Source organism: Sphingomonas sp. J315, from assembly GCF_024666595.1.
Lineage (GTDB): Bacteria > Pseudomonadota > Alphaproteobacteria > Sphingomonadales > Sphingomonadaceae > Sphingomonas.
In genome coordinates this window covers 2,393,638-2,506,005 of sequence record NZ_CP088296.1, presented here as the reverse complement: position 1 = coordinate 2,506,005, position 112,368 = coordinate 2,393,638, and the positions used below count along the sequence as shown (strand labels likewise).

101 protein-coding genes, 1 tRNA gene and 15 pseudogenes (2 of these 117 cut by a window edge) are annotated in these 112,368 nt (G+C 66.9%); 74 read left to right on the top strand and 43 right to left on the bottom strand.

Annotated elements, in window-relative coordinates; translation table 11 throughout:
* Window positions 1-182: the 3' end of a glutaminyl-peptide cyclotransferase gene (locus LRS08_RS12810; RefSeq protein ID WP_257843327.1), read on the top strand. 652 nt of this gene lie to the left of the window's left edge; 182 of the gene's 834 nt are visible here — the last part of the coding sequence; its start codon lies off the left edge, out of view; its stop codon occupies window positions 180-182.
* Here LRS08_RS12810 and LRS08_RS12805 read toward each other — a convergent pair whose 3' ends face one another.
* On the bottom strand, window positions 183-1,190 hold the full coding sequence (locus tag LRS08_RS12805; protein ID WP_260480802.1) for a DUF1176 domain-containing protein: 1,008 nt from the start codon (window positions 1,188-1,190) through the stop codon (window positions 183-185).
* A 60-nt stretch (window positions 1,191-1,250) separates the two neighbouring features.
* On the opposite strand from LRS08_RS12805, the pseudogene LRS08_RS12800 reads away from it, so the two are divergent.
* Window positions 1,251-2,121, top strand: a pseudogene (locus LRS08_RS12800) (3-hydroxyacyl-CoA dehydrogenase NAD-binding domain-containing protein).
* Here LRS08_RS12800 and LRS08_RS12795 read toward each other — a convergent pair.
* Together LRS08_RS12795 and LRS08_RS12790 are read right to left on the bottom strand one after the other, a co-directional pair.
* On the bottom strand, window positions 2,088-2,609 hold the full coding sequence (locus LRS08_RS12795) for an STM3941 family protein (protein ID WP_257843330.1): 522 nt from the start codon (window positions 2,607-2,609) through the stop codon (window positions 2,088-2,090). The pseudogene LRS08_RS12800 and the gene LRS08_RS12795 overlap by 34 nt on opposite strands.
* Window positions 2,594-3,913, bottom strand: a complete 1,320-nt coding sequence (locus tag LRS08_RS12790; RefSeq protein WP_409456255.1) for a NupC/NupG family nucleoside CNT transporter — start codon at window positions 3,911-3,913, stop codon at window positions 2,594-2,596. Before LRS08_RS12790 ends, LRS08_RS12795 begins: the two co-directional genes overlap by 16 nt.
* Window positions 3,914-4,027: 114 nt before the next feature.
* On the opposite strand from LRS08_RS12790, the gene LRS08_RS12785 reads away from it, so the two are divergent.
* On the top strand, window positions 4,028-4,666 hold the full coding sequence (locus LRS08_RS12785) for a queuosine precursor transporter (protein WP_257843332.1): 639 nt from the start codon (window positions 4,028-4,030) through the stop codon (window positions 4,664-4,666).
* Window positions 4,667-4,682: 16 nt separating this feature from the next.
* Here the strand turns inward: LRS08_RS12785 and LRS08_RS12780 are convergent, their stop codons facing one another.
* Window positions 4,683-5,057, bottom strand: a complete 375-nt coding sequence (locus LRS08_RS12780; protein WP_260480801.1) for an ammonium transporter — start codon at window positions 5,055-5,057, stop codon at window positions 4,683-4,685.
* The gene (locus LRS08_RS12775) at window positions 5,054-5,344 is read right to left on the bottom strand and encodes an autorepressor SdpR family transcription factor (protein WP_257843334.1); all 291 of its coding nucleotides are present in this window, start codon (window positions 5,342-5,344) and stop codon (window positions 5,054-5,056) included. The genes LRS08_RS12780 and LRS08_RS12775 overlap by 4 nt, the downstream gene beginning before the upstream one ends.
* 82 nt (window positions 5,345-5,426) lie before the next feature.
* Between LRS08_RS12775 and argB the strand changes: the two genes are divergently transcribed.
* From argB to LRS08_RS12745, 6 genes are all read left to right on the top strand, one after another.
* Window positions 5,427-6,326, top strand: coding sequence for an acetylglutamate kinase (gene argB, locus LRS08_RS12770; protein WP_257843335.1), 900 nt, complete (start codon window positions 5,427-5,429; stop codon window positions 6,324-6,326).
* Between the two features lie 93 nt (window positions 6,327-6,419).
* Complete coding sequence (locus LRS08_RS12765) at window positions 6,420-6,716, top strand: YggT family protein (protein ID WP_257843336.1); 297 nt, start codon at window positions 6,420-6,422, stop codon at window positions 6,714-6,716.
* Window positions 6,713-7,024 carry a DUF167 domain-containing protein gene (locus LRS08_RS12760; protein WP_257843337.1) on the top strand — a complete coding sequence of 104 codons (312 nt, stop codon included), beginning with the start codon at window positions 6,713-6,715 and terminating at the stop codon, window positions 7,022-7,024. Before LRS08_RS12765 ends, LRS08_RS12760 begins: the two co-directional genes overlap by 4 nt.
* Entirely contained in the window at window positions 7,014-7,889 is an 876-nt protein-coding gene (gene folD, locus LRS08_RS12755; protein WP_257843338.1) for a bifunctional methylenetetrahydrofolate dehydrogenase/methenyltetrahydrofolate cyclohydrolase FolD, read from the top strand. Before LRS08_RS12760 ends, folD begins: the two co-directional genes overlap by 11 nt.
* On the top strand, window positions 7,886-8,485 hold the full coding sequence (locus tag LRS08_RS12750; RefSeq protein ID WP_257843339.1) for a hypothetical protein: 600 nt from the start codon (window positions 7,886-7,888) through the stop codon (window positions 8,483-8,485). Before folD ends, LRS08_RS12750 begins: the two co-directional genes overlap by 4 nt.
* A gap of 107 nt (window positions 8,486-8,592) precedes the next feature.
* Window positions 8,593-10,776, top strand: coding sequence for a TonB-dependent receptor (locus LRS08_RS12745; protein WP_260480800.1), 2,184 nt, complete (start codon window positions 8,593-8,595; stop codon window positions 10,774-10,776).
* Between the two features lie 38 nt (window positions 10,777-10,814).
* Here the strand turns inward: LRS08_RS12745 and ung are convergent, their stop codons facing one another.
* Window positions 10,815-11,492, bottom strand: coding sequence for a uracil-DNA glycosylase (gene ung / locus LRS08_RS12740; RefSeq protein WP_257843340.1), 678 nt, complete (start codon window positions 11,490-11,492; stop codon window positions 10,815-10,817).
* Window positions 11,493-11,551: 59 nt separating this feature from the next.
* On the opposite strand from ung, the gene LRS08_RS12735 reads away from it, so the two are divergent.
* Window positions 11,552-11,923 carry a tRNA-binding protein gene (locus LRS08_RS12735; protein WP_257843341.1) on the top strand — a complete coding sequence of 124 codons (372 nt, stop codon included), beginning with the start codon at window positions 11,552-11,554 and terminating at the stop codon, window positions 11,921-11,923.
* On the opposite strand, the gene ubiG is transcribed toward LRS08_RS12735, so the two are convergent.
* Window positions 11,920-12,654, bottom strand: a complete 735-nt coding sequence (ubiG, locus tag LRS08_RS12730) for a bifunctional 2-polyprenyl-6-hydroxyphenol methylase/3-demethylubiquinol 3-O-methyltransferase UbiG (RefSeq protein ID WP_260480799.1) — start codon at window positions 12,652-12,654, stop codon at window positions 11,920-11,922. The two genes, LRS08_RS12735 and ubiG, sit on opposite strands and share 4 nt — an antisense overlap.
* A 50-nt stretch (window positions 12,655-12,704) precedes the next feature.
* On the opposite strand from ubiG, the gene LRS08_RS12725 reads away from it, so the two are divergent.
* Window positions 12,705-13,964, top strand: a complete 1,260-nt coding sequence (locus LRS08_RS12725) for an aspartate kinase (protein WP_257843343.1) — start codon at window positions 12,705-12,707, stop codon at window positions 13,962-13,964.
* Between the two features lie 6 nt (window positions 13,965-13,970).
* On the opposite strand, the gene LRS08_RS12720 is transcribed toward LRS08_RS12725, so the two are convergent.
* Together LRS08_RS12720 and LRS08_RS12715 are read right to left on the bottom strand one after the other, a co-directional pair.
* Window positions 13,971-14,774: an endonuclease/exonuclease/phosphatase family protein gene (locus LRS08_RS12720; RefSeq protein ID WP_257843344.1), complete on the bottom strand. Its 804-nt coding sequence runs from the start codon at window positions 14,772-14,774 to the stop codon at window positions 13,971-13,973.
* Window positions 14,775-14,849: 75 nt separating this feature from the next.
* Window positions 14,850-15,267: pseudogene (locus LRS08_RS12715) on the bottom strand (secondary thiamine-phosphate synthase enzyme YjbQ).
* Between the two features lie 51 nt (window positions 15,268-15,318).
* On the opposite strand from LRS08_RS12715, the gene LRS08_RS12710 reads away from it, so the two are divergent.
* Entirely contained in the window at window positions 15,319-15,825 is a 507-nt protein-coding gene (locus tag LRS08_RS12710) for a hypothetical protein (protein ID WP_257843346.1), read from the top strand.
* Between the two features lie 4 nt (window positions 15,826-15,829).
* Here the strand turns inward: LRS08_RS12710 and LRS08_RS12705 are convergent, their stop codons facing one another.
* Both LRS08_RS12705 and LRS08_RS12700 read right to left on the bottom strand, forming a co-directional pair.
* Window positions 15,830-16,276 (bottom strand): amidohydrolase family protein, encoded by a 447-nt coding sequence (locus LRS08_RS12705; RefSeq protein WP_257843347.1) that lies wholly within the window; start codon window positions 16,274-16,276, stop codon window positions 15,830-15,832.
* On the bottom strand, window positions 16,270-16,674 hold the full coding sequence (locus LRS08_RS12700) for a hypothetical protein (RefSeq protein WP_257843348.1): 405 nt from the start codon (window positions 16,672-16,674) through the stop codon (window positions 16,270-16,272). Before LRS08_RS12700 ends, LRS08_RS12705 begins: the two co-directional genes overlap by 7 nt.
* Window positions 16,675-16,782: 108 nt before the next feature.
* On the opposite strand from LRS08_RS12700, the pseudogene LRS08_RS12695 reads away from it, so the two are divergent.
* The 8 genes and pseudogenes from LRS08_RS12695 to ftsH all read left to right on the top strand — a co-directional run bounded on the left by LRS08_RS12695 (window position 16,783) and on the right by ftsH (window position 25,973).
* Window positions 16,783-17,768, top strand: a pseudogene (locus LRS08_RS12695) (NAD(P)H-dependent flavin oxidoreductase).
* 68 nt (window positions 17,769-17,836) lie between these two features.
* A complete protein-coding gene (locus LRS08_RS12690) occupies window positions 17,837-18,544 on the top strand; it encodes a hypothetical protein (RefSeq protein ID WP_260480798.1) in 708 nt (235 codons plus the stop codon).
* A gap of 40 nt (window positions 18,545-18,584) precedes the next feature.
* Window positions 18,585-20,871, top strand: a pseudogene (gene ptsP, locus LRS08_RS12685) (phosphoenolpyruvate--protein phosphotransferase).
* 93 nt (window positions 20,872-20,964) lie between these two features.
* Window positions 20,965-21,222, top strand: coding sequence for a helix-turn-helix domain-containing protein (locus LRS08_RS20320; protein ID WP_409456254.1), 258 nt, complete (start codon window positions 20,965-20,967; stop codon window positions 21,220-21,222).
* Window positions 21,197-21,916 (top strand): DUF4115 domain-containing protein, encoded by a 720-nt coding sequence (locus tag LRS08_RS12680; protein WP_260480797.1) that lies wholly within the window; start codon window positions 21,197-21,199, stop codon window positions 21,914-21,916. Before LRS08_RS20320 ends, LRS08_RS12680 begins: the two co-directional genes overlap by 26 nt.
* Window positions 21,917-22,123: 207 nt before the next feature.
* Window positions 22,124-22,948, top strand: coding sequence for a tetratricopeptide repeat protein (locus LRS08_RS12675; protein ID WP_308222967.1), 825 nt, complete (start codon window positions 22,124-22,126; stop codon window positions 22,946-22,948).
* Complete coding sequence (gene tilS, locus LRS08_RS12670) at window positions 22,911-23,945, top strand: tRNA lysidine(34) synthetase TilS (RefSeq protein WP_257843352.1); 1,035 nt, start codon at window positions 22,911-22,913, stop codon at window positions 23,943-23,945. The genes LRS08_RS12675 and tilS overlap by 38 nt, the downstream gene beginning before the upstream one ends.
* A 69-nt stretch (window positions 23,946-24,014) precedes the next feature.
* The gene (ftsH, locus tag LRS08_RS12665; protein ID WP_257843353.1) at window positions 24,015-25,973 is read left to right on the top strand and encodes an ATP-dependent zinc metalloprotease FtsH; all 1,959 of its coding nucleotides are present in this window, start codon (window positions 24,015-24,017) and stop codon (window positions 25,971-25,973) included.
* Between the two features lie 43 nt (window positions 25,974-26,016).
* Here the strand turns inward: ftsH and LRS08_RS12660 are convergent, their stop codons facing one another.
* From LRS08_RS12660 to LRS08_RS12650, 3 genes and pseudogenes are all read right to left on the bottom strand, one after another.
* Entirely contained in the window at window positions 26,017-28,308 is a 2,292-nt protein-coding gene (locus LRS08_RS12660; protein ID WP_257843354.1) for a J domain-containing protein, read from the bottom strand.
* A complete protein-coding gene (locus tag LRS08_RS12655; protein WP_260480796.1) occupies window positions 28,305-29,078 on the bottom strand; it encodes an Hsp70 family protein in 774 nt (257 codons plus the stop codon). Before LRS08_RS12655 ends, LRS08_RS12660 begins: the two co-directional genes overlap by 4 nt.
* 112 nt (window positions 29,079-29,190) lie before the next feature.
* Window positions 29,191-30,006 (bottom strand): annotated as a pseudogene (locus LRS08_RS12650) (Hsp70 family protein); the annotation flags it as partial.
* 124 nt (window positions 30,007-30,130) lie between these two features.
* Here LRS08_RS12650 and LRS08_RS12645 point away from each other — a divergent pair.
* Window positions 30,131-30,562, top strand: a complete 432-nt coding sequence (locus LRS08_RS12645; protein WP_257843356.1) for a hypothetical protein — start codon at window positions 30,131-30,133, stop codon at window positions 30,560-30,562.
* Here LRS08_RS12645 and LRS08_RS12640 read toward each other — a convergent pair.
* Window positions 30,510-31,574 (bottom strand): DUF3667 domain-containing protein, encoded by a 1,065-nt coding sequence (locus LRS08_RS12640; protein ID WP_260480795.1) that lies wholly within the window; start codon window positions 31,572-31,574, stop codon window positions 30,510-30,512. The genes LRS08_RS12645 and LRS08_RS12640 overlap by 53 nt on opposite strands.
* A gap of 63 nt (window positions 31,575-31,637) precedes the next feature.
* Here LRS08_RS12640 and LRS08_RS12635 point away from each other — a divergent pair, with 63 nt between their 5' ends.
* From LRS08_RS12635 to LRS08_RS12570, 14 genes are all read left to right on the top strand, one after another.
* Complete coding sequence (locus LRS08_RS12635) at window positions 31,638-32,894, top strand: glutamate-5-semialdehyde dehydrogenase (RefSeq protein ID WP_257843359.1); 1,257 nt, start codon at window positions 31,638-31,640, stop codon at window positions 32,892-32,894.
* Window positions 32,891-33,511: a nicotinate-nucleotide adenylyltransferase gene (locus tag LRS08_RS12630; protein WP_257843360.1), complete on the top strand. Its 621-nt coding sequence runs from the start codon at window positions 32,891-32,893 to the stop codon at window positions 33,509-33,511. Before LRS08_RS12635 ends, LRS08_RS12630 begins: the two co-directional genes overlap by 4 nt.
* Before the next feature lie 28 nt (window positions 33,512-33,539).
* Window positions 33,540-33,938 carry a ribosome silencing factor gene (gene rsfS / locus LRS08_RS12625; RefSeq protein ID WP_257843361.1) on the top strand — a complete coding sequence of 133 codons (399 nt, stop codon included), beginning with the start codon at window positions 33,540-33,542 and terminating at the stop codon, window positions 33,936-33,938.
* Window positions 33,939-33,973: 35 nt separating this feature from the next.
* The gene (locus LRS08_RS12620; protein WP_257843362.1) at window positions 33,974-34,396 is read left to right on the top strand and encodes a 23S rRNA (pseudouridine(1915)-N(3))-methyltransferase RlmH; all 423 of its coding nucleotides are present in this window, start codon (window positions 33,974-33,976) and stop codon (window positions 34,394-34,396) included.
* A gap of 2 nt (window positions 34,397-34,398) precedes the next feature.
* Complete coding sequence (locus tag LRS08_RS12615; RefSeq protein WP_260480794.1) at window positions 34,399-35,682, top strand: murein hydrolase activator EnvC; 1,284 nt, start codon at window positions 34,399-34,401, stop codon at window positions 35,680-35,682.
* Between the two features lie 88 nt (window positions 35,683-35,770).
* Window positions 35,771-37,120, top strand: coding sequence for a S41 family peptidase (locus LRS08_RS12610; RefSeq protein WP_257843365.1), 1,350 nt, complete (start codon window positions 35,771-35,773; stop codon window positions 37,118-37,120).
* Window positions 37,121-37,128: 8 nt separating this feature from the next.
* Window positions 37,129-37,596: a disulfide bond formation protein B gene (locus LRS08_RS12605; RefSeq protein WP_260480793.1), complete on the top strand. Its 468-nt coding sequence runs from the start codon at window positions 37,129-37,131 to the stop codon at window positions 37,594-37,596.
* A gap of 38 nt (window positions 37,597-37,634) precedes the next feature.
* Entirely contained in the window at window positions 37,635-38,126 is a 492-nt protein-coding gene (locus LRS08_RS12600; protein ID WP_257845418.1) for a demethoxyubiquinone hydroxylase family protein, read from the top strand.
* Window positions 38,127-38,142: 16 nt separating this feature from the next.
* Window positions 38,143-38,550, top strand: coding sequence for a hypothetical protein (locus LRS08_RS12595; protein ID WP_260480792.1), 408 nt, complete (start codon window positions 38,143-38,145; stop codon window positions 38,548-38,550).
* A gap of 60 nt (window positions 38,551-38,610) precedes the next feature.
* Entirely contained in the window at window positions 38,611-39,858 is a 1,248-nt protein-coding gene (locus LRS08_RS12590; protein ID WP_260480791.1) for a putative DNA modification/repair radical SAM protein, read from the top strand.
* A gap of 62 nt (window positions 39,859-39,920) precedes the next feature.
* Window positions 39,921-40,403 (top strand): hemerythrin domain-containing protein, encoded by a 483-nt coding sequence (locus LRS08_RS12585; protein WP_257843367.1) that lies wholly within the window; start codon window positions 39,921-39,923, stop codon window positions 40,401-40,403.
* Window positions 40,404-40,503: 100 nt separating this feature from the next.
* Window positions 40,504-41,703: a parallel beta-helix domain-containing protein gene (locus LRS08_RS12580; RefSeq protein ID WP_257843368.1), complete on the top strand. Its 1,200-nt coding sequence runs from the start codon at window positions 40,504-40,506 to the stop codon at window positions 41,701-41,703.
* On the top strand, window positions 41,700-42,722 hold the full coding sequence (locus tag LRS08_RS12575; protein ID WP_260480790.1) for an SO2930 family diheme c-type cytochrome: 1,023 nt from the start codon (window positions 41,700-41,702) through the stop codon (window positions 42,720-42,722). Before LRS08_RS12580 ends, LRS08_RS12575 begins: the two co-directional genes overlap by 4 nt.
* 147 nt (window positions 42,723-42,869) lie before the next feature.
* Window positions 42,870-44,249 carry a UdgX family uracil-DNA binding protein gene (locus tag LRS08_RS12570; protein WP_257843370.1) on the top strand — a complete coding sequence of 460 codons (1,380 nt, stop codon included), beginning with the start codon at window positions 42,870-42,872 and terminating at the stop codon, window positions 44,247-44,249.
* A gap of 18 nt (window positions 44,250-44,267) precedes the next feature.
* On the opposite strand, the gene LRS08_RS12565 is transcribed toward LRS08_RS12570, so the two are convergent.
* The 3 genes from LRS08_RS12565 to LRS08_RS12555 are packed head-to-tail and all read right to left on the bottom strand — an operon-like array spanning window position 44,268 to window position 45,671.
* A complete protein-coding gene (locus LRS08_RS12565) occupies window positions 44,268-44,579 on the bottom strand; it encodes a hypothetical protein (protein ID WP_260480789.1) in 312 nt (103 codons plus the stop codon).
* 58 nt (window positions 44,580-44,637) lie between these two features.
* Window positions 44,638-45,153, bottom strand: coding sequence for a DUF177 domain-containing protein (locus LRS08_RS12560; RefSeq protein ID WP_257843372.1), 516 nt, complete (start codon window positions 45,151-45,153; stop codon window positions 44,638-44,640).
* Entirely contained in the window at window positions 45,150-45,671 is a 522-nt protein-coding gene (locus LRS08_RS12555) for a ubiquinol-cytochrome C chaperone family protein (RefSeq protein ID WP_257843373.1), read from the bottom strand. Before LRS08_RS12555 ends, LRS08_RS12560 begins: the two co-directional genes overlap by 4 nt.
* 113 nt (window positions 45,672-45,784) lie before the next feature.
* Here LRS08_RS12555 and LRS08_RS12550 point away from each other — a divergent pair, with 113 nt between their 5' ends.
* Window positions 45,785-46,258 (top strand): outer membrane protein assembly factor BamE, encoded by a 474-nt coding sequence (locus tag LRS08_RS12550; protein WP_257843374.1) that lies wholly within the window; start codon window positions 45,785-45,787, stop codon window positions 46,256-46,258.
* Between the two features lie 133 nt (window positions 46,259-46,391).
* Window positions 46,392-46,908: pseudogene (locus LRS08_RS12545) on the top strand (RcnB family protein).
* 111 nt (window positions 46,909-47,019) lie between these two features.
* Here LRS08_RS12545 and LRS08_RS12540 read toward each other — a convergent pair.
* From LRS08_RS12540 to LRS08_RS12505, 9 genes and pseudogenes are all read right to left on the bottom strand, one after another.
* Window positions 47,020-48,747: a penicillin-binding transpeptidase domain-containing protein gene (locus LRS08_RS12540; protein ID WP_312026686.1), complete on the bottom strand. Its 1,728-nt coding sequence runs from the start codon at window positions 48,745-48,747 to the stop codon at window positions 47,020-47,022.
* The gene (locus LRS08_RS20090; RefSeq protein ID WP_312026615.1) at window positions 48,638-49,201 is read right to left on the bottom strand and encodes a transglycosylase domain-containing protein; all 564 of its coding nucleotides are present in this window, start codon (window positions 49,199-49,201) and stop codon (window positions 48,638-48,640) included. The genes LRS08_RS12540 and LRS08_RS20090 overlap by 110 nt, the downstream gene beginning before the upstream one ends.
* A 150-nt stretch (window positions 49,202-49,351) precedes the next feature.
* Window positions 49,352-50,482 carry a hypothetical protein gene (locus LRS08_RS12535; protein ID WP_260481679.1) on the bottom strand — a complete coding sequence of 377 codons (1,131 nt, stop codon included), beginning with the start codon at window positions 50,480-50,482 and terminating at the stop codon, window positions 49,352-49,354.
* A gap of 645 nt (window positions 50,483-51,127) precedes the next feature.
* Window positions 51,128-51,481, bottom strand: a pseudogene (locus tag LRS08_RS12530) (alpha-2-macroglobulin family protein); the annotation flags it as partial.
* Between the two features lie 97 nt (window positions 51,482-51,578).
* Window positions 51,579-53,528, bottom strand: a pseudogene (locus tag LRS08_RS12525) (MG2 domain-containing protein); the annotation flags it as partial.
* 1,271 nt (window positions 53,529-54,799) lie between these two features.
* The gene (locus tag LRS08_RS12520; protein WP_260480788.1) at window positions 54,800-55,108 is read right to left on the bottom strand and encodes a hypothetical protein; all 309 of its coding nucleotides are present in this window, start codon (window positions 55,106-55,108) and stop codon (window positions 54,800-54,802) included.
* 214 nt (window positions 55,109-55,322) lie between these two features.
* Window positions 55,323-56,045 (bottom strand): acetoacetyl-CoA reductase, encoded by a 723-nt coding sequence (gene phbB, locus LRS08_RS12515; protein WP_260480787.1) that lies wholly within the window; start codon window positions 56,043-56,045, stop codon window positions 55,323-55,325.
* 30 nt (window positions 56,046-56,075) lie between these two features.
* Window positions 56,076-57,089, bottom strand: coding sequence for a ferrochelatase (gene hemH, locus LRS08_RS12510; RefSeq protein ID WP_257843377.1), 1,014 nt, complete (start codon window positions 57,087-57,089; stop codon window positions 56,076-56,078).
* Window positions 57,086-59,311, bottom strand: a complete 2,226-nt coding sequence (locus tag LRS08_RS12505) for a xanthine dehydrogenase family protein molybdopterin-binding subunit (RefSeq protein WP_260480786.1) — start codon at window positions 59,309-59,311, stop codon at window positions 57,086-57,088. The genes hemH and LRS08_RS12505 overlap by 4 nt, the downstream gene beginning before the upstream one ends.
* A 146-nt stretch (window positions 59,312-59,457) precedes the next feature.
* On the opposite strand from LRS08_RS12505, the pseudogene lgt reads away from it, so the two are divergent.
* The 5 genes and pseudogenes from lgt (at window position 59,458) to LRS08_RS12480 (ending at window position 64,124) form a co-directional block, all read left to right on the top strand.
* A pseudogene (gene lgt, locus LRS08_RS12500) lies at window positions 59,458-60,344 on the top strand (prolipoprotein diacylglyceryl transferase).
* 51 nt (window positions 60,345-60,395) lie between these two features.
* Window positions 60,396-61,460: a class I SAM-dependent methyltransferase gene (locus LRS08_RS12495; protein ID WP_260480785.1), complete on the top strand. Its 1,065-nt coding sequence runs from the start codon at window positions 60,396-60,398 to the stop codon at window positions 61,458-61,460.
* Window positions 61,457-61,975: a GNAT family N-acetyltransferase gene (locus LRS08_RS12490; RefSeq protein ID WP_260480784.1), complete on the top strand. Its 519-nt coding sequence runs from the start codon at window positions 61,457-61,459 to the stop codon at window positions 61,973-61,975. Before LRS08_RS12495 ends, LRS08_RS12490 begins: the two co-directional genes overlap by 4 nt.
* Window positions 61,972-62,743 (top strand): annotated as a pseudogene (gene pgeF / locus LRS08_RS12485) (peptidoglycan editing factor PgeF). The gene LRS08_RS12490 and the pseudogene pgeF overlap by 4 nt, the downstream one beginning before the upstream one ends.
* 58 nt (window positions 62,744-62,801) lie before the next feature.
* Window positions 62,802-64,124 carry a cystathionine gamma-synthase family protein gene (locus tag LRS08_RS12480; RefSeq protein WP_257843380.1) on the top strand — a complete coding sequence of 441 codons (1,323 nt, stop codon included), beginning with the start codon at window positions 62,802-62,804 and terminating at the stop codon, window positions 64,122-64,124.
* Window positions 64,125-64,154: 30 nt separating this feature from the next.
* Here the strand turns inward: LRS08_RS12480 and LRS08_RS12475 are convergent, their stop codons facing one another.
* Window positions 64,155-64,676, bottom strand: a complete 522-nt coding sequence (locus tag LRS08_RS12475) for an alpha/beta hydrolase (RefSeq protein ID WP_257845419.1) — start codon at window positions 64,674-64,676, stop codon at window positions 64,155-64,157.
* Window positions 64,677-65,213: 537 nt separating this feature from the next.
* Here LRS08_RS12475 and thiL point away from each other — a divergent pair.
* Window positions 65,214-66,087 (top strand): annotated as a pseudogene (thiL, locus tag LRS08_RS12470) (thiamine-phosphate kinase).
* Window positions 66,088-66,565: 478 nt separating this feature from the next.
* Complete coding sequence (locus LRS08_RS12465; RefSeq protein ID WP_257843382.1) at window positions 66,566-68,662, top strand: sodium-translocating pyrophosphatase; 2,097 nt, start codon at window positions 66,566-66,568, stop codon at window positions 68,660-68,662.
* A 52-nt stretch (window positions 68,663-68,714) separates the two neighbouring features.
* Here the strand turns inward: LRS08_RS12465 and LRS08_RS12460 are convergent, their stop codons facing one another.
* Complete coding sequence (locus tag LRS08_RS12460; protein WP_260480783.1) at window positions 68,715-69,569, bottom strand: endonuclease/exonuclease/phosphatase family protein; 855 nt, start codon at window positions 69,567-69,569, stop codon at window positions 68,715-68,717.
* Between the two features lie 52 nt (window positions 69,570-69,621).
* On the opposite strand from LRS08_RS12460, the gene LRS08_RS12455 reads away from it, so the two are divergent.
* The 3 genes from LRS08_RS12455 (at window position 69,622) to LRS08_RS12445 (ending at window position 73,405) form a co-directional block, all read left to right on the top strand.
* Complete coding sequence (locus LRS08_RS12455) at window positions 69,622-70,335, top strand: LacI family DNA-binding transcriptional regulator (protein ID WP_260480782.1); 714 nt, start codon at window positions 69,622-69,624, stop codon at window positions 70,333-70,335.
* Window positions 70,328-70,633: a substrate-binding domain-containing protein gene (locus tag LRS08_RS12450; RefSeq protein WP_260480781.1), complete on the top strand. Its 306-nt coding sequence runs from the start codon at window positions 70,328-70,330 to the stop codon at window positions 70,631-70,633. The genes LRS08_RS12455 and LRS08_RS12450 overlap by 8 nt, the downstream gene beginning before the upstream one ends.
* 168 nt (window positions 70,634-70,801) lie before the next feature.
* Window positions 70,802-73,405, top strand: coding sequence for a TonB-dependent receptor (locus LRS08_RS12445; RefSeq protein WP_260480780.1), 2,604 nt, complete (start codon window positions 70,802-70,804; stop codon window positions 73,403-73,405).
* 42 nt (window positions 73,406-73,447) lie between these two features.
* On the opposite strand, the gene LRS08_RS12440 is transcribed toward LRS08_RS12445, so the two are convergent.
* Window positions 73,448-74,107 carry an aspartyl/asparaginyl beta-hydroxylase domain-containing protein gene (locus LRS08_RS12440; RefSeq protein ID WP_257843391.1) on the bottom strand — a complete coding sequence of 220 codons (660 nt, stop codon included), beginning with the start codon at window positions 74,105-74,107 and terminating at the stop codon, window positions 73,448-73,450.
* A 171-nt stretch (window positions 74,108-74,278) separates the two neighbouring features.
* Here LRS08_RS12440 and LRS08_RS12435 point away from each other — a divergent pair, with 171 nt between their 5' ends.
* Window positions 74,279-77,185, top strand: a complete 2,907-nt coding sequence (locus tag LRS08_RS12435) for a pitrilysin family protein (RefSeq protein WP_260480779.1) — start codon at window positions 74,279-74,281, stop codon at window positions 77,183-77,185.
* Between the two features lie 45 nt (window positions 77,186-77,230).
* Here LRS08_RS12435 and LRS08_RS12430 read toward each other — a convergent pair whose 3' ends face one another.
* Entirely contained in the window at window positions 77,231-79,030 is a 1,800-nt protein-coding gene (locus LRS08_RS12430) for an AMP-dependent synthetase/ligase (RefSeq protein WP_260480778.1), read from the bottom strand.
* A 91-nt stretch (window positions 79,031-79,121) separates the two neighbouring features.
* Window positions 79,122-80,093 carry a quinone-dependent dihydroorotate dehydrogenase gene (locus tag LRS08_RS12425; protein ID WP_260480777.1) on the bottom strand — a complete coding sequence of 324 codons (972 nt, stop codon included), beginning with the start codon at window positions 80,091-80,093 and terminating at the stop codon, window positions 79,122-79,124.
* Between the two features lie 216 nt (window positions 80,094-80,309).
* Between LRS08_RS12425 and LRS08_RS12420 the strand changes: the two genes are divergently transcribed.
* The 10 genes and pseudogenes from LRS08_RS12420 (at window position 80,310) to LRS08_RS12375 (ending at window position 87,278) form a co-directional block, all read left to right on the top strand.
* A complete protein-coding gene (locus LRS08_RS12420) occupies window positions 80,310-80,729 on the top strand; it encodes an SUF system Fe-S cluster assembly regulator (protein ID WP_257843396.1) in 420 nt (139 codons plus the stop codon).
* Entirely contained in the window at window positions 80,729-82,192 is a 1,464-nt protein-coding gene (gene sufB / locus LRS08_RS12415; protein WP_260480776.1) for a Fe-S cluster assembly protein SufB, read from the top strand. The genes LRS08_RS12420 and sufB overlap by 1 nt, the downstream gene beginning before the upstream one ends.
* Entirely contained in the window at window positions 82,189-82,677 is a 489-nt protein-coding gene (locus tag LRS08_RS12410; RefSeq protein WP_257843397.1) for an energy transducer TonB, read from the top strand. The genes sufB and LRS08_RS12410 overlap by 4 nt, the downstream gene beginning before the upstream one ends.
* 51 nt (window positions 82,678-82,728) lie before the next feature.
* On the top strand, window positions 82,729-83,472 hold the full coding sequence (gene sufC, locus LRS08_RS12405; protein ID WP_260480775.1) for a Fe-S cluster assembly ATPase SufC: 744 nt from the start codon (window positions 82,729-82,731) through the stop codon (window positions 83,470-83,472).
* Window positions 83,472-83,846, top strand: coding sequence for a hypothetical protein (locus LRS08_RS12400; RefSeq protein ID WP_257843398.1), 375 nt, complete (start codon window positions 83,472-83,474; stop codon window positions 83,844-83,846). Before sufC ends, LRS08_RS12400 begins: the two co-directional genes overlap by 1 nt.
* Entirely contained in the window at window positions 83,843-84,160 is a 318-nt protein-coding gene (locus tag LRS08_RS12395; RefSeq protein ID WP_257843399.1) for a hypothetical protein, read from the top strand. The genes LRS08_RS12400 and LRS08_RS12395 overlap by 4 nt, the downstream gene beginning before the upstream one ends.
* Window positions 84,157-85,254 (top strand): SufD family Fe-S cluster assembly protein, encoded by a 1,098-nt coding sequence (locus LRS08_RS12390; protein WP_257843401.1) that lies wholly within the window; start codon window positions 84,157-84,159, stop codon window positions 85,252-85,254. The genes LRS08_RS12395 and LRS08_RS12390 overlap by 4 nt, the downstream gene beginning before the upstream one ends.
* 5 nt (window positions 85,255-85,259) lie before the next feature.
* Window positions 85,260-86,461: pseudogene (locus LRS08_RS12385) on the top strand (cysteine desulfurase).
* Window positions 86,458-86,922 carry an SUF system Fe-S cluster assembly protein gene (locus LRS08_RS12380; protein WP_257843402.1) on the top strand — a complete coding sequence of 155 codons (465 nt, stop codon included), beginning with the start codon at window positions 86,458-86,460 and terminating at the stop codon, window positions 86,920-86,922. The pseudogene LRS08_RS12385 and the gene LRS08_RS12380 overlap by 4 nt, the downstream one beginning before the upstream one ends.
* The gene (locus LRS08_RS12375) at window positions 86,922-87,278 is read left to right on the top strand and encodes a HesB/IscA family protein (RefSeq protein WP_257843403.1); all 357 of its coding nucleotides are present in this window, start codon (window positions 86,922-86,924) and stop codon (window positions 87,276-87,278) included. Before LRS08_RS12380 ends, LRS08_RS12375 begins: the two co-directional genes overlap by 1 nt.
* A 144-nt stretch (window positions 87,279-87,422) precedes the next feature.
* On the opposite strand, the gene LRS08_RS12370 is transcribed toward LRS08_RS12375, so the two are convergent.
* Both LRS08_RS12370 and LRS08_RS12365 read right to left on the bottom strand, forming a co-directional pair.
* Window positions 87,423-87,842 (bottom strand): VOC family protein, encoded by a 420-nt coding sequence (locus tag LRS08_RS12370; protein WP_257843404.1) that lies wholly within the window; start codon window positions 87,840-87,842, stop codon window positions 87,423-87,425.
* A complete protein-coding gene (locus tag LRS08_RS12365) occupies window positions 87,842-88,837 on the bottom strand; it encodes a D-glycerate dehydrogenase (protein ID WP_257843405.1) in 996 nt (331 codons plus the stop codon). The genes LRS08_RS12370 and LRS08_RS12365 overlap by 1 nt, the downstream gene beginning before the upstream one ends.
* Before the next feature lie 97 nt (window positions 88,838-88,934).
* Between LRS08_RS12365 and LRS08_RS12360 the strand changes: the two genes are divergently transcribed.
* Window positions 88,935-89,423 carry an SH3 domain-containing protein gene (locus LRS08_RS12360; protein WP_257843406.1) on the top strand — a complete coding sequence of 163 codons (489 nt, stop codon included), beginning with the start codon at window positions 88,935-88,937 and terminating at the stop codon, window positions 89,421-89,423.
* A gap of 168 nt (window positions 89,424-89,591) precedes the next feature.
* On the opposite strand, the gene LRS08_RS12355 is transcribed toward LRS08_RS12360, so the two are convergent.
* Entirely contained in the window at window positions 89,592-90,248 is a 657-nt protein-coding gene (locus LRS08_RS12355; protein ID WP_257843407.1) for an RlmE family RNA methyltransferase, read from the bottom strand.
* Window positions 90,249-90,276: 28 nt separating this feature from the next.
* The gene (locus tag LRS08_RS12350) at window positions 90,277-91,347 is read right to left on the bottom strand and encodes a Ppx/GppA phosphatase family protein (protein WP_409456253.1); all 1,071 of its coding nucleotides are present in this window, start codon (window positions 91,345-91,347) and stop codon (window positions 90,277-90,279) included.
* A 168-nt stretch (window positions 91,348-91,515) separates the two neighbouring features.
* On the opposite strand from LRS08_RS12350, the gene LRS08_RS12345 reads away from it, so the two are divergent.
* Window positions 91,516-91,589, top strand: a tRNA-Gln gene (locus tag LRS08_RS12345).
* Window positions 91,590-91,646: 57 nt separating this feature from the next.
* On the opposite strand, the gene LRS08_RS12340 is transcribed toward LRS08_RS12345, so the two are convergent.
* Complete coding sequence (locus LRS08_RS12340) at window positions 91,647-92,834, bottom strand: acetyl-CoA C-acyltransferase (RefSeq protein ID WP_257843408.1); 1,188 nt, start codon at window positions 92,832-92,834, stop codon at window positions 91,647-91,649.
* Window positions 92,835-92,905: 71 nt separating this feature from the next.
* Here LRS08_RS12340 and LRS08_RS12335 point away from each other — a divergent pair, with 71 nt between their 5' ends.
* From LRS08_RS12335 to LRS08_RS12325, 3 genes are read left to right on the top strand one after another with little or no spacing between them, the layout of a single operon-like run.
* Window positions 92,906-93,157: a hypothetical protein gene (locus LRS08_RS12335; RefSeq protein ID WP_257843409.1), complete on the top strand. Its 252-nt coding sequence runs from the start codon at window positions 92,906-92,908 to the stop codon at window positions 93,155-93,157.
* Window positions 93,150-93,893 carry a prepilin peptidase gene (locus LRS08_RS12330; RefSeq protein WP_257843410.1) on the top strand — a complete coding sequence of 248 codons (744 nt, stop codon included), beginning with the start codon at window positions 93,150-93,152 and terminating at the stop codon, window positions 93,891-93,893. Before LRS08_RS12335 ends, LRS08_RS12330 begins: the two co-directional genes overlap by 8 nt.
* 2 nt (window positions 93,894-93,895) lie before the next feature.
* Window positions 93,896-95,302, top strand: a complete 1,407-nt coding sequence (locus LRS08_RS12325) for a coniferyl aldehyde dehydrogenase (RefSeq protein WP_257843411.1) — start codon at window positions 93,896-93,898, stop codon at window positions 95,300-95,302.
* Here the strand turns inward: LRS08_RS12325 and LRS08_RS12320 are convergent.
* The 4 genes and pseudogenes from LRS08_RS12320 to LRS08_RS12305 form a co-directional block, all read right to left on the bottom strand.
* A complete protein-coding gene (locus LRS08_RS12320) occupies window positions 95,299-95,994 on the bottom strand; it encodes a glutamine amidotransferase (protein ID WP_257843412.1) in 696 nt (231 codons plus the stop codon). The two genes, LRS08_RS12325 and LRS08_RS12320, sit on opposite strands and share 4 nt — an antisense overlap.
* Before the next feature lie 91 nt (window positions 95,995-96,085).
* Window positions 96,086-97,490: pseudogene (locus tag LRS08_RS12315) on the bottom strand (NAD(P)H-dependent flavin oxidoreductase).
* A 62-nt stretch (window positions 97,491-97,552) separates the two neighbouring features.
* Window positions 97,553-98,680, bottom strand: coding sequence for a glycosyltransferase (locus LRS08_RS12310; RefSeq protein WP_257843413.1), 1,128 nt, complete (start codon window positions 98,678-98,680; stop codon window positions 97,553-97,555).
* A gap of 337 nt (window positions 98,681-99,017) precedes the next feature.
* Window positions 99,018-99,875: an alpha/beta fold hydrolase gene (locus LRS08_RS12305; protein WP_260481678.1), complete on the bottom strand. Its 858-nt coding sequence runs from the start codon at window positions 99,873-99,875 to the stop codon at window positions 99,018-99,020.
* A gap of 36 nt (window positions 99,876-99,911) precedes the next feature.
* Between LRS08_RS12305 and LRS08_RS12300 the strand changes: the two are divergent.
* The 4 genes and pseudogenes from LRS08_RS12300 to LRS08_RS12285 all read left to right on the top strand — a co-directional run bounded on the left by LRS08_RS12300 (window position 99,912) and on the right by LRS08_RS12285 (window position 104,433).
* Window positions 99,912-101,382: pseudogene (locus LRS08_RS12300) on the top strand (protein adenylyltransferase SelO family protein).
* A 16-nt stretch (window positions 101,383-101,398) separates the two neighbouring features.
* Window positions 101,399-102,814, top strand: coding sequence for a succinylglutamate-semialdehyde dehydrogenase (gene astD, locus LRS08_RS12295; protein WP_257843414.1), 1,416 nt, complete (start codon window positions 101,399-101,401; stop codon window positions 102,812-102,814).
* Between the two features lie 16 nt (window positions 102,815-102,830).
* Window positions 102,831-104,153, top strand: a complete 1,323-nt coding sequence (locus LRS08_RS12290) for a glycoside hydrolase 5 family protein (protein WP_260480773.1) — start codon at window positions 102,831-102,833, stop codon at window positions 104,151-104,153.
* Window positions 104,154-104,250: 97 nt separating this feature from the next.
* Window positions 104,251-104,433, top strand: a complete 183-nt coding sequence (locus LRS08_RS12285; RefSeq protein ID WP_257843418.1) for a hypothetical protein — start codon at window positions 104,251-104,253, stop codon at window positions 104,431-104,433.
* A 60-nt stretch (window positions 104,434-104,493) separates the two neighbouring features.
* On the opposite strand, the gene LRS08_RS12280 is transcribed toward LRS08_RS12285, so the two are convergent.
* Window positions 104,494-105,456: a helix-turn-helix domain-containing protein gene (locus LRS08_RS12280; protein WP_257843419.1), complete on the bottom strand. Its 963-nt coding sequence runs from the start codon at window positions 105,454-105,456 to the stop codon at window positions 104,494-104,496.
* A 142-nt stretch (window positions 105,457-105,598) separates the two neighbouring features.
* Between LRS08_RS12280 and cobA the strand changes: the two genes are divergently transcribed.
* The 5 genes and pseudogenes from cobA (at window position 105,599) to LRS08_RS12255 (ending at window position 109,632) form a co-directional block, all read left to right on the top strand.
* Complete coding sequence (gene cobA / locus LRS08_RS12275) at window positions 105,599-106,396, top strand: uroporphyrinogen-III C-methyltransferase (protein WP_257843421.1); 798 nt, start codon at window positions 105,599-105,601, stop codon at window positions 106,394-106,396.
* Window positions 106,393-106,689: a DUF2849 domain-containing protein gene (locus LRS08_RS12270; protein ID WP_257843422.1), complete on the top strand. Its 297-nt coding sequence runs from the start codon at window positions 106,393-106,395 to the stop codon at window positions 106,687-106,689. The genes cobA and LRS08_RS12270 overlap by 4 nt, the downstream gene beginning before the upstream one ends.
* A gap of 1 nt (window position 106,690) precedes the next feature.
* Window positions 106,691-108,322 (top strand): nitrite/sulfite reductase, encoded by a 1,632-nt coding sequence (locus LRS08_RS12265; RefSeq protein WP_257843423.1) that lies wholly within the window; start codon window positions 106,691-106,693, stop codon window positions 108,320-108,322.
* Window positions 108,323-108,453: 131 nt separating this feature from the next.
* A pseudogene (locus tag LRS08_RS12260) lies at window positions 108,454-108,869 on the top strand (DUF934 domain-containing protein).
* The gene (locus tag LRS08_RS12255) at window positions 108,862-109,632 is read left to right on the top strand and encodes a phosphoadenylyl-sulfate reductase (protein ID WP_257843425.1); all 771 of its coding nucleotides are present in this window, start codon (window positions 108,862-108,864) and stop codon (window positions 109,630-109,632) included. The pseudogene LRS08_RS12260 and the gene LRS08_RS12255 overlap by 8 nt, the downstream one beginning before the upstream one ends.
* Before the next feature lie 130 nt (window positions 109,633-109,762).
* Here LRS08_RS12255 and LRS08_RS12250 read toward each other — a convergent pair whose 3' ends face one another.
* The gene (locus tag LRS08_RS12250) at window positions 109,763-111,277 is read right to left on the bottom strand and encodes a replicative DNA helicase (RefSeq protein WP_257843426.1); all 1,515 of its coding nucleotides are present in this window, start codon (window positions 111,275-111,277) and stop codon (window positions 109,763-109,765) included.
* Between the two features lie 93 nt (window positions 111,278-111,370).
* Here LRS08_RS12250 and LRS08_RS12245 point away from each other — a divergent pair, with 93 nt between their 5' ends.
* Window positions 111,371-111,853 carry a UPF0262 family protein gene (locus tag LRS08_RS12245; RefSeq protein WP_257843427.1) on the top strand — a complete coding sequence of 161 codons (483 nt, stop codon included), beginning with the start codon at window positions 111,371-111,373 and terminating at the stop codon, window positions 111,851-111,853.
* Window positions 111,850-112,368: the 5' portion of a GH25 family lysozyme gene (locus LRS08_RS12240; protein ID WP_257843428.1), read on the top strand. It continues 156 nt past the right edge of the window; the window shows 519 of its 675 coding nt (coding positions 1-519); it begins with the start codon at window positions 111,850-111,852; its stop codon lies off the right edge, out of view. Before LRS08_RS12245 ends, LRS08_RS12240 begins: the two co-directional genes overlap by 4 nt.

Below are 112,368 nucleotides of genomic sequence, written 5' to 3'. Positions count from 1 at the left end.
ATCCGACGAGCGGGGTGATCACGGGCGTCATCGACCTGCGCGATCTGGTCGCATCGGTCCCGGTGCGCGATTCGGAATCGGTGCTCAACGGCATCGCCTATGACGACAAGACCGGAAAGCTCTACGTCACCGGCAAGAACTGGCCTTCGCTGTTCGAAATCGCGTTGCCGAGCGGGATGTAATCAGCGCGGCACCGCCCTGGCCCGCCACACGGTCAGCCAGTTGGTCGAGCCCCGGCATTCGCCCATCGCGCGCGCGCCGACCAGGCGGAACCGCTTGCCGTCCCAGACATAGGTTTCGGAGCTGCCGCAATCGCCGATGCCGCGCCCCTTGGCATAGCTGCCCAGTTCGCCGGTCGTGGGGTCGAAGCCGGCATTGACCAGCATTGGCGGGCCGTCATCGCCACCCCAACCCGGCGGCGAATCGAACTCGGCGAGCACCGCCTTGCCGCCGCGCACGACATAGGGGACACTGGAATAGTTGTACGCCCCTGCGCCGCAGGGGACGAGCGCGAGCGTCGCGCCGTCGCCGAGCGCATGGCGCTCGACCGAGGGAAGCCCGTCCCCGTCGTAATTTTCGCCGCAGTCGGATTCGGCCCAAAGCTGCTTGAGCGTGGCAGGCGACAGCACCGCCGCGCCGCGCGGGCGGACCGATGCGATCACCGGGATTGCGGGCGCCGCCGGGACCGCACTGGCGGGACGCGCACCGGTGGCGACTGCGGCGGTGACGGTCTCCGCCCTGCCCTGCTGCGCATCGATGAAGCGCAGCGATGCCGACGATCCGGTCAGCGAGACGCGACCGATCAGCGTGCCCCGGGCGTCGTGTAGCTGCGCGATCCGGCCATTGACCATTGCGCGGACGATGGCGAGCGCCTGTCCGCCGGAGAATTCGGTGCCGCGCCAGACCGCTGACGCGCTCGCCGCGTCGCTGCCCGCGATGCTCAGACGGATGCCAGGTTTGACCTCGCCCATCAGCTCGACCGACCAGAGGCCGGTTGGCCCCGCCTCCCGCACCACCGAAATCTGCCAGTCGCCTTCGGCGCCGATGTCCGCTTCGGGCAGCAGCGAGGTCATCTCGCAGCGCTTCCCATTGTCGCAGGCGACGACCCAATCGCCAAAGGTCTGCATCGGCCCTGGTTGCGGAGCGGATTGGGCGAGCGCGAGTGCGGCAAGGATCAGCATGGCACGCATCCTAGGCGCTTCGCGAGCCGAGTCGGTAGGAGGCCGGCAACGATTTCCAAGGAGATGGCGATGAAGACGGTTGGCGTGATCGGCGCGGGGCAGATGGGGGCGGGTATCGCGCAGGTATCGGCACAGGCCGGATACCGCGTGCTGCTGTCCGACATGGACGTCGCGCGCGCCGAAAAGGGCAAGGCAGGGATCGGCAGGCAACTCGCCCGCGCGGTCGAGAAGGAAAAGATCACCGCCGACGCCGCCGAAGCCGCGCTCGCCCAGATCGAGTGCGTCGGCGGGACCGATGCCTTTGCACCCTGCGATCTGGTGATCGAAGCGGCGACCGAGCGCGAGGAGATCAAGCGGAGCATCTTCGCCAATGTCGGCAAGGTGCTGAGCGACACCGCGATCCTCGCCAGCAACACGTCGTCGATTCCGATCACGCGGCTGGCGCAGGCGTCGCCCGATCCTGCGCGGTTCATGGGGGTGCATTTCTTCAATCCCGTGCCGGTGATGGGCCTGATCGAACTGATCCGCGGGCTTGCCACCAGTGACGCCACGGTCGGGGCGGTCGAGGCCTATGGCAAGACGCTGAACAAGCGGATCGTCCATGCCAACGACGCGCCCGGCTTCATCGTCAACCGCGTGCTGATGCCGTTCCTTAACGAGGCATGCTTCGCGCTGGGCGAGGGCGTGGCGACGATCCCCGATATCGACGCGGCGATCCAGCTGGGGCTCAACCACCCGATGGGGCCGTTCACGCTGGCGGATTTCATCGGGCTCGACACCTGCCTCGAAATCACCCGCGTGCTGTTCGAGGGCACGGGCGACCCCAAGTTCCGCCCCCGCGCCGCTGCTGGTCAAATATGTCGAGGCGGGCTGGTATGGCCGCAAGACTGGGCGTGGCTTCTACGACTATTCGGGCGCGGAGCCGGTGCCGACGCGGTGATCGTCCAGCGCGTGCAGATGGTTGCCGACCACTTCCAGCAATCGCTGAAAGCTCTGGTCGGTTCCCTGCACGGCGAGCGCGATATCGCCAAAGCCCATCCCCTTGTTCAGACTCGCCAGCCAGCCCAGGGTGGATCGCGCGGGATAGCGTTCCGGCGCGTCCAGCCATAAGCACAGGAATTGCTGGCCGCGGATAGCGCGCGGCTCAGCGCGGGTGATCGCGCTCCATGGGATGACCTGATCCGACCAGCGCCGCCACAGGATGCCGCGCGCGTCGATCTCCATCACTAGACCGTCGCGGAACAGCTGGCGAATGCCGATGACGGCGAATCCCGAAAACAGAAGAATCGCGCCCCAGCCAAAGGCGATAATCGCCGCGATCTCCTCGATCCGCACGATCCATACGCCGATCGCCACGAAGCCGAGTGACAGCGCCACCAGCAGCGATGTCTTCAACTTCGAGACATGGGCGATCAGCCGGTCCCGCATGGCGTTACGGCAGCATCAACCCGGCCAGCGCTGCACTCATCAGGTTGGCGAGGCTGCCCGCGAGAAGCGCCTTCACCCCCCAGCTTTGCGATTATCGGACGCTGATTTGGGGCGAGGCTGCCAGTCACAGCCATCTGGATTGCGATCGAGCTGAAATTGGCGAAGCCACACAGCGCGAAGGTAACGATGGCGCGGCTGCGATCGGACAGGGTGGTGAGGTTGCCCAGGTCGATAAAGGCGACGAATTCGTTCAGCACCACCTTGGTTCCGAACAGACCGCCCGCGACCTGAGCTTCCTCCCACGGAATGTTGAGCAGGAACATGACCGGCGCGAATACCGCGCCGACGATGCCCTGGAAGCTGAGCTGCGAATAGCCGAACCACCCGCCAACCATGCCGAGCAATCCGTTGGCGAGCGCAACCAGCGCCACGAATGCCAGCACCATCGCGCCGACCGCGACGGCGAGTTTCACGCCGGTCTGGGCGCCCATCGCAGCGGCCATGATAATGTTGGCGGATTTCTCTTCCTCGACCACGGCTTCGACCGGGGTGACCGGGGGTTCTTCCAGCATCGCGGCCGGCCCCTTGGCGCTGACCCGATGTTCGGACAGTGTGACCTCGTCCAGCACCTTTGCCGGCGCGTCATCGGGCATCATGATCTTGGCCATCAGCAATCCGCCCGGCGCCGCCATGAACGACGCCGCGAGCAGATAGGGCAGGAACTCGTTGCCGAGGAAGGTGGCATAGGCGGCCAGGATCGTCCCCGCCACGCCCGCCATGCCCACCGTCATGATCGCGAACAGTTGAGACGGTGTCAGGCTGGCCAGATACGGACGGATTACCAGCGGCGATTCACTTTGCCCGACGAAGATGTTTGCGGCCGAACAAAGCGACTCGACCTTGGAGATCCCGGTCACCTTCTCGATCGCACCGCCGACCCAGCGCACCACCTGTTGCATGATACCGAGGTGATAGAGGATCGAGATCAGGCTGGCGAAGAAGACGATGACGGGAAGCGCTGCGATTGCGAAGCTGTTGCCGCCGATCTCGGGCGAGGCGAGTGGGCCGAACAGGAAGTCGGTGCCGTTCTTGGCATAGCCGAGCAGCGCCGACACGCCGTCAGAAGCAGCGCAGATCGCTGCGCGGCCAGCAGGCACATAAAGCACGAGAAACGCGATGCCCGCCTGAAGCGCGAAGGCCGGGCCGACGACCCGGAGCCGAATCGCGCGCTTGTTCGAGGAGAGGAGGAAGGCGATCGCGAGAATCGCGACGATGCCGAGAATGCCGATCGGAAGATTGTTCAACTGGAGACCCCTTTGGGCCGCGTCTTGCGCGCGGCATTCGGGATGGCACCATAGCGCGCGTTTCCAACACTGCTAGGTGCTTCCGTATCGCGTGAAACCGCGTTACGCAGCGCAATGACCACACCGGCCCCGCTGACGCGCTCGCTCTTCGTCCTCTCGATCTTCTATGGCGGCATGGTCTGCATCGCGGGCGTGCTGGGCAACAAGCAGGTGGCGCTCGGGCCGCTCGCGGTCGAGGCGGGGATCTTCGCCTTCCTGCTGCTGGTCGCGGTCTCCAGCGCTGTCGCGGAGCTTCACGGGCGGGTGACCGCCAACCAGCTGGTGCGGTTCGGCTTCATTCCGCTGATCGCGTCGATGCTGTTGTCCTGGCTGGTCTGGGCGCTGCCCGCATCACCCAAGATGATGCCGGAATATCGCGACGCAATTCAGCTGATCCTGGGGACGACCTGGCGCATCTGGGGTGCGGGCATCGTCGCCTATGGCGTGTCGCAGACGCTCAACGTCACCATTTTCAGCGCGATGCGCGGGGGCGAGGGCAGCAAGATGCTGTGGCTGCGCGCCGGGGTCGCGGGCATCCTCAGCCAGATCGTCGATACGCTGATCTTCATCACCCTCGCCTTTTACGGCGAGTTCCCGATCGGCCCGCTGCTGGTGGGGCAGCTGATTTCGAAGATCGTGCTGTCGGCGCTGCTGGTGCCCGTGCTGATCTATGGCTTTGTCGCGCTCGGGCGCCGGCTGGACCGGGCGGGCTGAAACCCGCCCGCGCACATCACGCCCGCGCCTTGGTCCGCAGCGACTGGCAATAGCCGATGGTGATCGCCAGACCGGCGACGACCGCCCCGCCTCCGACGAATACCGCCGTCTGGATCGGCAACACCGCGAACGCCCCGGAATAGATCAGCCCGCTGATCACGAGCGACCAGCCGCCGACGCGATGGACCTTGCGCGCCAGTTCGCTCGGGACGAAGCGCTTGGGCATCATGTTGCCGAACCAGGCCACCATCAGGCCTGTCGCGCCAAGCACGATGCGCGTCACCGTGTCATGATCGATGTGGCCGGCGCTGCGTGCCGAACTGAGGCCCAGCGCCAGCACGATAATGCCCACGCCCCAGGCGAGGCTGACCTTGGTTTCGCTGTTCATCATGCACGCTCCTTGCCGGGCGCGGGCGACCCGCTGCCCCCGAATGAATCGACAAAGCCCAGCAGCGCCTCTTCGAGCACCGAGAGCTTGAGGTGATAGATCACCGACTTCCCCGCCTTTTCGGCGTGGACGAGGTCGGCATCCTTAAGCACCGCGAAGTGCGCCGACATGGTCGGCTTAGACACGTCGAACTGATCGCTGAGGTCGCCCGCGCTCATCGGCCCCTTGCGCAGCAAATGCAGCACGCGGCGGCGGGTGGGGTCGGACAATGCCTTGAAGACCTGGCTCATGATTCGTCGTTTAGCTAATTATCGAATTGAGTCAAGCGACGCATCGCTTTTCCAGCGGCGCAACTCCCGCTAAGGGCGCGGCATGACCGATCATGCACCCGACCCCGCGATGCTGGCCAAGGCCGAGACGCTGACCGACGCGCTGCCCTATATGCAGCGGTACAAGGGCAAGACGTTCGTTGTGAAATATGGCGGCCACGCCATGGGCGATCCCGAGCTGGCGCGCGACTTTGCCGAGGATGTCGTGCTGCTGAAAGCGGTCGGCATCAATCCGGTGGTCGTGCATGGCGGCGGGCCGCAGATCGGGTCGATGCTCAAGCGGCTCGGCGTCGAATCGCGGTTTGTCGGGGGCTTGCGCGTCACCGATGCCGAAACCGCGCGCATCGCCGAAATGGTGCTGGCGGGATCGATCAACAAGGAAATCGTCAGCTGGATCAGCGCCGCCGGCGGCAAGGCGCTGGGCATTTCGGGCAAGGATTCCGGCCTCGTCACGGCGCGCAAGGTGCAGCGCGACGCCGCCGATCCGCTGCAGGGGATCGAGCGCCATGTCGATCTGGGATTCGTCGGCGAGCCGGTGGCGGTCGACGCCTCGGTGCTGACCACGCTGAGCGATCAGGGCTTCATCCCGGTGATCGCGCCGATCGCGCTGGGCGCCGATGGCCACACCTATAACATCAACGCCGACACGATGGCGGGGGCGATCGCCGGGGCGCTGGGCGCGGCGCGCTTCTTTCTGCTGACCGATGTTCCGGGCGTGCTCGACAAGGACAAGCAGCTGCTGACCGACCTCGACCCCGGCCGGATCATGGCGCTGAAGGCCGATGGGACGATCAGCGGGGGGATGATCCCCAAGGTCGAGACCTGCGTCGCCGCGGTCGATGCCGGGGTGGACGCCGCGGTCATCCTCGACGGGCGCATCCCGCATGCGATGCTGCTTGAGATTTTCACGACGCAGGGCGCGGGCACCTTGGTTCACCGCTAAGGCGTATTATATTCGCAACACAGTTGCCGATGCGCGCCGCTTTCCTGTAGAAGCGCCAAAACTCCGGAGGCCCGATTGGACCCGTTTCTGAACATGCTTTTCGGGATCGTACAGATCCTGCTCAACGTGCTGTGGTGGATCATCGTCATCCAGGCGGTGTTGTCGATCCTGATCTCGTTCAACGTGATCAACACCTATAACGATTTCGTCAGCTCGCTGTGGCGCGGGCTGAACACGCTGACCGAGCCGATCTATCGCCCGATCCGCCGCATCCTGCCCGACACCGGGCCGATGGATTTCGCGCCGTTCGTGGTGCTGATCCTGATCGCAATCGTAAACTATGCGGTGATCCCCAACCTCGCCATGGCGCTGGCCAGCCCGGCGGCGTGAGCCAGCCCTGGCGGGAAGCCCCGCCGGGCCTGGTCATCGCGGTGCGCGCCACGCCGCGCGCGTCGAAGAGCGTGCTGCTCCCCGGCACGCCGGAGCATTTGGCCGCGCGGATCGCCGCGCCGCCGGTCGAGGGCGCGGCCAATGCGGCGCTGATCGAGCTGGTCGCCAAGGCGTTCGGCGTGGCGAAGCGCGACGTGACCCTCATCGCGGGCGAAACCGCGCGGGTGAAGCGCCTGTCGATTGCGGGCGATCCCAAGACGCTGGCGGGAATCGCCGCTTCGCTTTATGGGGCGAGACATGAGCGCTGAGATCATCGACGGAAAGGCATTTGCCGCAAACCTGCGCGCCCGGGTGGGCGAGGCTGCTGTCGAGTTCGCGGGCCGCGCGGGTCGCAAGGCGGGACTCGCCGTGGTGCTTGTCGGCGACGATCCCGCGTCCGCCGTCTATGTCCGCAGCAAGGGTAAGGCGACGGTCGCCGCCAATATGGCAAGCTTCGAGCACCGCCTGCCCGCGGACACCGATCAGGATACGCTGGTCGCGCTGGTGCGCCAGTTGAATGCCGATGCGGCGGTGGACGGCATCCTCGTCCAGCTGCCTTTGCCCCGCCATCTCGACGAACAGGCGGTGGTCGCCGCGATCGACCCGAACAAGGATGTCGATGGGCTGACCCCGATCAGCGCCGGGCGGTTGGCGCTGGGCATCGACGGGCTGGTGCCGTGCACCCCGTTCGGTTGCCTGATGCTGTTGCAGGATCAGATCGGCGACCTGACGGGGCTCGATGCGATCGTCATTGGCCGCTCCATTCTGGTCGGCAAGCCGATGGCAGCACTGCTGACCGCAGCCAATTGTACCGTCACCCTCGCCCATTCGCGCACCCGCGACCTCGCCCATCATGTCAGCCGCGCCGATATTGTCGTCGCGGCGGTGGGCCGGGCGGGCTTCGTCAAGGGCGAGTGGCTCAAGCCGGGCGCGACGGTGATCGATGTCGGGATCAACCGGGTCGAGGGCGCGCTGGTCGGCGATGTCGAGTTCGACAGCGCAGCATCGGTCGCGGGCGCAATCACCCCGGTTCCGGGCGGCGTTGGGCCGATGACCATCGCCTGCCTGCTACGCAACACCCTCGTCGCGGCGTATCGCAACGAGGATATCGACTTCGACTCGAGCGCGCTGTGATCGCGCTGGCCCTGATCCTCGCGATGCAGGGCCAGAGCGCGGTCGATGCCGAGCGCGCGTTCAACCACATGGCGCAGACTGAAGGGCAATGGGCCGCATTTCGCGCCTATGCCACCGACGACGCCGTGATGTTCCTGCCGCAGCCGTCAAACGCGCAGGCATTCCTGAAGGATCGCAAGGAACCCGCGATCGCGGTGCAATGGTGGCCCGCCGAGAGCTATGTCGCGTGCGACGGCACCACTGCGGTCAATACGGGGCCGTGGGTGCGACCCAGTGGATCGGGTTATTTCACCACCGTCTGGCACCGTCAGGGCGATGGCAGATGGAAGTGGAGCTATGACGCGGGCGATGCGCTGGCCAAGCCGCGCGCATTGCCCGAACAGCCCAAGATCCGGCGCGCAGCATGTGGCGGTACGCCCAGGCCCCCGTCCTCCGCGCCGGATGAGCGCAGCGGCGGCGGTGCCTCGCGCGATGGGACGCTGATCTGGCGCTGGGAGGTCGATCCCGACGGAGCGCGGCGCTTCACCGCTTCCCTCTGGACCGGTCGCCGTTATGAAACCGTTGTCGAGGATCGCGTGGCTGCCCCACAAGGCTGACCGCGCGGAAACGGCACCTCATCGCAGCGCAGCAATTTCCTACTTGTGACGTTGTATCATTGCACCTAAGGATGCGCGCAAATTCAGTTCAGGGAATTTGCGTAGCCATGAAGTTCACTGCCCTCCTGCTCGCGACGAGCGTGCTTGCCGCCCCCGCCTTTGCCCAGACCAGCGACCACGCCGAACGCGACCGGTCGAGCCGCAACCCGGTGCATGGCGAGACGGTCGATGAGGTGGTGATCAGCGCGCCAGGCCTTGAGCGACTCGATCTGCTGGCGGGCACGTCGGTCATCACCGGCGATGAACTGGTACGCGACATTCGCGGACAGATCGGCGAATCGCTGACGCAAGTGCCGGGCGTGTCGGCAACCTCGTTCAGCCCCGGTGCTTCGCGCCCGGTGCTGCGCGGGTTCCAGGGTGAGCGCGTCCGCGTGCTGACCGACGGGCTCGGCACGCTCGATGTCTCCAACACCTCGACCGACCATGCGGTGTCGATCGAACCGCTGACCGCCGAGCGGATCGAGGTGCTGCGCGGTCCTGCGGTGCTGCTGTTCGGCAGCCAGGCGATCGGCGGCGCGGTCAACGTGCTCGACCGCCGCATCCCGCGCGCGGTGCCGGAGAATGGCTTCCATATCGACGCGATCGGTGCCTATGGCTCGGCGGCGGATGAGCGTGGCGGTGGCGTGGCGGTCGACTTTGCGATCACCCCCCAGATCGTCGCGCATATCGACGGCAGCTATCGCAAGAGCGACGATCTGCGCGTTGGCGGCTATGTGCTGAGCGACACGCTGCGCGAGGAGCAGTTGCACATCGCCGAGCATGAAGCCGAAGAAGGCCATGCCGAAGAAGCCGCCGAAGCACTGGAACTGGCGAACCAGCGCGGCCGCCTGCCGAACAGCGGCACGCGCACCTATACGCTGGGCGGCGGCATTGCGCTGATCAACGAAGGCGGTAGCCTGGGCTTTTCGGCCGGCTACTACGACACGCGCTATGGCATTCCCGCGCGGCCCGGTGCCGAACATCATCATGAGGACGAGGATCATGATGACGAGGATCACGACCATGACGAACATGCCCATGGCGAGGAGCCGGTCACGATCGGCCTGAAGCAGTTCCGCGCCGATGTGCGTGGCGAGGTCAAGATCGGCGGCTTCATCGACGCACTGCGCGTCCGCGCCGGCTATTCGGATTACGAGCATACCGAGTTCGAGGGCGACGAGGTCGGCACCGTGTTCAGCGCGGAAGGGTTCGAGGGCCGCCTGGAACTGGTTCAGGCCAACCGCAATGGCTGGCGCGGCGTGACCGGGTTCCAGGGCTTCACGCGCGACTTCGCGGCGGTCGGGGCCGAGGCGTTCGTGCCCCAGAATGTCACCGACCAATATGGCTTCTTCACGCTGCAGGAAGTCGATCTGGGTGCCATCGGCGTTGAAGGCGCCCTGCGCTACGAACACACCCGAGTCCGCTCGAACGATGTAAAGCTGGATCTGGACGAGGATGGCCCGACGGGCGCGTTCGACCGCCGTTTCGATGCCTTTTCCGGCGCGATCGGCCTGTCCTATGCGGTCACGTCGTCGGTCAAGATCGGTGTTAACGCCTCACGCGCGGTCCGCGCGCCTTCGGCGGAAGAGCTGTTCTCCAACGGCCCGCATATCGCCACCCAGGCCTATGAGGTCGGCAACCCCAATTTCCGCACCGAAAAGAGCTGGGGCGGCGAACTCTATGCGCGCGGTGCCACCGGGCCGCTGCGTTTCCAGATCGCCGGCTACGCCAACTGGTTCGACGATTACATCTATGAAGTCGCGACCGGCGACGAGATCGACGAACTGCCGGTGTTTGAATATCGTCAGGCGGGCGCCCGCTATCTCGGCATTGAGGGCGAGGTGTCGACCACCTTCATCGACGGCGGCGAGGGCGGCTTCTCGCTCGGCGGCAATCTGGTCGCGGATTATGTGAACGCCCGGCTGGAGGATGGCAGCGCCGTGCCACGCATCCCCCCCTTCCGCGTGCTCGCCGGGATCGACGCCAGCCAGGGCGCGTTCGGCGGCCGGGTCGAGGTCGAGCATGCGGTCCGCCAGACCCGCGTCGCGGCGTTCGAGACGGAGACTCCGGCCTTCACCCTGGTCAATGCGTCGGTCACCTGGCACCCGCTGGGCGAAAAGCGCGAGACCGCGATCATCCTGTCGGCGAACAACATCTTCGACGTCGATGCGCGCCGCCACGCCAGCTTCACCAAGGATTTCGCCCCGCTGCCGGGTCGCGACATCCGCGTGTCGGCGCGGTTGAGCTTTTAACGGCAAAGCCGTCACCCCGGCTTTCGCCGGGGTGACGGCTAGATGGGCGGCAGCGCCCAGTCGATCGTCCCGCGCCCGTTCGCCTCCAGAAACGCATTCGCCTTCGAAAAATGGCGGCACCCGAAGAACCCGCCATGTGCCGACAGCGGCGAGGGATGGACCGATTTCAGCACCAGATGGCGCGAATCGACCGACGCCGCTTTCTTCTGTGCATGGCTGCCCCACAGCATGAACACCACCGGATCGGGCAGCGCATTGACCTGCGCCACCACCGCGTCGGTGAACCGCTCCCACCCGCGCCCCTTGTGCGACGCCGCCAGCCCCATCTCGACCGTCAGGCAATTGTTGAGCAGCAGCACCCCCTGCTTTGCCCAATGCTCAAGGAATCCGTGGCGCGGCGGGTCGATACCAAGGTCGCTCTTTAGCTCCTTGTAGATGTTCACAAGGCTCGGCGGCACCTTCACCCCCGGCTGAACCGAGAAGCACAGGCCATGCGCCTGCCCCTCGCCGTGATAGGGATCCTGGCCGAGAATGACGACGCGCACGTCCTGTGGCGGGGTCAGGTCGAGCGCGCGGAACCAGTCGCTGCCCTTGGGAAAGATCCGCTTCCCCGCCGCCTTCTCCGCCAGCAGGAACGCGCGCAGATCGGCCATGTACGGGCTGTCGAACTCGGGTTGCAGCGGGGCGAGCCAGTCGGGGTGCAGCTTCACGGTCATGGGCAGGGACTGGGCGAATCCGGCCGCCTGTGTCAATCGACCCGCGACGGGAGATTCCAATGCACATGACCCACGCCGCCGACGCGCCCGCCGCGCCGAAAATCAGCTTCGACCAGTTCCTCGCGGTCGATATCCGCGTCGGCACGATCATCGCCGCCGAGCCGTTTCCCGAGGCACGCAAGCCGGCGTTCAAGCTGACCATCGACTTCGGCCCGGCGATCGGGGTGAAGCGGTCGTCGGCGCAGATCACCGAACATTACCGCCTCGACGACCTGCCCGGGCGGCAGGTAGCGGCGGTCGTCAATTTCCCCCCACGCCAGATCGGCCCGATGATGTCGGAGGTGCTGACGCTCGGCTTCCCCGATGCCGAGGGACAAGTGGTGCTGTTCCACCCGAGCGTGCCAGTGCCCAATGGCGGGCGGCTGTTCTAGGCGCGCCGCGCGGTCAGCAGATAGTTGAGGCTGGTGTCCTCGCTCAAATGAAACCCCGCGCCCGGGGAGAAGCTCAGCCCGCGCAGGTCGCTCACCACCATCCCCGCAGTTTCCAGCAATGCGGTCAGTTCCTCGGGCGTCAGAAACTTGGCGTGGTCATGCGTCCCGCGCGGGATCATGCCGAGCCCCTCGCCCACCGTGATCATCGCCAGCCGCGACAGCGGGGTGCGGTTGGGGGTGGACAGGATCATCAGCCCGCCCGGCGCGAGCGCGGCGACAAGGCCCGCGACAAAGGCGGCGGGATCGGCGACATGCTCGATCACCTCCATCGAGGTAACGAGGTCGAACTGGCGCCCCGCGACCTGATCCTCGAACTCGCCCGCGCGATAGTCGATGATAAGGCCCGATGCGGCGGCATGCGCCCGCGCCGCACCGATATTCTCCGGTGCCGCATCCACCCCGGTGACCTGCGCGCCCAAACGCGCCAGCGGTTCGCACAGCAACCCCGCGCCGCACCCGACATCGAGCGCCGTGCGGCCCTTCAGCGGCGCGAAATCGCGCGGATCGACATCCCAATGCGCGTCGATCGCCTCACGCACATAGCGCAGCCGCACCGGGTTCAGCCGGTGGAGCATCGCGGACTCACCCTTCGGATTCCACCAATCGGCCGCGAGACGACCGAAATGTTCAGCTTCACGGGGGTCAATCGTTGCTTTGCTTGTCATCGCCATTTCCCCCTCCTATCAGCGCGCCCACGGCTTCCCAAGAGGACATGGAGCAGATGGCGCGTATCGTGATGAAGTTCGGCGGCACGTCGATGGCGGGCATCGAGCGGATTCGCAACGTCGCCGCGCGGGTGAAGCGCGAATGGGAGGCGGGCAATCAGGTCGCGGTCGTGGTCTCCGCAATGGCGGGCGAGACCGACCGGCTGGTGGGATTCTGCAAGGAAGCCTCGCCGCTCTACGACCTGCGCGAATATGACACGGTCGTCTCGGCGGGCGAGCAGATCACCAGTGGGCTGCTGGCGATCGCACTTCAGGCAATCGGCGTGCCCGCGCGGTCGTGGCTTGGCTGGCAATTGCCGATCCATACCAGCAGCGCCCATGCCAGCGCCCGGATCAACTCGATCGACACCGACGCTCTCAATGCAAGCCTGGCTGACGGCGCGGTAGCGGTGGTGCCCGGCTTTCAGGGACTGGCCGACGACAATCGCGTGACCACGCTGGGGCGCGGCGGTTCGGACACCAGCGCGGTCGCGGTCGCGGCGGCGATGCGCGCCGACCGGTGCGACATCTACACCGATGTCGACGGCGTCTACACCACCGACCCGCGCATCGTCCCCCGCGCGCGCAAGCTGACCAAGGTCACTTATGAAGAGATGCTGGAACTGGCGAGCGTCGGGGCGAAGGTGCTCCAGACCCGCTCGGTCGGGCTGGCGATGAAGGAGGGGGTGCGCGTCCGCGTCCTCTCCTCGTTCGAGGATACGCATGACGAGGCCGGCCATCGCGGCACGCTGATCGTCGGCGAAGAGGAGATCAACGACGTGGAACGGCAGCTCATCACCGGCATCGCCGCGGACAAGAACGAAGCCAAGGTGACGCTGACCAACGTCCCCGACCGGCCCGGCGCTGTGGCGCATATCTTCGGTCCGCTGGCCGAGGCGGGGATCAACGTCGACATGATCGTCCAGAACGTCGCGCACGCGACCGGGTCGACCGACGTGACCTTCACCGTGCCGCGCGCCGAACTCGCCCGCGCGCTCGACGTGCTGCAAAAGGCGAAGGGGCCGATCGGCTATGACGAACTGATCCACGACGCCAAGGTCGCGAAGATCAGCGTCGTCGGGGTCGGGATGCGCAGCCATGCGGGCGTCGCCGCGACGATGTTCGACACGCTGGGCGAGCGCCGCATCAACATCCTTGCGATCACCACCAGCGAGATCAAGGTCAGCGTGCTGATCCACGAGGACGAAACCGAACTCGCTGTCCGCGTGCTCCACACCGCTTATGGGCTGGACGCGCCGGAAGTTGACGCTGCCTGAAACTGCTCAGCGAAGCGTAAGCGTCGCTGCCACACCATAGTGATCCGACGGAAACTCGCCGTCCACCGCGTCGGCGATGCGGCGGGCGTCGATAACTTCGAACGTGCGCGGGTCGGCGAAGATATGGTCGATCACGCGCGGCTTGTGCCCGCGTGACACCACCAATGTCGTATCGACCGCGCCGGGCGGAAGCGCGGACTCCAGCCCCCGGATCGCGATCGGGGCAAGCGCGGCCTCGTCGAGCGGGGCGTTGAAGTCGCCCATCAGCAACAGCGGAACATCGTCGCTCGGCAGCCAGCCCAGCAGCCCGCGAATCTGCTGCGCGCGCATCGGCCCCTGATCGGGCTGCCAGGCGAGATGGGTGTTGACGATATCGACCATGCGCCCATGCGCATCGACCCGCACCCGGATCGCGGTGCGGCTGTCGGCCAGCGGCTCGAGCTTGATCGTATCTACCGCGCGAACGGGCAACCGCGACAGGATTGCATTGCCATAACGGTTGGCCGCTTCGAGCGGCGCGGTGGACATGAAGTTGACGCTGTATCCGCCCAGCGCCGCCGCAATCGTCTCCGCTTGATTGGGCAGGTTCTTCTTCGAATCCTGCAACACTTCCTGCAGTGCGATCACATCGGCATCGGCGGCGCGCAACACATCTGCGATCAGCTTGAGCCGCAGCGGCCAGTTCCCGGCATCGTGCCAGATGTTGAGCGTGACGACGCGCAACGGCCGACGCGGCGCGGCGGCGCGTGGTGCGCAGGCGGCAAGTGGGGCGGCGGCGGCAGCGGCGAGCAGGGTGCGGCGGTCGATCATGGAGAATTCAGTATCCGACGCCGCCAGCAAATGGAACCGGTTACATCGAGCTGCGATGCCGGATTTTCGTCTGGTTCACGCCCCGATCAAATGCAGCGCGACCTGTCGGCGATGGCTCGCGCGACGATGTTCGAACAGATAAATGCCCTGCCAGGTGCCGAGCAACGGGGCGCCACCCGCCACGGGGATGGCGATCGACGTGGTGGTGATCGCCGCACGCAGATGTGCGGGCATATCGTCCGCCCCCCTCATCGTCATGCTCATAATCGCGGCTCTCCGGCGCAATTCGCGCGATCCAGCGTTCGAGGTCGCGGCGTGCCGCCGGGGCGGCATTCTCCTGAATCAGCAGCGAACAGCTGGTGTGGCGGACGAACAGCGTCAGCAACCCCGTGTCGATCCCGCTGTCCGCGACCCAGCGACACACCGGTCCGGTGAACTCATGCAGCCCCTGACCGGGCGTTTCGATGTGAAGCTGGTGGAGTGCCTGTCGCATCGCGCGATCCTGCAGGATTGAACCGCGCGGCGTCTACGGCATTGTGGAGGCATGCGACTTCCGATTCTCGGCCTCATCGTGGCGCTCGCCGCCTGCTCCCCCGCCCCGGCCCCGCCCGCGAACGAGACAACAGCGCCGCCCGCGCCGATCGAATCGGTGATCCCGCCAGGCCCGACGCCTTCGCCTGCGGCAATCGAGCTCGACGCAGTGACCGAGGCGGCAGCGGGCGCACTCAAGGGCGAGTTGCGCTGCGCCTTTCTGTCGGACGCGAGCATCCTGATGCTGGTCGGCGCGGGCGATGTCGATGCCGCCAGCCGGGCCACGGCGGTCGTCATGCGGTCTGGCAAGCCGGTGCTGCTCACCGCGCGCGAGACCGGCGGGTTCGACGCGATGGCGCGGGGCGGCAGCTTTGCGGGTGAGGGGCTCACGGCGTCGATCACGCGCGGCGCAGCGCGTGAGACCGAACATGAAGGGTCGAGCCACACCGCAACGCTGTCGGTCGAGGCACCGGGTAGCGCGCCTCAGGCGATCGACGGCGTCTGGGAATGCGGACCGTGACGGATCAGTCCTTGAGTGCGAACAGCCTGCGCGCATTGCCGTAGCGGATGGCGGCACGCTCCTCCGCAGTGAGGCCCAGCCGGTCGAGCGCCGCTGCGTTCTGCTCCAGAGAGAATTGCGGATAGTCTGACCCGAGCAGGATATGGTCGATGCCGACATTCCGCATCGTCCAGACGAACTCTTCCTCGATCGGCGACTCCGCAGCCAGCGTCACCGTCGCGGAAATGTCGAAATAGATATTGTCGCCGAACAGCCCCTCGGCCGTCCGCGCCGCCTTGAGCAGGTTCCAGAAGCGGAAGCCCATCGCACCCATATGCGCGAAGATGAACCGGGTCTTGGGCGCGGACAAAGCGAGGTTGAACAGCTTCTCATTGTCGGACGGCACGATCCCGGCATTGTCCATGAGTACGACCAGTCCGGCTTCGCCCGCAGCCCGCACGACCGTCAGCACGCGCGGGTCGGCGGCATCGAACTTTGCGTGTGCGGATGGATCTTGAGCAACCTCGCCCCGCGCGCGGCGACGCGCCGCACCTCGGCCACGGCGGCCTCGCCATCATAGGGGTGGACCGTGGCGACGGGCAGCAGATTGGGGTGGCGCGCGGCGAGCGCAAGGATTCCGTCATTGCCTGCACGGATCGCATCCGGGTTTCCGGCCAGCGCCTGATTGGGACCGCCGAACCACATCGCGGCGGCGACCGGATCATGGCCGGCCGGCCGCGACTGTGCGACATAGGCGCGCAGCGACTCCTCGCCGTTCCACAGATGGACATGGCCGTCGAACGCGCGCTCCTGCGCGGTGGCCGACGTGGCGGTAGCCAGGGTGAAGGCGGCGAGAACGAGGCGGACCATGGCCGCAGCCCTAATGCGCGCATGCCGCGCTGACCAGACTTGCGGGAAGTATCGGGCGAGCGCTAGGGCGAGCACATGACCATTGGTGAAGAGCGCCTCCACCGCCGCATGGCGCGCGGCATCGAATTTCTTGGCAGCGAGACTGCGATCCTGTGCGGCGCGATGTCGTGGGTGAGCGAGCGCAACCTTGTCTCCGCCATTTCCAATGCGGGCGGCTTCGGCCTGATCGCGTGCGGCGCGATGACGCCCGAGCTGCTCGACGCCGAGATCGCCGGGACGAAGGCGCTGACCGACAAGCCGTTCGGCGTGAACCTCATCACCATGCACCCGCAGCTGTTCGATTTGATCGAGGTCTGCGCGAAGCACAACGTCACGCATATCGTGCTGGCGGGCGGCCTTCCCCCGCCGGATCGCTCGACGCGATCAAGGGCAATGGCGCCAAGCTGATCTGCTTTGCCCCCGCGCTCAGCCTCGCCAAGAAGCTGATCCGCTCGGGCGTCGATGCGCTGGTGGTCGAGGGAATGGAGGCCGGCGGCCATATCGGCCCGGTGTCGACCAGCGTGCTCGCGCAGGAAATCCTGCCCGAGGTCGCGGCGCAGGTCCCCGTGTTCGTCGCGGGCGGGATCGGCCGGGGCGAGGCGATCGCGGGCTATCTCGATATGGGCGCGGCGGGGGTCCAGCTCGGCACGCGCTTTGCCTGTGCGACCGAGAGCATCGCGCATCCGAACTTCAAGAAGGCGTTCTTCCGCGCATCGGCGCGCGACGCGGTCGCGAGCGTCCAGATCGACCCGCGTCTGCCGGTCATCCCGGTGCGCGCGCTCAAGAACGCATCTTCGGAGCTGTTCACCGCCAAGCAGCGCGAGGTCGCGCAACTGCTCGACGAGGGCAAGGTCGAGATGATGGAGGCACAGCTCCAGATCGAACATTATTGGGCGGGCGCGCTGCGCCGCGCAGTGATTGAGGGCGATGTCGATAATGGGTCGCTGATGGCGGGGCAGTCGGTCGGCATGGTCAGCAAGGAAGAACCGGTCGCGGACATTATCGCCCAGTTGATGGCCGAAGCCGCGCACGCGCTGGAGAAGCGCGCGGCCTGAACCGCCCTAACCCGTCTTAACCATCGCCCTTAAGCGCGATTTGACGCTGCCGCGTGCATGGGAGAGCGATGGTCCGGACCTCGCTCCCGCTCGCTGTCGCGTTCATCGCCCTGCCGCTTGCCGCCTGCTCGAGCAGTGGCGACAACCCCGGGGTTGCCGCGCCGCTGCCCGTGCCGGACGCCCCCACCGTCGTGCGCAGGGCCGCACCGACTCCACCCGATGGTGCGGCAGCCGGACTTGCCATTCCGGCGAGGCTTGCCGAGCGGACCTACGCGACGCCGAACCACGGCGTCCCGCACTTTGCCGCCGCCTGGCATCTGCGCGTTGCGTTCAATGTCGCGGCGCTCAACTGCGCGGATCCCGCGATCGCGTCCGCATATAATCGCGTCCTCCACACCCATCGGCGCGAGCTGGATGCGGCGCACCGCCGCGTCGCGGCCATGCATGGCGGTGATTTCGACCGGGCAATGACCCGGCTTTACAACTACTTTGCCCAGCCCCCCGTGCTGCCGCAATTCTGTTCTATCGCATCAGACATGGCGCAAGAGGCGGCGAGCTGGCCAGCATCCAGCCTTGCCGAGACCGCCCCGGACGCGCTGGCACGGATCGACCAGCCGTATCACGCATTCTACGCGCGCTACGATGCCTATCGCGTCGCGCTCATTGCGTGGCGCAGCGGCGTCCCGGCTGCAACGCCGAAACTGGCCTATGACGGCGGCGCGCTCGCTGGAGACACGCGCGTGACCGGAGGCAGCGTGACGCTCGCCGCGCGCTGAATTTCTTGGCGCTTTGGGGACGATCTGATAGCGCCACCTTATGCCCGTTTCCGCCGCCGCCTCCGCCCGTGAGATCCTGACGCGGTTGCACGACGTGATGGCGTCGCGCACCCCCGCCCAGTCCAAGCTGAACGCGGTGGTCGAGATCATCGGGGAGTCGCTGCGCAGCGAAGTCTGTTCGATTTATTTGCTGCGCGAAGGCGTGCTGGAGCTGTTCGCCACCCGCGGCCTCGCGCAGGCGGCGGTGCACGTCACCAAGCTCGCGCTCGGCGAAGGTCTGGTCGGCACGATCGCCAAGAATGTCGAGACTCTGAACCTGGACGAGGCCGCATCCCACCCCGATTTCGCCTATCGCCCCGAAACGGGCGAGGAACAGTTTCACAGCTTTGCCGGCGTGCCGATCATCCGCAAGGAGCGCGCGGTCGGGGTGCTCGCGGTGCAGCATGCCGATCCGCGCAAATATGAAGAGGTGGAGATCGAGGCGCTGCAGACCGTCGCGATGGTGTTGTCGGAGCTGATCGCCAATGCCGGGCTGATCGACAGCGCCGACGCCAGCGCAGGCGGTTCGACCCGCGCCCAGCCGACTGCGACCGCGCGCATTGCGGGGTTCAAGCTGGTCGAGGGGATGGCGGCGGGTGCCGCTGTCTTCCACCAGCCGCGCATCACCATCGAGCATACCGTGGCCGAGGATACCGAGGCCGAGCGCCACCGCGTCTATGCCGCGTTCGACAAGATGCGCGAGCAGATCGACCGCATGACCAGCCAGGCCGAGTTCGGCGTCGGCGGGGAGCATGAGGAGATCCTCGAGACCTACAAGATGTTCGCCTATGACGAGGGCTGGGGCCGTCGCATCAATGAGGCGATCGACAGCGGCCTGACCGCCGAAGCGGCGATCGAGCGCGTTCAGCAGCGCACGCGGATGCGGATGCGGCAGATCGACGATCCGCTGCTGCGCGAACGGATGCACGATCTGGAGGATCTGTCCAACCGGTTGCTGCGGATCGTGTCGGGGCAGTTGGGGACCGCAGCGCAGCTGGGCCTCAGGCAGGATTCGATCCTGATCGCGCGCAATCTAGGCCCAGCCGAACTGCTCGAATATGACCGCCGCCGGTTGAAGGGCGTGATCCTCGAAGAAGGCTCGCTGACAGCCCATGTGACCATCGTGGCACGGGCGATGGGGGTGCCGGTGCTCGGCCGGGTCAAGGATATCCGCCGTCTGGTCGCGGAGGGCGACCGATTGCTGCTCGACGTCACCGAAGAGTCCGTCGTGGTGCGCCCGACCAGCGCAATGGAAGAGGTGTTCGAGGCGAAGCTGCTCATCACGCAGAAACGCCGCGCCGTATTTGCCGCGATGCGCAACCTCGCGCCGGAAACCCGCGACGGCCACCGCGTGACGGTGATGGTCAATGCGGGGCTGCGCGACGATGTCGCCGCGCTCGACCTGACCGGGGCCGACGGGATCGGCCTGTTCCGCACCGAATTCCAGTTCCTGGTTTCCGCCACCCTCCCCCAGCGCGAGGGGCAGAAGCGCCTGTATCGCGACGTGCTGGAGGCTGCGGGCGACCGTCCGGTCATCTTCCGCACGGTCGATATCGGCGGCGACAAGGCGCTCCCCTATCTCGACCATGACGAAAATGGCGAGGAAGAGAACCCCGCGATGGGCTGGCGCGCGCTGCGGCTGGCGCTCGAGCGCGAAGGGTTGATGAAGGTGCAGGCGCGCGCGCTGCTCGAAGCGGCGGCGGGCCGGACGCTGAGCGTCATGTTCCCGATGGTGTCGGAGCCGTGGGAGTTCGAACAGGCGCGCGCGATCTTCGAGGCGCAGCGCGCCTGGCTGGAGGCACGCGGTCACAAATTGCCGCTTCAGGTCCGCTATGGCGCGATGCTGGAAGTGCCGGCACTGGCCGAGGTGCTCGACATCTTGCTGCCCCAGCTCGACTTCCTGTCGATCGGCACCAACGACCTGACCCAGTTCCTGTTCGCGGCCGACCGCGCACATCCCAAACTGGCCGTCCGGTACGACTGGCTGTCCCCCTCGATCCTCCGCTTCCTGCGCCGCGTCGCGCGGGGAGGCGCATGCCGCGAACGTGCCAATCGCGGTGTGCGGCGAGATGGGCGGGCGGCCGCTGGAGGCGATGGCGCTGATCGGTCTGGGGATCGACCGGCTGTCGATTACCCCGGCTGCGGTTGGGCCAGTCAAGGCGATGGTGCGCAGCCTGGACCACGCCGCCCTGGGCAAGGCGATGGAGACATTGCTCGCGACACCGCCGCGCGACATGCGTGGCGCGCTCGAAAGCTGGGCCGAAGCGCATGGCGTCGAGCTTGCCTGAGCGAAAAGCCACGGATTTCCGGTAGTGCGCACGTTGACACTCCTTTAAGGAGTGCAGCAACGTGCGCGCATAACTGACACCGGAGGGAATTGAATGGACGGCGAACCGGGCGACACCCCGAACCTGTTTCCGGTGAAGGTCGGGGAAAAGTTGCGCGACGCCCGGCTGGCGGCGGGATTGGAGCTGGCCGACATCGCCGGTCGCACCCGCGTGCCGCAGCGACACCTCGCCGCGATCGAGGCGTCGGACTATTCGGGCCTGCCGTCCCCCCACTTATGCCGTCGGCTTCGTAAAAGCCTATGCCCGCGCGGTCGGGGCGGACGAGGTGGCGCTGGCCCGCGAGCTGCGTGAGGAAACCTCCGCCACCTTCGCCGCGCGCGAAGTCTATGAAAGCTACGACCCCGAGGATCCGGTGCGCGAGCCGCCGAGCGGCCTTGCCTGGGCCGGGGCGATCGTGGCGGTGCTGCTGCTTGGCGCGGTTGGACTGTGGTACGGAACCGACTTGTTCCGCGGGGGCACGACCGTCGCGCCCGATCCGACACCGTCCGCCCTCGCGACGCCCGACGCAGCTCCGACCGCAGCCGCAACCCCGGCGAGCGGAGGTCAGGTCACGCTGATCGCGACGCAGCCGGTGTGGCTGCGTATATATGACGCTGCAGGAACGCGGCTGTACGAAAAGGAAATGGCCACGGGCGAGCGCTATGACGTGCCCGCCGATGCCAAGGGTCCGATGATCAATGTCGGTCGTCCGGAAGCGGTGCAGGTGACGATCGACGGGGTCGAGGTCGCTTCGCTCGGACGTCCCGGCGTTGCGATCAAGGATGTGCCGATCAGCGCCGACGCGCTGCGCGCCCGGGGCCAGCCGACGGAGGCGGCGACGCCTGTTCCGACCCCGACCCCCACGCCTGCTGCACAGCGCTCGCCTGCTGCGCGGCTCAACCCCGCGCCGACGCGCAGCCCGGCGGCTCGGCCGACCGCCGTCGCGCCTGCACCGGTCGCGCAGCCGACGCCGTCACCGGTCGCGACCGCGACGCCGGATGCTTAAGGCTGGGGTCAGCATCGGCAGCACAGTGAATGATGCTATATTGGATCGAGCGAAGCGTATCGCGGGTGGGGAATGACATGCGGTTTCTGAACAAGAGTGCGGCGATGGCGGTGGTGCTGGCGGGGATGGCGTCGATCGCCCTCCCGGTGGCGGCGCAGACCAGCCGCGAGGGGGATCGAGGGCCGGATCGACCGGCTGGAGCGAGAGATGCGCGCGGTGCAGCGCAAGGTGTTTCCGGGCGGCGCGGGCCAGACGGTCGAGCCCCAGATCACGGCACCCCAGCAAAGCGGCGGCGCGCCGGGCACCCCGGCGAGCGGCGTGGTCACCGACCTGACCGCGCGGGTCAATGCGCTCGAATCGCAGCAATCCGCGTTGACGGGCCAGATCGAGCAGACTCAATATCGCCTGCGCCAGCTGGAGGAAGCGTTCACGGCCTATAAGCGCTCGACCGACGCGCGGTTGAAGGCGCTGGAGGACGGCGCATCGGCGGTCGGCGGGACGGCCCCGGTCACCGGGATCGGCCCGACGACAGGTGCGACCCCGCGTCCGACGACACCACGCCCGACCACCCCGGCCCCGACCACCAGCGCACCCGCGCCGACAACCCCGGTAGCCGGAGTCGAACGGCCCAGCACCGACGACGCGGCCGAGGACGCTTATGTTTATGGCTTCCGCCTGTGGCAGGCGAAGCAATATGACAAGGCGATCGTCGAGCTGCGCAGCGTGGTACAGAAGCATCCCAAGCATCGCCGCGCCAGCTATGCGCAGAACCTGCTCGGCCGCGCGCTGCTCGATCAGGGCAAGCCCGCGCTCGCCGCGACTGCCTTCTTCGAAAACTACCAGAAAATGCCCAATGGCGAGCGCGCGCCGGACTCGCTCTATTATCTCGCCCAGGCGCTGGTGAAGATGAAGAAGCCGGCGAGCGAGGTCTGCAAGGTCTATGACGAGCTGACCCAGGTCTATGGCGACCGCCTCTCCGAAGCGATGAAGATGGATGTCGCCACCGGCCGTTCCGCCAGCAAGTGCCGCTGACGCGCTGAACCCGCTCGACCCGGCGTGGGTCGAGCGGTTTCGGGCGGATTTCGATAATCTATGCGTCCGCGCGTTCGACGGCGCGCTCGCCGAGGACGCACGGATCGCGCTGGCGGTGTCGGGCGGTGCGGACAGCATGGCGATGCTGCTGCTCGCGAGCGCCGCTTTTCCCGGTCGCGTCGTCGCGGCGACGGTCGATCACGGATTGCGCCCCGAGGCAGCGGACGAGGCCGCGATGGTCGCGGAGGTCTGCGCGCAACTCGGCGTCCCCCACGCCACGCTCACCCCCGCCGAGCCGATCAGCGGGAGCAGTTTGCAGGGTCAGGCGCGCGCGGCACGCTATGCCGCGTTGTTCGCGTGGATGCGACAGGCCGATGCCCTCCTGCTGCTCACCGCCCACCATGCCGACGATCAGGCCGAAACGCTGCTGATGCGGCTCAACCGCGCGTCGGGGGTGGCGGGGCTGAGCGGCATTCGCCCCGTGCGACATGGCGAATTTCCGGTGCTGCGCCCGCTGCTCGAATGGCGGCGCGACAGCCTTCGCGCGATCGTCGCGGCGGCGGGCACTGTTTGGGTCGACGATCCCAGCAACGCCGACTTGCATCATGACCGCACCCGGTTTCGCGAGCTGCTGGCCAGCCAGACCCTGCTCGATCCGGCTGCGCTGGCCCGGTCCGTCGCCCACATCGCCGAGACCAATGCCGCGCTCGACGCACTGGTCGCGCAGTTCTGGGCGGAGCGCTGGGATGATCGCGGCGCGACGCTACGCGCACGGGATCTGCCGCGCGAAGTCCAGCGCCGCCTGGTGCGACAGGCGGTTCGCGCCACACGCGACCGGCACCACATCGCGTTCCCGCTGTTCACCGATTCGACCAATATCGAATCGCTGCTCGACGCACTCGCGCGCGATGCCGGGGCCACCCAGGCGGGGGTTCAGGCGACCGCAAAGGGCGAAATCTGGCATTTCCGCTCCGCCCCACCGCGTCGATCACTCTGATCGAAGCTGTTCCATTGCCATTAACCTGCGACCGCCTATCTTGTGGGCTGAGGAAGGTGCATTCGACAGATGAGCGACGACAACAAGACCCCCGGCCCCGACAATAACGGCAATCCGTGGATGAAGAGCCTGCTGGTGTGGGTCGGCATCCTGGCCGCGCTGGCGCTGTTCGTCAGCATGTTCGGCGCGCCGAGCAGCACAACGGCGGGCACGACGATCGCCTATTCCGAATTCCTCGACAATGTCGAGCAGGGCAAGGTCAAGGACGTCAATGTCGCGGGCAGCGTCATCACCGGTACGCTCGACAATGATTCGAAGTTCCGCACCAACGCCGTTGCCAATCCCGACCTGATCCCGACGCTGCGCAAGCAGGGCGTGACGATCAGCGCGCGGCCCGAGGAAGGCCCGTCGATCTGGCAATATGTGCTGGTTCAGGCGCTGCCGTTCCTGCTGTTCCTCGGCATCGCCTTCTTCGTGCTGCGCCAGATGCAGAAGGGCTCGGGCTCCGGCGCAATGGGCTTTGGCAAGTCGCGCGCGAAATTGCTGACCCAGAAGGAAGGCAAGGTTACCTTCGACGACGTCGCGGGCATCGACGAAGCGCGCGAAGAGCTGGAGGAGGTCGTCGAGTTCCTCAAGGATCCGACCAAATTCGCCCGCCTCGGCGGCAAGATTCCCAAGGGCGCGCTGCTGGTCGGCTCGCCCGGTACTGGCAAGACGCTGCTCGCCCGTGCGATCGCGGGTGAGGCGGGCGTGCCGTTCTTCACCATCTCCGGCTCGGACTTTGTCGAGATGTTCGTCGGCGTCGGCGCAAGCCGCGTGCGCGACATGTTCGAACAGGCCAAGAAGAGCGCGCCGTGCATCGTCTTCATCGACGAAATCGACGCGGTCGGCCGCCATCGCGGCGCGGGCCTGGGCAATGGCAATGACGAGCGCGAGCAGACGCTGAACCAGCTGCTGGTCGAAATGGACGGCTTCGAGGCGAATGAGGGCATCATCATCGTCGCGGCGACCAACCGTCCCGATGTGCTCGATCCCGCGCTGCTGCGTCCGGGCCGCTTCGACCGTCAGGTGGTCGTGCCCCGCCCGGATATCGAGGGTCGCGTGAAGATCCTCCAGGTTCACATGAAGAAGGTGCCGCTGGCCCCCGATGTCGACGCGCGCACCATCGCGCGCGGCACGCCGGGCTTCTCCGGCGCCGACCTCGCCAACCTCGTCAACGAAGCCGCGCTGATGGCCGCGCGCAAGGGCAAGCGCCTCGTCGCGATGAGCGAGTTTGAGGATGCCAAGGACAAGGTGATGATGGGTGCCGAGCGGCGCTCGATGGTGATGACCGACGACGAGAAGCGGATGACCGCCTATCACGAGGCCGGCCACGCGATCGTGTCGCTGCACGAACCGGCGTCGGACCCGATCCACAAGGCGACGATCATCCCGCGCGGCCGTGCACTGGGCATGGTGATGCGCCTGCCCGAGCGGGACAGCTATTCGTATCACCGCGACAAGATGTACGCGAACCTTGCCGTCGCGATGGGCGGCCGCGTCGCCGAGGAAGTGATCTTCGGCTATGACAAGGTCTCGTCGGGCGCGAGCGGCGACATCCAGTACGCCACCGGCCTGGCGCGCGACATGATCACGAAGTGGGGCATGTCGGACAAGCTCGGCCCGGTCGAATATTCGCAGCCCGAAGGCGAGAGCTTCCTCGGCTATTCGGCGTCGCAGCCGCGGCATATGTCGAACGAGACCCAGCAGCTGATCGACGCCGAGATCAAGGCGACGGTCGAGGGCGGCCTCAAGCGCGCGCGCGACGTGCTGACCGAGCATATCGACCAGCTCCACACGCTGGCCGGCGCGCTGCTCGAGTACGAGACGCTGTCGGGCGAGGAGATCAAGAATCTTCTCAGCGACGGCGATATCGGGCGTCCCGATCCGTCGTCGAGCAAGGGCCCGGTCGGCGTCGCGGGAACGTCGATCCCCAAGACGCGGCGTCCCAAAGGTCCGTTCGGCAACCCGGCTCCGCAGGGGGCGTGACGGTTCGCCCATCCTCCCCCGTCAGGGGGAGGATGGCGACTCCCTATTTCTTCTCTGACTTCGGAGCGGCCCGCGCGATCAGCGTGGGCCGCATTGTCTTGGCGATGTCGGCATCGTCCTGCGCGACCAGCGCCTCCATCATCGCGATCCGTGCTTCGCATTTCGCCACCGGATCGCTGCCATCGAGCGCCCTGGCGAAGCGATCCGCCGCCGCCGCATCGCCATTGGCGGCGATGCGCAGCAGCTCGATTGCCTTGATCTCCCGACCCGTGGTCAAGCCGCGAATATCAGCCGGCTTGCTCGCGGCCACCCGCAGCGCATGCGCATAATGCCGCTCGCGCAGCGGCTTGCTCAGCACGGGCTCGGCGACACCCGGTTCGCCCGCACAGGCACGCGGACTAGCGCTGCGATCTTCGCGCAGCCGGGCGAGGCGGATATCCATCTCAGCCGCGATCAATGACGCCGGCGCGAGCGCGAGCCGTTTCCGATAGGCGGCGTTGACCAGCCGGTCGATCTCCTGCGACCCCTTGTAAAAATCACGCGACCCGTCCGCCATCCCCTTCCGGACAGCTGCGACCGCCGCGTAGAGTTCGGGATTGCCGGTCTTCACCGCGCGAAAGCCCGGCTCGGCCGCCTCCAGCGCCATCATCGGATCGGCGGGAACCACCGAAATCGGCGGGGGCAGACCGTTGCCGCCCGGCTTGTCCGGAACCGACAATATGGCGGCGACCACCAGCATCGCCCAGAGCAGCATGTTGGCTAGCGACGCGACCCCGTCGCCGCGCCCATTGGGGTCGCCGGCACGCAGCCCGCTCATCAGCACGAGGCCCGTACACGCCGCCGCGCCCCATGGGATCAGCGGCGTCCCCGGCATCCAGTCACTTCGCATGACCGCCGCGACGATCAGCGCAAGCAACAGTCCCAGCGCGATCAGGATCGGGCGTGGCGCGATCAGCTGCGCGATCGCCGTGCGCGCCGACAGGCCGACCAGCCCGCTCGATGCCGCAAACACCAGCACCAGCGCCTGTTCCTCGACCCGCATAGCGGCAAAGGCCGGGCCGACGAACGCGCCGACGACCCCGAGCATGATCACCCGCCGCCACGGCACGCCGCCACCGCCTTCGCTCCCGTCGAGCACGAAGATGGTCAGCGCCAGGGTAAAGGCCGATGCGGCGATTCCTGCCGCGACCCATGGGCTCAGCGGCAGGCCGATCGCCGTCAGCGTAACCACAAGCCACAGCCCGAACCGCCAGCCAAAACCCGCGGGCGTCGCCGCCAGCCCCTGCCCGCGCCGCCAGCGCAGCGGGGTGACGAAGCGCCAATGGAGGATCGCAAGCACGACCCCCACAGATCCCGCCGCCGCCGCGCCCCACAGACGCAGCGCCGGGGTCGCGCCGACCAGCGCGAACAGCCCCGCCGCCAGCGTGCCGATCAGCAGCAGCGAAAGCTCGGCAAACCCAAAGCGCGGCGCGTCGAGATGCGCGCGCCACCAGTCCGCCGCCTTGGGGTGGAAGCTGTGCGCGATCCCCGGCACCTCATAATCGGCAAGGTCGAAGAGCTGGCGAATTTGCCCGGCGATACCGGGACGCAGCGCCACAATCCGCCTGCGCCAGCCGGGTGCCTTGCCGTCGATCAGCGCGCGCCAGCCCGCGCCCAGCCCGTGATCGCCACGTCCGAACGACGCGATCAGCCGCCATTCGTCCAGCCGTGCCCGCAGCGACCACACGGCGGGCGGGTGGTTGCCCTCCGCTTCCCAGCCGAATGCCGCCATCGCTGGTTGCAGGATCGCGTCGCTGCGCGGGATGGTGTCGGCGATCAGCGCGGCGAGGCGGTATTCGGTGCGCGCGCGCCGATCGATCTCCATCAGCGCGGGGGTGCCCATCACTGCGTCGAACGTGGCGCGCAGTGCCTCGCGATCCTTGAACCACGGCCCGCGCAGCCCGGCATCAAGTTCGCCGAGCAGCCGTTCAAGTTCGGCGGCTTCAGCCGCGCGTGTCGCTTCGAACGGGTCGGGCGGAACCGAAGATGCCGGTGGCGCATCGGGCGGTAGCGGCAGCGCAGGTTCGAATGCCTCGGGTTCGTCGACGGCGACAAGGACAGGAACCGGATCGTCAGCGGACGGCTCGACCTCCGCCTCTTCCTCCGCGTCATCCCAATCGTCGAAATACTGATATTCAACCCAGCGCAGCGCCTGTTCATAGGCTTCGCGCAGCGCCATGAATCCCTTGGCGTCGTCCTCGGGATTGGTGGTCTTGAGCTTGGCGGCATAGGCGCGGCGGATGGTCGCGCGGTCGCTCCCGCGCGGCACGCCGAGCACCTGCCACCATTGCTTCACAGAAAGGTCTCGCCCTCAAGCTGGTCGAGCGCGGCGTGGAGTTCCTTGCGCGCGGTCTCGATCGTGCGCGGATCCTGTGTCTCCAGCGCGGCGGCAAAGCGCGACATCGCCTCCCCCACCCAGTAACGCTGCTCGCCCAGGAAATTCTCGTAGCATTTTTCGCCGCGCGCGATCGCCGCCTTGTTCTCCGCCTCGTCGCGCGGATGTACCTTGAGCCCCGCCAGTGCCGCCCGCGCCTTTTCCAGGGCGGCCGGGTCCGCGACATTGCCGTCGTTGATCGTCAGGCTGACCGTCTCCCCGGTCTGCGGCACGACGATATCGACCTCCAGCAGGCCGGAGATGTCGTATGAAAAGCGCACATCGACCGCCTGCCCCGCTGCCGCGCGCGGTACCTGTACCGTCGTTCGCCCGATCTCGACATTGTCGCGGACCAGCCGTGCCTCGCCCTGGAAGATGCCGAATTCCACCTTGGTCTGGTTGTCGTGCATCGTGCTGAATGTGTGCATCCGGCTTGCCGGGATGACCGTGCCGCGTTCGATGATCGGCGCGAACAACCCGTCCTCGATCCCGCCGCCTGGCAAGCGCCGGGCGACCTCCACCCCAAGCGAATAAGGGCAGACATCGGTGACGACCACCTCGTTGAGCGCCGAGTCCCGCGACTTCAGCCCCGCCTGCACCGCCGCGCCCAGCGCCACCGCCTCGTCCGGGTTCACCGTCGCATTGGGAAAGCGACCGAACATCCGCGTTACCGCGCTGCGCACCACCGGCATCCGCGTCGCGCCGCCGATCAGGATGATTTCGGACAGCTCCGCGCTCTTGATCCCCAGAATCGCGCATCGACCGCAGCACGGGTTCGCGCAGCCGGTCGATCAGCGGCTTGGCCGCTACCTCGAACATCGCGGTGGTGACGGTGTGGCGATATTCGGCATCGTTCCACACGATCCGCATCTCCGCCTCACCCGTACTGCTCAGCGTGCGGCGTGCGCGTTCGGCGGCTTCGCGCAGTTTCTGGTGCAGCGCATCGTCGCCGCGCCCGGCATCGCCGAATTCGCCGGCATGCGCGTCGCGCATCAGGCTCACCAGCAGCTCGTTGAAATCCTCGCCGCCCAGATGATTGTCGCCGGTCGAGGCGCGCACCTCGATAATGCCTTCGAAAATCTCGACGATCGACACGTCGAACGTGCCGCCGCCCAGGTCGAAGACCAGGAAGCGCGATTCATCGGCGAGCTGATGGATGCCGTATGCGAGCGCGGCGGCGGTCGGTTCGTTGACCAGCCGCTCGACCTTCAGCCCCGCCAGTTCGCCCGCGCGGTGCGTCGCCTTGCGCTGCTTGTCGTTGAAATAGGCGGGGACGGTGATCACCGCCTCGGTCACTTCCTGCTTGAGGAACTCCTCGGCATCGGCCTTGAGGCTGCGCAGGATCAGCGCCGACAATTCCTCGGGCGCGAAGCTGCGCTTGCCCAGCTTCGTCGTGCGCTGGGTACCCATATAGCGTTTGAATGCGGTGGCCGTGACGTCAGGATGGCTCGCCATCCGCTCGCGCGCCGCAAGCCCGGTAATGACGTCGCCATTGGCGTCGATGCTGACCGCCGACGGGGTCAACATATGACCGAGCCGGTTGGGGATCAGCTCCGCCGCTCCATCACGAAAGACCGCCGCGGCACTGTTCGTGGTGCCGAGGTCGATACCGATAATCATGTTACACAATCCCCCGTCGAATCGGTGGAACTCTAACGGGCAGAGCGCCGCTGTGAAGCTGACGAATTCATATGGCGTTCAAGCCGCTTGTCGTGTTTCTTCGCCGGATCGAGGGAGGATGCGGATGCGGGCGATGGTGGCGGTATTGGCGGGGGCGGCGCTGCTCCTTCCGGTAAGTGCGCAGGCGATGAGTGTCGCCGAGTTCCTGGCCAGGGCGAATGCGCTCAAGGCCAAGGGGTTTCTCGCGCTCGGCTCCCCTGACATCAAGCTGCTGAAGGGCGAGATGGAGGGTGTCGCCACCGCCTATCGCGCCGACATCGTCGCCGCGCGTCAAGCAGGGCGCACGCCGCACAGCTGCCCCCCGCCCAAGGGCAAGGCCAATATCGGCAGCAAGGAACTGCTCGCCGAGTTCAGAATCGATTCCCGCCGCCCAACGCGGCATGAGCGTCAAATCCGCCTTCTACGCCATGATGAAGAAGCGCTATCCCTGTCGAGGCTGAGGTTCAGCCCAGCAACCCCAGGCCCAGCAGCAGCAGGGCGAACAAGGTCACAATAATGCTGATGAACACCAGCAGCGCAAAGGTACGCAGCAGCGCCTTCCACGCTGGCTGGCGATAGGCGCCCTTGAGCTGGAAGAAGATATGCACCGGCGGCGCGAACATCGCGACCGACGCGATCACATCGCGCGGCACACCCAGGGCCGACCCGATCATCAGCGCGATGAACAGCAGCGACATGAACGCGAGCGAATAGGTGACAAAGACCGCATGGTCATATCCCTTGAACCGCGGTCGCCACAGGAACAGCGCCCATACGAACGGGATCGACAGGGGAATCAGCGCCCAGCTGAATTTGTAGCTGTTCGTCTGGAGCTTGTAGAGCGCGAGACCGGGGTTCCGCTCCATCTTCTCGATCCCCTTGTCGAGCCGCGGCCAGCCGGTCTTGAGCCCGGAGGGCAGGCCGGTGCGACCGCTCAAGGTCGTCGGTATGCGGTTGAGCTCCTCAAGATCGGTGGACAATTTGTCGATCTTCTTGTCGAGTGCCTTGGCACGCTCACTCCCGGTTTCCGCCTTCGCCCGCGATGCGCGCGCAGCGTTGAGCGATTCCTCGGTATTCTTGCGCGCGAACTGAAGGCCGCTCTCGAACTGCGCGGTGGTGCCGACCTCCGCTGGCGGTGACACGCCCATGATCTGCAGCACCGCGAACATCGTGAAGACCGAAAACAGGAACATCGCCATCGGCGACACGAAATGCGCGCGCTCGCCGAAGATGTAGCGGCGGGTCAGCTCGCCCGGGCGAAAGGCGAGAAGGGGAAGCGTGTTCCACAATTTGCCCTCGAAATGGACGACGCCGTGCAGGATTTCGTGCCAGATCGCCCCGATCGTGCGGTGGACATGCCCGACCTGTCCGCAGCGATGGCAATGCGGCCCAACCAGCTGCGTCCCGCAATTCAGGCAGATTCCGGGGCCGTGATCGCCGCCCTCGCCATGCGATCGCTCGACCGCGCGGCCGAACAGCGTGCCCGTGACCAGATCCCCGGCTGCGTCGAATTCCCCCATGAAGCTCATCTATCAGCTTGGAAAAGCCCGCGCGATAGGGACTTTGCAGCTGCAGCATGATAGCGCGGTGCGATGGAACAGGATGCGCAGACGTTGATCGCCGACATGGGTGCCCGCGCCCGCAACGCCGCAATCTTGCTGGCCGGACTGCCGACCGAGGCCAAGGCGGCAGGACTGCGCGCGGCGGCCGCGGCGATCCGCACGGATGCCGATGCAATTCTGGCAGCCAATGCGCGCGATGTGGAAACTGCGACTGCAAACGGCCTGTCGGGCGCACTGCTCGACCGGCTGCGGCTCGATTCCGCGCGGCTCGACGGCGCGGCGGCAGGGGTCGAGGCGGTCGCAGCGCTGGCCGATCCGGTCGGTGCGGTGATCGACGCCAGCGAACGCCCCAATGGCTTGCAGCTCAGCCGCGTGCGCGTGCCGATCGGGGTGATCGGCATCATCTATGAAAGCCGCCCCAACGTCACGGCCGACGCGGCGGCATTGTGCGTGATGAGCGGCAATGCCGCGATCCTGCGCGGAGGATCCGAAGCGGCGCACAGCAATCGCGCGATCCACGCCGCCTTTGCGCGCGGCCTGGTCGAAGCGGGCCTACCTGCCGATGCCGCACAACTGGTGCCGACCACCGATCGCGCGGCGGTGGGTGCGATGCTCAGGGCAGATGGCCTGATCGACCTGATCGTCCCGCGCGGCGGCAAGAGCCTGGTCGCGCGGGTGCAGGCTGAAGCGCGCGTCCCGGTGCTCGCCCATCTCGACGGCATCAACCACCTATATATCGACCGCGCCGCCGATCCCGCGATGGCGGTGGCGCTCGCGGTCAACGCCAAGATGCGCCGCACCGGCATTTGCGGCGCAACCGAGACGTTGCTGATCGACCGCGCCTTCGCCGATCCCGCACCGGTCCTGTCCGCGCTGGCCGACACCGGATGCGAGCTGCGTGGCGACGCCGATGTCCGCATGATCGAGCCGCGCGCGGTCGCCGCGAATGCCGAGGACTGGGACACCGAATATCTCGACTCGATCCTCTCGGTCGCTTTGGTCGACGGGATCGACGGCGCGCTGGCGCATGTCGCGCGCCACTCCAGCCGCCACACCGACGCGATCGTCACCGACGACGACGCCACCGCCGAGCGCTTCCTCAACGCCGTCGACAGCGCGATCGTGATGTGGAACGCCTCGACCCAGTTCGCCGACGGCGGCGAGTTCGGACTCGGTGCCGAAATCGGCATCGCCACCGGTCGCCTCCACGCCCGCGGCCCGGTCGCGCTTGAGGGGCTGACGACGTATAAATGGGTCGTGCGCGGGACGGGTCAGGCACGTCCTTGAAACGCGTCGGCCTCCTCGGCGGGTCGTTCAACCCGGCGCATCGCGGGCATCGCGCGATCTCGCTCCACGCCTTGCGCGCGCTCGAACTGGACGAGGTGTGGTGGCTGGTGTCCCCCGGCAATCCGCTCAAGGAAGCGAAGGGCATGGCCCCCTTCGCCGCGCGGACGGCCTCGGCGCGCGCGATGGCGCGCCACGCGCCGATCCGGCCGACCGCAGTCGAACAGCGGCTCAAGACCCGCTACACCGTCGATACGCTCACGAAACTTCCTCGCCTCTTTCCCCGTCACCAGTTCGTCTGGTTGATGGGCGCGGACAATCTGGCACAGTTCGACCAGTGGCGCGGGTGGCGGCGGATCGCGCGGCAGGTTCCGATTGCGGTGATCGCGCGTCCGGGCTATGACAGAGACGCTCATGCAAGCCCTGCAATGAGCTGGCTGCGGCGTTTCGTGCGGCCCGCACGCCAGGCGAAGAACTGGACGAAGTGGAGTTTGCCGGCCCTGGTGCTGTTGCGCTTCCGCCCCGACACGACTTCGGCGACCCGCCTCCGCGCCGCCGACCCCGGCTGGCATCGGACCTATGCCCATGGCCGCACGCCGCCCGATCCGACTGAAATTTAGTCCTATGCACATCAACCCAGGAGTCACCTTGCCCGCTTCCCCTCAACTCGATGCCCCCGCGTCCGCCAAGGGCATCGCCCCGGACGCCGACGCGCTGCATCGACTGGTCCTCGCTTCGCTCGACGACGATCAGGCGGTCGAAACCGTCTCGATCCCGCTCGCAGGCAAGAGCAGCATCGCCGACTATATGGTCGTGGCGAGCGGCCGATCGACGCGCCAGGTCGCATCGATGGCACAGAAGCTGGCCGAGAAGATCAAGGCCGAACGCGGCCACAGCCCGCGGATCGAAGGTCTGCCGACCGCCGACTGGGTGCTGATCGACGCGGGCGACGTGATCGTCCACCTGTTCCGTCCCGAAGTCCGCACCTTCTACAATCTTGAGCGGATGTGGGCGTTTGGCGACAGCACGCCCGCGGGCAACGCCTGAATTGAACCGCGGTACCGGCCTTCTGGACTGATCCGATGCTCCTGCACATCGTCGCGCGCGGGCGTATCGGTCGCAGCCCGGAGGCCGAACTGGTCGATCGCTATCTCAAGCGCGTCACCCTGCCCACGCGCGTGACCGAACTTCCGGAAAGCGGCGGCAAGATGCCGGCAGTCGATCCCGGCACGCGCATCGTGATGCTCGATGAAAAGGGCGAAAACATCCCCTCGCGTGTCTTTGCCGAGCGACTTCAGGCATGGCGCGAGGACGGGGTGCGCGAGACACGGTTTCTGATCGGTGCCGCCGACGGGTTCGACGATGACGCGCGTGCCGGGGCCGACCTGCTGATCTCCTATGGCCGCGCGACCTGGCCGCACATGATGGCGCGCGCGATGCTGGCCGAACAATTGTGGCGCGCGACCAGCATCCTCGCCAACCACCCCTATCACCGCGAGGGGTAGAGATGGGCGACGCATCCCCTTCATTTGTGCTCCCGCGAAGGCAGGAGCCCAGGGTTGAACGCGCATCGCTCCTGGTCCTGGGCCCCTGCCTTCGCAGGAGCACATATCTTGTCGCAGCAGTCCTGCTCCTGGCAACCGCCGGGGCCGCTGCCCTGCGTGCGCAGACCCCTTCGATCACCGACCAGCGTGCGCAGCTCAGCGCCGCGAACAAGGCGGCGAAGGACGCCGAGGCACGCGCACAGCAGCTCCAGCGCGCCGCCGCCGCCGAGCGCGACGAGGCCCGCCGCGCCCGTACCCGCGAAGCCGCGATCGCCGCCAGCATCCAGGCGGCGGAGGCGGAGATCGCCGCGGCCCGCGCACGCATCGCGATCGTCGACCGGATGCTGGCGGCGCAGCGTACCAGGCTCGCCGAGCGCCAGGGACCGATCGCGCGGCTGATGGCGGCGCTTCAGTCACTCGCCCGCCGCCCCGCGATACTCGGGCTGGTTCAGCCCGGATCGACCAAGGATATCGTGCATGTCCGCGCTGTGCTGGGCGCGGTCACCCCGGCGATGCGTGCGCGCACCGCCGATATCCGCGCCGAGATCGCCCGCACCCGCCGATTGCGCGACGGCGCTCAGATCGCGGCCAAAAGCCTCGCCGATGGCCGTGCGCGGCTCCAGAACGACCGGCTCGCGCTGGTGGGGGCCGAGGCCGAGCACCGCCTCAAATCGGTCGGCTACCGGCGCGAGGCGATGTTCGAATCGGATCGCGCACTGGCGCTGGGCGAACAGGCCCGCGACCTGGTCGACCTGATGGATACGATGGGCGAGGCCGCCGAGACCCGCGCCGCACTGGAGGCGCTGCCCGGCCCGCTGCCCCGCCCGGCCACGGGCGACGCCACCACAGCAGCGGTCACCGCCGCTCCAAAGCGCAGCGGCCCGCCGCCCTATCGCCTGCCGGTCGCGGGCACGGTCGTCACCGGCCTTGGCGAGCTGTCCGACACCGGCGTGCGTGCGCGCGGGCTGACGCTGGCGACATGGCCGGGCGCGCAAGTGGTCGCACCGACCGCCGGCCGCGTGATCTATGCCGGTCGCTTCCGCCGCTATGGCAATATCGTGATCCTCGATCATGGCGGCGGCTGGACATCGCTGGTTGCCGGGCTCGATGCCGTGATGGTCAAGGTCGGCGACACGCTGATCCAGGGCGCCCCGCTCGGCCGCGCACCCCAGCGCGACGGCCCGCGCGTCACCGTCGAGCTGCGCCGCCAGGGTCGCCCGGTCGATCTGGCGCAGTTGCTCGATTGATGCCCCGCCATTGCCGCCCGCTTGCCGCTTTGCCGCCACGCGGTTCCGGTCTATCTTGTCCCGAAATCCCGCTGAGGAAGTACCGCGTATGATCCGTCCCATCCTCCAGGTTTCCGCTGCGGTCGGCGCGCTGGCGCTGATCCCCGTGACCACCGGCGCAATGGCAAGCGTCGATACGTCGAGCTATCGCGAGCTCGACGCGTTCATGGACGTCTACACCCGGGTGAAGGCCGCCTATGTCGAGAAGGTCGACGACAAGACGCTGATTCAGGGCGCGATCGACGGCATGCTCGCCAGCCTCGACCCGCACAGCTCCTATGTCGACGCGCTCGCCTTCGACAATCTGCGACTCCAGACCGACGGCAATTATGGCGGGCTCGGCCTTTCGGTCACGATGGAGGACGGCGCGGTCAAGGTGATCACCCCGACCGAGGATACCCCGGCATGGAAGGCGGGGATCAAGGCGGGCGATTATATCACCCATCTCGACGGCAAGCTGATCTATGGTGGCACGCTGGACGAGGCGATCACCCAGATGCGCGGCGCGCCCGGCACCAAGATCACCGTCCGCATCGTCCGTCCCGGTCGCGACAAGCCGTTCGATGTCGCGCTCGTCCGCGAGACGATCATCCAGAAGGCGGTGAAGTGGGAGGTGCAGGACGGCATCGGCATCCTCAACATCAACACCTTCAGCGCCACCACTGCGTCCGACATGCGCGCCGGTATCGCGGCGATCGAAAAGCAGCTGGGCGGCAAGCCCAAGGGCTATGTCATCGACCTGCGCGGCAATGGCGGCGGTCTGCTCAATCAGGCGATCGAGGTCAGTGACGCATTTCTGACGCATGGCGAGATCGTGTCGCAGCGCGGCCGCGAAAAGAGCGATATCGAGCGCTGGTACGCCGAATCGGCGATCCGCGGCGATCTGACGCGCGGTGTGCCCTTGGTCGTGCTGGTCGATGCCGGCACCGCGTCGGCGTCGGAAATCGTCGCGGGCGCGCTGCAGGATCACCACCGGGCGCTGGTGCTCGGCGAAAAGACCTTCGGCAAGGGGTCGGTCCAGTCGCTGCTCCAGCTCGGCCCGCGCACCGCGCTGCGCCTGACCACCGCACGCTACTACACGCCGTCGGGCAAATCGGTGCAGGAGGGCGGGATCGAGCCCGATATCGCCGTCCCGCAGATTTCCGACCCCGATTACAAGACCCGCCCCGTGTTCCGTGAGGCCGACCTGCGCCGCCACCTGATCAACGAGACCAAGGTGGATAATGCGGTGCTGGAGGAAGATACCAAGACCGATCCGCGCTTCGCCGCCACCGCCGAAGAATTGGAAAAGAAGGGGATCAAGGACTTCCAACTCCACTACGCGCTGCAGACCATCGCCCGCACCGCCACGCCTGCACGCATGGCCGCGGGCGGCGCGACCAAGGCCGGGACGCGCTGAGGTCCGCGATGACGCCCAGCCGCACCGCGCAATCGCTGGCGCTGCTCATCCCGCTCGCGCTGATCGCGGGCGCGCTGACCAGCCAATATGGCTTTGGCCTGTTCCCGTGCGAGATGTGCATGTGGCAGCGCTGGCCGCACTACACCGCGATCGTGCTGGCGGCGCTGTCGTTCGTCGTAGCGCCGGCACGGGCGCCCTTGGTGGCGCTCGCGACGCTCGCCATCGCGGTCAGCGGTGCGATCGGCGCGTTCCACGCCGGGGTCGAATATGGCTGGTGGGAGGGGCTCACCCAATGCGCGACCAGCTTTGGTGGTGAGGGCAGCGCGCTCGACCGGATCATGAATGCGCCGGTTGTGCGCTGTGACGTCGCACCCTGGGATCTTTTCGGAGTGTCACTGGCCGGATGGAATGCGATCTTTTCGCTCGGGGGAGCGTTGGTGATCGCGATTCTCCTGCTGAAGGGCCGCAAGACGTGAAGTGGAAACCCGGAGACCCCCGTCGCGACATCGACTCGATGATCCGCGTCGATCAGGCTGGCGAATATGGCGCGACGCGCATCTATGCGGGCCAGCTCGCGGTGATGGGCGACCGGCACGACATGGCGCGCGCGATTTCCGGCATGGCCAATCAGGAAGAACGGCACCGCGCCTTTTTCGATGCGATGATCGCGCGGCGGGGCGTGCGCCCGACCGCGCTGCAACCGGTGTGGAACGCCGCGGGCTTTGCGCTCGGCGCGGCGACGGCGGCGATCGGCCCGGCGGCGGCGATGGCGTGCACGGTGGCGGTAGAGACCGAAATCGACCTCCACTACCAGGAACAGCTCGACGCGCTGGGTGAGGACGATCCGGAACTGGCCGCTGCAGTGGCCGAATTCCGCGCCGAGGAGCTGGAACATAGGGACAGCGCATTGGCGGCGGGTGCGGAGACGGCCCCCGCCTATCCGCTGCTCGCCGGGGCGATCCGTTTGGCATGCAAGACCGCGATTGCGGTATCGAAGCGGCTGTGAGCGCCGCAAGGAGTCGATGACGATGAAGACGATCCTGCTGACCCTGTCCGCCGCCGCATCCGCGCTGGCGCTGCCCGCGCTCCCCGCCCTGGCCCAGAACGCGCCGCAGAACGGCGTCTTGGTTATCTATGGCGATGACAAATGCCCGACCAACGCCGATGGCGACGAGATCGTGATCTGCGTCCGCCGCCCCGCAGGCGAGCGGTTCCGGATTCCGAGCGAGTTGCGCGACACCGAAGTCTCGCCCCAGCGCGAAAGCTGGGCGGTCCGCCAGCGTTCGGCGCTCACTGCGGGCGACACCGGAATCGGAAGCTGCTCGGCAGTCGGCCCGGGCGGCGGCATCGGCTGTTCGACGCGCGAAATCCAGGCGGGCAAAGCCGAGGCGGACCAGCGCAAGCGGGCGGAGAAGGTTCTGCCAGACTAGAGTCTGCGGCGCGCGCCGACATGACTCGACACGGAAGTAGTTGGAACATATAAAGAACATATGGCCCAACTCGACCTGCGTGAGAAGCTCGAAATCCTTGCCGACGCCGCGAAATATGACGCGTCCTGCGCGTCGTCCGGTACGGCCAAACGGAAATCCTCGGGCGGCAAGGGGCTTGGGTCGACCGAGGGGATGGGCATCTGCCACGCTTATGCCCCCGATGGACGCTGCATCAGCCTGCTCAAGATCCTGCTGACCAACAGCTGCATCTTCGACTGCCATTATTGCATCAACCGCAAGAGCTCGAACGTCCGCCGCGCGCGCTTCACCGCGCAGGAGGTCGTCCGCCTCACCCTCGATTTCTACCGCCGCAATTATATCGAAGGGCTGTTCCTCTCCTCGGGCATCATCCGCTCGCCCGATTACACGATGGAGCAGATCGTCGAAGTCGCGCGCAGCCTGCGCGAGGATCATGATTTCCGCGGCTATATCCATCTGAAGACGATCCCCGACGCCGATCCGGGCCTGATCCATCAGGCCGGACTGCACGCCGACCGGCTGTCGATCAATGTCGAGCTGCCCACCGTCGCCGGCCTGACCCGTCTCGCCCCGGAAAAGTCCGCGCCCCGAATCGAAGGGGCGATGCGCGACCTGAAGCGCGACATCGAGGATACGGGCGACGCGCGCAAACGCTACCGCTCCGCCCCGAAATTCGCGCCGGCCGGCCAGTCGACCCAGATGATCGTCGGTGCCGACGCCGCCACCGACCGCGACATCGTCGGCCGCGCCGCCGGGCTGTACGGCCGCTTCGGCCTGCGCCGCGTCTATTACTCCGCGTTCAGCCCCATCCCCGACGCGAGCGCCGTCCTCCCGCTCCAGCGCCCGCCGCTGATGCGCGAACACCGTCTCTACCAGTCCGACTGGCTGATGCGTTTCTACGATTATCGTCCCGACGAGGTCGCCGATGCCGCCGATCCCGCGACCGGCATGATGCCGCTCGACATCGATCCCAAGCTCGCCTGGGCGTTGAAGCATCGCGCCAGCTTTCCGGTCGACGGCAACACCGCCCCGCGTCAGGCATTGCTGCGCGTCCCCGGCCTCGGCGTGAAAGCCGTCGACCGCATCCTGGTCTCGCGCCGCTGGCGGCGGCTGACACTGGCCGATGTCGCGCGGCTCACCGTGTCGGTGAAAAAGCTCAAGCCCTTCCTCATCACCAGCGACTGGCGCCCGACCTTGCTCGCCGACCGCGCCGACCTGCGCCCGCTGGTTGCGCCGCCGGCAAGGCAGATGGAGCTGTTCGCGGCGTGAGAATGAGTCGCGTGTGAAACAACCCGTCGTGCGAGCGGTTGAGCGCGCAAAGGAGACTTTGCATGGCCGAGGAACGCATTTTCGAAGACCTGATCCAGGACCATAATCGCCAGCGCGACCTGCTCGACCGCATCGCCGCGACCAGCGGCGACAGCGAGGAGCGCCGCACGCTGTTCGAGGAACTGCGCGTCGAGCTTCAGGCCCACGCCGCCGCGGAGGAGGAATCGCTCTACGCGACGATGCTCGCCAACCCCGAGCTGCGCGACGAGGCCCGCCATTCGGTGTCGGAGCATAAGGAAGTCGACGACATGCTGGGCGAGCTGGTCGAGATGGAAATGTCGTCGAGCGGCTGGCTGACCAGGTTCAAGACGATGCGCGACCGCTACCTCCACCATATCGACGAGGAGGAGGAAGAGATGTTCCCCGCCGCATCCAAGGATCTGGACGACGCGACCAAGGCCAAGCTCGCGGCGATCTTCGAGAAGCGCAAGCCGAAGGAACTGGAACGCGCCGAAGACGAAATGCCGGGCGACGCGCGGGAGTAGCGATACTCTTGATCGTCACCCCGGGCTACTGACACCCGTGTAAACGGCTGGACGAGACCAACGGACTCGGTAAGCTCCTCCAAAAAACGAGGAGAGGCCCATGATCCGCACCGCCGTGAGCGCCATCGCGTTGCTCGCCACCGCGTCCATCGCGCACGCCGAAACGCTCAAGGTCCCCGCCGGCCCCGACGCGCAGGAGCGGCTGCAACAGGCGCTGCTCGACGCCAAGCCCGGCGATACCATCGAAATCGGCCCCGGCCGGTTCGAGCTGACCGACGGCCTCAGCCTCGACATCGACAAGGTCACCGTGCGCGGCGCCGGCCCGGACAAGACCATCCTCAGCTTCAAGGGCCAGCTCGGCGCGGGCGAAGGCCTCCTCGTCACCTCCGACGATGTCGTCCTGCGCGGCTTCGCGGTCGAGGACAGCAAGGGCGACGGCATCAAGTCCAAGGGCGCCGACCGCATCGTCTACAAGGACATCCGCGTCGAATGGACCGGCGGCCCGAAGGAGAGCAACGGCGCATACGGCGTCTATCCCGTATCCAGCAGTCACATCCTGATCGACGGCGTCACCGTGAAAGGCGCGTCGGATGCCGGCATCTATGTCGGCCAGTCGGAGCGGATCATCGTCCGCAACAGCTTCGTCTCGCACAATGTCGCGGGGATCGAGATCGAGAACAGCAATCACGCCGACGTGTTCGGCAACACCGCGACGAAGAATACCGGCGGCATCCTCGTGTTCGACCTGCCCAACCTCCCCCGCATGAACGGCGGCGCGGTGCGCGTCTATGGCAACAAGGTGTTCCTCAACGACACCCCCAATTTCGCGCCCAAGGGCAATATCGTCGCCACCGTGCCCAAGGGGACCGGCGTTCTCGTGATGGCCAATGACGGGGTGCATGTGTTCGACAACGACCTGACGGACCATGCCACCGCCAACGTCATCATCATGTCGTATCGCCAGAGCTACGAGGACAAGAACTACAATCCCTATCCGCGCCATGTCGTCATATCCGGCAACCGCCACGGCCGCGCCGGGTTCGAGCCGGGGGTCGAGGGTGGCGGCTTCCTTGTCGCGGCGTTCGGCGGCGCGGCACCGCCGGTCTGGTGGGACGGCACCGGCACTGTCGCCGAGCTGGGCCTGCACGTCGCCGATCCGGTGCCGATCCTGACCCTCGGCCTCGCACTCGGCGCGCCGACCAGCTCGGCCAAGCCGGGCAAGGCGGAGTTGAACGCTCCCGCTGCACCACGCCCCGCCGCCGTGGTGCTCCCCGCAGCGATGGAGGCAGCGGCCAAGTGACCCGCGCGGGACTCGCCCTGTTGGCCCTATGCGCGGCGGCGTTCGGCGTCGCTGCGGCAAGCCAGCCTGCGCGGGTCAACGATGCCGCGATCACCGCCGACGGCTACCCCGCCAAACTGTCAGACTATGGCTTCTTCACCGACCTGGCCAGGCGCACCCCTGCGGCGCGCGTGGTGGGCTACGACCTCGAAACCGCGCTCTTCTCCGACTACACCGCGAAGCAGCGCTTCATCTATGTCCCCGCCGGAGCACAGGCGAAGTATGACGCAAATGCCGCGTTCGACTTCCCGGTCGGTTCGGCCCTCATCAAGACCTTCGGCTACGGCGCGGGCACCGCGTTCAAGCCGATCGAGACCCGCCTGCTGCTCCGTCGCGCCTCGGGCTGGGTCGCGATCCCCTATGTGTGGAACGCCGAAGGCACCGATGCCGTCGTCAAGCGCGCCGGCGCCCGCCTTCCGGTCAGCTTCACCGACCCGTCAGGCCGCGCGCGCCACATCAGCTACGCCGTTCCCAACCAGAACCAGTGCAAGGATTGCCACGCGCTCGCCGGCCAGATCGCGCCGATCGGCCCAAAGGCACGCTACCTCAACCATCACGGGCAGCTACAGGCGCTGGTCAAGGCGGGCCTGCTCGACCGCGCACCTGCCAACGCCCCGCGCGTCGCCCGCTGGGACGACAAGAAAGCCCCGCTCGACGCTCGCGCGCGCGCCTATCTCGAAATCAACTGCGCGCATTGCCACAATCCGGCGGGGGCGGCGTCCAACTCCGGCCTGTTCCTCGAACTCGACCGCACCGACCCGGTCGCACTCGGCATCGGCAAGCGCCCGGTCGCGGCAGGACGCGGGAGCGGCGGGCGCGACTTCGCGATTGCGCCGGGCAATGCCGAAGGCTCGATCCTCATCTACCGCCTGCGCAGCACCGACCCCGGCATCGCCATGCCCGAACTCGGCCGCGCCACGGCGCACGACGAAGGGATCGCGTTGCTCAGCGAATGGATCGAAACGCTCCCCGCGCGTTAGATTGCGTTCGGCTACGCCGAAGACGGCACCAGCCCGCTCCCCCCACCCGGCCACCCATTTCAGAATATCCTGTCGATGGGTGGCCGGGTGGGGGAGCGGGCTGGTGCGGCAACCGTTTCAGCTTTGCTGAAACCGCAAAGGACTCAAATGCGCGTCGTAGCACTAGCTTCACAGGATGATTTTGACGGCTGGCGCGACGCCGCCCGGTCGCTCGCCGCCGCGCGCATCGATCCGTCGGACGTGGTGTGGCAAGTCGGCGATCATCCCGCCGACCTGTTCGGCGACGAAGCCGTCCTCCCCTCTGCCGCTCCCGAACTGCGCGTCTCGCGCCGTTTCATCGAACTCGCGCGCGAGGCGATCCTGCACAGCGACCCCGAACGCTTCGCCCTGCTCTACGCGCTGCTTACCCGCGTGATCGCCCGACCGGGCAGTATCGAGGACAAGGCCGATCCGCTGCTCCGCCGCCTCGACGACATGGCCAAATCCGTCCGCCGCGACATTCACAAGATGCGCGCGTTCCTGCGCTTCCGCGAAGTCACCGACGACAGCGGCGCCCGCTTCATCGCCTGGTTCGAGCCGGATCATCACATCGTCCGTGCGAACGCGCGCTTCTTCGTCGACCGCTTCCACACGATGCGCTGGTCGATCCTGACGCCGGAGGTCTCGCTTCATTGGGACGGAGAAGCCCTGAGCGAAGGGCCGGGTGCCAGCAAGAGCGACGCGCCGCAGGACGATCCCGTCGAGGCCATCTGGAAGACCTATTACGCCTCGATCTTCAACCCCGCTCGGCTCAAGACCGGCGCGATGCTCAAGGAAATGCCGCGCAAATACTGGAAAAACATGCCCGAGACCGCGTTGGTACCGGACCTCATCAAGGGTGCCCGTGCCCGCGAGCTGGCGATGGTGGAGACGGCACGGATGACCGGCCCCGGCGACAATGCGACCAAGGCGTGGGAATCGCTGCGCGACGAAGCGATGGCCTGCACCCGCTGCCACCTCTACAAACATGCGACCCAGACCGTGTTCGGCGAAGGCCCGGTCGATGCCCCGCTGATGCTGGTCGGCGAACAACCGGGCGATCAGGAGGATCTTGCCGGTCGTCCGTTCGTCGGCCCCGCCGGGCAGTTGCTCGACGAGGCACTGGCGCAGGCGGGCATCGACCGTACCGCCGCCTATCTCACCAACGCGGTCAAGCATTTCAAATTCGAACCGCGCGGCAAGCGCCGCATCCACGCCACCCCCGATGCGGGAGAGGTCAGCGCCTGCCGCTGGTGGGTCGAACAGGAATTGCTGATCGTCCGGCCTAGGGTGGTCATCGCGCTCGGTGCCACCGCCGCGCGGTCGCTGCTGGGGCGAGCCGTGACCATCTCCCGCGAACGCGGCCGCGCGATCCCGCTCGATTCAGGTGCGGAAGCCTGGATCACCGTCCACCCCAGCTATCTGCTGCGCCTCCCCGACCCGGATGCCAAGGCCGCGCAGCACGCCGCCTTCATCGCCGACCTGCGCGCCGCCGCCGCGCGACTTTGACAGCGCGCGCCGACAGGATCACTCTGCGCGTCGAGGTGGCATGATGCGACTCGGGGTGATCGCAGCGTTGACGCTCGCGGCCTGTGGCTTGCCATCCACATCCACGCTCGCGGCACATGCCCAGACCATGCCGCCGCCGCCACCGCCGCTCCTGCCCGCGCCGATGCCGATGCCGCCGCCACCGCCGCCGGTCGTCATCACCCCGCCGGTCGAGCCTTCGGATTCCGCCGTGCCCGACGCCGAATGCACGCCGCGCACCCCGCTGCCCCGCCCGAGCGGCGCACCATCGACGCCGACCGGCGGCGCGACGACCCAGCGCGACGAGCCCAAAGCCCCCCTGCCCCACCTGCCCGCCGCCCTGTTAGAGTTGCATCCAGCTAAGCCGGTGTCAGTCCGGCTTCCTGAGCTTAGCCAACGCCGCGAACGGCCCGGTCTCGTCCTCGCCCAGCACGCCCGCCGCCCGCAGCACCTCGTCCGCGCGCGGACTGCGCGGAAACGGGTCGAGCGCCAGCGCCAGCGTCTCCGCCGCCGCCTCGCCCAGGTCGATCGCCCCGCCGGTGTAGAACACGGTGTCGCACTCTTCATCCGACAGCTCGATCTCGTCCCCCTCGACATTGCCTTCGGGCAGGAAGCGGATCGCGAAGTCTTCCTCGATCTGCGCGGGAACCGGATCGCCGGTAACGCTGCACGGCTGCACGACCGCGCCCGACAGATGTCCGCGCGCGATCACCCCGGTCGCGTCGCGATGCACGCCAATCTCCGCGTCGAGCCGCTCGATCGCGATCAGCCCGAATCGCTTCGCCAGCGCCGCACGCTCATCGGCATTCGCCGCGATCGTGACGCGGTGTTCGCCCTTGCCGATCGCATCGAGCCGCTGGGGCCGGGAAAATTCAGGCGCGATCACGGCATTCGTCCGGCGAGCAGATCGTCATGCGGCACATCGGCAAGCCGCGCGCGCAGCGCGCGCAGCCCGGCGGCGGAATGCGCCAGCGCGTCGGCACCCGGATCCTCGCCACGATAGAGGTTGCGCAGCAGCGCGTCCTCGAACGCGCCAGGGGCCGCATCGTCGGCCAGCGCGTCGCGATACGCGCCGATGCGCCCGCCGAGCAGCGCCATCATCTTGCCGATCCCCTTGCCGACGACGACATCGCCGATCCCGATCTGGCGCAGCTGGCCGTCCATGTCGTCGACGAAACATTCGGTCAGCCGCGCGGTGGTTTCCGCTGCGGTCGGATCATGCTCGATCCGCAGCATTACGATTCCCAATACGCTCGCGATCATGTCGAACCGCCCGTTGACGGTGTCGGGCACCGCCCCCGCCTCGTACCAGTGCGGCTCCCGCCCGCGCGCCACCACCGCCTGATAGAGCGCCGCCGCCGGGTTCTCTGGCTTTCGCCCGGTCAGCTTTTCCCACAATCGCATTGTCAAACTCCAATCGCCTCTCGGCGCTTGTTTGCCGGGGCCGCCCCGCATATTGAGGGGAACGGCCCGCGATGCAATGCGTGGCCTGTGCCCGCTTGGGGAGAGTGAGTTTGATGAAGTCCGCCCGTATCCTGTCCGTTGCGCTGTGCGGAACGATCCTGCTCGGCACCAGCGCCTGTGTGAAGCCGCTGCGCGGCTATCAGGGTTATGTGGTCGATGCGGATCTGGTGAACTCGGTCCAGCCGGGCGTGGATAATCGCGAATCGGTGCTGCAGACGCTGGGCAAACCGACGCTGACCAGCCAGTTCAACGAGGGCGAATGGTATTATGTCGGGCGCGCGACCCGCAACTTCGCCTTCAACAATCCGCGCGCGGAGCAGCAGACAACGCTGCGCATCCGGTTCGACGCGGCGGGCAACGTGACCGAAGTGACGCGCACCGGCTCGGAGCAGATCGCGAAGATCAACCCGACCGACAAGACGACCCCGACGCTCGGTCGCAAGCGCGGATTCTTTGAGGATCTGTTCGGCAATATCGGCACGGTCGGCGCGCCCGGCACCGGCGGCGGCGGACCTGGCGGGCCGTAACCCCTGTTGCGGTAGAACGGCACCGGTCGGCTCGCCTTTCTGGCGGCTTAATCGCCTATTCCCGAGCCGTTCAGCCGCAACCGCGTAATTTCCTCCCATACCGGTCAGAAGGACCGAGTCTAAGGAGGACGCAATGAAAAGATTGATCGCAACCGCGCTGATCGCCGCCGTCGCCATTCCGGTGATGGTGCCTGCCGCCAGCGCCCAATCGCAGCGCGAAGTACGCCGCGAACGGCAGGACCTGCGTGAAGAGCAGCGCGAACTGCGCGACGCGCGCCGCTATGGCGACCGCCGCGACGTCCGCCGCGAACAGCGCGACGTGCGGGAAGCCCGCCGCGACTATCGCGACGCGGTTCAGGATCGCAACCGCCGCTGGGGCGACAATGACTGGCGCACCTATCGCGGCTCGAACCGCGGCGTCTATGCCCGTGGCAACTGGCGCGCACCGTTCCGCTACCAGGGCTTCCGCGCCGGTGTTCGCATCGCGCCGACCTATTATGGCAGCCGTTACTTCATCAATGACCCGTGGCGCTATCGCCTGCCCCCCGGCAGGTCGCTACCAGCGCTGGGTGCGTCACTATGACGACGTGCTGCTGGTCGACACCCGTCGCGGCGTCGTGATCCGGGTGCTGCGCAACTTCTACTGGTAAGTCACACCAAAAATGGCCGCGCCGACGGTTACGCTGTCGGCGCGGCCTAGACTTGGTTCCGGCCCGAAAGGGTAAGGACCGGATGCCAGAACGCGCCGGATTCGCATTGGTTCAGCGGACGGTAAACACCACCTGGTCGACCACCCGGCCGCCCGGTGCCACCAGCCGCAACTGGTGCCGTCCCGGCCCCGCGAGCACCATCGGCCGCGCATCCGCTACCCCCAGATCGCGCCCGTCGAGCGTCAGCCGATGGCCGATCATTTCCCCCGACACGCTGATCGCCATGCGTTGCCGCTCGATCGGGATATCCGGGTCGAGCGCATAGACGCTGCCCGCCACCGGGCTGACGATTCGCGGACGCCGCGCCACCGCCGGGGCCGCCGCAACCTGCGTCATCCCCGTCCCCGCCAGGAAATATTCGCGGCGCGGCTGTTCGATATTGCCGCCAAAACTGACCTGGCGCGCCTCGATTCCCGCCGGGCGTTCCGGCGCGCGCCCGGGTCGCTCGGCATGCAGCGCCATCATCACGTCGCGCCACACCGGCGCAGCGCCGCTGGTGCCCGAAACGGCGCGCATCGGATCGCCTTCAAGGTTCCCGACCCAGACGCCGACCGTGTAGCGGTCGGAAAAGCCGATGCACCAATTGTCGCGCATCGCCTTTGACGTCCCCGTCTTGACCGCGGCCCAGAAGGGCAGGCGCAGCGCCGAATCCATGCCAAAGGTCGAAGCCCGCGCCGCCGGATCGGCGAGCATATCGGCGACCAGCCACGCGGCCTGCGGCGTGGTCGTCACGCGATCTGCATCCGCCTTGGCATCCGCTTCGACATAGAGCGGCGCGAACCGCCCGCCCCGCGCAAGGCTGCGATAGGCGGCGACCTGCTCGACCAGCGTCACCTCCGCCGACCCGAGCGCAAGGCTGAACCCGTAATAGTCGCCGCTCTCGGTCAGCCCGCGATAGCCGCTGTCCCACAGCCGGTCGCGAAACGCCTCGACCCCGGTCAGGATCAAGGTCCGCACTGCCGGCACGTTGAGCGACCCCGCCAGCGCCGATCGCGCACTCACCGGTCCCTTGAACGCGCGGTCGTAATTCTGCGGCACATACAGCCCCGACGCGGTGTCGAGCTGCACCGGACTGTCGTCGAGGATCGATGCCGGGGTCAGATACCCCTTCTCGATCGCCTGTGCGTAGAGGAAGGGCTTGAGCGTCGAACCCGCCTGCCGATAGCTTGCCGCGCCATCGACCGACGGCGCGGTCGAGGCCCCGCCGATCCCGCCGACCCACGCCAGAATCTCGCCGGTCGCATTGTCCGCAACGATCACCGCCCCGTCCCGCGCGCGGGTGCCGCCAAGGCCGACCAGCTGTCGCCGCAGCGCACGGATCGCGACGCGCTGTACGTTCAGGTCGATCGTCGTCCTCACCCGCAGCCCCGGCTGGGTCAGCATCCGGTTCGCCAGATGCATCGCCAGCCCCGGATCGAGCGCAAGGCTGCGCGCCGGCCCCAGCATCGACGCCGCCGCCCCGGCAAATCGGCTGCAATCCGTGTCCCGCGACAGCGCGCACGCCCGCCGCGCAACACTGTCAGCCCCCGCCGCCGGGTCGGGCAGCAGCGCCGCGAGCAGCAGCCCATCGTCGCGGGTCAACGCATCGGGTGTCTTGCCGAACAGCCCTAGAGCCGCGGCACCGATCCCCTGCGCCTCACCGCGAAACCCGGCGAGGTTCAGATAAGCGTCAAGGATCTGATCCTTGCTCCACCCACGTTCCAGCGCCGCCCCCGCGCGCATCTGGCGCAGCTTGTCCATGAACCCGCGCGATCCCGGCGCGGCAAGATCGGGCGACAAATAGGCCGCAACCTGCATCGACAGCGTCGACGCCCCCCCGCGCGCGTCTGCCCTCAAGCCGGTCGCGGATCGCCCCGGCGACCGCCCACCAATCGACGCCGTCGTGGTCGCGAAACCGGCGGTCCTCTGCCTGCGCGATCGCCGTCACCGCTTCAGGCGAGATCTTGTCGAGCGGCGTCCATGCCAGCCGCCGCGCCTGAAAATCCACCCGCGAACTGTCGAGCAACCGCCCTTCGCGGTCGTACAGCCACGCCTCGGACGGCTTCCACCCCGCCACCGTCGTGCGATGCGACGGCAATGGCGGCGGCAGCGTCGCCCAATCGACCGCGACATGCACCCCGGCGAGCGTCAGGATCGCCGCCACCGCAATGCGCGGCCCGGTCCACCACGCGCGATGCGTGACGGCTTCGGCGCGGGTCCACAGGCCGTGAAGCCGGTGCCAGAGCTTTTCCACCCTCGTCACCCCGGCCTTGTGCCGGGGTCCACCGGGAGGCGAGCGCGAAGCCAGAGCCTGGAGCATCGGACGTGCGGCGAAGTGGACCCCGGCAAAAGGCCGGGGTGACGACGAGATGTCTGCTTACGCATCACACCGGACCCACAAATCTCACCGCTGCGCCACCACCATCGGCTGGTTCGGCACCGCCGCGCGGATCTCGGGCGAGTACATCGCCTCAACCCGGCTCGGGGGCAGCTGCAAGCGGCCCGCTGCATTGAGCCGCATCGCATAACTCACTGTATGCGTCCCGCGCGGCATCCACGCGAAATAGCCGCGCCACGCATCGCGCCCGCGCTCGACATAGCTTGCGCCGCCGCCGCCCGTGCCCTCGGCCAGCATCTGCGATTGCCCGCCCAGCGATCCGATCACTGTCGCGCCCGCCGGAACCGGATCGCTGATCACCACCCAGTTGCGGTCCGCACTCGCCTCGACCGTCAGCGTCACCTTGAGCACGTCGCCGCGCGTCAGCACGCCCTTGGTCTTGGCCTGTACCATCTCGACCTTGCGGGTGAGCTTGTAGCCCGCGTTGAGCGTCTGCGTCAGCGGCACCGCCGCCTTGACCTGCACGCTCGCCCACGGCCCCGCCCCACCGGCCTGGCTCAGCGCCAGCGGCGTCTGCACACGCGGCAGCGCGAACAGCAGGTTGCGCTGAGGATCGGGCAGCGGCCACGCCCGGGTCACGGTCTGCATCCCCAACGTCGCGGTCGTCACGCCCGCGACTTCTGCCGCCGGATAGACCCCCTCGAACTTGCGCGCGGCGATCACGCCCCAGGCATTGGCGGTGGTCGTATCCCAATGCCCGCGTTGCTGGCGCAGCGCCGCGCCGACCATCATCTTCGGCCCCTCGCCCTGAAATGCCGGGCGGCCCAGCGTCGCGACCAGCGCCTTGAGCACCGATTCGTCGCCCGACGCCATCAGCCACCACGGCACATTGCCCTTGTCGACCAGATCGATCCGCGTCCCTTCATAGTTGAGCCGCGTCTTGAGCACCGCCTCACCCGCAGCGCGCAGCTGCGCGCCATTGGCAAGCCCCGGCACCCGACCCAAAGCCGCGAGATAATCGGCCAGAGTCGATGTCGGCATGTCCTGCGGCGTGATGCCCAGTTGACCCAGCATCCCCGCATTCGCCGCGCCCTGCCGCGCCAGCGCCGCGAACGCCGCGACCTTTTGCAGCCGGACATCGCCATAGTCGTCATGCCGCAGCCGCCCGTCGAGCACCGCTTTCAGCGCCTCGATCATCCGGCTCCGCGACGCTTCTGGGATCGGAAGGCCCGCTTCCGCCGTGATCGACAGGATATAGCTGGTCAGCGCCTCCGACCCGCGCAGGCTCTCCGACGGGAAGTATCGCAGCAAGCCATCGCGATCGAGATAGACCGGCATCTCGCCCGCCAGCCGGTTCCACGCACCCATATCGCCCAGCACCACCGCCTGCGACGTGCGCTGCTCGAAACAGCCATAGGGGTATGCCGCCATATAATCGCGCACGCCCTGCAATGGCGGGACCAACGTCTCGGTCAGCCGCACCGTCACGCTCCCCACACCCGGCAGCGCGCCAGCAGGTGGCGCGATCGATATCGGCCCACCCTCGCCCACGCGCGCCAGCGTCGCGGCCCAGGTTTCGATCGGCACCGCCGGCGCAATGTCCTGCGTGACCGTCACCGCATCGACCGCCTTGCCCGATTCGTCGCGGGCGGTGACCTTCCACTGCAGCTTCTCGAAGCCCTTGGGCGCGGTCAGGTTCCACGCGATGGGCACCGCGCCCCCGGCAGGAATCTCGACCGTCAGGTCGCGCCCGGTCGCCACCTTGGGCGACAATTCGACCTTGGCGGTGACCTTCATGGCCTTGTCCGACCCGTTGCGCAGCGTGAAGCCCGCCGAGAAGAAGTCGCCGTCGCGCACCAAAGGCGGAATCCCGGCAAAGATGCTCAGATCCTGCGCGGTGCGCACCGCCGTCTCGCCCATGCCGAACGTCTGGCCATTGTCGCCGGTCGCGACCGCAACCAGCTTGAACGCGGTCAGCGCATCGCTCAGCGGCACATCGACCTGCGCGCGCCCCTGTGCGTCGAGCGGCACCTTGCCGCGCCACAGCAGCACCGGCTGGAAATTCTCGCGATTGAGCGCCGACAGATCGCCGCCGCCCCCGCCGCCCGCCTCGACCGCCTTGCGCCCATAGTGCCGCTTGCCGACCACCTGAGTCTGCGCGGTAGAGGTCAGCACCGACAGCGGCCGCTCGCCCATCATCGCTTTCAGCACATCCAGGCTCTCGTTGGGGGGCGAGCTGGAGCAATGCCTCGTCCACCGCCACGAACGCGACATCGGCCTTGGGCGCGACGCTGCCATCGGGGTTGTTGACCTGCAATGCCACCTTCGCGGTGTCGCGCGCGGCATAGCTCGCCTTGTCCGCCTTGACGGCCACCGCCATGCGATGCCCTTCCCAGCCGACCTTGATCTTGGCGATGCCCAGCCGGAAGCTCGGCTTGGCCAGATCGACCAACGCCGTCGGCTTGGCCCCTTCACGGCCGAAGAAGGGCAGGTTCCAGCGCCGCGCCAGATCCGCCCACCACAGTTTCCACCCGCCGACGCGCCCGCGCACCGCCATCACCGACACGAACACATCGGGGGCATAGACGCCCTTCAGCGGCACCTCGACCACCGGATTGTCGCCCGACAGCTCGGTGACGAAGCTCGACAGCACGCCCTCACGCTCGACTGTGACAAGTGCCGTGGCCTGACGGAACGGCATCCGCACCTGGAATCGCGCGGTATCGCTCGACTTGTACTCCTGTGCCTCTGCAATGACGTCCATCCGGTCGCCATTGTCCCCCCCGAACCACCAGTCATCCTCCCCCGCCAGCCACACCGACGTCGTCGCCCGCGCGACATTGCCCGCGCTGTCGGTGGTGGTCGCCACGACATGCACCTCGCCCGATACGCCCGGATCGATCGAACATTGCGCAAGGCCAAGTTCGTCGGTCCTCGCCGAACAGGACGCGCCGATCCTGGTCGTGCGCATGTTGTTTTCGTACGCGTAGAAACCACCGATCAGCCGCCGCCGCGCGGTCAGGATTTCGCGGCTGTACACCGCGACCTGCACGCGTTGGCCCTTCAACGGCTTGCCCTGCGTATCCAGCGCGACGAAGCGCAGCCGCAGGTCGTCCTCCTTCATCAGCCAGCCATCGGTCTTGACGCCCAGCTGCACGCCCGAACCGAACAGGGTGATGCCGCGCGATGCCGTCAGCACCTCGCCATTCGCGTCCTGATAGTCCATCTCGACCCGCATCCGGCTGTTGCCGGTCAGCGTCTGGGGGATGTCCACGCTGGTCCGCGCGGTGCCATCCGCGCCGAGCGTGACGGGCAGCGTCTGCATCGGTGGCAGCTGCGTCGAATCCTCTTCCTCGCCATCGCCGTTGAGCGGCTTGGTCCCCTCCTCGATCGCGCGGCCACCGAAGGTATAGCCGTCCCACCCATCGGGCGTGTCGCTCTCGTCATAATAGCCGATGCGCAGTTCGACCGGCAGGTTCGACGCCCCGCCGCCCGAGAGGTACCCGACGAACAGATCGAGCGGCAGCGTCTTGGGCCGCACCGCCGCTTCCTTTGGCCCGGCGACCGACGCCTTCATCGTCGGCAGCTTGTACTCGTCGACCTTGATCGACTGGCTGGTCCAGACCGTCTCCTCGCCGCCCTTGCCGTCCGATTTGACGAATTGCAGGTTGTAATCGCCCATCGGCGCACCCTGCGGCACGTTCCACTGGCTCTCGCCGCTACCCATCGCGCTGATCGCCACCGGCAGCTCGAATTGCGTGTCCGATCCGCTGTGCGACAGGCGCAGCTTGCCGCTGAACCCGTCGGGGAACACGAAGCCCGTCGCCACGGGGCGACGCAGGATATGCTTCATGTTGACGCTCTCGCCCTGGCGGACCAGCGCGCGGTCGAACACGGTATGGACGATGTCGCTCGCGGCTTCATAGCCATAGCGCAGATCGAAGTCGTACGGACGGATGCCCTCGCCCCACGCGGTCAGCGTGAAGCTCATGTCATCGCCCTTGCGCGCCGACACCATCAGCGGCGGTGATGCGCCATCGTCGCACCCGCCCCAGCTTTGCGGCTCGGGAATCCCCTCGACCACCGCCAGTCGCCCATATTGATCGGTCTTGCCCGTCGCGAGCGATCTGCCCGAACAGCTGTCGGTCACACGCACATCGGCGCTCGCCACCGGCTTGCCGCTGTCGAGCGCGGTGACCCACACCAGCGAACCCTCACGGCCCCATTTGAAATGCACCGCCATGTTGGTGACCAGCGCGCCCGCGGCGACATAGCGCGGCGCATCGCGGCCAAGCAGCGCCTGGCCCAATTGCGGCGACGCCAGCTCGACGACATAGAATCCGGGCTTGCCCAGCGGGATGCCGACGACCTCGAACTCCTTGCCCTTGCCGGGCAGCGCGATCGGCTGGAGCGCGGCACCGACATTGCCGGTCAAAATCGACTTGGCCCCGGTCTGGTTGATCGTGACCGTCTCGGACCCGCGCTTGACCTCATCGCTCTTGTAGTCGTCCGCCTCGTCGATCGTGCGCAGCCATTTGGCGATCACCCCGTCCGATGCCTCGACGCGCAGATGCTGGCCCGCGACGGTCAGCCCCTTGCCCTGCAGCGACGGTTCGACGTTGCGCACGGTGACGGGCAGCACGCCGCCCTCCTTCGCCTCGATGATCCCGAACGGCGCAGCGAATTTCACCAGCGGCGGCGCTTCGTCGAAGCGGACCTCGAGCGGGAAGCGCTGGCCGTTGGCCAGCACGCGCCCGCTTTCGTCCTTCAACCCCTCGGGCAGCACCACCTTGGCGGTGGTCGATGCCGGCAGCGGTCCAGCAAACTTGATGTCGCTCACCGTTTTGGCGCGCTTGTCCTCGTCGCTCAGCGCAGGGACGAGTTGCTTGCCATCGGGCAGCGCGATGCGGATTGCCTCGGCCTGCTCGCGCGGGATGCGCGCAGAAAAGCGGACCCATGCCTCCTTGACCGGATTGCACCCCGCCTGCGGATTGACCCGCGAACATTCGAAGCGCGCCTCGAACGGCTTGCGCACGGTAAAGTCGAATCGCTGGTCGGCCCCTGCGGTCTTGCCGCCCGCTCCAGCAACGCCCGCGCCCCACACCAAAGACACATCACGCCCCGGCGGCAGCGGCCGTCCGCATTTCAGCGCTACGACATTGGACAGCACCTTCGCGCGATCCTCGGCCTTCTCCGGCAGCGCCTCGGCCATCCCGGCATCGCTCAGGAAGTTGCGCACTTCCCAGCGCTTGGGGTTCAGGTCCTGCAGCAGCTTGCCCGGCACGTCCTCGGCGAGCAGTTCGACCGGAATCTTCTCGCCGATCCCCTCAACCGCGCAATAGGCGTTGGCCGCGACCGACTGGCGGGTGGCGGGCATGTTGGTCCCGATCAGGAAGACCTGATCCTCCTCGATCTCCCCGCCCCAGCGTTGCGGCAGCATCGCCTTGACGGTCGGTCCACCGGCATCGACGGTAAACTCGCGCTTGCCCGACACGGCATAGCCCGCGACGCTCTTCAGCTTCTCTCAAGCGTGATCTTGCACGTCGTCCCGCCCGGCAACGGGCTGGCGAACTCCCAGACATAGGTTTGCTGATCGACCCAGCGCCCCTCGCCGCCGACCGCGCACGCGACCTTGATCGGGGACGCCGCGCGCGGATCGCCCAGCGGCACCATCGGCTGGCTGAAGCGCAAGGTGTAGCGCTCGATCGCGCCGCCGCCCATGCCGGGGGTGGCGAGCACCACCTGCGGACTCGAATCACCCCATGCCGCGATCGGCGTCAGCGCCAGTGCGAAAACAGCGGCCGCGCGTGCGAGGTGCTTCATCGAACCCACTCCCCCCAGTCAGGTTGCGGGCCGGAGCCTACGCGCCTTGGAGCCGGAGTCCAGTGTCAGTACGCGTCGTCGGGCTGAAACAGCAGCACGGGCAAAACCCGCGCCTGGCGTCGGACGGGTTCCGCTGCGCGGCCCCGCCATCCGGGCGGGGCGCTGCGCCGATTGCTCGGCGCACCGGGGGCGGGCGTGGCCGCCCCTGCGCCCCTCAGTACATATGCTGCCCGCCATTGATGCTCAGCGTCGAGCCGGTGACGAACCCGCCCTCTTCCGAGCACAGGAACGCCACGCCGCGCGCGATTTCGTTCGCCTGGCCCAGCCGCCCGACCGGGATCTTCGCGACGATCTTCTCCAGCACTTCCGCCGGAACTGCAGCGACCATGTCGGTGTCGATATAGCCCGGCGCGATCGCGTTGACCGTCACTCCGGCACGCGCGCCTTCCTGCGCCAGCGCCTTGGTGAATCCGTGGATGCCGCTCTTCGCTGCGGCATAATTGACCTGGCCGTACTGGCCGGCCTGGCCGTTGATCGACCCGATATTGACGATGCGGCCCCATTTGCGGTCACGCATGCCAGGGAACACGCCCTTGGCCATGTTGAAACACCCGCCAAGATTGGTGTCCATGACCTCCTTCCACATCTGGTAGGTCATTTTGAGGATCGTGCCGTCGCGGGTGATGCCGGCATTGTTGACCAGCACGTCGACCGGCCCCAGCGCCGCCTCGACCTCCGCAATGCCCGCCTGGCACGCATCATAATCGGCGACGTCCCATTTGAACGCCTTGATCCCGGTCCGCTCGGTGAATTCCGCCGCGCGCTGGTCGTTGCCCGCATAGTTGGCGGCGACGCTCATACCCATGTCGCGCAGCGCCACGCTGATCGCTTCGCCGATGCCGCGCGTGCCGCCGGTTACGATCGCTACCCGTGCCATGAACCTCTCCCGTGTTGGTTGGCCTTATGGCTAGGTTAGCTCCGCCCAGCCTGCAAGCTCCGATGCGACGATGCTGCGCAGCATCGCGATGCCCGGCGCACTATCGTTGAGACATGACAGATAGGCGAAATGCGTTCCGCCTGCCTCGACAAATGACTCGCGTCCCCGGATCGCCAGCTCCTCCAGCGTCTCCAGACAGTCTGCGGAAAAGCCCGGCGCGACGATCGCAACCTTCTTTACGCCCTTGCCCGGCAGCTCCTCCAGCACCGTGTCGGTTGCCGGCTCCAGCCACTTCGCCCGGCCAAAACGCGACTGGAACGTCACGGTCAGTTCGCGGCCCAGCGCTTCGCCCAGCAGCCGCGCAGTCTTGCGGCAATGGCAGTGATAGGGGTCGCCCAGCTCCAGCGTCCGTTGCGGCATCCCGTGAAAACTCGCCAGCACGGCATCCGGCTCGAAATCGAGCGCGGCCAGTTGCCCTCGCACCGATTCCGCCAGTGCCGCAATATAGCGCGGATCGTCATAATAGGGCGGCAGCGTGCGGATTGCGGGCTGCCAGCGCATCTTCGCCAGCGTCTCGCCCACCTTGTCCACCACCGTGGCAGTGGTTGCGGCGCAATATTGCGGGTAAAGCGGCGCAATCAGGATGCGGTCGCAGCCATAGGCTTTCAGCCCGCACAGCCGGTCGCCGATGGCGGGCATGCCATAGCGCATCGCCCAATCGACCATCACCTCGGGCGTCGCACCCGCGAACGCGACTTGCAACGCCTCGGCCTGGCGCCTGGTGATCGCGGCGAGGGGTGACCCCTCGTCGGTCCACACCTGCCGATACGCATGCGCAGACTTCACCGGGCGCGTGCGCAGGATGATGCCGCGCAGGATCGGCTGCCAGATCAGCGCCGGTATCTCGACCACCCGCCGATCCGACAGAAATTCGCCCAGATAACGTCGCACCGCACCCGCATCGGGCGCGTCGGGCGTTCCGAGATTGACCAGCAATACGCCGACGATCCCGCTCGGCGCGAGCGGATGCTTCTCGGGAATCATTCGCCCCCCGGAATCAGTGGCAGCTGGCGCAAGCGCACGCCCGTAGCGGCATGGATCGCATTGGCGATGGCGGGCGCGACCGGCGGCACCGCCAGCTCGCTCACCCCGCCCGGCTCGGCTTCGCTCGCGATCAGCTCGATCATGATCTCGGGCGTGTCGGACAGGCGCGGCAGATCGAGATCGGCGAAGCCCCGCGCATCGGCCATATTGCCGGTAAAGCCGGTCGTGACCCCCAGCGCCCCGGCCATGCCAAAGATCAGTCCGCCCTCGATCTGCTGCTGCACCACATCGGGGTTGACCACGCGACCGCAATCGACCGCCGCGACGATGCGGTCGACCTTGATCCGCTGGTCGCCGCCGACCGACGCCTCGACCATCACCGCGATATAGGATCCGCGAAAGGCGTGGCACGCCAGCCCCTGCCCGCTCCCCGCAAGACCACCCTGCCATCCGCCCAGCGTCGCGACGGTGGACAGGCACCGCGCCAGCCGCGGCTCGCCGCCCAGCATCGCGATGCGGAAGCTGTGCGCCTCGATCTGCGCGACATGCGCCAGTTCGTCGATGAAGCTTTCGGTGAAGAACGCGGTCGCGCCATGCGATCCCGACCGCCAGTAACCGGTCGGAACGCCGATATCGGCCGGGTGGTGATCGACGGCCAGATTGGGAATGCGATAGGGCGGGCGCGCCCCTGCCACTGCCGCCGGGTCGCCACCGCCCGCCAGCGCAAGCCCCGCCGCAATCGCATTGTCCCCCGCCATCAGCCGCGCCGCCAGCTCATGCCCGCTCGCCGGCGCCGCGATCTTGGCGAGCCACCCCGCCACCGCGCCGTTCGCACCGAGCCGCGCGGTCATCCGCGCCGCCGTCGGCGCCCGATAGCGATCGTGCAGACAGGTCTCGCCACGCGACCAGGTCAGTTGCACTGGCTTGCCCACCTCGCGCGCGATCAGCGCGGCCTGCTGTGCGACCTGATGCTCCAGATTCTGCCCGAACGATCCACCCGCGAATACCGGGTGGATGATGACGCTCGCCGGACTGATTCCCAGCACCTCCGCGACCGCCGTGCAGGCAAGGCCCGGTGCCTGGGTGGCCATCCAGATGCGGCAGCGACCGTCGGCAAAGCTCGCCGTCGCCGCCATCGGCTCGATCGCGGCGTGCAGCGCCACCCCGACGCGGTACTCGGCGGTGACCACTCGCGCGCCCCTGAACGCGGCGGACAGATCGCCCTCCGACTCCATCCGGGCTCCGTCACCATTTAGAGCTGCGTCGAGCGCCGCCTGGATCGACGCGCTGTCGACCCTGGTCGCGACTTCGAATTTCGGCTTCATTGCGTCGAGCGCGCGCTGGGCCGCCCAGCTGTTGTTGGCAACTGCAGCGACCCAGCGCTCGTTCTTCACGACATGCAACATGCCGGGGACGGTGCGCGCACCTGCCTCGTCCAGCGCGGCGAGCTTGACCGTGCCGATCGGCCCCTGCCGAACTGCGGCAAAGACCATGTCGGGCAGGCGGATGTCGGCGGCAAAGGTCGCGGTGCCGTTGACCTTACCCGGCCCGTCGAGCCGCGGCGCGGCCTCGCCCCGCAGTCGCGTGCCATCGCCCTCGCGCAGGGCCAGGTCGGCGGGTACGTCTTCACCCGCTGCGTCCGCAGCCAGCTCGCCGAACCCGATCTTCTGCCTGTCATGGACGACAAAGCCGTTGGCAGTGTCACATGCGGTCCAGTCGACACCCCAGCGCCGCGCCGCCGCCTGGCACAGCATCGCCCGCGCCGCCGCGCCGGCCTCGCGCAGCGGCCCCTCGAACGCGCGCATCGACGTGGACGCGCCCGTCAGCATCAGCGCGGTGCGCCGCGCATGAGTCGCGCGCAGCCGGTCGGGCAGGACAGCCGGGAACAGCTCGCCTGCGGCCATCGCATTGGCATAGAGCGGGCTCAGCGGTGCCTGTTCGACCCCCACCCGTCGCCAGTCCGCGCCCAGCTCATCGGCGACGATCTGCGGCAGGGTGGTGAACACGCCCTGTCCATATTCGCATTGCGGCACCGCCACGGTGACCTGCCCGTCAGGCGCGATCTTCAGCCACGCCCCGAACCCCGCCTCGCCGTCTCGCAGCGGCAGATTGGGCAGATAGGTGCGCGGCCATGCCGCCCACGCGACGACCAGCCCGATCCCCGCTCCGCCACCGATCAGCAGCGTGCGCCGGTCGATCCCTTTCAAGCCCTTGCGCTCCATTCGGTTCGTCTAGCGGGGCTGATACCGCTGCGCCACTCCCCAATCCTCCCCCGCCAGGGGGAGGATAAACTGAACCCCATCCCGCCCCTTGGCCCCGGCGTCATATCCCGATAGGACAGCGCCGAACTCCCGGGGAGAGCCCAATCGTGATCCTGACCGCCGCCGCGCAAGCCGCATCCCATATCCAGTTCAGCGATCTCGGCCTGCATCCGGTCGCGCTCGACCTCGGCTTCTTCCAGCTCAAATGGTATTCGCTCGCCTATATCGCGGGCATCCTGGTCGGCTGGTGGTACCTGCTCAAGCTGCTTGCACAGCCGGGTGCGCCGATGGCGCGCCGCCATGCCGACGACATGGTCTTTTATGCCACGATCGGCATCATCGTCGGCGGGCGGCTCGGCTATGCGATCTTCTACCAGCCGGCGCTGTTCCTCGAGCCGATCAAGCTTCTCCAGCTCTGGGAAGGCGGCATGTCCTTCCACGGCGGCGTGCTCGGCGTCACGCTCGCGATCCTGTGGCTGTGCCGCAAGGAAAGCTCAACTGGCTCCGCGTCCACGACTATGTCGCCTGCGCGGTGCCGTTCGGGCTGCTCTTCGGCCGCCTCGCCAATTTCGTGAATGGCGAGCTGTGGGGCCATCCGACGACGATGCCATGGGGCATCGTGTACGATCATAATGGCGTCCAGCCGACCGGTGAGACCTTCGCGCGCCACCCCAGCCAGCTCTATGAGGCAGGGCTCGAGGGCCTCGTCGTCGGCCTGGTCCTGTGGTTCCTGTTCTGGAAGACCGACGCGCGCTATCAGCCGGGCAAGCTCGTCGGCACCTTCATCCTCGGCTATGGCCTGTCGCGCTGGTTCGTGGAATTCTTCCGCGAGCATGACGCGCAGTTCGACGGCACGATCTTCGCGACGCCGGGGCTGCACATGGGCCAGCTGCTGACGCTGCCGATGATCTTCGGGGGCCTCTACCTCATCGCCACCGCGAAGAAGCGCCGCGAACGGGTCGAACCCTTTGCCGGCGACCAGACAATTGCATGAATCTCCCCTCCCGCTTGCGGGAGGGGTCGGGGGAGGGCATGTCGCCAAGCGATGACCGAACAGGCTAATCCAGACGGCCCGCTGCCCGAGCGGATCGCCCGCGCCATCACCCTGGCCGGGCCGATCCCGCTGTCGCAATATATGGGCGCCGCCAACACCCATTATTACGCGACCCGCGATCCGCTCGGCACGCGTGGCGACTTCACCACCGCGCCCGAAATCAGCCAGATGTTCGGCGAGCTGGTCGGCCTCGCGCTCGCCGACCTGTGGGACCGCGCCGATCGCCCCGACTGCCATTATGTCGAGCTTGGCCCGGGGCGCGGCACGCTCGCTGCCGACGCCTTGCGCGCGATGCGCAGCGCGGGCCTGACGCCCCCTGTCCATTTTGTCGAGAACAGCCCCGCGCTGCGCGCCGAACAGGCAAAGGCGGTGCCGGACGCCGAATGGTCGCTCGATCTGGTCGGCATTCCCGACGACAAGCCGCTGCTGGTCGTCGCCAACGAATTTTTCGACGCGCTTCCGATCCGTCAGCTGGTCAAGACGCAACAGGGCTGGCGCGAACGGCTCGTCGCCTGTCAGGACACGCTGTTCATCCCCGTGATCGGCAACACCATCTTCGATCCGATCATCCCTCCGCAATTCCGCGATGCAGAGGACGGATCGATCCTCGAAACCTCGCCCCCCAGTGTCGCAATCCTGCGCGCCCTCGCCGCGCGATTGCTGCAACAGGGCGGCGCGGCGATCGTGATCGACTATGGCTATGCCGGGCCCGCGATCGGCGACACGCTTCAGGCGGTGCGCGGCCATGCTTACGTCAATCCGTTCGAGGACCCGGGCGAGGCCGACCTCACCGCCCATGTCGATTTCGGCACGCTGATCGAAGCCGCGCGGGTCGAGGGGCTGGAGGCCTATGGCCCGGTACCACAGGGCGCATGGCTCCGCGATCTCGGCATTGAACCGCGTGCCGATGCCCTCACCCGCTCCTCGCCCGACCGCGCCGCCGACATCGCCGCCGCCCGCGACCGGCTGACCGGCGACGACGCGATGGGCGAATTGTTCAAGGTCGTCGCGCTGACCGCTCCCGGCTGGCCCATCCCTGCGGGGTTCGGGGAATGAGCGCCGTCCTCACGATCGACACCCCCACCCCCGCGGACGCAATCGCACTCGACGCGATGGCGGAGGCAAGCTGGCGCGACACCTTCGCCCATTTCTACAAGCCCGAGGATCTCGCCGCGTTCCTGGACGAGAGCTTCGGTCCAGAGGGCCGCCTGATCCGCGACCTCGCCAACCCGGCAATCACCTGGGCCATCGCGCGCCTCGACGGCACCATCGCCGGCTACGCAAAGATGGTCCCCCCGACCCTCGAACAGGCCCAGCCGACCGACGCCCAGCTGTCGCAGCTCTATGTCGCCACCGACTGGCATGGACGCGGCGTCGCGCACGCACTGATGGATTGGGCGATGGCCACCGCCCGCGCGCGCCACGCACCCGCGCTGCTGCTGACCGTGTTCGAGGAAAACCACCGCGCGATCGCCTTCTACGCCAAGTTCGGTTTCGTCCATGTCGGTGACTATGCCTTCCCGGTCGGCCGCCAGATCGACCGCGACCTCGTGATGCGGCTCGCGCTGTGAGCGAAGCGCTCACCATTCTGCGCGCCACCACCCTCGACGGCATCGCGCACGGCTTTATCGGCCGCACCGGCGGGGTCACGACCGGCCCCACCGCCAGCCTCGACATGGGCCGTCGCGGCCTGCCCCCCACGCCCGAACTGATCGAGAACCAGCGCCGCGTCATCGCCGCCGTCGCGCCCGACAGCCGCCTCGCCACCGTGCATCAGGTCCATTCTCCCGACGCGGTAATCGTCGGCGACGACTGGGACGAGGACAGCCGCCCGCACGCCGACGCGCTCGTCGCCGACCGCCCCGGCCTGCTGCTCGGCATCCTCACCGCCGATTGCGCCCCCGTGCTGTTCGCCGACCGCACCGCCGGCGTCGTCGCCGCCGCGCATGCGGGGTGGAAGGGCGCGCTCCACGGCGTCACCGACGCGACACTCGCCCGCATGGAAGAACTCGGCGCCGACCGCAGCCGCATCGCCGCCGCGGTTGGCCCCTGCATCGCCCGCGCGAGTTACGAAGTCGACGACGGCTTCCTCACCCGATTCTGCCGCCGCCGATCCGGCCAACGAGCGCTTCTTCACCCCCGGCAAGCCCGGCCACCACCAGTTCGACCTCGAGGCCTATGTCGTCCACCGCCTCGCCGCCGCCGGGGTGCGCCGGGTCGCGGCGCTCGGCGCGGACACCTATGCCGATCCGGCGCGTTTCTTCAGCTATCGCCGCGCCACGCATGAGGGCGCACCCGATTACGGCCGCCAGATCAGCGTGATTGGATTGACGGGGTAGCGGAACGGTGCGACGGCAGCGGTAACTAGTTACATCTGATACCAGGAGCGGACGCACCATGACCGACAAGCCGGGCAAGCCCACCGAAGCCGATCTCACCGGTGCCGAACCGCGCCGCCGTCCCAAGCCCTCGGCCGACACGATCGGCAATCGCAAGCTCAGCCCCGCGACGATGATGATGGGCCACGGCTATGACCCGATGCTGTCGGAAGGTTCGCTGAAGCCGCCGATCTTCGCGACCTCGACCTTCGTCTTCCCCAACGCCGCCGCCGGCAAGCGCCATTTCGAAGGCGTGACCGGCAAGCGCCCCGGCGGCGCCGAAGGCCTCGTCTACTCCCGCTTCAACGGCCCCAATCAGGAAATCCTCGAAGATCGCCTGGGCGTGTGGGAAGAGGCGGAGGACGCGCTCGCCTTCTCCTCCGGCATGTCGGCCATCGCCACCCTGTTCCTCGCGATGGTCAAGCCCGGCGACACCATCGTGCACAGCGGCCCGCTCTACGCTGCGACCGAAACGCTGATCGCGCGCATCCTCGGCAAGTTCGGCGTGCACTGGCTCGACTTCCCGGCCAGCGCGACCCGCGAAGAGATCGACGCGGTGCTCAGCAAGGCCGCCTCCGGCAATGTCGCGCTCATCTATCTCGAAAGCCCCGCCAACCCGACCAATGTGCTGGTCGATGTCGAGGCCGTCGCCGCCAGCCGCGACGCGATCTTCACCGGCGCCAACAAGCCGCCGATCGCGATCGACAACACCTTCCTCGGCCCGCTCTGGGCGCAGCCGCTCAAGCAGGGCGCCGACCTCGTCGTCTATTCGCTCACCAAATATGCCGGCGGCCATAGCGACCTCGTGGCGGGCGGCGTGCTGGGGAGCAAGGAGCTGATCAACACGATCCGCCTGATGCGCAACACCATCGGCACGATCTGCGACCCCAACACCGCCTGGATGCTGCTGCGCTCGCTCGAGACGCTCGAACTGCGCATGAGCCGCGCGGGCGAGAATGCGGTCAAGGTCTGCGAATATCTCCGCACCCACCCCAAGGTCGAAAGCGTCGGCTATCTCGGTTTCCTGCCCGAGGGCAGCCGTCAGCGCGACATCTACGACCGCCACTGCACCGGTGCCGGATCGACCTTCTCGCTCTACCTCAAGGGCGGCGAGAAGGAGGCGTTCGCCTTCCTCGATAGCCTCAAGATCGCCAAGCTCGCGGTCAGCCTCGGCGGCACCGAAACCCTCGCCAGCGCCCCCGCCGCGATGACCCACCTCTCGGTCCCCGACGCGCGCAAACAGGCGCTCGGCATCACCGACAATCTGGTGCGCATCTCGATCGGCGTCGAAAATGCCGACGACCTGATCGCGGACTTCGAGGAAGCGCTGAAGGCGGTGTGAGTCTTTTGTCTGAAGGCGGCACCGGCCCGCTCAGCGGCGGCGGTCGAGAAATCCGAGCGGAATGTCGATCCGCTCGCGCCACGCCCGCTCATTGTGGTCGGTGCCGGTGAAGCTGCGCAGCTCATAGGTTTGCCCACGCACCCAGCCGATCGTCGGCAGCATCGCGTCGATCGCCTCGGCAAAGGGCGGGTAGGACGCGTCGAGCCCGGCAGTGCCATGGTCGAGATAGACGCGATTGCGCTTCGGATCGAACCGGCTGCCCGACAGCCAGGCGCGGAATGCCGCCGCCACCGCCTGCGGCCCCTCGGGCGGGCGGTTATGCGCCGCCATCGGCGCGGTCAGCGGCAAATGGATCGACAGGCACGCCGCCTGACCGAACACGTGCGGATACTCCGCGATCGCATAGAGCGAGATCAGCCCGCCCATTGACGATCCCATCACCGACGTGTCGGCCGGACCCGCCAGCGTCCGAAAACGCTTGTCGATCGCCGGCTTCACCTCCTCGACGATGAAGCGCAGATAGGCATCGCCCAGCAACGGCCCGTCCGCCATCGCCAGCACCGCCGCACGATAGGCTTCGGGCAGATGCGCCGCGACCTTTGCGGGAAATATTCGCGATACCGCGCCGGCGTGTTGACCATGCCCACGACGATCGTGTCGCGCAGGTCGCCGCGCGCCGCCATCCGCGCGATTGCCTCGTCCACCCCCCACTCCCCCGGCAAAGGCGGTCTTGCCGTCGAGGATATTCTGCCCGTCATGCATGTAGATGACGGGAAAGCGCGCCGCGCGCCGCCGGTCATATGCCTCGGGCAGCCACACGATCACCTTGCGCGGCGCGACATGGCGCGACGGAAAGGGGTCGATCTCGACGATCCGCCCGCCCGTCACCTGCGCCGCCGCAGGCAGCGCCACCAGCCCCAGCCCAGCCAGCGCGCCGCCCAGCACATCGCGCCGCATGACCTTCATTCGCCTCTCCCTTGTCGTTCCCCCGAACCTATCAGGCCGCACGCGCAACGGGAGGATGCATACGAATGCAATGACCTCGGCAGTGCCCTTTCCCATCCGGACATGATCGCCTACGCCGCGAAGATGCCCGATGAATTCGCCTTCCTCACCGCCCTGCGCGCCATCGCGACGCACCCGGCGGCGGTGGGCCTCGCGGACGACACTGCGCAACTCGATGTCGCGGCGGGCAAGCTCATCCTCACCAGCGACACGATGGTCGAGTCGGTCCACTACCGCCCGCACGACCCGCCGGAGTCGGTCGGCTGGCGGCTCGCGGCGGTCAATCTCTCCGACCTCGCCGCCAAGGGCGCGACCCCGCTCGCGTGCCTGCTCAATTACAGCCTGTCGGGCGATGCACAGTGGGACCGCGCCTTCCTGAACGGCCTCAACGACGCGCTCACCCGCTATTCCATGCCGCTGATCGGCGGCGACACGGTGGCGATGCCCGCTGGAGCGCCGCGCAGCCTGACGCTCACCGCCATCGGCGCCGCCCCCGCCCGCACCCCGCTGCGCACCGGCGCCCGACCCGGCGACAGTCTCTGGGTGACGGGCACCATCGGCGGCGCAGCGTTCGGCGCGGATGGGGAACCGCGCGACCTGGCCCGCTACCTCCACCCCGTCCCGCGCCTTGCCGAGGGACAGGCGCTCGCCCCCCCTTGCCACCGCGATGATGGACGTCTCCGACGGCCTGCTGATCGACGCGCAGCGGCTCGCGGCGGCCAGCAGCATCGCGCTCGCCATCGACCTCGACGCCATCCCGCTCGCGCTCCCCGGCCCCGTCCTCGACGCGGCCAGCGCGGGCGACGATTACGAACTCCTCTTCACCCTCCCCGCCGACACCGAACCGCCCGTCCCCGCCACCCGCATCGGCACCGCCAGCCCCTGCGACGGCCTGACCCTCACCGCAAACGACGCGCCGGTGCCCCTCCCCACCAAGCTCGGCTACCGTCACGGCTAAGCTCACGTCACCCCGGCCTCGAGCCGGGGCCCAGCTTCTTCTCCGACGCGAAGCAGTCGATCGCCCCAACAACCCCCTTCAAATGTTGGATTTCATCTGATCTACCCTGATAGATGAACCCGCCAGCACCCGACTCAGGCCGCCGCGCGTCGCCAACCCGGCGCGTTCCTGTCGCGTCGCTGGTGTCAGCCTGTCGCATCCCCGTCGCGCCCCGGTTGTCAGCCTGTCGCGCGCACGTCGCGCCACTGCCGCGTACCCGTCGTGCGGGCGTCGCGAACCCGTCGCATTCCGGTCGCCAACCCGGCGCGTTCCGGTTCACCGCGCGGGACACCCCCCATTTTCGTCAGGATCGTCGGACGCCTCACCGATCCACGCGGCTTGACAGCCCCCCGCCCCTCTCTACGCTCCGCCCCGACGCGCGTTGTACCGGGCATCAAGACCTGGGCGACCTGCGGGATTCACAGGGGAAGGATACCAGATGACGGTTGTCACGATCGCCATCGGGTGCGGCTTACTCGCCGTGCTCTATGGCATTTTCACGAGCTACCAGGTGCTCGCCTATTCGGCCGGCAATGCCCGGATGCAGGAAATCGCCGCCGCCATTCAGGAAGGCGCGCAGGCCTATCTTGCCAAGCAATATACCGCGATCGCGGTCGTCGGCGTGATCGTCGCGGCGCTGGTCGGCTATTTCCTCGGTCTCACCTCGGCAATCGGCTTCCTGCTCGGCGCGGTGCTGTCGGGCGTCACCGGCTTTATCGGGATGAACATCTCGGTCCGCGCCAATGTCCGCACCGCCGAAGCAGCACGCACCTCGCTCCAGTCAGGCCTTACCGTCGCATTCCGCGCCGGCGCGATCACCGGCATGCTGGTGGCGGGTCTCGCCTTGCTCGCGATCTCGGTCTTCTTCTGGTACCTCACCGGCCCCGCCGGCTACGCGCCGCAGGATCGCCATGTCGTCGACGCACTCGTCGCACTGGCGTTCGGCGCGTCGCTGATCTCGATCTTCGCCCGCCTCGGCGGCGGCATCTTCACCAAGGCGGCCGACGTCGGCGCCGACATGGTCGGCAAGAACGAACTCGGCTTCGACGAGGATGACGACCGCAACCCCGGCGTCATCGCCGATAACGTCGGCGACAATGTCGGCGACTGCGCCGGCATGGCCGCCGATCTGTTCGAAACCTATGTCGTCACGATCGGCGCGACGATGGTGCTGACCGCGTTGCTCGTCACCGGCATCGACAATGCGTCGCTGCTCGCGCTGATGGCGCTGCCGCTCGCGGTGGGTGGCATCTGCATCATCACCTCGATCATCGGCACCTATGCCGTCCGGCTCGGCTCGGGCACCAACATCATGGGTGCGCTCTACAAGGGCTTCTTCGCCACGGCCGTCCTCTCGATTCCGGCGATCTATTATGTCACCGCGCAGACGCTGGGCGGCATGGACACCCAGGTCGGCGGCGGGCTCGGCTTCACCGGCATGGACCTCTTCTGGTCGATGATGGTCGGCCTCGGCGTCACCGGGCTGCTGGTGTGGATCACCGAATATTACACCGGCACCAACTATCGCCCGGTCAAGTCGATCGCCAAGGCATCGGATTCGGGCCATGGCACCAACGTCATTCAGGGGCTGGCCGTGTCGATGGAATCGACCGCGCTGCCGACGTTGGTCATCGTTGTCGGCATCATCGCCAGCTTCCAGATCGCCGGCCTGATGGGCATCGCCTTTGCCGCCACGTCGATGCTGGCGCTGGCTGGCATGGTCGTCGCACTCGACGCTTATGGTCCGGTGACCGACAATGCCGGCGGCATTGCGGAGATGGCGGGCCTCGACAAGGAAGTGCGCGAACGCACCGATGCGCTCGACGCGGTGGGCAACACGACCAAGGCGGTGACCAAGGGGTATGCGATCGGTTCGGCCGGCCTCGCGGCGCTCGTGCTGTTCGCCACCTACACCGTCGATCTGGGTGAGTTCTTCGCCGATGTCGCGGTGAACTTCTCGCTGTCCAACCCCTATGTCATCGTCGGGCTGCTGCTCGGCGCGTTGCTGCCCTACATGTTCGGCGGCATGGCGATGACCGCCGTCGGCCGCACGGCGCAGGCGGTGGCGCTCGATATCCGCGCGCAGTTCAAGGAGAACCCCGGCATCGCCGACCGCAGCGTGCGTCCCAACTATGCACGCACCGTGGGTCTGGTGACGGCGGGCGCGATCCGCGAGATGATCGTGCCTTCGCTGCTCCCGGTGCTCGCGCCGATCGTCGTCTATTTCGCGATCACCGCAGTCGCCGGTCAGGCCAATGGCTTCGCCGCGCTCGGCGCATTGCTGATCGGCGTGATCGTCTCCGGCCTGTTCGTCGCGATCTCGATGACCAGCGGCGGCGGCGCGTGGGACAATGCCAAGAAGGTGATCGAACTCGGTGCCTATGGCGGCAAGGGCAGCCCGGCGCATCAGGCGGCGGTCACCGGCGACACGGTCGGCGATCCCTACAAGGACACGGCTGGCCCTGCGGTCAATCCGATGATCAAGATCACCAACATCGTCGCGCTGCTGCTGCTCGCGGCGCTCGCGGCGGGCTGATCGAAACGACCTTCATGGCCCCGCCCGGCGCGTCCGGGCGGGGTCTTTATTTTCAGGGCCAGCGATAGTCGGCAACCACCGGAAAGTGATCCGACGGAAACCGCCCGCCCCGCCCGAAATCGACGGTCTCGACCGCCACCGGCGTCAGGCCGCGGGACATCACCCAGTCGATCCGCTTCCCCGGCGTTCCGCTGAAGCCATGGAACGTCCCCTCCGGCCCCTTCCGCTTCGGCGCCGCGGTCCAGGCATCGGCCAGATGGGTGGACAGGATACGATGGCTCTCGCTCTCCGGCCCGGTGTTGAAGTCCCCGGTCAGCACCACCACATCCCCGGCAGGCCGCTGCGCCACCCACTCCGCAATCGCGGCCGCACATTTGCTTCGCGCCGCCTCATCCTCGGCCCGATACGGAAAATGCGTGTTGATCAGCCAGAAGCGCTTGCCTGCCCTGGTCTCGAACAACCCCCATGTCGCCATCCGCGGATAGGGATGCCCCCAGCTGATGCTCCCCGGCACGCTCGGCATATCCGACAACCAGAAATTGCCCAGTTCGATCACCTTCATCCGGTCGCGGCGAAAGAACACCCCCATATGCTCGTCGCCATGCCCACCGCGCCGATCGATCCCGAACCAGGAATAGCCGGGCAGCGTCTCCAGCACATAGTCGCCCTGGATCTTCCACAATTCCTGCGTACCGATGATGTCGGGATCGGTGCGCCGGATCGTCTCGACGAACAGGTCGCCGCGCGCCTCCCACCGGTTCACCCCATCCTCGGCGCGCGGCAGGCGGACATTGAACGCCATCACCCGCAGTCCCGTCGCCGGTCGCGCCGCGCGGGCGGGCAGCGCCACGATCGCCGTTGCCGCCACTCCCCCAGCATAGTCCGGCGATCCATGACTCAACTCCACTCTTGCCTGTTGCCAACGCTGTCACCTATGCCTGACCCGTCAGGGGAGGCAAATGGCGCGACGGCCCACGATCAAGGAAGTTTCGAAGCTCGCGGGCGTGTCGTTCAAGACCGTCTCGCGCGTGCTGAACAACGAAAAGAACGTCAGCGAGGAAACCCGCCGCCGCGTCGAGCAAGTCGTCGCCGAACTCAATTTCCGCCCCAGCCTCGCCGCACGCACGCTCGCCGGCCGCAAGTCATTTCAGGTCGGGCTGCTCTACGACAACCCCAGCCCCTATTATGTCTATCACCTCCTTGCCGGCGCGCAGGAGGGGTGCGCCGAACATGGTTATCGGCTGCTGACCCAGCCAGTCGACAGCGCCGCGCCGGGGCTGGTCGCCGATGTCTGCGCTCTGGTGGACGAGACGCATCTCGACGGACTGATCCTATCCCCGCCAGTGACCGAAAGCGAAGCCTTGCTCGACGAACTCGACCGGCGCGGGCTGCCCTATGTGCGGATCGAGCCGGGGCTGCGCCGCGATGTCGGGCGGTCGGTGACGATCGACGACGCCAGCGCCGCGCGTGAGGCGACCGCGCATCTGCTCGGCCATGGCCATCGCGCCATCGCCTTCATCAAGGGGCCGGACGCGCATATCTCGTCGGTCGAGCGTCTAAAAGGCTATCGCTCGGCGCTCGACGCGCACGGCGTGGCGTTCAACCCCGATCTTGTCGTACCTGGCGATTACAGCATCAGAATCGGGCCGCCGCGCCGCGCGGGCGTTGCTTGAACTCCCGACGCCGCCGACCGCAATCTTCGCGGGCAATGACGACATGGCCGCCGGCGTGCTCGCGATCGCACATGAGCGGGGCATCGCCGTCCCCGAACAATTGTCGATTGCCGGGTTCGACGATTCGGATCTCGCGGCCGCCGTCTGGCCGCCGCTCACCACCGTTCGCCAGCCGGTGCACGAACTGGCCCGCAGCGCCGCCGACCTGCTGCTCGATTCAAAGACGCCGCGTGACCGGTTGACCTTCGATACCCGGCTTATCCCCCGCGCCAGCACAGGCCCCGCGCCGAGACGCTGATCGTCGAGTTGTCCGACATCTCGGTTGACTCCCCTCCCGACTTGTAACACAACTCGGTTGACACCGGTGTCTAAACCCGGGTCGATCGGGCGTAGGCCGGGACGGGGATGCAGGGCGAGAGGCGCGCCTTCCCCACCCCGTGCCGCGCGGATACAGGGGAGGAAAAACATGGACATCAGAACATCCGTCAAAACGGGGATCGCCATCGGCGCACTCGCAACCGCGCTTACATGCGGCACGCCCGCCATCGCCCAGGACGCAGCACCGCAGTCGGAAACGGATTCCGACGAGATCGTTGTCACCGGCATCCGCGCCTCGCTGGAACGCGCGGCCGACATCAAGCGCGAGGCCGATCAGGTGCTCGACGTGATCACCGCCGAGGATGTCGGCAAGCTGCCCGACGCCAACGTGGCCGAAGCGCTTCAGCGCGTAACCGGCGTCCAGATCACCCGCGTGTTCGGCGAGGGTCAGTCGGTGTCGGTGCGCGGCCTGCAACAGGTACGAGTCGAGGTCGACGGTCGCACGCTCCTCGGCTGGTCGGCGCGGCTGTCGCCACCGGAGAATGACCAGCTCGGTCGCTCGTCGGGCCTCGATTCGGTCCCGTCGAGCATGTTCGGACGGCTGGAGGTACGCAAATCGCCGCTCGCCAGCCAGGCCGAAGGCGGCCTTGGCGGCACGGTCAACCTCGTCACCCCCAAGCCGCTCGACTTCCGCAACACGACCGTCTCGCTGCGCGCGACCGGTGTTTATTCGGAAAACAGCGAGACGTTCGAACCGGTGCTCACCGGCTTTGCCACTACCAAATTCGCCGACGGCAAGGTCGGCGTGATGCTCGCGGCGGAGTATCAGAAACGCACCTCGACCACCCAGGCGTTCGAGCGCAACAACTTCCTCAATCGCACCTATACCGGCACCGGCGGAGGGGTGATCCCGACCCCCGTACTGCTGCAGTACGAGAATTTCGTTGTCGACCGCTCGCGCATCGGCCTCAACGGCGCGGTGCAGGTCGAGGTTACGCCGGATTTCGTGCTGACCGCCGACGCGCTCTATTCACGCCTCACCACCGGGCGCATTCAGGACTTTTTTGCTTTCCGCCTGCCCACCGGCAGCAATCCGGTCACCAACCGCGTGGTCGAGAACGGCGTGGTCGTCGCGGGCAACGCCAACGGCACCGTCACCACCGCGGGCCAGATCCGCAACGAGCCGACCGAAAGCTATCTTTACGGCCTCAACGGCAAATATGAGAGCGGCGGGCTGACGATCGAGGCGGATGGCTATTACAGCAAGGGCACGATCGACCAGACGATCCAGATCATCACGCTACAGGCGACCGCAGCAGTCCCCGGCGCGTTCGATTTCCGCAACACGACGATCCCCAGCCTGAGCCTCGGGGCCTGGAACCCGACGGTCTATTCCTCATACAATCCGGCCAGCAACGGCGTGCGCAGCAACCGCCTGCTCGGCCTGCTCGAGGAATGGACCGGCAAGCTCGACCTGTCCTATGAATTCGACAGCGGCTTCACCATCTCGACGGGGGTGCGCTATACCGATCTCCACGCGCTGACCAATGCCTATCGCAGCCAGGTTACTCCGACCCGGGCGGAGATCGAACCCTATCTGCGCCAGGTCAGCATGGGATCGTTCCTGCCCGACATTCCGGGCAGTTTCCCGCGCAGCTTCCTCAGCACCGCACCGACCTATGACTATGTCTTCACGCGGGCTCAGGCCGCACAGCCCAACCCCGATCCCAATGACCGCTCGACGCTGCTGCCCAACGCCCAACGCGACTATGACTTCAGCGAGCGAACGCTGGCCGGCTATCTGATGGTGGCAGGCAAGGGCGAGATTGGCGGCGTCCCCTTCTCGGCCAACGCCGGGTTACGCATCGCCCGGACGCAATTGTCGGTGGATACGTTCAACACGGTCGGGACGACGGCGACGCTGGTCACCGACGAAAGCAGCTACACCAACGTCCTGCCCAGCGCGAATGTGGTGTTCAACGTCACCGACAACTTCCTCGTCCGCATTTCGGGGTCCCAGACGATGCAGCGCGCGTCGATCGCCGACCTTGCGCCGTCGAACTTCTTCAACGCGACCAACCTGTCGGTGACCGGCGGCAATGCCGCGCTCGAACCGCCGATCTCGACCCAAGGCGATATCAGCTTCGAATATTATACCGGCAAGAGCTCGCTGATCTCCGGCGCGTTCTTCTACAAGGACGTTTCGAACTTCATCGCCAGCTTCGTGACCACCGGGATCGACACCAATCTCGACCCGGCCGGGCGCGAACTGACCTTCTCCCGCCCCGAAAACCTCGCCAGCGCGCGGATCAAGGGGTTCGAGATCGGCATCCAGCAATTCTTCGACTTCCTTCCCGCCCCGCTCGACGGGTTCGGCATGATCGCCAACTATACCTATTCGGACTCGGAAGATAATGGTGGCTTCCCGCTCGTCGCAGTGTCGAAGCACAGCTACAATCTGGTCGGCCTGTACGAAAAGGGGCCGTTCTCGGCGCGTATCGCCTATAACTATCGCGACGAGGCGGTGTTCGAATTTTCCGAAGGCCGCCCCAGCTTTGTCGGCCCGCGCTCGCAGCTCGACGCCCAGATCGGGATCGACCTGGCGAAGGGGATCGCGCTCTCGCTCCAGGCGCAGAACCTGATCCCCGAGGATTCGGCGACGACCGAGTACAGTGCCGCCGGGCCGATCGCGCTCAACAGCTATGCGCTGTCCGAACGACGCTTCTCGATCGGCGTGCGCGCCAAGTTCTGAACCGTGCGGGGGCGTCGGCACATCCGCCGGTGCCCCCGTCGCTCAGCGGCGCATCGCCGCCCGTAGCCGCAGTAGCGCGTCGGCGATCCACCGGCCGGGCTGGCGCAGCGGACGCCGCACGCGAACGCGCAGCACCACGCGGGTGCCGCCCGTGTCGTTCCACGCCTCATGGTCATAGGTGTCGTCGAACACCAAGGTCTCACCCTCAGCCCAGCGCAATACGCGGTCTCCAACCCGCATCCGCGCATCGCCGTCACGCGGGATGATCAAGCCCAGATGGCAGGTGAGGAGCCCCCGGGTCGCCCCGCGATGCGCAGGCACATGGGTGCCGGGCGGAAGAATCGCGAAGCTCGCGCTGTCGAGACCGGGGATCGTCGCTATCGCTGCTGCGGTCGCCGGGCAGCGCGCGGCATTGACCTCGACCCGGTCGCCGCGCCGCCACAGGATAAAGGCGGCGCGCGCGTCGCAGGCGCGCGTCGCGGCACGCGCCTCGTCCCGGATCGCGCGCCAGTTGTCGCGCAACTCGCGTGTCCAGCCGAATGCCCGCACATCGAGTACCGGCGCGATCGGAACCAGCGAGAAGCCGCCGATCACCCGATCGGCAAGGGCATGTGCGGGTCCGCGATTCGACACGTCACGCGGTACTACGGCGGACAAAGCCGTCGCGCCGTCGCTGTTCCGATCGATCGTCCGCTCGAACACGCTACGCCCCACCCAACCGGCCGCTGGCACGATTCTCGGCCACGGCTTCAGGTGCGGGGCTAGGAGCACACTGGGTCCAAAACATGGCCGAACCCGCGCCAAAGTCGCGCGCGACGGACCGTTGCGGCACCGGCTGGCACGGCGCGCGCATCCAAGCTAAGCTCCCGCACGATGGCTTTGTTTTCGCGCCTCCGGCCGCTCGCCCTTCCCCTATTTTTCGTCGCAGCCGCGCTGCCCGCGCTCGGCCAGTCGAGCGCCCCGGCACCCCAGGCCACAGCCGCGCCTGTCGCGGTCGACAAGACGCCCTGGCTGTACAAGGGCAGCGACATTGAGCACGACCCCGAATGGCGGTTCGGGACGCTCCCCAACGGCCTGCGCTATGCGGTGCGCAAGAATGGCGTGCCCCCGGGCCAGGTATCGGTGCGGCTGCACATGGCGGTGGGATCGCTGATGGAGCAGGAGAGCGAGAAGGGCTTTGCCCATCTGCTCGAACACCTCTCCTTTCGCGGATCGTCCAAGATCCCCGATGGCGAATCGAAACGGGTGTGGCAGCGGCTGGGTGTCACCTTCGGATCGGACAGCAACGCCAGCACCACGCCGGTATCCACCACCTACAAGCTCGACCTTCCCAATGCGAACGAGGCGAGCCTCGACCAGTCGATGATGATCCTTGCCGACATGATGGCGGCACCCAACATCACCACCCAGTCGCTGACACAGGAGCGGCCGGTGGTACTGGCGGAACAGCGCGAGTCGCTGGGGCCGGGAGAGCGGCTGGACGATCTGCGGCGCCGCCTGTTCTTCGCGGGGCAGCGGTTCGCCGATCGACCCGTCATCGGGACGGTGGAGACGTTGACCGGAGCGACCGCCGACACGGTCCGCGCCTTTCACCAGCGCTGGTACCGGCCGGAACGCACAACATTGGTGATCGTCGGCGACCTCGATCCCGCGCTGTTCGAGGCGCAGATCGTCAAGCATTTCGCGGCATGGAAGGGCGTCGGCCCCAACCCCGCAAATCCCGATTTCGGCAAGCCGAGCGACACCCACCCAAAAAGCGCTGCCTTGGTCGAACCGACCCTGCCGCCCATCGTCGCCCTCGCCGTACTGCGCCCCTGGACCGTGTTCGAGGATACGGTGAAGTTCAATCAGGAGCGCTGGGTCGATTTTGTCGCGGTCCGGATCATCAACCGCCGCCTCGAACGGCGGGCGCGATCCGGGTCGAGCTATATCGGCGCGGGTGCCGACCTGTCGGACGCCGTGCGATCGGTGAACGTGACGACGATCCAGGTGCTTCCGGTCGGCGAGGATTGGGAGACCGCACTCAAGGAAGTACGCGGCGTCGTCGCCGACGCGCTCGCCACCGCACCGACCCAGGCCGAGATCGACCGCGAGGTGAACGAGATCGCGTCAGAGATGCGCAACGCGATCGAGACCGCGCGCGTGACCGCCGGGTCGCAGCGCGCCGACACGCTGATCGCCGCAGTCGACATCAACGAGGTGACGACCAGCGAACAGGCGAGCTTCGGCATCTTCCAGGGCGCGATCAATCAAAGGATGTTCACGCCGGAGCGCGTGCTGGCATCGACCCGGCGGGTGCTTCAGGGTGTCGCAACCCGCGCGCTGATCACCACGCGCGCGCCCGACGCCAATGTCCAGACCAAGCTCGCCGCCGCGCTTGAGGCCGATGTTTCGGGCCTCGCCGGCACCCGCGCGGCGTTGCGCAACGTCAGCTTCGCGTCGCTGCCCAGGCTCGGCACGCCGGGCAAGGTCGCGATGCGGGCGGTGGCAGTACCCGATCCGAAGATCGAACAGGTTCGCTATTCCAATGGGGTTACCGGCCTGTTCTTCCAGAATCCGGGCGAAGTCGGTCGCATCTATGTCTCGGTTCGCTTCGGGCGCGGCATGCAAGCGCTGCCTGCCAACCGCCAGACCCCTGCCTGGGCCGCCAACCTCGCGCTGCTGGAAGGCGGCATCGGCAAACTTGGCCAGGAGGAGATCGACCAGATCACCGGCGACCGGCGCATTTCGATGCAGTTCGGGGTCGGCGACGACGCCTTCGTCATCGCGGGGCAAACCTCGCCCGCCGACCTGACCGATCAGCTGCGGCTGATCGCGACGAAGCTCGAAGTACCGGGCTGGGATCCCAAGCCGGTCGCCCGTGCCCGTGCGGTCGCGATCTCCGGCTATGCCGCGCGCAACGCCTCCCCCGATGCCGTGATCGGCAACATGCTGGATCATCTCCTCCACGCCGGCGATCCGCGCTGGGGGATGCCCGAACTCGCGGAGATCGAGAAGCTCAACGCCAAGGACTTCCGTGCCCTGTGGGAGCCGCTACTCGCCAGCGGGCCGATCGAGGTGCAGGTGTTCGGCGACATCGACGTCGACAAGGCGATCGAGGCGGTGCGCCAGACCTTTGGCGCGATGAAGCCACGTCGGGCATCGGCCATCGTCTCGGCCGCCGTGCGCTTTCCGGCCCATGTTGAGAGCCCGCTGGTCCTCCGCCATACCGGTGAACCCGATCAGGCCGCTGCCGTGATCGCGTGGCAAGCGGGCGGCGGCGCGGTCAATATTTCCGAAGGCCGCAAGCTCGAAATTCTCGCTGCGGTGATGCGCGACCGAATCCTCGACCTAATCCGTTCAACCGAGGGGGTGAGCTACTCGCCCACGGTCATCAGCCAATGGCCGGTCGGCCAGCCCGGCGGCGGGCGGGTGATCGCGCTGACCCTGTTGCCCCCTGACAAGACCGACCTGTTCCTCACCGTGGCGCGAGAGATCGCTGCCGACCTGGTCGCCAAGCCGATCGAGTTGGACGAGTTGCGCCGCGCACTGGTGCCGACGGCCCAGATGGTCGCGCGCCGGTCGAGCGGCAACCCCTTCTGGATGCAGCAGACAGAGGGCGGGACGTTCGACCCGCGCCGCCTGGCCGCGGTCAACACGCTGGGAAGCGACTATGGCCGCACCGGGCCGGAGGAGCTTCAGGCACTCGCGATCAAATATCTGGCGCGCGACAAGGATTGGGCAATGATCGTGCTACCCAAAGGCTGGGAAGCCGTCGCACCGGTGGCGGGAACGCGATAGACGCTCCCTTTCGTCACCCCGGGTCAAGCCCGGGGCGACGCAAAGCTAGCCCTTGTACAAGCCGTCCAGCCGCGCCCCATACACCTCTTTGAGGATATGGCGGCGGATCTTGAGGCTGGGGGTCAGCTGCTGGTTCTCGATCGTGAACGGCTCGTCCGCCAGGATAAAGCGGCGCACGCGTTCGATCACCGACAAATCCTTGTTCACCCGATCGACCGCCGCGCCGATTGCGCTGCGATAGTCCGGGTCGTCGCGCAGCGCCTTGAGGTCGCATTTTGCCCCGGTCTTGGCGCACCATTCCTGCGTCCATTCGGGGTCGGGAACCAGCACTGCGGTCATGTACGGCTTGCGGTCGCCCGCGATCATTGCCTGCATGATTTCGGGCTGAAGGGTAAGCATGCCCTCAACCTTTTGCGGCGCAACATTGTCGCCCTTGTCGTTGACGATGATGTCCTTCTTGCGGTCGGTGATCTTGATTCGGCCCCTCTCGTCGATCAGCCCGATATCGCCGGTATGCAGCCACCCGTCCTTGAGGACGCGAGCCGTCTCGGCCTCGTTGCGCCAGTAACCGTGCATCACCAGCTCGCCGCGCACCAGAATCTCGCCATCCTCGGCGATCTTCACCTCGACGCCCTCCAGCGGCGGGCCGACCGTGTCGTGCTTTAGGCCGGCGCTCGGGCGGTTGCAGCTGATGACGGGCGCCGCCTCGGTCTGACCGTACCCCTGCAGGAAGGTGATTCCGAGGCTCTCGAAGAACACTCCGACCTCCGGGTTGAGCGGCGCGCCGCCCGACACCATCGCCTTGATCCGCCCGCCAAACTTCTTCGACAATTTTGGCTTCAACGTGCGGCTCAGGAAGAGGCTCATCGGCACGTCGAGCACCGAACTCTTCCCCGCCGCCTTCTTGCCCCCGATCGAAACCGCGCGGTCGAGCAGGTAATTGGCAAACTTGCCCTGTTTCTCGACCTGCTTGGTAATCCGCGTGCGCAACACCTCGAACAGCCGGGGCACGACGACCATCAGCGTCGGGCGCACCTCCTCGATATTCGACGCCAGCTTGTCGAGACCTTCGGCATAATAGATCTGCGCGCCCAGCCCGATCGGGAAATGCTGCCCGCCGGTATGCTCATAGGCGTGGCTGAGCGGCAGAAACGACAGGAATATCTCGTCGTCCCAGCCGAAATCCTCGCTGATCACGGTGCAGCAGCCCTCGACATTGGTCAGGATCGCGCCGTGATGCTGCATCACGCCGCGCGGGGAGCCGCCGGTGCCGCTGGTGTAGATGATGCACGCCAGATCCTCGCGCTTCATCCGCGCCGCCGCAGCTTCGGCGACCGCCACGTCTGCGGCATTGGCGGCGATCAGCGCGTTCCAGTCGTGAAAGTCGATCGCGCCCGGCTGGCTGAGCTTCATCTCGTCCATGCCGATCACCACATGCCCGACGCTACCCGCCGTGCGCAGGATCGCAGGGAGCAGGGTCTTGGCCAGCTTCGCATCGGACACGATCGTCATCGTCGCGCCCGAATTGTCGATGATATGCTGGTGATCGCGCTCGGTATTGGTGATGTAGGTCGGCACGGTCACCCCGCCCGCCGCCATGATCGCAAGGTCGCTCAGGCACCATTCGGGCCGGTTCTCGCTGACCAGCATCACCCGGTCGCCCGGTTTCAGACCAAGCGATTTCAGCGCCGCCGCCAGGCTCGCGACCTTGCGCGCCGATTCCGCCCAGCTGATCGACTGCCACGTACCGCCGCTCTTGGCCCAGAGGAACGGCGCGTCGCCCTGTTCCCGCGCGCGGGTGAAGAACATCGAAACGAGATTGTCGAATTTTTCGAGCTTGCGCATCCTGACCCCAACTCCTGCGGCGCGGGTTCGTGCCCGCGCTCAATCATGCGCGAACCCTAACGACACCGCTGGCAATCGCAATGCCGCTACGTCACAGACGGTTGACGATCCGCCGCACCAGCCCCGGCCCTTCGAACACCAGCGCCGAATATATCTGCACCATCGCCGCCCCCGCATCGAGCCGCGCCAGCGCCTCTTCGGGCGAATCGATCCCGCCGACCGCGATCACCGGCAGCGCGCCATCGGCAATCTCGATCGCCATTGCCAGTTTCTCACGGGCAAGCGCGGCCAGCGGTCGCCCCGACAGACCGCCCGCTTCGGCGGCCAGCGGGGAACGCAGCGTATCGGGCCGTGAAATCGTCGTATTGCCGACAATCAGCGCATCGACCGACGCATTGGCCGCAGCCGCGACCACCCCCGCCATCCCCGCACGGTCGAGATCGGGCGCGACCTTGAGAAACAGTGGCACGCGCGCGCCCTCCAGCACCCGCGCCGCACTCGCCGCGTTCAGCAATTCGTCCAGCGCCGGTCGTGACTGAAGGTCGCGCAGCCCCGGCGTGTTGGGTGAACTGACATTGATCGTCACATAGTCCGCATGCGGCGCGACCTTCGCCACGCCGAGCGCATAATCCGCCACGCGATCGTCGCTGTCCTTGTTCGCCCCGACATTGATGCCAAGCACGCCCGGCCGCTTCGCCCGATTGACGCGCTCGATCGCCGCATCGATCCCGCCATTGTTGAACCCCATGCGGTTGACCACCGCGCGGTCCTCGACCAGCCGAAACAGCCGCGGCTTCGGATTGCCCGCCTGCGGGCGCGGCGTCAGCGATCCGATCTCGACGCTGCCGAACCCCAGCCCCATCAGCCCGTCGATCGCCTCGCCATCCTTGTCCAGCCCCGCCGCAAGTCCGACGGGGTTGGGGAACGCCACCCCGCCGATCGTGACCGGCCGCACGCGCGGGATGCTGCCACCCGGCGACAGCGCGGACGCGCGAATAGCCAGACGGTGCGCGCGTTCGGCGTCGAGCGTGAAGATCAGCGGCTTGAGCAGGTCGTAGAGCATGGACGCTGCCCTTAACGCCTGTCGCCCCGTCGCGTCACCCCGTCGCGCGGAAGTTTACACAAGGCTTACACTATCAGCCCCGGGGGGTCCGCGCCTTGACACACCCCCTCTCCAAGCCCATCTGCCCAATCGGAACGAATCATTCCGATTTGAGAATGGCTCGCAATCAGTTCGGCAGGCCGCAGCGCTTTTGCGCGTAGGCCCAACAGGGAATCCATGCGCCTCTCCGCCCAGACAGACTATGCCGTCGTGATGCTCTCCGCCGCCGCGCGTCACTGCGGCGTCAGCGGGCGGCTGAACGCGACGCTGCTGGCGGACGAGACCAGGTTGCCGCTTCCCACGGTCCAAAAGCTGGTCAGCCGCCTCTCCGCCGCCGGCCTGATCGAAAGCGCGCGCGGCACCGGTGGCGGCTTCCGCCTCGCCCGCCCGCCCGCAACGATCACCCTGGCCGACATCGTCGAAGCGATCGAAGGACCGATCGCGCTCACCGCGTGCGTCGACACCGGCAAGCATGACTGCTGCATCGAACAGAGCTGCCGCGTGAAACCGCACTGGAACAATGTCAACGCATCGGTCCGCGGCGCACTCGCCGGCGTCACCCTCGCCTCCCTCTCCTCCCAGCCGGTACCCGCATAATGGCCACCAAGAATGCAGAGGCGATCGCCGCCGCCAACAAGAAATACGAGTGGGGCTTCTCCTCGGACATCGAACAGGACTTCGCGCCCAAGGGGCTGAGCGAGGACACGGTCCGCTTCATCTCGGCCAAGAAGAACGAACCGGAATGGATGCTCGACTGGCGGCTCAAGGCCTATCGCCACTGGCTGACGATGACCGCACCCGACTGGGCGAAGCTCGACATCGACCCGATCGACTATCAGGACGCGTACTATTACGCCGAACCCAAGGCGAAGCCCAAGCTCGGCAGCCTCGACGAGGTCGATCCCGAAATCCTGCGCGTCTATGAAAAGCTCGGCATCCCGATCGAGGAGCAGAAGGTGCTGGCCGGGGTCGAGGGCGCGCGCAAGGTCGCGGTCGACGCGGTGTTCGACAGCGTCAGCGTCGCCACCACCTTCCGCAAGGAACTCGAGGCGGCCGGCGTCATCTTCCGCTCGATCAGCGAGGCGATCCGCGAATATCCCGATCAAGTCCGCAAATGGCTGGGGAAGGTCGTGCCGATGCACGACAACTATTTCGCCGCATTGAACTGCGCGGTCTTCAGCGACGGCACCTTCGTCTATATCCCCGAGGGCGTGCGCTGCCCGATGGAGCTGTCGACCTATTTCCGAATCAACGCCGAGAATACCGGCCAGTTCGAACGCACGCTGATCGTCGCCGACAAGGGCAGCTATGTCAGCTATCTCGAAGGCTGCACCGCCCCGATGCGCGACGAGAACCAGCTCCACGCCGCCGTGGTCGAACTGGTCGCGCTCGACGATGCCGAGATCAAATATTCGACCGTCCAGAACTGGTATCCGGGCGACGAGAATGGCGAGGGCGGCATCTATAATTTCGTGACCAAGCGCGCTTTGTGCCAGGGCCGGAACTCCAAGGTCAGCTGGACCCAGGTCGAGACCGGCAGCGCGATCACCTGGAAATATCCGTCCTGCGTGCTCAACGGCGAAAACAGCGTCGGCGAATTCTACTCGGTCGCGGTCACCAACAACCGCCAACAGGCCGATACCGGCACGAAGATGATCCACAATGGCAAGGGATCGCGCTCGACGATCATCTCCAAGGGGATCAGCGCGGGCCGCAGCAACAACACCTATCGCGGCCTCGTCCGCGTCGCGCCGGGCGCGGAGGGCGTGCGCAACTTCACACAGTGCGACAGCCTGTTGCTCGGCTCCGAATGCGGCGCGCACACCGTACCGTATATCGAAGTCAGGAATCCTTCAGCCCAGATCGAGCACGAGGCGACCACGAGCAAGATCAGCGAGGACCAGATGTTCTACGCCATGCAACGTGGGCTGGATCAGGAAGCGGCGGTCGCGCTGATCGTCAACGGCTTCGCCAAGGAGGTGCTCCAGCAGCTCCCGATGGAGTTCGCGGTCGAGGCGCAGAAGCTGCTCGGCATCTCGCTCGAGGGCAGCGTGGGATGATCGCCGCGTTCGCCCTTCTGGCCATCGTGCCGCAGGACGCGGTCGCCGCGCCCGAGCCCGAATATGAAGAAGTGGTCATCACCGCCCGGGTCGGCCGCGTCGCGTTGGTGTTCGACCGCGCGCCCGATGGCCGCCTGATCAACTGCCGCGTGTTCAAGTCGTCGGGGACGAAACGGATCGACGACGCGGCCTGCACCTCGCTGCCCGATTGCGTCACTTCGACCAAGGGACAGGAATTTTGCGGCGGCGCAGGCGCGGGTCTGACCGCGACCGCGCCAAAGATCCTGACGACGGAGCCCAAGCTCGGCCTCGGCGTCTCGCTCAAGCCCGAAACGCCCAAGGCTCCCGCCGTCGGCCCGGTCGTCGGCGAGGCAAAGGACGAAGACCCCAACCGCCTCGGCAAGCTCCCGCCCCCGCCCAAGGACGAAAGCGGCACCCCCGCAATCACGCTGGGCGGAATGAAGCCGCAGGAGGAGCCGCGGTGACCCCTACCCACCGTCATGCTGACGCACTTCAGAATTTGCACGCAGGATAACATGCTCCAGATCACCAATCTCCACGCCGAAATCGACGGCAAGCCGATCCTCAAGGGCCTGACCCTCAGCCTCAATGCCGGCGAAGTCCATGCGATCATGGGCCCCAACGGCGCGGGCAAGTCGACGCTCGGCTATGTCCTTGGCGGCCGCCCCGGCTACGAGGTGACCGAGGGCAGCGTGACCTTCAACGGCACCGACCTGCTCGAGCTCGAACCCCATGAGCGCGCCGCCGCCGGCCTGTTCCTGGGTTTCCAGTACCCGGTCGAAATCCCCGGCGTCTCGAACGTTCAGTTCCTTCGCGAAAGCCTCAACAGCCAGCGCCGTGCACGCGACGAGGCCCCGCTGTCGGGGGCCGAGTTCCTGAAACTCGCCCGCGCCCAGGCCGCCGCGCTGGAGATGGACGCAGAGATGCTCAAGCGCCCGGTCAATGTCGGATTCTCGGGCGGCGAGAAGAAGCGCAACGAGATGGTTCAGATGGGCATCCTCGATCCCAAGCTCGCGATCCTCGACGAAACCGATAGCGGCCTCGACATCGACGCGCTGCGCATCGTCGGCGACGGCATCAACCGCATCATGCGCGCCCCCGACAAGGCGGTGCTGCTGATCACCCACTATCAGCGCCTGCTCGATTATGTGAAGCCCGACTTCGTCCACATCCTCGCCGATGGCCGCATCGTGAAGACCGGCGGCCCCGAACTCGCGCTCGAACTGGAGCGTGAGGGCTATTCGCAGGTGGCGGCGTGATGACGTCGCGGCAAGGCTGGATCGCGGCGCTGCTCGGCACCAGCCTGTGGGCGTGCGGCGCGGGAATCGTCCACTTTCTTCCCTTCCTGTTCGACGGCGGGATCGCGACCGCGGCGATGTTCGGGGTCGGCGTCATCACCAGCCTGATCACGGTCGAAGTGGCACGCCGCCTCGGCAGCGCGTCGGGCGCGCCGCTGATCGCCATGATGGCATTGGGAACCGGAATCGCCCTGCTGCTGGACGGAATCGGTTTCGCCTTCCTGCCCGATATCTATGCCGGGCGCAGCTTCGCCAGCCAGGCGGGCGCGGCCTTCATCATGTGGGCCGGCGGTGTCGGACTGCTGATCGCTCTGGTGACGGAGCGGAAGCGATGAGCCTGCTCGCACTCGCACTCCAGGCCGCCGCACCGCCGCCGATCGACCCGACGACTGAAGAAGAAATCCTCGTCATCGCGCCAAAGCTCGACCGCATTGCCGTGTCAATCACGCGCAAGCGGGGCGACCAGTATGACTGCTCGCTCAGTGAGACGACCGGCGTCGACACGCTGGATGCCGCGCTATGCCGCACTGCGGTCGGATGCGTGCGCCACGGCAACAAGACCAATGATGCGATCAAGGGGTGTGTCGCCCGCGCCCGCCCGGCGCTGGTCGCGCAGCTGCGCCAGCACTTGAAGGGGCGCCAGCCATGACCCACGGCCTTGTACTCGACGCCCCGATCGCGGAAGATTGGCGCTGGTTCGACGCCGCGCCGCTCGATGCGCTCGCAGCAACGCCGCGCGGTGCCGCGCCTGACGTCGCGCACCTGTGGATCGACCGCCCCGGCCCGCGCCTGTTGTTCGTCGACGGCGCATTCGTCGCGGAGGCGAGCGCCCCCGGCCCGGTCGAGATTTCCGCCGCGCCGATCCGCACCCCTGCCAACCCCTATTCGGAAGCGGCATGTACCTACGCTCAGGCAGGCTATGTCCTGTATCTGAAGTCTGGAGCCGCACTCGACGGCCCGGTACAGGTGATCCACGTCACCACCGGCGGCGTCGCGCATCTGTCGAACAAGATCGTGCTTCAGGCTGATGCGGTCGCATCGCTCGTCGAAACGCATGTTGGTCCCGGCTGGAGCAACGCCAATCTGTGGGTCGAGCTGGGCGAAGGCGCGCGACTGATGCGCGCCGTCCGCGTTCTCAAGGAAGACGGCGCACACACCGACTACGCCGATGCCACGATCGGTAAGGCGGGCAGCTTCGTCAGCACCGCGCTCGTCACCGGCTGCCGCACCGCACGGGTCGAGGCGCGGCTGACGCTGACCGGCGAGGGTGCCTATGGCGAGGCTGGCGGCGCGCTGCTGACCCGTGGCGGCGAGAAGGCCGATGCCGCAACCGTCGCCGATCATGCCGCGCCGGAAGGGACCAGCCGCCAGATCTGGCGCGCGGTCGCCGCCGACACCTCGACCGCCAGCATCGCCTCGCGCGCGCAGGTCCGCCGCGATGCGCAGAAGACCGATGGCGAGCAATCGCTGCGCGGCCTGCTGCTCAAGCGCACCGCGACAGTGAATCTGAAGCCCGAACTCGAAATCTTCGCCGACGATGTGAAATGCGCCCACGGAGCGACGGTGGGCGAGCTCGATGCCAAGGCGCTGTTCTACATGCAGTCGCGCGGCATCCCCGAGGCACAGGCCAAGGCGCTGCTGACTCGCGCCTTCGTCACCGACGCAATCGACCGGATTGACGACGAAGCGGTGCGCGCGGCGTTCGCGGCGGATGCCGACGCCTGGCTGGAGGCGGCGTTGTGAGTACGCTGACGGCGACCGCTCCGCTCGACCTCCTCGCCGATTTCCCGGCGATCCCGGCGGGCTGGGCCTATCTCGACACCGCCGCGACCTCGCAAAAACCGCGCCCGGTGATCGACGCGATCACCCGCGGCTACGCGCAGGATTACGCCACCGTCCATCGCGGCGTGTATCAGCGCTCGGCCGACATGACCCTCGCCTATGAGGCCGCACGCCGCCGCGTCGCGACCTTTATCGGCGGGCGCGAGGACGAAGTCGTGTTCGTGCGCGGCGCGACCGAGGGGATCAACCTCGTCGCGCAGAGCTGGGCGATCCCCAACCTCAAGCCCGGCGACCGCATCCTGCTCAGCCAGCTCGAACATCACAGCAATATCGTGCCGTGGCAGATGGCGGCGGAGCGCACCGGCGCGATCATCGACGTGGTGCCGCTGACCGACGACCACCGTATCGACCTCGACGCGATGGCGGCGATGCTGACCGAGCGGCACAAGCTGGTCGCGCTCGCCCATGTCTCCAACGTCATGGGCTCGATCCTCGACGTGCAGCGCGCCACCGAATTGGCGCATGGCGTCGGCGCGAAGATCCTGATCGACGGCTGTCAGGCGGTCCCCCGGCTGCCCGTCAACGTCGCCGAGCTCGGCTGCGACTTCTACGTCTTCTCCGGCCACAAGCTCTACGGCCCGACCGGCATCGGCGTGCTGTGGGGCCGCCACGACCTGCTCGACGCGATGCCCCCTGGCAGGGCGGCGGGTCGATGATCGACCGCGTGACCTTCGCGAAAACGACCTACGCCCCCGCCCCAGGCCGGTTCGAGGCGGGAACCCCGCACATCATCGGCGTTACCGGGTTGCACGCCGCGATCGACTATGTCGATGCCATCGGCCTCGACCGCATCCACGCGCACGAAACCGCGCTGGTGAAGCAGGCCCGCGACGCGCTATCCGGCCTCAACAGTGTGCGGCTGCTCGGCCCCGACGACAGCGCCGGAATCGTCAGTTTCGTCGTGGAGGGGGTGCATCCGCACGACGTCGCCACCATCTTGGACGAGGGCAATGTCGCCATCCGCGCCGGGCATCACTGCGCCCAGCCGCTGATGGACAGCCTCGGCGTCCCGGCGACGGCACGTGTCAGCTTCGGGGTTTACAATGGCGCGGCGGACATCGCCGCGCTGGTCAAGGGGATAGAGCGAGTGACGAGGATCTTCGGATGAACGAAGAACGCAGGATCGAAGTCGAGCAAGTGGACGCCGTCGCCGCCCCGCCGCGCGCCCGTGTGGAAGATGCGCGGGAAACGTTCGAACGCAAGCGCGACTATCTCGAAGGCTTTTTGTCCCAGAAGCCCTCGGATGTCCCCAAAGGCGAACCCGGCGGCGCGACCTATGAAGCGATCATCGACGCCTTGAAGGACATTTTCGACCCCGAAATCCCGGTCAACATCTACGACCTCGGCCTGATCTACAATGTCGAGGTCACCGATGCCGGGCATGCCGTGGTGACGATGACCCTCACCACCCCGCACTGCCCGGTCGCCGAATCCATGCCGGCCGAGGTCGAGCTGCGTGTCGGCGCGGTGCCGGGCGTCGGCCACGCCGAGGTCAACCTCGTCTGGGATCCGCCTTGGGACCCGGCGAAGATGAGCGACGAGGCCCGGCTCGAACTGGGGATGCTGTGATGACCGAAGTCAAAACCCGCGCCCGCCCCGCCGCGATCCTTCTGACCTCCGCCTCGGAAGCCCGCATCGCCGACCTGATGTCACGCGCACCGGAAGGGGCGATCGGCGTCAAGCTCTCGACCCCGCGTCGCGGCTGTTCAGGCCTTGCCTATTCGGTCGATTACGTCACCGCCGCCAATCCGATGGACGAGCGGATCGACACCCCCGGCGGCACCCTGTTCGTCGATGGCGGGTCGGTGCTCTACCTGATCGGATCGACGATGGACTGGGTCGAGGACGATTTCACCGCCGGCTTCGTGTTCAATAACCCGAACGCCAAGGGCGCCTGCGGCTGCGGCGAGAGCTTCACTGTCTGACGAAGCCCCCAAGTCGAACACCGCCCGCAACGCCGCCCTCGCCGCGACGGTGCTGCTCGCACCCGGCGGGTTCATTCTCGGCGGCATCCTGATCGCCCGCGCGCTCAGGAAACGGCGGGAGGCGAAGGAAGCGGAAAGCGCGGATTAAACCGCGAACAGCTGCCCGATATCCTTGAATGCCTTGAATTCCAGCGCGTTGCCGGCGGGATCAAAGAAGAACATCGTCGCCTGTTCGCCGGGCTGTCCGGCAAAGCGGATATGCGGTTCGATCACGAACTGCGTCCCCGCCGCCTTCACCCGATCGGCCAGCGCGTGCCACTCGTCCCAGTCGAGCACAAGCCCGAAATGCGGCACCGGCACCGCATCGCCATCGACCGCATTGCGCAGGCGGACCCCAGCACCTTCCCCCTTGTGCAGCACCAGCTGATGCCCGCGCAGGTCGAAATCGATCCAGTGATCCGGGTCCTCTCGCCCCTGCGGACAACCGAGCAGGTCGCCATAGAATGCGCGCCCCGCCTCCAGATCGTCGACCGGGATCGCCAGATGAAAACGCGGCATCGTCATCACATCCATCCTTCCAGAACCTGATCGGGCGGACGATGGCCGTCGGCCCAGAAACGGATATTGGCGATCACCTTCTCGCCGGTCGCCTGCCGCCCCTCGAACGTCGCGGACCCCATATGCGGCGTCATCACGACATTGGGCAGTGCGAGCAGGCGCGGGTCGATTTGCGGCTCGAACCGCCATACATCCAGGCCCGCCCCGGCGAGCCTCCCGGCCTCCAGCGCATCGACCATTGCCTCTTCATCGACGATCCCGCCGCGCGAGGCGTTGATGAGGTAGACATGCGGCCCAAGCAACCCGATCCGCCGCGCGTCGATGAGGTCGCGGCTCGCGTCGTTGAGGGGCGTGTGGATCGTAAGGATATCGATCTCGCCCAGCATCGTATCGAGATCGGCATGGAATGTCGCGCCCAGTTCCGCCTCGACCTGTTCAGGCAGGCGATGGCGGTTGTGATAGTGGATCGACAGGCCGAATGCCCGCGCGCGCCGCGCGACCGCCTGGCCAATCCGGCCCATGCCGACAATGCCCAGCGCCTTGCCGCCGATGCGATGTCCCAGCATCCCGCCAGGCGACCAGCCCTTCCACTGGCCCGACCGCACCAATTTCTCGCCTTCCGCCAGCCGACGCGGAACGGCAAGGATCAGCGCCATCGTCATGTCGGCGGTGTCTTCGGTCAGCACGCCCGGCGTGTTGGTCACGACGATCCCCCGCGCACGTGCCGCCCGCAGGTCAATATGGTTCACCCCGGCACCGAAATTGGCGATCAGCTTCAGCCGCTCGCCAGCCGCAGCAATCACTTCGGCGTCGATCGTATCGGTGACGCTGGGCACCAGCACGTCGTAATCGCGCACCGCCGTGATCAGCGCCGCGCGGTCCATACCTTCCTCGACGGGGTTGAGGGTCGTATCGAACAGCTCGACCATCCGCTGCTCGACCGCGTCGGGGAGCTTGCGGGTGACGATCACGCGGGGCCGGGATACGCGCGGCTGTGCCATGCCGGATCGCTTGGCCCCGCGACGCGCGCACGTCAACGGTTGATGCGGACGCATCGCGCCCTCTAAGATCGTTTCAATCCGAACTTTGGGGGATTCGATGCAGTTGCGTGTGGTTCTGGCGGCGCTGGTGACGCTCGCGCTCGGCGTGTGCGCGATCGGCGATGCCTGGGCGCAGCAGCGTAAACCGCCCTATTTCGCGTCGATCGCGGCTGGCAAGGCGCGGATGCGCACCGGGCCGGGACGCAACTACCCCTCCAGCTGGCTCTATGTCCGCGCCGATCTGCCGATCAAGGTGATCGAGGTGTATAATGATTGGCGCAAGGTCGAGGACCCGGACGGCACCCAGGGCTGGATGCTCGTCTCGCTTCTTTCAAGCCAGCGTACCGCGATCGTCGTCGGATCGGTACTGGAGATGCGCGACGAACCCCGCTTCGGCGCACGGGTCAACTGGCGCGCTGCACCCGGCGTGGTGGGTAAGATCAGCAAATGTCGGCGGGGGTGGTGCTGGCTCGATGTCCGCGGGCGCGGCGGCTATGTCGAACAGAACCGCGTCTGGGGCACCGACCCGGGCGAAGAAGTGCCCTGATACTCGCGTCCGTTTGTGCTGAGCTTGTCGAAGCACCGAAGCACCGAAGCGCAGACTAGCGGCCCTTCGACAATGATCAGGTGGAACGTCCCCCGGACGTTCCAGCCAAAGCTGGGAGCTTTGGCGACCATCATCATCAGGGCAAACGGCGTTCAGGGGGTCGGCGCTTCAAGTTTCGGCGTCATCCGAAGCCATAGGCCGCCCCTTGAACCCCTGCGCTACCACGAACCACTCGACCGATCCCTTGCGGCTCGACGGCGGCTTGGCGTGCTTCACGCTCGCGAAGTTGCGCTTCATCTCCGCAACCAGCGCGCTGTCCGCGCCACCAGCGAACACCTTGGAGACGAACACCCCGCCCGGCACGAGATTGCGGATCGCGAAGTCGAGCGCGGTCTCGACCAGTCCCATGGTGCGCAGCGCATCGGTCTGGGCATGACCGACCGTGTTCGCCGCCATGTCCGACATGACGAGGTCGGGCGCACCGCCCAGGGCCTCGACCAGCAGATCCGGTGCGGCATCGTCCGTGAAGTCCATCTGGAAGATGGTGACGCCCTCGATCGGATCGACCGGCAACAGGTCGATACCGACCACTGCGGCCTTGGGCAGCTTGCGGCGAATCACCTGCGCCCAGCCGCCCGGCGCGATGCCGAGATCGACGACCCGCTTTGCGCCCTTGAGCATGTCGAATTTCTCGTCGAGTTCGATCAGCTTGTACGCCGCTCGGCTGCGATACCCTTCCGCCTTGGCGCGCTTGACATAGGGGTCGTTGAGCTGGCGTTCGAGCCAGCGAACCGACTGGGTGGTCCGCCCGCGTGCAGTGCGCACGCGCGTGTGACCACGACTGCCCCCCGGCTCACAGCGTGCGTCCGTCGATCAGGCGGCGCAAGATGCCCTCGCGAATGCCGCGATCGGCGATGCCGAGCCGTTCGGCGGGCCAGATGTCCATGATCGTCTCCAAAATCGCACAGCCCGCGACTACCAGGTCAGCGCGCTCCGCCCCGATGCAGGGAATCGCCGACCGGCCGGCAAGGTCAAGCTCCGCAACGCGCTGACTGACTGCGCGCATCGAAGCCGCCGGCACAATCAGACCGTCCACTGCGTTGCGATCATAGGACGGCAGGCCGAGATGCACGCTCGCCAGCGTCGTTACCGTTCCGCTGGTTCCAAGCAGCCGTGGGGTGCCGCGAATCGTCGGAAGGCGCGCGACAAAGGGAGCAAACGCCTCCTCTACCGCCGCGCGCATCCGCGCATAGGCGGCGATGCGGGTTTCGGCATCGTGATCCCCGGTAATGCCCCGCGCTTCGGTAAGGGATACCACCCCCCAGGGCGCGCTATGCCAGTCGAGGATGCGCGGACGCTCACCCGTCGAATCGACGACCACCAACTCGGTCGATCCACCGCCAATGTCGAACACCAGCGCAAGACCATCACCCGGCTCAAGCAAGGCATGACAGCCCAGCACAGCCAGCCGCGCCTCTTCCTCCGCGGTGATGATGTCGAGCACGATTCCGGTCTCGCGATAGACGCGCTGGATGAATTCAGGGCCGTTCGCCGCCTGACGGCACGCCTCGGTCGCCACCGATCGGGACAAAGCGACGTTGCGACGGCGCAGCTTGTCAGCGCAAATGCGCAATGCCGCGATCGTCCGCTCAATCGCGGCGTCCGACAGCCGTCCGCTCGACGCCAGTCCCTCGCCCAGCCGGACGATCCGTGAAAAGGCATCGACCACGGTAAAGCCACCCCCGGTCGGGCGGGCGATCAGCAACCGGCAATTATTGGTGCCCAGATCCAGCGCGGCGTAGTGGCGCGCCTCCGGCCAGCGCGCGCGACCGCCATTCTGGCCCGGATTCGAGGCCGGACTTGGGGCCGGGCGGGCCGGTTTCTTGGCCGGCGGGCGCGGCATCCTGGCGGAGCCATCCCCCATGTACCTACTCACTTATGTTCTTCCGTCACGGCCGAAAGGGGCCGCCGGTGCTTGGCAGCCAAGCTAGCGCAACGACTTGGGGCAAGCAAGCGGCGCTCAGGGAACCCCGTGACGTTACCTATTGACCCGCGCCGCAAGCCCGCATAAATGCGCGCCCTCCGAGCGTGATGCCCTGTCGTCTAATGGTAAGACCACGGACTCTGACTCCGTTAATTGTGGTTCGAATCCACACGGGGCATCCAATTTCCTGACCATCGCTGACCACGACCGGCGCTCCGCACCGGTCGCGTCGCGTGCCTTCAGTCGATCAGTTCCAGCGCCACAGCGGTCGCCTCGCCGCCGCCGATGCACAGCGACGCGACGCCGCGCCGCTGGCCATTATTCTGCAGCGCGGCGATGAGTGTCGCCATGATCCGCGCGCCGCTTGCGCCGATCGGGTGACCCATCGCGCACGCGCCGCCATTGATGTTGAGCACATCGTGCGGGATGCCCAGGTCGCGCATCGCGATCATCGCGACCACCGCGAACGCCTCATTCACCTCGAACAGGTCGACATCGCCGATTCCCCAGCCCGCCTTGGCCAGCGCCTTTTGCATCGCATTGACCGGAGCCGTGGTGAAACGCGCGGGGGCGTGCGCGTGGCCGGCATGGGCGACGAGGCGCGCGACCGGCGTCAGGCCCAGCCGCTCGGCGACCGACGCGCGGGTCATCACCAGCGCCGCTGCCCCGTCCGAAATCGACGAGGCATTGGCGGCAGTCACCGTGCCGTCCTTGGCAAAGGCGGGCTTGAGCGTCGGGATCTTGGCGGGGTCGCCCTTGGCGGGCTGTTCGTCGAGCGCGACGGTGACCACGCCCTTGCGCGTCTTGACCTCTACGGACACGATCTCGCGATCGAACGCGCCCGAACCCTGCGCCGTCTGCGCGCGGGTCAGGCTGGCGATGGCATAGGCGTCCTGCGCCTCGCGCGTGAACTGATATTCGGTCGCGATCTCCTCCGCATAGGTGCCCATCGCGCGGCCCGGCTCATAGGCGTCTTCGAGGCCATCGAGGAACATGTGATCGTACAGCCGATCATGCCCGATCCGCGCGCCGTTGCGGTGCTTGAGCGAGAGGTAGGGCGCATTGGTCATGCTCTCCAGCCCGCCCGCGATGATCAGGTCCGCCGATCCCGCCGCCAGTGCGTCCGACGCCATGATCGCCGCCTGCATCCCCGATCCGCACATCTTGTTGACCGTCGTCGCCTCGATATGCTGCGGCAGCCCCGCCCGGATCGCCGCCTGGCGCGCGGGGGCCTGTCCCAGGCCAGCGGGCAGCACGCAGCCCATATAGATGCGCTCGATCGCCTCGCCCTTGAGGCCCGCACGCTCGACCGCCGCGCCGACCGCAGTCGCGCCCAGCTCAGTGGCAGTCACATCGGCCAGCGCGCCCTGCATGCTGCCCATCGGGGTGCGGGCGTAAGAGACGATGACGACGGGGTCGGTGGACATGTTGGCCTCTCCAGGAGTTTCGTTTCGGGCGATCTAGGCGCGTGCCTTCGCAAATGCAAAAGGGAGCGACGATGGAACTGCTCGACATCCTCAAATGGTTCGCCTCGATCAGCGGCATCGTCGCGGCGTTCATGGTCAGCCTCGACAATGGCCGGCGCGTGACCGGATGGGGTTTCGCGCTGTTCGTCGCGTCGAGCATCGCGTGGATCAGCGGCGCGCTGATCGAGGGTGAAACGCCGCTGTTGTCGCAGAATCTGGTGCTGTTCGGGATCAATATCTTCGGCGTCTATCGCTACCTGATCCGGAAAAAGGCCGATGGCTGACTGGGCCTGGCCCCTCCTCCTCGGTATCCTCGGACTCGTTTTCGGCAGCTTCATCGCGACCGTCGCGCTGCGCTGGCCACAGGGACGTAGCGCGATGCGCGGGCGGTCGGCATGCGATGGGTGCAACAAGGCACTGGCCGCGCATGAGCTGATTCCACTCTTCAGTTGGGTGGTCCAGCGCGGCCGGTGTCGGGCATGCGGCAATCCGATCCATGCGGCGCATCCCGCAACGGAGGCAGCAGGGCTGGCAATCGGCATCGCGGCTGGCCTGGTAGCGCCGGGTTGGGAGGGGGTCGCCGGGGCAGTGTTCGGCTGGCTGCTGCTCGCACTCGCCGCACTCGACCTCGCCGCCTTCTGGCTGCCCAATGTGCTGACCGCAGCGCTTGCGGTCGCGGGAATCGCCGACGGCATCTTCTTCGCGCCCGGCTGGATCGACCGCATCCTCGGCGGGCTGATCGGTTTCGGGCTGCTCTACCTCGTCGCCTTCACCTACCGCCATGTCCGGGGTCGCGAGGGACTGGGCGGGGGCGACCCCAAGCTGTTCGGGGCGATCGGCCTGTGGCTCGGCGCGTCGATGCTCGCCCCCGTTCTGCTCGGCGCAAGCGTCACCGGGCTCGCCGTCGCGCTCGCCATGAAACTCTCGGGACGCGAAATCGGGATGACGAGTCGGCTTCCACTCGGCACATTGCTCGCGATCGCCGCATTCCCGGCGTGGCTCTATTCGGTTGGAGTGTGACGATGCGCGCGATTCTCGATGCCCAGCGGGCGGCGTTCATGGCGGAGCTGCCGGTCGGGCTGGACGTGCGCAAGGATCGGCTGAAGCGCGCCGCCGCGCTGGTCCGCGACAATGCGCCACGCTTCTGCGACGCGCTGAGCGAGGATTTCGGCCATCGCAGCCGCCAGCAATCGATGATCACCGACATCGCCGCATCGGTCTCCCCGCTCGATCATGCGCGCAAGTCGCTCGACCGCTGGGCGCGGCGCGAGAAGAAGCCGGTGATGTTCCCGCTCGGCCTGCTCGGCGCAAAGGCCTGGGTCGAGTATCAGCCCAAGGGCGTGGTGGGGATCATCTCGCCGTGGAATTTCCCGGTCAATCTGGTGATGAGCCCGCTCGCCGGCGTGTTCGCCGCCGGCAACCGCGCGATGGTCAAGACCAGCGAGTTCACGCCCGTGACCGCGGCGTTGTTCGAGGAACTGGCCCCGCGCTATTTCGACCCGACCGAGCTGGCGTTCGTCAGCGGCGGCCCGGAGGTGGGCAAGGACTTCGCGGCGCTGCCGTTCGACCATCTGCTGTTCACCGGAGCGACCGCAATCGGCCGCCACATCCTCCACGCCGCCGCCGATAATCTGACCCCGGTGACGCTGGAGTTGGGTGGCAAGTCGCCCGCGATCCTCGGCCGCTCCGCCAATCTGTCACAGGCGACCGAACGGGTGGCGATGGGCAAGATGCTCAACGCGGGTCAAATCTGCATCGCGCCCGACTATCTGATGGTCGCTGCGGAGCAGGAGGCAGCAGCAGTCGACGGGATCGTCGCGGCGGCTTCGGCGATGTACCCCAGCCTGCTGGCCAACCCCGATTACACCTCGGTCGTCAACGACCGGCATTATGCCCGCCTGACCGCCGCCATTGCAGACGCGCGCGACAAGGGCGCGGAGGTGATCGAGGTGAACCCGGCGGGCGAGGACTTCGCCGCTTCGAACAGCCGCAAGCTCCCGCTCCACATCGTCCGCAACCCGACCGACGACATGATCGTGATGCAGGAGGAGATTTTCGGTCCGATCCTCCCCGTCCGCAAATATGACAGCATCGACGGCGCGATTGCCGAGGTGAACCGGCGCGACCGCCCGCTCGCGCTCTATTACTTCGGCAGCGACGAGAGCGAGCGTCGTCGCGTGCTCGACCGGACGATCTCGGGCGGAGTCAGCCTCGACGACACGATCTTCCATGTCTCGATGGAGGAATTGCCGTTCGGCGGGATCGGACCGTCAGGCATGGGCGCCTATCATGGCGAGCCGGGCTTTCGCACCTTCAGCCACGCCAAGTCGGTGTTCAAACAATCGAAGCTCGACGTCGCCAAGCTCGGCGGTCTCAAGCCGCCTTATGGCAAGGCGACCGACACCGCGATCAAACGGCAGCTCGGCTAGAGCCCCCGCAGCCACTCCGCGATCATCGCCCGGCCTGCGGTCACTGCAAATGCGCCGTGGCGGTCATGCTGGGCGCGCAGTTCGGCAACCGTCAGCCCGGCTTGCCCGACATAATCGTCCGCGCCGTCGAGCCACTGGTCGAAGCGCGGGTCCTCGCCCATTTCGGCGTGAAACTGCAGCGCGAGAATTTCTGGCCCGCGCCGGAATGCCTGATGGCGATAGGCGTCGGTCGAAGCGAGCAGCTCGACCCGCTCGGGCAGCGGGAAGGTGTCGCCATGCCAGTGCAGCACCGGCACGTCGGCGACATGTCGCAGCGGCGAATCGGCCCCCACATCGTGCAGCGCGACCGGGGCGAAGCCAACTTCCTTGACCGGCCCGGCATGGACCTTCTCTCCCATCGCGGCTGCGATCATCTGCGCGCCAAGGCAGACGCCCAATGTCGGCAGACCCAGCGAGACTCGACTCGCCAGCCTGTCGATTTCGCAGTCGATCCAGGGGTTCGCGTCGCGCTCATACACCCCCATCGGCCCGCCCATCAGGATCAGCAGGTCGGGGGTGTTGAAATCGGTGCGCGAAAAATCCGGATCGGTGACGTCGATCCGCTCCAGCTCATACCCCGCCGCCTCGACCGGCTCGCGGAAGCCGGCAATCCCTTCAAAGGGTACGTGGCGGACGATCAGGGCACGCTTCATCCCTGAATTATAGAAACGCGCGATGCCGAAGCGAACAAGCGATGCTTGATTCGGGAAAAGGCGGCGCGCGGTTGGCCGCGCGCCGCCTGGATCAGTCGCCGGTCAGGATGCGGTCGACCAGCTGCTTCACTGTCGGCACGAAGCCGTTGGAGTAGAAGGGGTCGCGCTTGAAATTATACGCGGCATGGCCCGCGAACATCAGATTCTCGTCGGTCGGGCCACCATGGGCGATGTCCTGCAGCGTCTTCTGGATGCAGAAGCTGCGCGGATCGGCGAGGCGGCCGGTCGAGTTGGTTTCGGTGTCCGCCCAGCTCGAGAAGCTGCACTGGCTGAGACAGCCCATGCAATCGGCCTGATCCTTGCGAATCAGCTGCTTTTCGGTCGTATCGACGAAGATCAGCGTATTGTCGGGCGTCTTGAGCGCGTCGGTAAAGCCCAGTCCCACCCATTCGCGGGCGCGCAGCAGGTCGTTGCGCGTTACCCAGAAATTCTTGCCCTTCACCCCGGCGTCGAGCTGGAAGGTGTGATCGCCCGCCTGCTCGGTCGAATAGGGGATCTGGCGCTCCGACCGCGCTTCGAGATTGCGCAGGAACGGGTTGCGCACTGCGGAGGAATAGAAGCCGGTCGGCGAGAAGCGGTGGAGGAGCACGTCGCCCTCCTCGATCTCCATCAGCTTTGCCTTCCACCCTTCGGGGATCGGGCTTTCCTTGGTCAGCAGCGGGCGGGTGCCGAACTGGAAAACGATCTGGCCCAGCTCAGGATTGTCGATCCAGTCGTTCCAGTCGCGCAGATACCAGACGCCGCCGGCCATCACGATCGGCACGCTGTCCGGAATACCCCCCTTCACGCATGACTTCGCGCAGTTCCTTGACGCGCGGATAGGGATCCTGCGGCGCGCGCGGGTCTTCGGCGTTCGACAGGCCGTTATGGCCGCCGGCAAGCCAGGGGTCTTCATAGACCACCGCCGCCAGCCATTCCGCCGCCTTGGAATAGGCGCGCTTCCACAGCGCGCGGAAGGCACGGCCCGACGACACGATTGGCAGGTAATTGACGCCGTAGGACGAGGCGATTTCGCTGAGCTTGTACGGCATGCCCGCGCCACAGGTGACGCCGGCGACCATGCCGCGGGTCCGTTCCAGCACGCCGTGCAGCACGCGCTGCGCGCCGCCCATTTCCCACAGGACGTTGATGTTGATCGCGCCCTTGCCGTCCGAAATCTCGAACGCGCGCTTGACCTGCTGCACCGCGCCTTCGATCGCGAAGGCAATCAGTTCCTCGTGCCGCTCGCGCCGGGTCAGCGCCTTGTAGATCTGGGGAATGATCTTGCCTTCGGCGTCATAGCTGTCGGCGTTGACCGCGCTGACCGTACCGATGCCGCCGGCTGCGGCCCAGGCCCCTGCCGAGGCGTGGTTGGTTGCTGCGACGCCCTTGCCGCCCTCTACCAGCGGCCAGACTTCGCGGCCGTTATAGACGATCGGCTTCAAACCCTTGAACAACGACATCCTCCAGAAAATTTCGCGCTACGTTTAGCGGCGATCCTTGATTTTAGCGAGGGGAATCACCCCAGCGCGCCCGGCCGACCAGCGGCCTCCGAATATAGCTTTGCATAGGCCGCGATCATCGTCTTTTCGTCGAACAACGCACGCGCCCGCGCCTGGTTCGCCTTGCCCACGGTGCGGCGCGCGTCGGGATGCGCGGCCAGCACCTCGATCCGGTCGCGCAGATGGACCGGGTTCCAGTCCTTGCTGATCGTCGACACATTTTCGGGATCGATCATCTTGGCAACGTCACCGACCGGGGTCGATGCGATCGGCAGCCCCGCCGCCATCGCCTCCATCACCGCGATCGGCTGTTGCTCGCTCTTCGACGAGAGCGCGAAGATGTCGAACAGGCCCATATATTTGTGCGGATCGGGCAGGAAGCCGGGGAGCAGCACCTGCTTTTCCATCCCCATGTTGGCGATCGTATCCTCGATCGCCTCGCGGTCCGGCCCTTCGCCCACAATCACGAGCTGCGTCTTGGTCTTCGTACCCCCGACCGCGCGGACCAGCATCGGCAGATCCTTGACCGGCCGAAGCCCGGCCAGCGTGCCGACCACGACATGGCCGGGCAGGCGCTTAAAGCCCGGAATCGCTTTGGGATCGGGCTTGCGGCCATAGGCAGCGACATCGATGCCGTTGGAAATGCGATGGATGCGCGCCACTGGCTGTTTCCACACATGGTAGGCAATGCTCTGCAAGGTGTGCGAGGGCACAACCACCCCATGCGCCGCGGTCAGCGCGATGCGGCGGTACATGTTGCGCATCCGGTTGAGGCGGAACGCCTCATCGGAATTGAAGCCATCTTCGTGATGGATCACCGGCGGCATGTTCTTGCCGAACACGCGCCGCGCCATCACCCCGTCGATCGCGCCCCAATTATAGGTGAGGACGAGGTCGAAGCGCGCCATGAACTTCGCAATCGCCTCATAGCGGGCGACCGAGGGCTTGCCGGTCAGCGGCGGCGGGTTCTGCGCGATTTCGTAGCGGATGCCCTTCGCAATCGCGTCGCGGGCGCTCAGCGCGCCGTCGACCCCGGAAACGATGACATGCTTCGCCCGGTCGCCAAAGGCGTTCATCAGCCGGACGGCGCGGGCTTCCTTGCCGCCCAGGTCGAAGCTGGAGTGGAGGTGGAGGATGTTCAGCATCGGGCCTTTGCAGTCCTGATTTCCGGGACGGTGTCAACCGGGGTGTCCGACGAAGCTGACGTAAATGCGGGGGCTTTAGGCGGAAGCGACTGCGACGCGACCGGGAGGCGACGGGTTCTGGATCGAGGCGCGACATGGGAGTGACAGCGGCGCGACGGGGACGCGACAGTGTCAGGCGGGGTGTTCTGCGGCTGGGGGAGTCGGATCGTGTCCACCCCAAGGGTAGATCAGAATAAATCCAACATTGGAAGATGTTACGGGCGATCAGCCCCGAAGTATGCCCCTCTTAGCCCTGTCCCATTCGCGGGAGAGGGCTAAGAAGTAGTGGGGTTTGCCTCTAGCTTACTCGCGCCAGCAGCCGGTCGATCGCCGCCGCTGCTTCGGGTTCGTCCAGCGTCGGGGTGTGGCCGGTGTCCGGGATCGTCACCAGTTCGCTGCCCGCGACCTGCGCATGCATCCGCTCCGCTACTGCGGCGGGCAGGATATCCGAGGTGCCGCCGCGCACGATCAGCAGGGGTTTGTCGGCCAGCCCGTCGAATGCGCGCCACATGTCGGGCCCGGCTTCGTTGCCGGGGACGCGGAAGGGTTCGGCGATCTTCATGTCATAGTCGAGCACGATCCGCCCCGCGCTGGTCAGGCGGTGGAGCCGCTTGGCCATGTCGAGCCATTGGGTGATGTCCCAATGCGGATAGACATGCGCGTTGGCTTCGGCGACCGCACGGGCGGCGTGCATCCAGGTCGGGTGCCAGGTCGATTTGCCGACATAGCCGCGGATGCGCCCCAGCCCTGCGGGATCGATCTCCGGCCCGACATCGTTGAGCACCGCGCCCGCGATCCGTTCGGGATGGGTCGAGGCCATCAGCATCGTGAGGATGCCGCCCAATGACGTGCCGACCGCGACGAAGCGGTCGAGCTTCAGCTCCGCGACCAATGCCTCCAGATCCTGGAGATAGGTGAGCGGGACATAGCTCATCGGGTCCTTGGCATAGCCGCTCTCGCCACGCCCGCGCAGTTCGACCGCGATCACCCGCCATTCACCTGCCAGCCGCTCGGCCAGCTTCTCGTAATCGCGCGCATTGCGGGTCAGGCCGGGGATGCAGATCAGCGGTGGGCGATCGGCCCGGCCCGGATAGTCGCGATAGTGCAGCCGCAACCCGTCCCCCGACCACCAATAGCCGTCGACATAGTTGGGCAGGTTGCGCGCGGTCGCCATCGCGCCCCATATCGCCGCATGGTCGATTTCCCGCAAGCGCCGCAATTGCCCTGGTACAAGCCCGACCCGGCGGTGCTGAAACTGGGCGACGCATTCTATGATCCCGTCGCGGCGGCGGATTTTCCGCAAACGATCCTGCGCTTTCGCAACGACCGCGCGGCGGCGGAGGTGGGGCTGGACCCGCTGAGCGACGATCAGTGGATCGCGCATTTCGGGCGATTCGAGCCGCTGCCGGGCAATTTGCCCCAGCCGCTGGCGATGCGATACCATGGCCATCAGTTCCGGGTGTACAATCCGGACCTTGGCGACGGGCGCGGCTTCACCTTTGCCCAGATGCGCAGCCATGACCGGTTCGACCTGATGGAATTGGGCACCAAGGGGTCGGGCCAGACGCCGTGGAGCCGGTTCGGCGACGGGCGGCTGACGCTGAAGGGCGGGGTGCGCGAAGTGCTAGCGACCGAGATGCTCGAGGCGCTGGGGGTCAAGACGTCGCGCAGCTTTTCGCTGATCGAGACCGGCGAGGCGCTGGAGCGCAATGACGAGCCGTCCCCCCACCCGCTCCGCAGTGCTGGTGCGGATGAGCCTCGGGCAGATCCGCATCGGCACGTTCCAGCGGCTCGCCTATCATAACGACACCGAGAATATGCGGCGGCTGGTCGACTGGTGCCTCGACGAGATGATTTCCGTCGAGAGGGACGAGGACCCGGTCGCGCAATTCTTTGGCCTGGTGGTTGCGCGGGTCGCGAGCCTTGCCGCGAGCTATATGGTCGCGGGGTTCGTCCATGGCGTGCTCAACACCGACAATATCAACGTGATGGGCGAGAGTTTCGACTATGGCCCGTGGCGGTTCGCGCCGACATTCGACCCCGGATTCACCGCCGCCTATTTCGACCATGCCGGGCTCTATGCGTTCGGCCGCCAGCCCGATGCGATCTTGTGGAATGTCGCGCAGCTCGCGGTGTCGTTGCGCATCATCAGCGAGGCGCCGCCGCTGATTGCCAAGCTGGAGGAGTTCGAGACCTATTACCGGCTATTCTATCAGGACCCGCTGCAACGCCGGCTGGGCATCCTGACGCGCGACCGCAAGGACGACACCGAGCTCGGCTGGCGGCTCAAGGGAGCGGTCGAGCGCGCGCTGATGGCGACGGGGCATGGAATCGACCGCTTCTTCTTCGATGCCTATGGCGGGGTGCTTCCCGAAAGCTATGGCGCGGAATGGGACGCGGTGCGTGGCGTTCTGGCCGAATATGACCCGATCCCGGAGGGGCGCTCGCATCCTTATTTCGCGGGGGAACCCTGTTCGATGCTGATCGACGAGGTCGAGGCGATCTGGGCCGCGATCGACCGCGACGACGATTGGGGGCCGTTCCATGCCAAGATCGCGGCGATCCGCGCGATGGGGGAGGCGCTGGACGCGGGGGGGTCGTTACTGGTGAGGTGGCATCGCGCAACATTAATGCTAGACGGGCATTATCCGCGGGGGCTCTAGACCGAAGAAAGACTGAATGCCGGGAACGGAAATCATTTCGACCGAACCCGCCACCGGCGCCGTCCTGTGGCGGCGAATGAGCGGCGATGTCGATGCAGAAGTGGCCAAGGCCCGCGCAAGCTGGGCCGAATGGGCCGCGCGCCCGCTCGCCTACCGGATCGAAGCGCTGCGCCGCTTCGCCAATGTCGTGCGGCAGAAGAGCGACGCCTTTACCGACCTGATCGCGCGCGAGACCGGCAAGCCATTGTGGGAAGCGCGGACCGAGGTAGAGACGGTGATCGCCAAGGTCGATATCTCGATCACCGCATTCTCCGAACGCACCGGACAGCGGCGGATCGACGCGGCGATGAACACGCGCCTCGCGCTGCGGCACAAGCCGCATGGCGTGCTGGCGGTGCTCGGCCCGTATAATTTCCCGGCGCACCTGCCCAACGGGCATATCGTCCCGGCGCTGCTCGCGGGCAATGCGGTGGTGTTCAAGCCGTCGGAAAAGACTCCGGCGACCGGCGCGTTCCTGGTCGAATGCTTCCATGCTGCGGGGGTGCCCGAAGGGTGTATCCGGCTGCTGATCGGCGGGCCGGACGAGGGCAAGGCGCTGGCCAGCCATGACGGGATCGACGGGCTGCTGTTCACCGGCTCGGCGCGGACGGGCATCGCGCTCAACCGCGCATTCGCGTCCAAGCCCGAGAAGATCCTGGCGCTGGAGATGGGCGGCAACAACCCGATCATCGTCTGGGATACGCCCGACCTCTATTCGGCAGCGGTGCTGGTGGTGCAGTCCGCCTTCACCAGCGCGGGGCAGCGCTGCACCGCCGCGCGCCGCCTGATCGTCGACGAAACGCTGTTCGAGCCGCTGGTGGGGGAGGTCAACAAGCTGATCGGCCGCCTGATCATCGGCGAGCCGCATGCCGACCCCGCGCCGTTCATGGGGCCGGTGATCGACAACGACACCGCCGACCTGCTGACCGAGAGCTTCCTCGAGCTCACCTTCCTCGGCGGCAAGCCGCTGCGCCATATGGAGCGGCCGATTCCGGGGCGTCCGTTCGTCACCCCGGCGATGATCGACATGACCGACGCCAAGGAAAAGCCCGATGTCGAGCTGTTCGGTCCGATCCTTCAGGTGATCCGCGCGAAGACATTCGAGGAAGCCATCGCCGAGGCGAACAATACGCGATACGGCCTGTCCGCGTCGCTGGTGAGCCAGAACCCCAAGCTGTACGACCAGTTCTGGGCCAATATCCGCGCCGGCATCGTCAACTGGAACAAGCCGACCAATGGGGCCAGCTCCGCGGCGCCGTTCGGCGGGATCGGCTGGTCGGGCAACCACCGCCCCAGCGCCTTCTATGCCGCCGATTACTGCGCCTATCCCGTGGTGTCGTCGGAATCGGAACAGGCGCGGGTGTCGATCGGGATCGGGTTGCGCGAGGGCTGAGAACAGGGAGAGCGGGATGACCAGCCGACGCGGGATTCTGGCCGGAGCCGCCGGGCTTGCCGCCGCGACCGCCCTGCCCGCCCGCGCCGCGCCGCCGGGTCCGTTCGTCCGCCGCAGCGGCACGCGCTTCGTGCTCGGCGGAAAGCCCTATCGCTTTGTCGGCGCGAACATCTGGTACGGGGCCTGGCTCGGCGCGAACGACCGCCCGCGCCTCGCCCGCGAACTCGACGCGCTGGCGGCGAGCGGGGTGACCAATTTGCGCATCCTCGCCGGGGCGGAGGAGGGGCCGCTCAAGAACTCGGTGAAGCCCGGCTTTCGCGGCAAGGGATCGGACTGGAACCCGGCCTTGCTCGACGGGCTCGACTGGGCGCTCGCCGAACTGGGCAAGCGCGGCATGAAGGCGGTGCTCTACCTCACCAATTTCTGGGAATGGTCCGGGGGGATGAGCAGCTACCTGTGGTACGATACAGGCAGCTACATCGACATGGGCGATCCGGCGCATCCCTGGCCCGCCTTCGCCAACGCCGCGTCGCGCTTCTACGGCAATCGCAACGCGGTGAAGCTGTACCATGACTGGGTCGGCGCGATCGTCGGGCGGACCAATGGCGTTACCGGCTTGCCCTATCGCGACGACCCGACAATCATGGCCTGGCAGCTGTGCAACGAGCCGCGCCCCGGCGGGACGCCGGAGGATGCCGCGCCGAAGCTGGCGAGTTTCTACAGCTGGATTCGCGACACGGCGCGCCTCATCAAGTCGATCGATCCCAACCATCTCGTCTCGACCGGGAGCGAGGGGCTGAAGGGCACGGTCGAGAGTGGCGACATCTATCGCATCAGCCATGCGATCCCCGAGATCGACTATGCGACGGCGCATATCTGGCCGCTCAACTGGAGCTGGATCGATGCGCGCGACCTGGCCAGGACGGCAGCGGCGGGCGAGGCGAAGGTGCGGGAGTATCTCGACCAGCACCGCGCGCTCGCCAGCCAGATCGGCAAGCCGCTGGTGATCGAGGAATTCGGCTATCCGCGCGACGCGGGCTACGCCGCCGAGGCGACGACAGTCTATCGCGACCGATATTATCGGCAGGTGTTCGCCGCGGTCGAGGATAGCGTCCGCACCGGCGGGCCGGTTCAGGGGAGCAATTTCTGGGCGTGGAACGGGGCGGGACGCGCGGCGCATGGCGACCATCGCTATCGCCATGGCGACCCGCTGCTCGGCGATCCGCCACATGAGCCACAGGGCTGGTACGGCGTCTATGACAGCGACGCATCGACCCGCGCACTGGTCGCGGAACATGCCCGCACGCTGGCGACGATCGGCGAGCCGGTGGCGCGCTGAACCCTCCGTACCAGCCGGTGGAACGCCCGTCCCAGACCTGCCCCTGCCGCTCCCCCTGTCCGGCTTGCTAGAAGGTCCGCCAGGGAGTTTCCGCACAATGTTGGGATGGATCTGCACGCTGGCCGGTCACCGCCGGGTCAGGAAGCGGGTATGGAATGACGGGACCGACTGGCGCACCAACTGTGCGCGGTGCGGCACGCCGATGGTGCGCAGTGCGAACCGCCGCTGGGCGGTGGATCCCGACGGTCCGGCACGGCGGACGGGCAGCGGTCCGAACTGATCGAGCACCCTTGAGGGGGAGGGCGCAGCTGCGCCCACGTCGCGCGCAGTGCTCCGGCTTTCAGGCCGAACGCTGCGCGCGGCGTATCGCGCGATACTCGCCGGGCGTGATTCCGTAGCGCGCCCGGAACAGCCGACCGAAATGCGCGGCATCGCAAAAGCCCAGTTGCTCCGCCACGGCAGCGATCGACGCGACCGTCGCCACATCGCCGATCAGCGCATGTGCGCGGTCGAGACGCCGGTCGCGGATATGCGCCATGACTCCGCCATCCTGTGCAAACAGCCGATACAGGGTTGAGCGCGAGATACCGAGCGCCTTCGCAAGCGTGGCGGCGGTCAGCGTGGCAGAGGTGAGCCGGGCGTCGATCAGCATCTGCGCACGCTGGCGGAGCGCCCGATCGACAGCATCCGCGCCGGGCACCACCGGTCGCCCGTCCATCGCGAGCGCAACCGCGACCAGATCGACCAGGCCGCCTGCCAGCCGCCCGCCCTGGCTGACCGGAAGCCGGTCTGCCATGTGCGACAATTGCCGCAGATGCGCGCGCAGCAGCGCCGATCCCTCGGCCGAGATCACCGTTCCGTGAAGTTCGCGCACCGGCCCGAGCACCGCCTCCGCGATCGGGCGGGGGATGGTCAGCAACGCGGTCTTTGATGCCTGAGACACATGGTCGGACGCCTGGCTCATGTCGATCAGGATGGCGCTGGTGCCTGATGCCGAAAAGCCGCTGCCGCCAGCATCGCCCTGCGCAGCACCATAGTCGCGGACATTGACCGTCAACCAGTCGACCCCGTCGCGGCGCGCCCTCGCGGCGCTCCGCTCCCAGCGCTGTGCGGTAATCGTCGAATAGCCGAGCTGGAGATCGCCGAGCGCGAATCCGGTCGAGGCGACGGCAAAGGGTTCCTCGGGAGTCGTTTCAAACAGGCGACCGAGCGTCGAGACCCGATCGCACCACGCCTCACGCGCCGCGACCTCACCCAGCCCGCCGGTCGAGAAGCGCCGAACGTCGATAAATGGTCCCATCATCCGGCCTCCTTTCCGATCCTGCCACCTATCATATTGAGAAAAAACGGCTGAACCATGTTCTTCGGCATCGCAAAAGTTCGCCTTCCGCGTGCCCAAGCAACCCTCGGTTGCCGGTAACGTCACATCGGCCCATCTGCCAGTCATGGTTTCCCTTCTCGATCCCCAGGCGCGTGGGCGCGTGATTCTGGTCGGTGCCGGCCCCGGCGATCCGGGCCTGCTGACCGTCCGCGCGGTCGAGGCGCTCAAGACCGCCGATGTGCTCGTCCATGACGGGCTGGTCGATCCGCGCGTGCTCGACCTCGCGCCGCAAGCGCACCGCATCTGCGTCGCCAAGAAACGCTCCAAACACACTGTGCCGCAGGAGGGGATCAACGCCCTGATCATTGCGCATGTGAAGACCGGCGCAATCGTCGTGCGGCTGAAGGGCGGCGACCCGTTCATCTTCGGCCGCGGCGGCGAAGAGGTCGAGGCAGTTCGCGCCGAGGGTCTGCCTGTCGAGGTGATCCCGGGCGTCAGCGCGGCGCTGGGCGCGGCGGCCGAAGCGATGCTGCCGCTCACCCATCGCGACTGGTCGAGCGCGGTCAGCTTCGTCGCGGGCCAGTGCAAGGGGCTGAAGGATCAGGACTGGTCCGGCCTTGCCGGCAAGGGCCGCACCTTGGTCATCTATATGGGCGTCGCGACCTGCCCCGACATTGCCGAGAAGCTGATGGGCGACGGCGTTGCGCCGGACATGCCGGTCGCGGTGCTCGAACGCGCGACGCTGCCGGGCAGCCGCGCGATCCGCACCCTGCTCGCCGACCTTGGCCCGATGGTCGAGCGCGAGAAGGTGCAGAGCCCGGCGATCATCGTGGTGGGCGAAGTGGTCGCTTTGTCCGACGCCGAAGACAGGCTCGCCAACTGGGCGAAGAAGGCCGAACTCATGCATGGATTTGGCCTGTGAAACTGCTGACCGGAAACGATCTCGCCACCGGCGACGTCACCTGGTGGACCGGCAATGGCTGGTCGCGCCATGTCGAGGACGCCGTCGATGTCGGCGAACAGGGCGAGGCGATCGCGCAGGCCGAGGAAGGCGCGCGCCGGGTCAACGGCCCCTATGTGATCGACGCGACCGAAACGCCCGAGGGGCCGCGCCCCGCGCATATCAAGGACCGCATCCGCGCGCTCGGCCCGACCGTCCGCCCGGACCTGACGCTCAAACCCGCCGACCCCAATGCCGGCAGCTGGGTGATCTGACATGTACAAATATGACGAATATGACCACGCGATCGTCGCGGCCCGCGTCGAGGAGTTTCGCGATCAGGTGAACCGCCGCCTTGCGGGCCAGATCACCGAGGACCAGTTCAAGCCGCTGCGGCTGATGAACGGCCTGTATCTTCAGCTCCACGCGTACATGCTGCGCGTCGCCGTGCCCTATGGCACGATGGACAGCCGCCAGATGCGGATGCTCGCCCATATCGCGCGCAAGTACGACCGCGACTACGGCCATTTCACCACCCGCCAGAATATCCAGTATAACTGGATCAAGCTGGAGGACGCGCCCGACATCCTTGCCGATCTGGCGACGGTCGAGATGCATGCGATCCAGACGTCGGGCAATTGCATCCGCAACATCTCGTCCGACCAATGGGCGGGTGCGGCGGCGGACGAGCTGACCGATCCGCGTCCCTGGGCCGAATTGCTGCGCCAGTGGAGCACCTTCCACCCCGAATTCAGCTATCTGCCGCGCAAGTTCAAGATCGCGGTGATCGCGGCGGACGAGGATCGCGCGGCGATGCGGTTGCACGATATCGGGCTGCAGGTGGTCGAGCGCGACGGGCAGCACGGCGTTGCCGTCTATGTCGGCGGCGGCATGGGCCGCACCCCGATGATCGCGCCGCTGATCAACGAATTCGTGCCGTTCGACGACTTCCTGTCCTACATGGAAGCGTGCCTGCGCGTGTACAATCGCTATGGCCGCCGCGACAATATGTACAAGGCGCGGATCAAGATCCTGGTCCATGAGATCGGCGCCGACAAATACCGTGACGAGGTCGCGGCGGAGTTCATCGAGGTCAAGAAGCTCGGCATCGACCCGCCGCGCGCGGAGTTCGACCGGATCGCCGCGCATTTCGCCGATCCCGCGTTCGAGAGCGGGCTGTCGGATGAGATCGACCGCAGCGATCCCGATTTCGCCGTGTGGCTCGACCAGAATGTCGCCGCGCACAAGACGCCCGGCTATGCCATCGTCAACATCAGCCTGAAGCCGGTCGGCGGCATCCCCGGCGACGCATCCTCGGCACAGATCGACGCGATGGCCGACCTCGCCGAACGCTACAGCTTCGATGAGCTGCGCGTCACGCATGCGCAGAACATCGTGCTGCCGCATGTCCGCAAGGCGGACCTTTATGCGGTGTGGCAGAAGCTGGTCGAAGCCGAGCTCGCCGACGCCAATCTCGACCTGATCAGCGACATCATCGCCTGCCCGGGGCTGGACTATTGCAGCCTCGCCAATGCCCGCTCGATCCCGGTGGCGCAGAAGATCGCGACGCGCTTTTCCGATCTCGGGCGGCAGCGCGAACTGGGCGAACTCAAGCTCAAGATCAGCGGCTGCATCAACGCCTGCGGCCACCACCATGCCGGGCATATCGGCATCCTCGGCGTCGACCGGAAGGGCGTCGAGAATTACCAGCTGTCGCTCGGCGGATCGGGCGCGGAGGACGTGTCGCTTGGCCAGATCACCGGGCCGGGGTTCAGCGAGGACGGCATCGTCGACGCGGTCGAACGCGCGACCGACGTCTATCTGCGCGAGCGTGCCGAGGGCGAACGCTTCCTCGACACCTATCGCCGCATCGGCATGGCCCCGTTCAAGGAGGCGATTTATGGGTAAACTGGCTCCGACGCTCGCCTTCTTCGCTCCCCTCCCGCTTGCGGGAGGGGTCGGGGGAGGGCCTGTCGTGGAGAGTGCGTCGCCCGTGGACACGCCCTCCCTAGCCCCTCCCGCAAGCGGGAGGGGGACAAGTGATCCGCTATCGCACCGATGATGCCCATGACGAACCGGCAGTGACGCTCGACGCGTTCCTCGGCCAGTCCAACGCGACCGCCGTCCGCCTCGAATCGAGCGACGATGCGCGGGCGCTGATCCCGCATCTCGACCGGCTGTCGCTGGTCGAGGTGAGCTTCCCAAGTTCCGCGACGGGCGCGGTTATTCGGCTGGGCGCATCCTGCGCGAGGCGGGCTATACCGGCGAACTGCGCGCGCAGGGCGATGTGCTGGTCGACCAGATCCCGCTGATGCGCCGCTGCGGCTTCGACAGCTTTGCGCCGGAGGCCCCGGTGGACGAAGCGGTGCTCGCCGCGAGCCTCGCGCGCTACGACGCGGTCTATCAGATGGCAGCGGACGGGGCGGTCCCGGTCTGGAAACGGCGGCATGGCTAGCGTGACCGCCCGCAAGATCGACCGCATCGATACCGGCCCGGCCTTCACCGAGCGCGACGCGTTGCGGCTGAACAACCTGTTCCGCGGCGTGTCGACGCAGGAGATGTTGCGCACGGTGCTGGCCGAACAGATGGTCGGCGATGTCGCGCTGGTGTCCTCCTTCGGTGCGGAGAGCGCGGCGCTGCTGCATCTGGTCGCGTCGATCGACCCGAAGGTGCCGGTGCTGTTCCTCGACACCGGCAAGCATTTCCCTGAGACGCTGGCGTATCGCGACACGCTGGTCGAACGGCTCGGGCTGACCGGGCTGCGCGTGCTGACTCCCGATGCGGCGGTGCTGGCGAAGAAGGACGAGAGCGGGCTGCGCTGGTCGTATGACCCCGATGGCTGCTGCGAGATCCGCAAGGTGATCCCGCTCGACGCCGCGATGGCCGGGTTCGACGCGAGCATCACCGGGCGCAAGGCGTTCCAGGCGAGCACCCGCAACGCCCTGCCCCGGTTCGAGGTCGATGCTGCGGGCAAGCTCAAGGTCAACCCGCTAGCCGACTGGACCAAGGCGGATATCGAGGCGTATTTCGCTGCGCACGACCTGCCCCGCCATCCGCTTGAGGCACAGGGCTACCTGTCGATCGGCTGCGCGCCATGCACCAGCAAGGTCAAGCCCGGCGAAGACCCGCGCTCGGGCCGCTGGGTCGGGTGGGACAAGACCGAATGCGGCATCCATACGCCGGTCGCGGACGGCGACCCGGATCTGCCGGTCTTCTGAGGCAATCGAGACGACGATATCCCCCCCTCCCACTTGTGGGAGGGGGGGGGGAGGGCCTGTCCGATCTGGCCGCACCCCTGGAGGACAGGCCCTCCCCTAGCCCCTCCCGCAAGCGGGAGGGGGACTTTGCTCACTCATATGGTTCGGCCACCATGTCGCCGGCATAGTCGCTGAACTTGGTGTAGCTCGGCTCGAACTTCAGCAATGTCTTGCCGGTCGCGCCGTGGCGCTGCTTGGCGATGATCAGTTCGGCCAAGCCATAGACGCGCTCCATGTCGAGCGCCCATTTGGCGTGATCCTCGAACGTCTTGGGATCGTCGCCTTCACGCGGGCGCTTGGGTTCGCGTGCGGCGACGTAGTAATCCTCGCGGAACACGAACCACACCATGTCGGCGTCCTGCTCGATCGAGCCGGATTCGCGCAGGTCGGACAGCATCGGGCGCTTGTCCTCACGGCTTTCGACCGCGCGGCTGAGCTGCGACAGCGCGATCACGGGGACGTTGATGTCCTTGGCCAGCGTCTTCAACCCGCGGCTGATTTCCGAGATTTCCTGCACCCGGTTGCCGTCGCGGTTGTTGCCGCTTCCGGTCAGCAGCTGGAGATAGTCGATGATGACGAGGCCCAGTTCGCCGTCATGCTTGGACTGGAGCCGCCGAACGCGGCTGTGCAGCGCGCTGATCGTCAGGCCGGCAGTGTCGTCGATATAGAGCGGCAGCTGTTCGAGGTCCGCCGCCGCCTGTGCCAGCTGGCCGAATTCGGACTTGCTGATATTGCCCATGCGCAGTGATTCGGACGGGATTTTGGACTGTTCGGACAGGATGCGCAGCGCCAGCTGGTCCGCCGACATTTCGAGGCTGAAGAACGCGACCTTGGCCCCGATCGACTCCTTCGGACTGATGCCGAGGCGGATATCGTCCATCAAGCGGCGCGCGGCATTATAGGCGATGTTTGTGGCGAGCGAGGTCTTGCCCATGCCGGGTCGCCCGGCAAGGATGATGAGATCGCTGTGGTGCAGGCCGCCAATCCGGCTGTTGACCGAATCGAACCCGGTGGTGACGCCCGCGACGCCACCGCCCGCGCTTTGCGCGCGCTTGGCGTTTTCGAGCGCAATCTTGGTCGCTTCGTTGAACGATTTGACGGTGTTGGCGGTGCCGCCGTCCGCCGCGACCTTGAACAGCGCCTCTTCGGCGCGGTCGATCTGTTCGCGCGGGTTGACGTCCTCGCTGGTGTCGAGTGCTTTCTCCACCATCGTGCGGCCGACCGTCACCAGCTCGCGCAGCAAGGCGAGGTCGTAGATCTGGCGCGCGAACTGGCGCGCGCCGATCAGACCAGCACCCGACCCGGTCAGCTGGGCGAGATAGGCGGGGCCGCCCAGGCTCGCCATGCCCTCGTCCTTCTCGAACAGCGGCTTCAGCGTCACCGGGGTCGCAAGCATGTCCTGCTTGCGCAGCGTCTTGATCGCCTTGAAGATGCGGCCGTGCACCGGCTCGAAGAAATGCTGGTCCTGCAGCACTTCGACGATGTCGTCGGCCAGGCGGTTGTCGATCATCATCGCGCCGAGCAACGCCGCCTCCGCCTCCGCATTCTGGGGCAGGCGCGGGGCGGCATCCGCCGGGGCGGGGGTGAGGGTTGCTAGCGTGGCCATCTGTCCCCTTTCCCATTCCCGTCGCCGTGGCTCAAGTCACGACAGCCTGTTTATCCTGTGGACGAAAGGCCGGGCTCCCCCTAGATGCGGCGCATGGCCGATCCCCGGATCATCGACGTCACGCTGGACGAGCGCACGATATTGTGGCGCTCGGCGGATATCGAGCAGGAACGGCGGATCGCGATCTTCGACCTGATCGAGGAAAATCGCTTCGTCCCCCAGCGCGGCTATCCCGATGGCTATGCCGGGCCGTACCGCATCGCGCTGTCGGTGCCCGAGGGGCGATTGCAGCTCGACATCAAGCGCGAAGACGACACGCCGCTCGAGACGCTGATTCTCAGCCTCGCCGCGTTCCGTCGCCAGATCCGCGACTATTTCGCGATCTGCGACAGCTATTTCCAGGCGATCCGCAGCGCGACCCCGGCGCAGATCGAGACGATCGACATGGCGCGGCGCGGCATCCATGACGATGCGGCGCGGCTGTTGATGGACCGGCTCGACGGCAAGATCGCGGTCGACCACGCCACCGCGCGGCGGCTTTTCACCCTCATCTGCGTTCTCCATATCAAGGCATGAAGGTATTGCGCATCTGGGCCGGGATCATCCTCGCGCTGGCGCTGGTCGGCGTGTGCGGGTGGATGTGGGCGATCGCCTGGGCGCCGCCGCGCAGCGATTATGCCCAGCAGGGCATCGACGTGTCGGACGAGGCGGGAAAGATCGACTGGTTCACCGCACGCGGCAGCGATCTCGACTTCGCCTATGCTCGCGCGACCGTCGGCGCGGATGTGCGCGACGCATTATTCGCGGAGAATTGGGCCGGCATTTACGAGGCCGGAATCAAGCGCGGCGCGCTCCACGCCTATTCGCTGTGCCAGCTGGCGAGCGATCAGGCGGGCAATTTCACCGCGACCGTGCCGCGCGATGCCGATGCGCTGCCAGTGGCGATCGACCTGTCGTTGCGCGACGACTGTCCCGCACGGCCCGAGCGCGACGTGGTGCTGGGCGAGATCCGCCAGCTCGCCGCGACGCTGGAAACGCATAGCGGCAAGCCGGTGATCCTGCGCGTCACCCCCGAGTTCGAGGACGCGTAT

Excerpts from the sequence above, each read along its gene's own strand:
- LRS08_RS12805 (WP_260480802.1), bottom strand. The coding sequence starts at position 1,190 with ATGCGTGCCATGCTGATCCTTGCCGCACTCGCGCTCGCCCAATCCGCT.
- LRS08_RS12795 (WP_257843330.1), bottom strand. The coding sequence starts at position 2,609 with ATGCGGGACCGGCTGATCGCCCATGTCTCGAAGTTGAAGACATCGCTG.
- LRS08_RS12785 (WP_257843332.1), top strand. The coding sequence starts at position 4,028 with ATGACCACACCGGCCCCGCTGACGCGCTCGCTCTTCGTCCTCTCGATC.
- LRS08_RS12780 (WP_260480801.1), bottom strand. The coding sequence starts at position 5,057 with ATGATGAACAGCGAAACCAAGGTCAGCCTCGCCTGGGGCGTGGGCATT.
- LRS08_RS12775 (WP_257843334.1), bottom strand. The coding sequence starts at position 5,344 with ATGAGCCAGGTCTTCAAGGCATTGTCCGACCCCACCCGCCGCCGCGTG.
- argB (WP_257843335.1), top strand. The coding sequence starts at position 5,427 with ATGACCGATCATGCACCCGACCCCGCGATGCTGGCCAAGGCCGAGACG.
- LRS08_RS12765 (WP_257843336.1), top strand. The coding sequence starts at position 6,420 with ATGCTTTTCGGGATCGTACAGATCCTGCTCAACGTGCTGTGGTGGATC.
- folD (WP_257843338.1), top strand. The coding sequence starts at position 7,014 with ATGAGCGCTGAGATCATCGACGGAAAGGCATTTGCCGCAAACCTGCGC.
- LRS08_RS12745 (WP_260480800.1), top strand. The coding sequence starts at position 8,593 with ATGAAGTTCACTGCCCTCCTGCTCGCGACGAGCGTGCTTGCCGCCCCC.
- ung (WP_257843340.1), bottom strand. The coding sequence starts at position 11,492 with ATGACCGTGAAGCTGCACCCCGACTGGCTCGCCCCGCTGCAACCCGAG.
- LRS08_RS12735 (WP_257843341.1), top strand. The coding sequence starts at position 11,552 with ATGCACATGACCCACGCCGCCGACGCGCCCGCCGCGCCGAAAATCAGC.
- ubiG (WP_260480799.1), bottom strand. The coding sequence starts at position 12,654 with ATGGCGATGACAAGCAAAGCAACGATTGACCCCCGTGAAGCTGAACAT.
- LRS08_RS12725 (WP_257843343.1), top strand. The coding sequence starts at position 12,705 with ATGGCGCGTATCGTGATGAAGTTCGGCGGCACGTCGATGGCGGGCATC.
- LRS08_RS12720 (WP_257843344.1), bottom strand. The coding sequence starts at position 14,774 with ATGATCGACCGCCGCACCCTGCTCGCCGCTGCCGCCGCCGCCCCACTT.
- LRS08_RS12710 (WP_257843346.1), top strand. The coding sequence starts at position 15,319 with ATGCGACTTCCGATTCTCGGCCTCATCGTGGCGCTCGCCGCCTGCTCC.
- LRS08_RS12700 (WP_257843348.1), bottom strand. The coding sequence starts at position 16,674 with ATGGTCCGCCTCGTTCTCGCCGCCTTCACCCTGGCTACCGCCACGTCG.
- LRS08_RS12690 (WP_260480798.1), top strand. The coding sequence starts at position 17,837 with ATGGTCCGGACCTCGCTCCCGCTCGCTGTCGCGTTCATCGCCCTGCCG.
- LRS08_RS20320 (WP_409456254.1), top strand. The coding sequence starts at position 20,965 with ATGGACGGCGAACCGGGCGACACCCCGAACCTGTTTCCGGTGAAGGTC.
- LRS08_RS12675 (WP_308222967.1), top strand. The coding sequence starts at position 22,124 with ATGCGCGCGGTGCAGCGCAAGGTGTTTCCGGGCGGCGCGGGCCAGACG.
- tilS (WP_257843352.1), top strand. The coding sequence starts at position 22,911 with ATGTCGCCACCGGCCGTTCCGCCAGCAAGTGCCGCTGACGCGCTGAAC.
- ftsH (WP_257843353.1), top strand. The coding sequence starts at position 24,015 with ATGAGCGACGACAACAAGACCCCCGGCCCCGACAATAACGGCAATCCG.
- LRS08_RS12655 (WP_260480796.1), bottom strand. The coding sequence starts at position 29,078 with ATGCCGGTGGTGCGCAGCGCGGTAACGCGGATGTTCGGTCGCTTTCCC.
- LRS08_RS12645 (WP_257843356.1), top strand. The coding sequence starts at position 30,131 with ATGCGGGCGATGGTGGCGGTATTGGCGGGGGCGGCGCTGCTCCTTCCG.
- LRS08_RS12640 (WP_260480795.1), bottom strand. The coding sequence starts at position 31,574 with ATGAGCTTCATGGGGGAATTCGACGCAGCCGGGGATCTGGTCACGGGC.
- LRS08_RS12635 (WP_257843359.1), top strand. The coding sequence starts at position 31,638 with ATGGAACAGGATGCGCAGACGTTGATCGCCGACATGGGTGCCCGCGCC.
- LRS08_RS12620 (WP_257843362.1), top strand. The coding sequence starts at position 33,974 with ATGCTCCTGCACATCGTCGCGCGCGGGCGTATCGGTCGCAGCCCGGAG.
- LRS08_RS12615 (WP_260480794.1), top strand. The coding sequence starts at position 34,399 with ATGGGCGACGCATCCCCTTCATTTGTGCTCCCGCGAAGGCAGGAGCCC.
- LRS08_RS12610 (WP_257843365.1), top strand. The coding sequence starts at position 35,771 with ATGATCCGTCCCATCCTCCAGGTTTCCGCTGCGGTCGGCGCGCTGGCG.
- LRS08_RS12605 (WP_260480793.1), top strand. The coding sequence starts at position 37,129 with ATGACGCCCAGCCGCACCGCGCAATCGCTGGCGCTGCTCATCCCGCTC.
- LRS08_RS12600 (WP_257845418.1), top strand. The coding sequence starts at position 37,635 with ATGATCCGCGTCGATCAGGCTGGCGAATATGGCGCGACGCGCATCTAT.
- LRS08_RS12595 (WP_260480792.1), top strand. The coding sequence starts at position 38,143 with ATGACGATGAAGACGATCCTGCTGACCCTGTCCGCCGCCGCATCCGCG.
- LRS08_RS12590 (WP_260480791.1), top strand. The coding sequence starts at position 38,611 with ATGGCCCAACTCGACCTGCGTGAGAAGCTCGAAATCCTTGCCGACGCC.
- LRS08_RS12585 (WP_257843367.1), top strand. The coding sequence starts at position 39,921 with ATGGCCGAGGAACGCATTTTCGAAGACCTGATCCAGGACCATAATCGC.
- LRS08_RS12580 (WP_257843368.1), top strand. The coding sequence starts at position 40,504 with ATGATCCGCACCGCCGTGAGCGCCATCGCGTTGCTCGCCACCGCGTCC.
- LRS08_RS12570 (WP_257843370.1), top strand. The coding sequence starts at position 42,870 with ATGCGCGTCGTAGCACTAGCTTCACAGGATGATTTTGACGGCTGGCGC.
- LRS08_RS12555 (WP_257843373.1), bottom strand. The coding sequence starts at position 45,671 with ATGCGATTGTGGGAAAAGCTGACCGGGCGAAAGCCAGAGAACCCGGCG.
- LRS08_RS12550 (WP_257843374.1), top strand. The coding sequence starts at position 45,785 with ATGAAGTCCGCCCGTATCCTGTCCGTTGCGCTGTGCGGAACGATCCTG.
- LRS08_RS12535 (WP_260481679.1), bottom strand. The coding sequence starts at position 50,482 with ATGATCGAGGCGCTGAAAGCGGTGCTCGACGGGCGGCTGCGGCATGAC.
- LRS08_RS12520 (WP_260480788.1), bottom strand. The coding sequence starts at position 55,108 with ATGAAGCACCTCGCACGCGCGGCCGCTGTTTTCGCACTGGCGCTGACG.
- phbB (WP_260480787.1), bottom strand. The coding sequence starts at position 56,045 with ATGGCACGGGTAGCGATCGTAACCGGCGGCACGCGCGGCATCGGCGAA.
- hemH (WP_257843377.1), bottom strand. The coding sequence starts at position 57,089 with ATGATTCCCGAGAAGCATCCGCTCGCGCCGAGCGGGATCGTCGGCGTA.
- LRS08_RS12505 (WP_260480786.1), bottom strand. The coding sequence starts at position 59,311 with ATGGAGCGCAAGGGCTTGAAAGGGATCGACCGGCGCACGCTGCTGATC.
- LRS08_RS12495 (WP_260480785.1), top strand. The coding sequence starts at position 60,396 with ATGACCGAACAGGCTAATCCAGACGGCCCGCTGCCCGAGCGGATCGCC.
- LRS08_RS12490 (WP_260480784.1), top strand. The coding sequence starts at position 61,457 with ATGAGCGCCGTCCTCACGATCGACACCCCCACCCCCGCGGACGCAATC.
- LRS08_RS12480 (WP_257843380.1), top strand. The coding sequence starts at position 62,802 with ATGACCGACAAGCCGGGCAAGCCCACCGAAGCCGATCTCACCGGTGCC.
- LRS08_RS12475 (WP_257845419.1), bottom strand. The coding sequence starts at position 64,676 with ATGGCGGACGGGCCGTTGCTGGGCGATGCCTATCTGCGCTTCATCGTC.
- LRS08_RS12465 (WP_257843382.1), top strand. The coding sequence starts at position 66,566 with ATGACGGTTGTCACGATCGCCATCGGGTGCGGCTTACTCGCCGTGCTC.
- LRS08_RS12455 (WP_260480782.1), top strand. The coding sequence starts at position 69,622 with ATGGCGCGACGGCCCACGATCAAGGAAGTTTCGAAGCTCGCGGGCGTG.
- LRS08_RS12445 (WP_260480780.1), top strand. The coding sequence starts at position 70,802 with ATGGACATCAGAACATCCGTCAAAACGGGGATCGCCATCGGCGCACTC.
- LRS08_RS12435 (WP_260480779.1), top strand. The coding sequence starts at position 74,279 with ATGGCTTTGTTTTCGCGCCTCCGGCCGCTCGCCCTTCCCCTATTTTTC.
- LRS08_RS12430 (WP_260480778.1), bottom strand. The coding sequence starts at position 79,030 with ATGCGCAAGCTCGAAAAATTCGACAATCTCGTTTCGATGTTCTTCACC.
- LRS08_RS12425 (WP_260480777.1), bottom strand. The coding sequence starts at position 80,093 with ATGCTCTACGACCTGCTCAAGCCGCTGATCTTCACGCTCGACGCCGAA.
- LRS08_RS12420 (WP_257843396.1), top strand. The coding sequence starts at position 80,310 with ATGCGCCTCTCCGCCCAGACAGACTATGCCGTCGTGATGCTCTCCGCC.
- sufB (WP_260480776.1), top strand. The coding sequence starts at position 80,729 with ATGGCCACCAAGAATGCAGAGGCGATCGCCGCCGCCAACAAGAAATAC.
- LRS08_RS12410 (WP_257843397.1), top strand. The coding sequence starts at position 82,189 with ATGATCGCCGCGTTCGCCCTTCTGGCCATCGTGCCGCAGGACGCGGTC.
- sufC (WP_260480775.1), top strand. The coding sequence starts at position 82,729 with ATGCTCCAGATCACCAATCTCCACGCCGAAATCGACGGCAAGCCGATC.
- LRS08_RS12400 (WP_257843398.1), top strand. The coding sequence starts at position 83,472 with ATGACGTCGCGGCAAGGCTGGATCGCGGCGCTGCTCGGCACCAGCCTG.
- LRS08_RS12395 (WP_257843399.1), top strand. The coding sequence starts at position 83,843 with ATGAGCCTGCTCGCACTCGCACTCCAGGCCGCCGCACCGCCGCCGATC.
- LRS08_RS12390 (WP_257843401.1), top strand. The coding sequence starts at position 84,157 with ATGACCCACGGCCTTGTACTCGACGCCCCGATCGCGGAAGATTGGCGC.
- LRS08_RS12380 (WP_257843402.1), top strand. The coding sequence starts at position 86,458 with ATGAACGAAGAACGCAGGATCGAAGTCGAGCAAGTGGACGCCGTCGCC.
- LRS08_RS12375 (WP_257843403.1), top strand. The coding sequence starts at position 86,922 with ATGACCGAAGTCAAAACCCGCGCCCGCCCCGCCGCGATCCTTCTGACC.
- LRS08_RS12370 (WP_257843404.1), bottom strand. The coding sequence starts at position 87,842 with ATGACGATGCCGCGTTTTCATCTGGCGATCCCGGTCGACGATCTGGAG.
- LRS08_RS12365 (WP_257843405.1), bottom strand. The coding sequence starts at position 88,837 with ATGGCACAGCCGCGCGTATCCCGGCCCCGCGTGATCGTCACCCGCAAG.
- LRS08_RS12360 (WP_257843406.1), top strand. The coding sequence starts at position 88,935 with ATGCAGTTGCGTGTGGTTCTGGCGGCGCTGGTGACGCTCGCGCTCGGC.
- LRS08_RS12350 (WP_409456253.1), bottom strand. The coding sequence starts at position 91,347 with ATGGGGGATGGCTCCGCCAGGATGCCGCGCCCGCCGGCCAAGAAACCG.
- LRS08_RS12340 (WP_257843408.1), bottom strand. The coding sequence starts at position 92,834 with ATGTCCACCGACCCCGTCGTCATCGTCTCTTACGCCCGCACCCCGATG.
- LRS08_RS12335 (WP_257843409.1), top strand. The coding sequence starts at position 92,906 with ATGGAACTGCTCGACATCCTCAAATGGTTCGCCTCGATCAGCGGCATC.
- LRS08_RS12330 (WP_257843410.1), top strand. The coding sequence starts at position 93,150 with ATGGCTGACTGGGCCTGGCCCCTCCTCCTCGGTATCCTCGGACTCGTT.
- LRS08_RS12325 (WP_257843411.1), top strand. The coding sequence starts at position 93,896 with ATGCGCGCGATTCTCGATGCCCAGCGGGCGGCGTTCATGGCGGAGCTG.
- LRS08_RS12320 (WP_257843412.1), bottom strand. The coding sequence starts at position 95,994 with ATGAAGCGTGCCCTGATCGTCCGCCACGTACCCTTTGAAGGGATTGCC.
- LRS08_RS12310 (WP_257843413.1), bottom strand. The coding sequence starts at position 98,680 with ATGCTGAACATCCTCCACCTCCACTCCAGCTTCGACCTGGGCGGCAAG.
- astD (WP_257843414.1), top strand. The coding sequence starts at position 101,399 with ATGCCGGGAACGGAAATCATTTCGACCGAACCCGCCACCGGCGCCGTC.
- LRS08_RS12290 (WP_260480773.1), top strand. The coding sequence starts at position 102,831 with ATGACCAGCCGACGCGGGATTCTGGCCGGAGCCGCCGGGCTTGCCGCC.
- LRS08_RS12285 (WP_257843418.1), top strand. The coding sequence starts at position 104,251 with ATGTTGGGATGGATCTGCACGCTGGCCGGTCACCGCCGGGTCAGGAAG.
- LRS08_RS12280 (WP_257843419.1), bottom strand. The coding sequence starts at position 105,456 with ATGATGGGACCATTTATCGACGTTCGGCGCTTCTCGACCGGCGGGCTG.
- cobA (WP_257843421.1), top strand. The coding sequence starts at position 105,599 with ATGGTTTCCCTTCTCGATCCCCAGGCGCGTGGGCGCGTGATTCTGGTC.
- LRS08_RS12265 (WP_257843423.1), top strand. The coding sequence starts at position 106,691 with ATGTACAAATATGACGAATATGACCACGCGATCGTCGCGGCCCGCGTC.
- LRS08_RS12255 (WP_257843425.1), top strand. The coding sequence starts at position 108,862 with ATGGCTAGCGTGACCGCCCGCAAGATCGACCGCATCGATACCGGCCCG.
- LRS08_RS12250 (WP_257843426.1), bottom strand. The coding sequence starts at position 111,277 with ATGGCCACGCTAGCAACCCTCACCCCCGCCCCGGCGGATGCCGCCCCG.
- LRS08_RS12245 (WP_257843427.1), top strand. The coding sequence starts at position 111,371 with ATGGCCGATCCCCGGATCATCGACGTCACGCTGGACGAGCGCACGATA.